This window comes from Mesorhizobium sp. WSM3879, assembly GCF_002294915.1.
Classification (GTDB): Bacteria; Pseudomonadota; Alphaproteobacteria; order Rhizobiales; family Rhizobiaceae; genus Mesorhizobium.
Window position 1 is genome coordinate 53,667 of sequence record NZ_NSFZ01000012.1, and the last position, 112,806, is coordinate 166,472.

Sequence of the window (112,806 nt, forward strand, 5' to 3'; positions counted from 1 at the left end):
ATGGCAAAGTCCCACCCTCAGCGGCTCCCCGGTAACCCGGAACTGGACACCGCCGCACAGGCAGCTGCCGCTACGCATGACATCGTTGAGCATGGCCGTTCCTCCTGCAGCCGGGACATTGGTGTCACCATCCGCTACAATTCGCATGCCGCCTCAACTGTTCCACAGCGCGGTCGGTACGTCGCTCAACCGGGGAAGTCGAAGACCGGTTCCTCGCAGCGGTAGACGCGGCATGGACCGTCACGGGTCGGAACCGCGACCGACATCGGGACTTCCGGCCAGTCGCACTCATTGCCGAATTGGCGCACGAAACGATCATAAGTGTTGGGCCCGGTGGTCAGCACGGCGGCATGCCGGCGCTGGATCAGCGCCTGCGTCTCGCCACAGGTCATGGCGCGTGTGTCGGGCCGCGCATCGGCGGCGCCCACGGTCCATAACATCGTGCCGGCAACAAGGGCGTTCGTCAGGCTTTTCATCGAGGCGCCAGCTTTCAGTGATCGCTTCTGCGGTACGAATATGGCTCGCCGCCGGAACACCGCAAGGCTTTCGAACAGCAAGACGCCGCCGATGACGATGTCTGCGCAACCGGCCTTGTCGCGGTCGGACGGACGGCGAAGCGACGGTCAGCGCGACGTCGGTAAGAACCCGGTCAGGCATTCTGGCCTCCCGATCCGCCGCATTCCAGGCAGACCACACTGTGTCCCGGACAGCTCAGCCGGTGCGTTCCTTCCGGGCAGCAATGGCCGTTGGAGGCGACCCAGCGGTCGCAAATGAAAATTTTCCTGGCGCCATGGCAGCGCCGGCATTCCGCCGAGGGCATCAGATTCTCGTTTGGCGAGACGCGATGCTCCGCTTCAACGACCGCGTTCATCCATTTAGTCCCCAACGACTGGATTGTCGGTCCTGTTTTCGCAAGACATTACATTAGCTATCCGAGATATAAAAGCCCCGGACGGATGACGAAAGTTTCATCCCTCGACCCTTTCCCTTTGCGCTGCCGTTGCTAAAGCTCGTCCGGCAAAGGGCGCCCGAGCAGATTCCGTCGGGCGCGGGCAGGCAACGGGATTTTCCTGTAATGACATGGACCGGCGCGGGAGCGCTTTTCATCCTGGTAGCCACTTATGCCGGCGTTGCCGTCGGCCGTATTCCGGGCTTCAGGCTGGATCGTGCCGGCATCGCGCTGCTCGGTGGCGCCGCCATGATCGCCATCGGCGCGATCGGCATGGAGGATGCCTACCGCGCCATCAATTTCGACACGATCACGCTTTTGCTCGGCATGATGATCGTGGTCGCGCATCTGAAAGTGTCGGGCGCGTTCCGGGCGCTCGGCGGCTTCGCCATTGAGCATGCGCACGCGCCCTTCATGCTGCTCGTCATGGTGACGCTTCTGACCGGAGTGCTTTCGGCCTTTCTGGTCAATGACGCGATCTGCCTGGTGATGGCGCCGATCGTCGTCCACGTCACCCGCGTCATCCGGCGCAACCCGGTTCCCTATTTGATCGCCACCTGCACGGCCTCCAACTGCGGCAGCGTCGCCACCATCACCGGCAACCCGCAGAACATGGTGATCGGCGCGCTCTCGGGCATTTCCTATCCGGCCTTCACGGCGGCGCTCGCGCCGGTGGCGCTGTTCGGCCTTGTCGCCGTCATCGTCATTGTCCGCATCGTCTACCGCGGCGAATTCTCCCGCGCCGCCGAGCTCAGCCCCGAGGTCTATCGCGGCCGCATGCTGCCCGGACAGGTCCTGAAGGCGACCATCGTCTGCGTGGTGCTGGCGTTCGCCTTCTTCGCTGGCGTGCCCGTCGCCAAGGCGGCGCTCATTGCCGGCGCTTTCCTGCTCGTCACCCGCGCGATCAAGCCGCACCGCATCTACCGCGAGATCGACGGCCCGCTGCTCTTCATGTTCGCCGGACTGTTCGTGGTCGTGGCGGGCGCCGAGCGCACGCTGCTCACGCCCGACATGATCGCCGCGGCGAAGAATATGGGCCTCGACGATGTGTGGCGGCTCTCCGGCTTCACCGCGGTGCTTTCCAACGTCATGAGCAACGTGCCGGCGGTGCTGGCGTTGAGGCCGTTCATCCCGGGGCTCGAAAACCCCCACCGCGCGTGGCTGGTCGTGGCGATGAGCTCGACGCTCGCCGGCAATTTCACGCTGCTCGGCTCGGTCGCCAACCTCATCGTCGCTGAGCAGGCAAGAGCGGCCGGCAAGGAGCTGTCCTTCGCAGCTTTCTTCAAGGTCGGTTTGCCGCTGACGCTGTTGACGCTGGTCTTCGGCACGGCGTGGCTGGCGCTCACTTCGTAGCCGTTGGACGCCTTTACGTTGGGGCGATCGCATCGGCGTGGGCGATCACGCCGGAAAACGCCAAGCAACTGGCGGGGAGAATAGGGCAGGGTTCTCCTGAGAGGTGAGTGCGACAAGGCCCCATGGAGCCTTGTTTTTGTTTTCAGGCCCGGTTAAGCCGCCGCGCAATCAACCGAAGGACGACACAAGTGAGCGAACCGACCGTGGCCGAAGCGACCGAAAGCATCTATGCCTCGATCCGCGCGGACAACGCCGACATCGATGCGCATATAGCGACGCTCAAGGCGGCGATGGCGCGGGAAGGGCTGAAACAGGCGGTGTTCGAGCCGGCCAAGCTGGCGCACAACAACCGCGCGGGCCGCAAGCTGATGCAGGCCTATTTCCGCCAGCGCGGCGTGACCGTGACGTTTTCGAGGTAGAGGCCGCGCGCCGACCGGGCGCCTCTGTTGCGACGAGGCTCCGCAAGAGGCCTTTTTGGGCGTCGCGGCACCGCGCGGCTGCCTAAGGGCAATCGCATATGGCGCGCCCTGTGTGATGGGCTGCCCGAGTTGGCTTCGCTCATGTCGGGTACGCGCGGCCGGCCCCTGCCTGTTCGCGTCAATCGCACGCCGCCACGGTCTTCAGCGTCTGCGCGCGCGAAGGTCTGGGCAAATTCCCGATCCTTCGAACGGCGGCGTAGAACCTTGGATAGTCGCCGGAGCACAAGTCGAACAGGCGAAGAAACGCCGGAACCTGTTCGCCATAGACGGCAGTCGCGGCGAGCTTTGCGTTGTTGATCGGGCTATCGAACCAGGCGTCATAGCCCCGGTATCCGGCCCAGCGCGTATCGCGCATGCGCCGGTAGCGCATCCGCAGCCTGTCGATCGCGGCTGCTTTGGCAGCGGCCATCTGCTGCGGGCTACGCGGACTTCCATAGACTTGCCGCAACTCGTCCCGGGTTTTCGCTATCAGGCCGAGAAAATCGGCGCTGCGCTTGCGATTGGCTTCGTAGCGGCGCAATCCCGCGCGATTGCCGGTGGCGCGGAGCCATTTCCTGACGCCGGTGGTTTCGACCGAAACCGCGAAAGCCTCGTTGAACGCGGAGTCGCCGTTCACATAGATTTTCTGATGCGCCAGCTCATGGAAGATCAGGCTTGCGAGATAGGTGTCGTCCTGACGCAGCATGGTGCTGAGCAGCGGATCGCTGAACCATCCGAGCGTCGAATATGCGGTGACTCCCGAGACGTAAACGTCCAGCCCTTGTCGCTGCAGTTCGGCAGCGCTCTCAGCCGCCGATTTCCGGGAAAAGTAAGCCCGGTACGGAACGCAGCCGAAGACCGGAAAGCACCATGTTACGGGCGTGAGCGAGAATTGCGGCGCGGCAAAAACCGCCAAGGTCACAGCGTCCCGGCCGATGTCGACATAGCTGCTGTAACTGCTGTTTTCGGGCAGCGCCAGTTCATCCGTGGCAAAGCGGCGTATGGCGCTCGCCGACGTCAGCTTGACGCGCAATGCCTCCGGCGTTGCGGGGTCGCGGATCAGCTTGCCGACATTCTTGCGCGCCGCCATGATCTCAACATGGCCCTCCAGCGACTGCGCGTAGTAGGAAATGCTGGTGCACCCGGCCACGCCGGCCGCCAGGATCGCCGCGGCAAGCAATCGAAAAACGCGCCTCACAGCCTGCCCACCGCCTGTTTGTCTCCCCGTGGAGCACGTGTCCCCATTTGACCCCGAGTCTCAAACAGGCCCGCCGATCTTCGTCAAGACCTGGTGGGACGTCACGGGTCGGACTTTGGCAGGATCGGCAACGCCTCAGAGCTGACATCGGTGCTGACCAGGTCCATGCCGTTCACAAGATGCAACGCATCAATCGTCGGCGGCATTCAAGCTTGGAGCACGATGCAGGTATCGAGTCCTGATGCGAAGATGCCAGCCCTTGCCCTCGCCACGACGACAGATAGGGCGTATAGTTGAAGACCGCCGGCTCGGACCTGACACGCCGGCGCATTGAGAGCGGGAGACGTCGCTTCAACTAGGGCGCACTTCCAACTCGGGGGTTGTTCCACGCGCTCTCATCATTGCCCGCCGCGTCCGGCTTCTGCTTTGCGCGATCGCGGTCGCTATTCGCATTTACTCACTGAAGGAGAACTGAGCTTTTCACTGGAGGAGAAGTGATCATGCATTACCTTCCCAGACGTGAATTCATGGTTCGAGGAGGGGCAACCCTCGTGGCGCTGGCGTCCTTTCAATCGCGGATTGCCTATGCTTTTCCAACCCGGGCCGGCGAGGAAGTCATCAGATGGCTCGATCAGCTGCCGCCAAACCCGGTTCCGCAAGTCATCAAAAATCAGTTGGTGTGGGAGGATCTCGATTCCTGGGTGACGCCCAACGACAAGTTCTTCTCAATCGCGCATTTCGACCGGCCGGTCATCGACGAAAGCACGTGGAAGCTCGAAATTGGCGGGTCCGTCAAAAAGCCGACTGCCCTGACGCTCGCCGACATCAAGGCTCGACCACGCCAGGAAGTCACGTTCACGGTCGAATGTTCGGGCAATACTGGCCTGCCGTTCTTCAATGGCGGGATTGGCAATGCTCGCTGGGCGGGCACGCCGCTCGCCCCGATCCTTATGGAGGTCGGCGTCCTCGACAGTGGCATCGAGATTGTCTTCTGGGGCGCCGATAAAGGTGAAATCAAGCGAGCCGACGACGTCAAGTTTACGCAGAACTTTGCGCGCAGCATGTCGCTCGCCGACGCCTTGGACCCCAAAAATATCCTCTGCTACGAGATGAACGGCACTGCCTTGCCTGCCGATAACGGGTTCCCGCTGCGGCTGATAGCGCCGGGCTGGTACGGGATCGCGAACGTGAAATGGCTCAAGCGTATCGAAGTCAGGGACCAACGCTTCGTGAACCAGTTCATGGGACGCGATTATGTCACGCTGCGCGAGGAGGAGCACAACGGAGAGACGGTATGGATGGAAACCTCTGTCGGGAGGGCGCGCCTGAAGTCTGCGCCGGCCCGGGTCACTCATATCGGCAATGATTACAGGATCGTCGGGGCGGCCTGGGGCGCGCCGATCGAGCGGGTCGAGGTGAAGATCGATGACGGCCCATGGATGCCGGCGACCATCGATGAAACCGAAAAGGCGGACTTCGCTTGGAAGATATGGTCCGTCGACTGGCCCAAGCCCTCCGCCGGGGAGCACACAGTCACCTCGCGCGCCGTTAGTACCGGAGGGCAGGTCCAACCCGCAATGGACGATCCCATCATTGCCAAGAAGCATACCTACTGGGAAAGCAACGGTCAGGTGACGCGACGCATCGGCATTCACTGACCGGCGGGAAGTCTATAAAACCCTCTCACATCGATGTGACCCCATGCTTTTGGCATGGGGTCATGACGTCGATCGGGCCGGCTGTGACGGTGGCGACCCACGCGGGAGAACGCCTCTGCCGGCGGGTTGAGCCGCCTTATGGCATCATCCTGGCCTGATGGGCGCTCATCGGAGCCATGTTCAGGTTGAGATGGGCCATGATCCAGACCGAGCCGATCACGACCAGCGCGACGATCAGCACGCCGAAGGCGAGCGCGAGCACGTTGTTGGTGTTGTCGGGCCCGGTGGTCAGGTGCAGGAAGAAGACCAGATGCACGCCCATCTGCGCGATCGCCAGCACCACCAGGGCCGAGATCACCGCCGGCTGGTAGATCAGGCCGGTCTGCGCGGCGAGGAAAGAGGCGATGGTCAGCAGGATCGCCAGGCCGAAGCCGAGCAGGTAGCCGGACAGCCCTCCCGCCAGCTCATGCTCGGTGATGCGCTCCTCGCCCGGCGCCGAATCGCGGCGGTCGAGTTCCTCGTCGGTCCGGCTGTCGATGTCGCTCATGGCGACGCTCCCAAGAGATAGACCAGGGTGAAGATGGCGACCCAGATAATGTCGAGCGCGTGCCAGAACAGGCCGAAGCAGTGGAGCCGGCGCAGTATTTCCGGCCGGAAGCCCTTCACCCAGAGCTGAGCCATCATGGTACCGAGCCAGAGCAGGCCGAGCCCGACATGGGTGCCGTGGCAGCCGACAAGGGCGAAGAAGGCTGACAGGAAGGCGCTGCGCGAAGGGCCTGCCTGCTCGCTCGCCATCACCGCGAATTCCTGCACCTCGAGGAACAGGAAGGCAGCGCCGAGCAGGCCGGTGACCAGAAGCCAGAACTGGGTGGCGGCCATCGACCGGCGCTGGGTCGCGAGCGTCGCCAGCCCGCCGGTGAAGCTCGATGTGAGCAGCAGCCCCGTTTGCGCCGCAACGCGCGGCAGCTCGAACAGCTCCTTACCGGATGGCCCGCCGGCGGTCGCCGTCGACAGGACCGCGTAAGCGGCGAAGAAAGCCGAGAACATGATGATGTCGGACAGGAGGAAGATCCAGAAGCCGTAGGCCACGGTGACGAACTTCGAGGCCGGGCCGCCCTGGCCGTGGCCGGTCGCCGAGAGCAGGCCATGGCCGTGTCCCGCATGGCCGTGACCCCCATGACCGTGTCCCCCATGACCATGCCCGCCTGACCGTCCAACCCGGTAGGGATCGCGCGCCGCGCTGCCGGCCGTGATGTCGCTCATGCCACGCGCTCCCGTCTGCGCAGCCAGGCAAGCTGTGCGGCCCTGCCGTCGCGGTCTATGCGCTCGACTTCCTCCGCGGAGACTTCGTAGTCGCCGTGCTCTCGCCAGGCGAAGACGACGAAAGTGATATAGGCGCCGATGAAGCCTACGATCGCCAGCCACCAGATGTGCCAGATCAGGGCGAAGCCGATCAGCGTGCTGAAGAAGGCGGTGACGAAGCCGGTCGGGCTGTTGCGCGGCATTTCGATCGGCTCATAGCTTTCGTCCTCGCCGGGCCTTTGCTCCTCCATCGCCCGCTGCTTGATGGTCCAGTAGGGTTCCTCGTTCTCGACATGCGGCAGCCGCGCGTAGTTGAAGAAGGGCGGCGGGGAGGATGTCGACCATTCCAGCGAGCGGCCGTCCCAAGGGTCGCCCGTTTCGTCGCGCAGTTCGTCGCGATGCCTGATCGAGACGACGAGCTGCGCGACCTGGCAGGCGGCGCCGACGATCATCACCACTATGCCGAAGGCCGCCACGACCAGCCACGGCGTCCACAGGTCCATGTCGATATGCTGGAGACGGCGCGTCATGCCGAGCAGGCCGACGATATAGAGCGGCACGAAGACCAGCACGTAGCCGGCAAGGGTGAACCAGAACGCGGCCTTGCCCCAGCCCTCGTGCAGCCGGAAGCCGAAGGCTTTCGGGAACCAGTAGGTGAAGCCGGCGAAGGCGGCGAACAACACGCCCGAAATGATCACATTGTGGAAATGCGCCACCAGGAAGAGCGAATTGTGCAGCATGAAGTCGGCCGGCGGAACGGCGAGCAGCACGCCGGTCATGCCGCCGATGATGAAGGTGGTGACGAAGCCCAGCGCCCACAGCATCGGCGTGTCGAAGCGCACGCGCCCGCCATACATCGTGAAGAGCCAGTTGTAGATCTTGACCCCGGTGCCGACCGCGATGACCGAGGTGGCTATGCCGAAGGCGGCATTGACGTCGGCCCCGGCGCCCATGGTGAAGAAGTGGTGCAGCCAGACCATGAAGGAGACGATGCAGATGAACAGCGTCGCGGCGACCATCGACCGGTAGCCGAACAGCGGCTTCGATGAGAAGGTCGAGAAGATCTCGGAATAGATGCCGAAGGCGGGCAGCACCAGGATGTAGACCTCCGGATGGCCCCACGCCCAGATGAGGTTCATGAACATCATCTGGTTGCCGCCGGCTTCGTTAGTGAAGAAATGGAAGCCGAGGTAGCGGTCGAGCGTCAGCATGGCGAGCGTGGCGGTGAGGATCGGGAAGGCCGCGACGATCAGCAGGTTGGAGGCGAGCGATGTCCAGCAGAACATCGGCATGCGCAGATAGCCCATGCCAGGCGCGCGCATCTTGAGGATGGTGGTCGCCAGGTTGACGCCGGTGAGCAGCGTGCCGACGCCGGATATCTGGATCGACCAGAGATAATAATCGACGCCGACGCCCGGCGAGTAGGTCGTCTCCGACAGCGGCGCATAGGGCAGCCAGCCGGTGCGCGCGAACTCGCCGACGACGAGCGAGATGTTGACCAGGAGCGCGCCGGTCGCCGTCAGCCAGAAGCTCACCGAATTCAGCGTCGGGAAGGCGACGTCGCGGATGCCGAGCTGCAGCGGCACGACGAAGTTCATCAGCCCGATGACGAAGGGCATCGCGGCGAAGAAGATCATGATCGTGCCGTGGGCCGAAAAGACCTGGTCGTAATGCTCGGGCGGCAGGTAGCCCGGCCCGTGGATGGCGAGCACCTGCTGCGTGCGCATCATCACGGCATCGACAAAGCCGCGCAGCAGCATCAGCGCCGCCAGAACGATATACATGACGCCGATGCGCTTGTGGTCGACCGAAGTTATCCATTCGTCCCAGAGATAGGGCCAGTATCCTTTCACCGTGACCCAGATCAGCACCGCGGCGGCCGCCAGGAAGACGATGAGGGCGGCGCCCAGCGGGATGGGCTCATCGAAGGGAATGGCAGACCAGTCGAGCTTGCCGAGCATCGTCATCCTCCCGCTTTCGGCTGCGGCTGTTGGGCAGGCGCCGGCGTCCCGGCCTTGGGCTGGGCCTTGGGGCTTACCTGCGGCTCGCCGGCGGCGGTTTCGGCGGGACCCGGACCGGGCGGCAGCGTCTGGCGCACGATCGCGTCGAACAGGCCGTCCTGCACGACGCCGAACGAGGCCGGCGGCACGTTGATGCTCTGCCGGGCAAGCTCGCCATAGGCGCGGGCGTTGAGCACGCCGCCGGCGCCATGCAGCGAAGAGGCCCAGCGCGCAAACTCGTCGGGCGGGACGGCGCGCACGCGGAAATTCATGTCGGAAAAGCCATCGCCGCTGAAATGCGCCGACAGGCCGAGATAGTCGCCCTCGCGGTCGGCCTGCAGGTTGAGCTCGGTCTGCATGCCGTTCATGACATAGATCATGCTGCCGAGCTGCGGCACAAAGAAGGTGTTCATCACGCTGGCCGAGGTCAGCTTGAAACGAACGGGAACGCCGGCAGGGATGACCAGCTGGTTGACCGTTCCGACGCCCTGGTCGGGGTAGAGGAACAGCCATTTCCAGTCGAGCGCCACCACCTGGATGTCGAGCGGCGGCTGGCTGGAGGCGATCGGCCGGCGCGGGTCGAGATGGTAGGATCCGTAATAGATCAGCCCGCCGAGGAAGAGGATGGTGAGCGTCGGAATCGACCAGACGATCAGCTCGATGCGCCCCGAATAGGTGAATTCCGGCTCGTAGCGCGCGTTGCGGTTGGAGGCGCGGAACATCCAGGCAAACAAAAGCAGTGCCACCAGCGTCGGAATGACGATGACCAGCATGACCGCCAGCGAGTTGAGCAGGATCGTGCGGTTGCCCGCCCCGATCGGGCCCTGCGGGTCGAGCACCCCGCCCGCGCAGCCGGAGAGCGTTGCGATCAGGCCTATCCAGAGCGACGAGCGGCCTCGCCTCGGTCTAGGGAAGGAAAGCACTGGAACGGATCATGCTTGGCGCGAACGGATCGGCGGGACGTCTTGACTGTGGGCGGCGCGTCGTCGGCGCCGCTGGGCCGCGGCGCGGCCGGAAACAGACTTCGCGGCCAGTCCGGCTGGGCCGTGATCCTTCAAAAGCTCGCGCCTGCGAGGGTCGCGTTCTGCGGCAGCTTTCATCTGAAGTCTCCCCGTGTGCAGAGGCACTTCCGCCATATACCGTACGACTGCTGAACACGGCTGCCAACCCAAGCAGTTGCCGCTTGTTCCGCAAAAGGCGGTGTTTTGCCCGATGGCTGGACGGGCCGCGGAAGACATAGGGCGCGGCTCCAGCCTGACCAGACGCCGTCTCGGCATGCTCGCGCTCGCCGATCGCCCGCCAGGATGGTGACAAGGCGCGCGGCGCGTGCATTGTACTGCGCAGGCAATTGCAGCCGACCTGCGGAGGAAGCCTTGTCCGAGATTGCAACCATCCTTTCCATCCTTGGCGTTTTCCTGCTGGGGGCGATGAGCCCGGGGCCGAGCTTCGTCGTCGTCTCGCGCATCGCGGTGGCCGGCGAGCGTACGGATGGCCTGGCGGCGGCGATCGGCATGGGGATCGGCGGCTTCATCTTCGCCATCATCGCGGTCGCGGGCCTGACCGCGCTGCTCGTCCAGGTCGCCTGGCTGGACATTTTCCTGCGCGTCGCCGGCGGCGCCTATCTGCTGTGGATCGGCATAAAGATCTGGCGCGGCGCCAATCAGCCGATCGAGATCGCGAACGATGCCTCGGCGCGCGCCGGCTCGTTCTGGCGGGCGCTGCGTCGCGCGCTTCTGGTCCAGCTCGCCAATCCGAAGACGGCGATCTTCTACGCCTCGATGTTCGCGGCCATGCTTCCGGCCTCGCCGCCGCTCTGGATGCTCTTCGTCCTGCCGCCGCTGCTCTTCCTCAACGAATTCGTCTGGTACGCGGTCGTCGCCTTCGCCTTTTCCTCCAGCCGGCCGCGCGCGGCCTATCTCGGCACCAAGCACTGGATCGACCGCGCCGCCGGCGCCGTGGTCGGCGCGCTCGGGATCAAGCTGATGTGGGAGGGCATGGCCGCCGCGCGGCGGGGTTTTGCCGGGTGAGGTGAGGTCGAGGCCCGAGCGGGCAGGCAACATGTCTCGCCGGGATCGTGAAACCTTCTGATTTTTGAGCCGTTGTCGGCTGATGTCTGAAGCAAAGCTCAAGCCAAGATCGGCCGACGGCGCCCAGCCGCGCGGTGCCGGGAAGTCGCGCCCCGCAAAGACGGGCGCAGCGAAAGCACCCCCCGGCAAGACGCGGCCGGAAAAGTCGCCGCCGGAAAGTTTGCACCCGGAAAGGCCCCGCGAAGAGAAGTCGCACCCGAAGCAATCGCCCGAGCACGAGGAGCCGGCCGAAGCCACGCCGGAGGCCGTCGGCGAACCGGCGCCGCCGCCGCCGGAATCCGTCGAGCCCGGTCCGAAGCTGACGCCCGAGGAGGCCGAGCAGGCGCGCAGGAAGTACCTGTTTAGGCGGTTCTGGATCAGCGGGCGCGGCTACTGGGGCCGGAATGGCGACAAGCTCGCCTGGCCGTTTACGATTGGGCTGCTGGTCCTGATCTGCGTCAATGTCGGCTTCCAGTATGGCATCAATGTCTGGAACCGCGCCTTCTTCGACGCCATCGAGCAGCGCAATGTCCACACCGTCTATATGCTGAGCGCCGTCTTCGTGCCGCTGGTCGCCGGAAGCGCCAGCCTCGTCGTCGTTCAGGTCTACCTGCGTATGACGATCCAGCGCCGCTGGCGCTCCTGGCTCACCACATCTGTCATCGCGCGCTGGCTGGCCAGCGGCCGCTACTATCAGCTCAATCTCGTCGCCGGCGACCACTCGAACCCCGAAGCCCGTCTCACCGAAGATCTGCGCATCGCCACCGAGTCCCCCGTCGATTTCATCTCCGGCGTCCTCAACGCCTTTCTGGCGGCCTCGACCTTCATCGTCGTTCTGTGGACCATCGGCGGCGCGCTCACCTTGCCGCTCGGCCGCGAGAGCATCACCATCCCCGGCTTCCTCGTCGTCACCGCGGTCATCTATGCCGCCATCACCTCGACCTCGATGGTGGTCATCGGCCGCCATTTCGTGCAGCTTTCGGAGCGCAAGAACCAGGCGGAAGCCGAATTCCGCTACACGCTGACACGCGTGCGCGAGAACGGCGAGAGCATCGCGCTGCTCGGCGGCGAGGCGGAGGAGCGCAGCGGAATCGACAGGAATTTCGGCCATGTGCTGAGGCAATGGGCGCTGCTGACCGGACAGCACATGCGCACCGCGATTGTCTCGCAAGGGTCGATGCTGTTCGCGCCGGTGGTGCCGGTGCTGCTCTGCGCGCCGAAATTCCTCGAAGGCTCGATGTCGCTCGGCCAGGTCATGCAGGCGGCCTCCGCCTTTGCCATCGTGCAAGGCGCGTTCGGCTGGCTGGTCGACAATTATCCGCGCCTGGCCGATTGGAACGCCTCGGCGCGCCGCGTCGCTTCGCTGATGATGTCGCTCGACGGGCTGGAGCGCGCCGAAGAGAGCGAGTCCTTTGGGCGCATCCGGCGCGGCGAGACGCAAAACGGCGCCATGCTCAGCCTGGACGATCTCTCCGTCACCCTCAACGACGGCACCGGCGTGGTCAAGGAGACGAAGGTCGAGATCAACCCGGGCGAGCGGGTGCTGGTCGCCGGCGAATCCGGCACCGGCAAGTCGACGCTGGTGCGGGCCGTCGCGGGCCTGTGGCCCTGGGGCGGCGGCAGCGTCAATTTCCATGCCGGCAAGCGGCTGTTCATGTTGCCGCAACGCCCCTACATCCCGACCGGCACGCTGCGGCGCGCGGTCGCCTATCCGGCCGCCGCCGACAACTGGACGGTGGACGAGATCGACGCCGCCCTCGACAAGGTAGGCCTCGGCTACCTGCGCGACAGGATCGAGGAAGAGGCGCCGTGGGACCAGACGCTCTCCGGCGGCGAAAAGCAGCGCCTCGCTTTCGCGCGCCTGCTGCTGCACGAGCCAGACATCGTCGTGCTGGACGAGGCGACCTCGGCGCTGGACGAGAAGAGCCAGGACAAGATGATGCAGACGGTGATCCAGGCATTGCCCAAGGTCACCGTCATCAGCGTCGCCCACCGCGCCGAGCTGGAAGCCTTCCACAGCCGCAAGATCACGCTGGAGCGCCGCGAGGGCGGCGCGAAACTGGTCAGCGATGTGGAGCTGGCGCCGCGCAAGGGCAAGCGCAACGTGTTCGCGCGGGCGCTGTGGGGGAGCGGAGCGAGAGGAGGCCAGGCCCGCTGAGGCGGCATTAAGGCAAGGGCGGCAAGAGCGTCCCGAGATGGTGATCGGACCGCAGGGGTCGCACTTCCGCCAGGCGGCAACCTTGACGTCACCAGAGGCCCGGTCTGTAATCGCCGCAGGCCAGGGAGAGGCGACCCCATGGAAAAGATCATCCTCGACTGCGATCCGGGGCACGACGATGCCATCGCCATCCTGCTTGCGGCCGGCAACCCGAATATCGACCTTCTCGGCATCACCACGGTTTCGGGCAACCACAATGTCGAGAACACCACGCGCAACGCGCTCTCCGTCTGCACGGCCTACGGCATAAAGGTGCCGGTGGCGAAAGGCTCTCCCGGACCGCTGATCATCGACCAGGTGCTGGCCGTCGAGATCCACGGCGAGACCGGGCTGGACGGCCCGGAGCTGCCGCCCGCCTCGTTCGAGCTCGACCAGCGCCATGCCGTCGACTTCATCATCGAGACGGTCATGGCGCATGAGCCGAAAACCGTCACGCTGGTGCCGGTCGGGCCCTACACCAACATCGCTCTAGCCGTGCGCAAGGAGCCGCGCATCGTCGAGCGGGTGAAGCGGGTCGTCGCGATGGGCGGAAGTTTCACGCGCGGCAACATCACGCCGGCGGCCGAGTTCAACGTCTATGCCGACCCGGAGGCCGCCGACGTGGTGTTCCGCGCCGCTTGGGACGTCACCATGGTGGGGCTCGACCTCACGCACCAGGCCTTGGCCACCCCCGACCTGCAGGACAGGGTGCGCGCCGTCGGCGGGCCGATCGCCAAATTCATCCTCGACATCTGGGAATTCATCGCGACCACGCATGGCGGCCTGCTGCAGATAGCCTATCCCGCCGTCCATGACGCCTGCTGCGTGGCGGCGATGATCGATGCAGGCGTCTTCACCACCGAGAAGGCCGATATCCGCGTCGAGCTTGCCGGACGCTGGACCAAGGGCATGACGGTCTGCAATTTCGAGAAGCTGGGCGGCATGCGCCATTTCGGCGGCACGGCGAGCGAGCAGGTCGATTTCCGCCACACCGTGGCGATGAAGCTCGACCATGCGAAATTCTGCGACCTGATCGTCGATGCGCTCGAGCGCCTCACCAGTCAAAAGGCGTGAGGCGCTCCAGGGGCAAGGCCTAGCCGGCCCTCACAGCAGGAACGATTGCCTGTCGCGCAATGTGGCGCTGATGGCGGCGATGCCGGTCTCGATCTCGCGCTTGTTGGCCAGGATCGCATCGCCGGCCGCACCCTCGACCATCGATCGCAACAGGTCGGCCTGGCCGACCAGCACCGCGTCCTTGTCGGCCAGCGCGATGAGCGTTGCGGCTTCGAGCCGGTAGCGCGGGCGCCTTGCCGCCCTGGGCGACTCTCAAGCCTCCAGGCCGGCGCACGCCAGGAGGTGGGGGAGAATTGGCCCGGCGAAGCGAGACGGGGCCACTCCGACGAGAGCCCGGCGTCGGCATCAGCAACCGGCGCTGGCACGGTGGTGTCCTTGTTCTGTTGCATTTTAGTTGAAACTAATTTGAAAGTTGCCCGTTAGCAGCGCGTAGGCGAGCTCAAACTTGCCCTGCTGTCGACAGCTAAGTTGAAAGGAGAAGTCCTAAGCCTTTTTCAGTGCTTGGCGTTGCCGAGACCGCTTTTCTATCATTCGTCTTTCGAGCGGCCTCCAGCCGCGCCGGTCACCGCCGAGGCCGATGCCTGGCAGGGCGAGAAGTCGCCATCGCTCGGCACGCATTCGCGCGACGAAGGCTTCGCAGACCGCTGTCGAGCGGACGCTCGATGAGGAGCCACACAAGGTTGGCCTTGGAACAAAGGTCTGGCCATGAAAAAATACCTAGCAGCCGCGCTGGCGATCGCCATCCCGATCGGGCCTGCCTCGGCGCTTGACGTCGGCGTCGGCGGCAAGGTCGGCGGCATCGGCGTGGGCGCCGGATTGGGCGCCGGTTCGCAAGGCGTGTCGGCGGGCGTGGGCGCCAGTGCCGACGGTGTCGGCGGCGCAAACGTCGGCGCATCGACTGGCGGCGGATCGCTCGGCGTCAATGCCGGCGGCAATCTGGGCAGCACCAGCACAGGCGTTTCGACAAGCGTGGGCGGCGCCGCCGCGGGCGACGATCCTTCCGCCGTCAGCGGATCGGCTGCCTCTGCGCAGAACCCGGCCGCGGTGCCGACAGCCCCTGCTTTGGCCAAGAGCGCGACGCAGACCATTGTGCTGCCTCCAGTGCTGAGGCCCTCCAGATCCGCCGGCGGCGACCTCCGGCGGGTCACCAAAGGCTATCGCATCGCGCCGCTGTCACCTCCGAAGGCGATACGGGGCACGCCGGCCGCCGTGGTGCGCGCCTGTCGCGCCGCGATCACGGCGGCCGCCAAGCCCCTCGGCGCCGTGCGTGTTTACACGGTCAGCGCCGGCCCCTTGCGTCAACGCCGAAGCGGGCTCAACGCGCCGATCGAGGTGCGCATAGACTATGACAGGCGAGGCGGCATCGAAGTGAGGCAGGCGAAAGTCGGCTGCCGCCTAAATGCGAAGGGCGCGGTCACCGCGGTGATTTAGGCCAAAGGCACAACGGCCGTTGCCATCCTTCCTGCCGGTTGCAACCTCGGCGGTTTGGCAATTCCTCGCCCCCACAAGGTGGAAGGGAGAGGTGGCTCGGCGCAGCCGAGACGGAGCGGGGGAGCGCCATATCCGACAACCCTGCCGACCGCAGTCCGGATCTCAGCCGGCTGCAGACAAGGCGCCCGCGCTTCGGCTAGAGTTCCGCCGGGCGCAAAAAATCATCGAAGGGGAGCATTGCGATGAACGAAGTCAGGCCGATCGCCGAGATCGCCAGCTATCACGCCCATATCTACTACGGCGGGCAGGCCGAGCGGCAGCATGCCGAATGGCTGCGCCAGCGCATCGCAGAGCGTTTCCGCGTGCGCCTGGGCAATTGGCGCGACGAGCCGGTCGGCCCGCACCAGCAAGCCATGTACCAGGTCTCCTTCGCGACCGAGATCTTTGCCACGCTGGTTCCCTGGCTGATGCTGAACCATGGCGGCCTAAGCATCCTCATCCATCCCAACACCACCAACCCCAAGCGTGACCACCTTATCGACCCGATCTGGATCGGCCAGGCGCTGCCGGTGAAGGGCGACGTGCTTGACGAAGAGGACGAGGCCGAAGAGGCGCTGGAGGTGAATACCGAGCCGACGCTGGGGGTGTGAGGGGGGCGCAGCCCTCTCGTCACGATGGCGTGAGGGGCCTCTGGCCGTCGGAGTTGTCGATTGACTGGCCAACCGCGGTGTGGCGAATTCGCGCTGATGGTTCCCTTCGGGGATCAAAAGGGAACGCGGTGCGGAGAAATCCAAAGCCGTGGCTGCCCCCGCAACTGTAAGCGGCATGCCGTTTTCACGATGCCACTGGCTGCATGGGCCGGGAAGGCGAAAGCGGCGGCAATCCGCGAGCCAGGAGACCTGCCATCATGGACGTCAAAGCAGAACATCGGACGGGGTGATCCGGTGTGCGCGCCTGGCCGGACGGCGGGGCGAGTTCCCTGCGATGACAGGCAACGTCAAAGGCAGAACCATGCTGATCCAACTATCGAAAATGCTGAACAAAAGCGCGCCCGACCTGAAGGCCAGACTGATAACAATCTACGGCGCGCTCGCCGTTCTGAACGTCGGGGCGTGGCTGTGGGCTTTCGTCGCCTTCCACGACAAGCCGACATTGCTTGGCGTCGCTCTCGTTATTTATGGCCTCGGCTTGCGCCATGCCGTCGACGCCGACCACATAGCGGCCATCGACAACGTCACGCGCAAGCTGATGCAGAACGGCAAACGGCCGGTCTCCGTCGGCTTCTTTTTCGCACTCGGCCATTCGACGATCGTCGTCATTGTCGCTGCGGCCATCGCGGCAGCAACGTCCCTGCTCGGCCGTTTCCAGAGCCTTCAGGAGATTGGCGGCACGATCAGTACCGGCGTTTCCGCACTCTTCCTGCTCGCCATCGCGGCGATGAACATCGTCATCTTCTTCTCGATCTACAGAAGCTATCGGCGGGTGCGGGCCGGTGGGGCGTTTGTCGAGGAGGATCTGGACCTGCTGCTCAACAATCGCGGCTTCCTGGCCCGCGTCTTCCGCCCGATGTTCCGGCTGGTGTCGCGCAGCTGGCACATGTTCCCACTTGGTTTCCTCTTCGGCCTTGGCTTCGACACCGCGACCGAAGTCGCCATGTTCGGCGTGTCCGCGGCACAAGCGGCCAAGGGCGTGCCGTTCGAAGCCATTCTGGTCTTCCCGGTGCTTTTCGCGGCCGGTATGTCACTGGTTGACACGACCGATGGTGTGATGATGCTCGGCGCCTATGAGTGGGCCTTCGTCAAGCCGATCCGCAAACTGTACTACAACATGACGATCACCCTGGTGTCGGTCCTTGTCGCAGTGCTGATCGGCGGCATCGAGGCGCTCGGCCTGATCGGTGACAAGTTTGGTCTGTCGGGCGGCTTCTGGAACGGCGTCGGCACGCTCAACGACAATTTCAACAATCTGGGCTTCGCCATTATCGGCATCTTCATCGCCGCCTGGGCGATCTCCTACCTCGTCTACAAGGCCAAGGGGCTGGATGATGTGGAGAGCGGATCCGCAGCAAAGAGTTCATGAGCCGCCGGCCGCGGCTGGCTGCAGCAGGCCAGCCGCATCTCTCTGCCATCAGACGCCGGCGGGCTGCCAGCGTGCCTCCTTGAATGCCTCGGCATCGGGAAGCCGACGGCGGCAAAGGCGACGATCGCCAGCCCCTGCAGCGGTGCCCGGCTTGACATTTTTGTTCCTATTTTGTTCACTATTGGCAGACAGCAACAGGAGATCGCCGGCCCGTGCGCACGCGCTTCAAAGGCATGCTGAGGACCCGTAGCCCAAGCCTTTGGAAGCGTGACGGAATTCTGCGCTTGGATAAGCCAGGGGTTAAGGCCTGGGATAAGCCCCATAATCCATAAGCCAGAATCCAGAGTCCAAATATCCAGCGTCCAGAACAGAAAAGCTGGCGCTTTTCTGTTCTAAAAAAGCGGGGAAGGGGAAAGCAAAAATGGGAGCAGCGCAGGCCAGCGACGTGCGGCGATACGGCAGGCTCGGCGGCGCAGCGGGTCCCGAGGCGTTGCGGCCGGCCGTCCGGTCGGTCCCCTCAGGATGCAGCCGCCCTCACGTCAGCCCGGCGATCTGCTCATCGCCGTCCAGCTCCGCCCCGCGGGCGACAACCACGTTGGCGAGCGGCGCCGAGAGCGTCCAGCGAACGAGGCCGGGCAGCCGTTCCATGGAGGCGCTGCCGGAGAGGCTGGTGGGGACGACGCGTTGGAGAACGACGCTGCCGAAGCCTTTGTGCGGCTTGGCATCGGCGGCCGCGGCAGGTTCGGAAAAATGTTCCTCCCAGACCAGCTCGAAGTCGCTGCCTTCGGGGGCCGGTGCTACCCGCCAGTCCATTCGCACGGTTCCGGCGTCGCCGGCCAGGGCGCCGTATTTCGTCGCGTTGGTGCCCAGCTCATGCAGCGCCATGCCGATGTTCTGCACCGCGTTCAGCCGCAGCGTCACGTCCGGCCCGGATGGCGAGATGCGCTCTTCGTGTCCGAACGGCCGCAAATGTTCGCGCACAAGGTCGGCCATGCCTGCGCCGCGCCAGTCGTTGAGCACCAAGAGGTCGTGCGAGCGCGACAGCGCCATGATGCGTTCGCGGATCTGGTGTTCGAACGCGCGCGGGTCCGTCGCGCGTTTGCTCGTCTCGCGGATCATGGAAAGGATCACGGCGTACTGGTTTTTGACGCGGTGGTTCACCTCGCGCATCAAGAGTTGGATCTGCTGTTCGCTCGCCCGTTTTTCGGTGATGTCGGCGGCCATGCCGAACCATTCCAGGATGCTGCCGGTGTCATCGACGATCGGGATTGCCCGTGAGGTGGTCCAGCCGGCGGACCCGTCGGCGCGCCGCACCCTGTGCTCGAGCTCGAACACGCCGCGCTCCATGATGGCGCGCTCGATCGCCGCCTGGATGCTCGCCTGGTCTTCCGGGAACAGGTATTCGTCGCGCCAGCGGATCGCCGGCCCCTGAGCGCTCGACAGGAAGCCGCGGCCGTCCAGCTCATGCATTTCCTGCCAGTCCGGGCTCATCCGATAAACCACGTCGGAGCTGGCATTGACCAGCGCGCGAAACCGCTGCTCGCTTTCGCGCACCTTTGCTGCCGCCAGCACCCGGGCCGTGGTTTCCGAAACGATGCAGAGCACGGCTTCAACCGTGCCGTCCTGCGCCCGCACCGCGGAATAGGAGATGTCGAAATACACCGTCTCGCCGACTAGGCCGGATCGTTCGATGTAGAAAGGCCGGTCCTTGGCCGAGAAGGTTTCGCCGGTTTCGAGAACGCCGCGCAGCAGCGGCTCGAGGTCGGTCCAGAGCTCGGACCAGTTTTCCTCGGCGGGGCGGCCGAGCGCCCGCGGATGCTTGTCGCCGATGGTCGGCGCGTAGGCGTCATTGTAGAGCGCGACAAACTCCGGCCCGCAGAAAAGCACGATCTGGGCTTCGGCGGCGAGCATCAGGTCGACCGTCGTCCTCAGGCTGAGCGTCCATGTCTCGATCGGCCCGAGCGGGCTTTCCGACCAGGGATATTCACGAATGAATCGCGCCATCTCGCCGTTTCCGCGAGGCCACGATTCATGGAAGAGCCCGTCAGCCATAGGCGCATTAACGCGCGACGCCGTTTATGTATCCGTCTCCATCACGCAAAATTTTAGCCATCGTGAATAGACGCCAGGCCGCCGGTCCGCCGGAGGAATATTTCGGGCGCAGTTTCGTTAGCTCCTCATACGATGCCGTTTGAGGCAAAGTGCATATGTCCCGCAATCACGCATTGAAGCCGCCAGAGCGGCCGGCTCTGGCCCAACGGAGGTACCAGAGATGAAAACGGCTGTTTCGACCTCTCTTTCGAGACGAAGCGTCGTCGCCGTGCTGGCGGCGGCGGCCGCGTCGACCGCCATATTGCCCGCTGGCGATGCGCTGGCGCAGACCAAGCAGACCGCGCCGGACAAGAGTCTATACGATCGGCTGGGGGGCGTGTTCGCCATCGCAGCCGTGGTCGATCACTTCAGCGACGCCGTCGTGAAAAACCCCATCGTCGGCAAGAAGTCCAAGAACCCGCAACTGCGCAAATGGCACACCAAGAACCTCGAACGGCTGCCGGGCCTCAAGTTCATGCGTACGCTGTGGGTGTGCGATGTTTCCGGCGGCCCCTTCAAGTTCGTGGCCACCGAGCCGGGCGCGACGCCGCTCGGCCTCGAGGAGGCCCACAAGGAGCTGAAGATTTCTCCCGCCGAATTCGACGAGGTCGCAGCGGAACTGGGGCGGACGCTCGACCGCTTCAAGGTTCCGAAGGCCGAAAAGACCGAGGTCCTGGAAGCCTTTGCCGCGCACAAGGATGAGGTCACTGCCGGCGCTGTCACAAAGGGGTGAGGCTCAGCGCGAATCCGGCGAACAGGCGAGGGCGGTCGCCGCTCCGCCTATCCCCCCGCCAGCCGCGGCAGAAGGAAAATCTCCGCCCCCGGCGGCAGTTCCTTCGACCACGTGTCGCGATAGATCGTCCCGTCGATCGCGACCGCGATGCCGCGATCGAGCAGGGGTTCGAACGCGGGATGCTGTTCCGCAAGCTTGCGGAACAGTTCCCTGATGTCCTTGGCCTCGATGTCGAGCTTGTCATTGCCTCCGGCGGCGGCGCTGAGCGAGCCCCAGAGCGTGACTTGGACCATTATCGCCTGATCCTCATTGGACCCTGACGTGAGCTGAAAACCGCTTCGCGCTTTTCAGCATGCTAGCCTTCCCGTTCGGCCTCGAGCGCGGCAAGAATCCGCGGCGGCGACATCGGGATGTGGCTCATGCGCACGCCCACCGCGTTCGACACCGCATTGGCGATCGCCGCCAGCGGCGGCACGATCGAGGTCTCGCCGACGCCGCGCACCCCGTAGGGGTGGTTGGGGTTGGGGATTTCCAGGATCTGCGTGTCGATCATCGGCAGGTCGGAGCAGACCGGGATGCGGTAGTCGAGGAAGCCTGGGTTCTGCAGCCGCCCGTCCTTGCCGTAGATATACTCCTCGTTGAGCGCCCAGCCGATGCCTTGCGCGGCACCGCCTTGGTACTGGCCCTCGACATAGGTCGGGTGCACCGCCTTGCCGGCATCCTGCACCACCGTGTAGCGGATCACCCTGGTCGAGCCGGTCTCGGGATCGACCTCGACGTCGCAGATATGGGTGGCGAAGGAGACGCCGGCGCCGTCGGCGACGAGCTCGCTATGGCCGGCGATCGGCCCGCCGGTCTTGCCGGACTGTGCGGCGATCTCCTTCAGCGACAGCTTGCCGAGATTGCCGTGCTTCTCGCCCTTGGCGACCGCATGGCCTTTTTCCCAGGCAACGTCGTCGACCGAGATGTCCCACATCTGCGCGGCGCGCTCGCGCAGCACCTTGATGGCGTTGCGGGCGGCCGAGATGGTCGCCATCGAGGAGGAAAAGGTGCCGCGGCTGCCGTCGGTCATGTCGTTGTAACCGAGGCTGGAAGTGTCGGCGACGATCGCCTTGACCTGGCTGTAGTCGATGCCGAGCTCTTCCGCCGCCACCAGCGACAGCGACGCGCGCGAACCGCCGACGTCGACCGTGCCGACGGCGAGCGACACCGTGCCGTCCATGCCGATGTTCAAGTCGGTGCAGGTCTGGCCGCCGAAGTTGAACCAGAAGCCGCAGGCCATGCCGCGGCCCTGGTTCTGAGCCAGCGGCGCGCGCATATGCGGGTGCTCCTTCACCGCCTCGAGCGTCGGTCCGATGCCGATCGGGCCGTAGATCGGGCCGTAGGAGGCGCGGGTGCCTTCCTGCGCCGCGTTCTTGATGCGGAACTCGACCGGATCGATGCCGATCTCCTTGGCGAGCTCGTCGACCGCGCTTTCCACCGCGAACGCCGCCATCGGCGCCGAGGGCGCGCGATAGGCCGCGGTCTTCGGCCGGTTGACCAGCACTTCGTAGCCGACGGTCTTGACGTTCTCCAGCTTGTAGCAGGCGAAGGCCGTCATGGCGCCGATCTCCGCCCACATGCCGGCATAGGGGCCGCAAGTGTAGCGCAGCGTCGCTTCGGCGGCGGTGATGGTGCCGTCCTTCTTCGCGCCGATCTTGACGTCGATCGAGGTGGCGCTGGTTGGCCCCGAGGCGCGGAACACTTCGTCGCGGGTCATCACCAGCTTCACCGGGCGGCCGGCCTTGCGCGACAGGGCCAGCGCCACCGGCTCGGCCCAGACATGGGTCTTGCCGCCGAAGCCGCCGCCGATCTCGGAAGAGGTGACGCGCAGCTTCGAGACTTCGAGGCCGAGCAGCTGGGCGCAATGCTGGCGGTAGACGAAATGGCCTTGCGTGCAGACCCAGAGATCGGCCGTGCCGTCGGGATTGACGCTCGCCACGCAGGCATGCGGCTCGATATAGCCCTGATGCGTCTGCTCGGTCTTGAAGGAGCGCTCGACGACGAAATCGGCCTGGGCAAAACCCTGATGCACGTCGCCATGGCCGTATTGCGTGCGCTTGGAGACGTTGGACGGCTTGACCGGCTTTTCCTCCAGCCCCTCGGTGAAGATGGCGTCGTTGATGAGCGGGGCGTGGTGCTGCATCGCCTCGTCGACGTCGGTGACATGCGGCAGCACCTCATAGTCGACCTCGATCAGCTTCAGCGCCTGCCTGGCGGTGCGGGCGTCGATCGCCGCCACCGCGGCCACGGCATGGCCGTCGTAGAGCGCCTTCTTGCGCGCCATGCAATTGTCGAGGGTGTCGAACATGCCGGCATCGCCATCGGTCAGGTCCGGCAGGTCTTTCGCCGTGATCACCGCTTTCACGCCGGCGAGCTTTTCGGCCTTCGACGTGTCGATCTTCTTGATGATCGCGTGGGCGTGCGGGCTGCGAAGCACGCGGCCGACCAGCTGCCCGGCCATGTTGAAGTCGGCGCCGTAGCGGGCGCGTCCCGTCACCTTGTCGACGCCGTCGGGGCGGAGCGGGCGCGTGCCGACGGATGAGAAGCTGCGTCCCGAGTAGCGCGGATCGAAATTCATCTCAGGCTCCCTTCATCACGTTTGCCGCGTCCTGGACGGCGCGCACGATCTTGTCATAGCCGGTGCAGCGGCAGAGATTGCCGGCGAGCCCGAAGCGGATTTCCTCCTCGGTCGGGGAGGGGTTCTTCTCGAGCAGATCCTTCGCCGCAATCAAAAAACCTGGCGTGCAGATGCCGCATTGCAAGGCGGCGTGCTCGAGGAATTTCTGCTGCAGCGGATGCAGCTGGTCGCCATGCGCCATGCCTTCGATGGTCTCGATCTGGCGGCCTTCGGCCTCGGCGCCGAGCACCAAGCAGGAGCACACCAGCCGGTTGTCGACGATGACGCTGCAGGCGCCGCAGTCGCCGGTCCCGCAGCCTTCCTTGGCGCCGGTCAGTCCCAGCCGGTCGCGCAGCACGTCGAGCAGCGTCTCGTCCGGCTGGCAAAGATATTCGACGTGATCGCCGTTGATTGTCGTTGAAACCGCTACACCGGCCATCATTTGCCTCCTGCACGCTCATAGGCGGTGGTGGCGACACGCTTCGCCAGCACACCCGCAACTTTCCGTCTGAATTCGATGGTGCCGCGCTTGTCGTCGATCGGGCGGCAGGCGCCCGCGCAGATCTTGGCGAGCCGCTCCAGCGTCGCCTCATCCAGCTTCGAGCCGACGAGCACCTCGGCCGCCTCCTCGACCAGCAGCACCGTGGGCGCCGCGGCGCCCAGCGCCACGCGGGCCGACTTGATCGCGCCCGCCTCGCCGAGCGTCAGGTTCACGCCGGCGCTGACCACGGCGATGTCCATCTCGGTGCGCGGAATGAAGCGCTGATAGGCGTCGCCCGCATTTGGCGCGCGCTTGTCGAGCAGGATCGCCTCGATGATCTCGCCCTTGGCCAGCGAGGTACGGCCCGGTCCGGTCGGCACGGCTTCCACGGGAATCGTGCGCCTGCCGTTCGGCCCGGCAACAACAGCCTTGGCGCCTGCAGCCACCAACGCCGGCACGCTGTCGGCGGCGGGCGAGGCGTTGCAGAGATTGCCGACGATTGTGCAGCGTCCCTGCACCTGCTTCGAGCCGATCAGCTTGGCCGCCTCGACGACGCCTGGCCAGGCCTTCTTCAGCGCCGCGTTCTCGCCGAGCACCGCGCAGGGCACCGCGGCGCCGATGCTGAAGCCGTCTGCCGTTTCCTTGATTTCGCTAAGGCCCGCGATCGCCTTGATGTCGACGATCAGCTCGGGCTCGATGAAGCCGCCCTTCATCCTCACCAGAAGGTCGCTGCCTCCGGCAAGGATCGCGGCCGGGCCGGCCGCGCTGGCCAACAGGCCGGCGGCCTCTTCTATTGATTGCGGACGTATGTAGCGCATCGTCTCCCCTTGGTGGTCATGATCAGATCGACCGTTATAAAGACTCTCCTTATAATGACCATCCGCTTCCTGCATTGCACCACCTAAGTCAGGCGCATTGCCCTAATTCTTACCCCTAAATTTTCTAAGCCTAGCCGCTAGAACTACTCGTTTGCGCCCGGCCGGCCAAGCCTCCACCATGCCCTGACGAGCCGGACATCGCATCCGGCAACAGGGAGGCTTCGATGACCGCTCTTGCCCGCAGGCCCTGGGTTCCCGCCCATTGCGAGGATTTTATCCAGGCGCTGGCGACCGCCACAAGCGGGCAGGGGAACGACGCCGTGCTCGCCGCGATAGAGGGCGGCGTCGCGCTCAACCGGCAAATCCACGAGGCCGACTGCATCAACCTCAATCCGGCGACCAATGTGATGAACCCGAAGGCGGAGGCCGCGCTTGCCGCCCGGCTCGGCTCGCGTCCGTCGCTCGGCTATCCCGGCGACAAATACGAGATGGGGCTGGAGGGCGTCGAACGCATCGAGGTCATCGCCGCCGAGCTTGCGGCGCAAGTCTTCGGCGCGAAATATGCCGAAATCCGCGTCCCTTCCGGCGCCATCGCCAACCTCTACGCTTTCATGGTCGCGGCGCGGCCAGGCGACGCCATCATCGCGCCGCCGCCCGCCATCGGCGGCCATGTCACGCATCATGTGGCGGGCTGCGCCGGTCTGTACGGGCTGGAGATCCATGCCGCGCCCGTCGATGCCGGCGGCTACACGGTCGATGTCGAGAGGCTCCGCGCGCTTGCCCTTAAGATCCGGCCGAAGATGATCACCATCGGCAGCAGCCTCAATCTGCTGCCGCATCCCATCCAGGAAATCAGGGCGATCGCCGACGAGGTCGGTGCGCTGGTGCTGTTCGATGCCGCGCATCTTTGCGGCATGATCGCCGGACAGGCCTGGCAGCAGCCGCTGGAGGAGGGCGCCCATCTGATGACGATGAGCACCTATAAGAGCCTCGGCGGGCCGCCTTCGGGGCTGATCGTCACCAACGACGCCGAGATCGCCGAAAAGCTCGACCGCATCGCCTTTCCCGGCATGACCGCCAATTTCGATGCCGCCAAGGCCGCCGCCCTGGCCATCACCATGCTCGACTGGAAGGCGCATGGCCGCGCCTATGCCGCCGCCATGGCCGGCACCGCCAAGGCGCTGGCGAGCGCGCTGGCTGAGCGCGGCCTGCCGGTGTTCTCGACCGCGAACGGGCACACCGCCTCGCACCAGTTCGCCATCGAGGCGGCGGAGTTCGGCGGCGGCCAGGCGGCAGCGAAGCGGCTGAGGCGTGCGAACATCCTCACCTGCGGCATCGGCCTGCCGGTCACGGGGGTCGATGGCGACATGAACGGCCTGCGCTTCGGCACGCCGGAGATCGTGCGCTGGGGCATGACGGAGAAGGACATGCCCGAGCTTGCCGCCCTCATCGCCAGGGGACTGCGTGGCAACGATGCCGTGGAGGATGTCGCGGCGGATGTGAGTGCATTCCGGCGCCGGTTCACGAAGCTGCATTTCGTCAGCTGAGCGCCTGAACCCGCGGGCAGGGAGCCCGCTTCGTCAAAAGCAAGGGCCGCGGGCGAGAAGCCCGCCTTCTTCAACAAAGGGGAATGACCATGCGCATGATTCTGCGATTGATGACTGCTGCCCTGATGGCCGCCGCCGCCGGCGTCGCCAGGGCGGATATCGTGCTCGGCGTCGCCGGCCCGATGTCGGGGCCGAACGCCGCCTATGGCGAGCAGTACCGCGTCGGCGTCGAGACGGCGATCCAGCGCATAAACGCCAATGGCGGCGTGCTCGGTCAAAAGCTCAGCGTCTCGGTCGGCGACGATGTCTCCGACCCTAAGCAGGGCGTGTCGGTCGCCAACAAGTTCGTCGCCGACGGCGTGCACTATGTCGTCGGCCACTACAATTCCGGTGTCACCATTCCGGCCTCGGAGATTTACGCGGAAAACGGCGTGCTCTTCGTCACGCCCACGGCCACCAACCCGATGGTGACAGAGCGACGCCTATGGGATGCGTTCCGGGCCTGCGGCCGCGACGACCAGCAGGGCATCATCGCCGCGAAATTCGTGCTCGAGCGTTTTGCGGGCAAGAAGGTCGCGATCGTCGACGACAAGTCGACGGTCGGCAAGGGCCTCGCCGACGAGATGGCCAAGGGCTACAATGCCGGCGGCGGCAAGGAGGTGCTGCGCGAGGAGATCAACCCGGGCGAGAAGGACTACAGCGCGCTTGTCGCCAAGATTAAGGAGGCGGGCGCCGGCCTTGTCTATTACGGCGGCCAGCACACAGAGGCCGGCCTCATCGTGCGCCAGATGCACGACCAGGGCGTCAAGACGGTCCTGATGGGCGGCGACGGCATATCCAACAGCGAGTTCGGCGCCATCGGCGGCGATGGCGCTGCCGGCACGCTGATGACGTCCTTCCCCGATCCGGCGAGCTTTCCCGAAGCCAAAGACGCGGTTGCCGACCTGAAGGCGAAGAATGTGCCCACTGAAGCCGTCACGCTCTATGCCTATGCCGCCACCCAGATCCTCGCCGAGGCGATCGCCAAGGCCAAGGTCGACGACCCAAAGGCGGCGTCCGAGTATCTCCATTCGGGAGCGGCTATCCCGACCGTGCTTGGCACCATTTCCTATGACGACAAAGGGGATATCAAGCAGCCGGGCTTCGTCGTATTTGAGTGGCGGAAGGTCGACGGCAAGCTCGTTCCGGTGGCCCTCAAATAGACTTGAGGTCCTGGAGGCGAGCGCAGGTGGTCGCCGTTCTTTCGCTCGAAGCATTGCCGCGCCGTCATGGCAGGCGGCGCGGCATTGGGAAAGCTGCAGATGGCCGTCAATCCGCCGCGACCACGCATGCCGCCGCTCAACGCCCTCAGGGCCTTCGAGGCGGCGGCACGCCATGAAAGCTTTGCCAAGGCGGCGGACGAACTCGGCGTGACGCCCGCCGCCGTCTCGCATCAGGTGAAGGCGCTGGAGGCTTGGCTAGGCTCCCCGCTTTTCGTGCGCCATGCGCAAGGCCTCCACCTCACCGATGCTGGGCGTTCGGCGCTGCCCTCGTTTTCCACCGCCTTCGACGCCCTGGGGCTCGCCGTGCAGGAATTGCGCATCTCGGCGCCCCGGCCGCAGGTCAGCGTCGCGGCTTTGCCTTCGATCGCGCAGCTCTGGCTGGCGCCGCGGCTGCCGGCCTTGCGCACGGCGCATCCGATGCTGCGCCCCTCCATCCATGCGCTGGAAGAGCCGCCGGACTTCCGGCGCGAGCCTTTCGACCTCGCTATTTTCCTCACCAGATCGGGCGCCGGCCGATCCTTCAAGCTCTGCGACGACGTCATCTTTCCTGTCTGCGCGCCGGCGTTGGCCAGACAATTGAAGACGCCGGCCGAACTTTCCTCGCAGTTCCTGCTCTGGGACACCACCTGGACGGAGGATTGGAGCCTTTGGTTCGAAGTCGCCGGCGTGAAAGGCCCGTCGATCGAAACAGGTTCCGAATTCTCGCTCTACAGCATGGCTGTGCAGGCCGCCGTCGACGGCGCCGGCGTTTTGATGGGGCATGAGGCGCTGGTGTCGCGCGCTCTTGCCGCCGGCTCGCTGGTGGCGCCTTTTCCCGAATTGCGCGTGCCGACCGGCCGCGCTCTCTCGATTCTCGCACCGGACCGTCCGCCCGCGCCCGCCGCCACCATGATCGACTGGCTGCTGGCAGAGGAGGGGGCAGCGCGCGGCTGAGGCCGCCGGACTCGCCCGTCGCGGTCCACGGGGTCAGGACGCCAGGCGAGGTCTACGCCGCTGCCATTCGCGCCCGCACCAGCGTCGCGGCGGCGTGGCCGGCGGCCGTGATGTAGTCGGGATTGTGGTGGATCAGCATGCTGGAAAAGGCGCCGTCCATCAGAAGCACGATCTCGCGCGCCAGCATCTTCGGCTCGCGCACGCCATGGCTAGAAAGCTCGCCCGCCAGCCATTTCTCGAAATTGCTCTTATGGCGCGAGCCCGCCTTGACCGCCGGATGGCCGGGCATCGCGGCGAGTTCGGCGGCCGTGCGCAGGAAGCCGCAGCCCTTCCATTTGACGTGCCGCGCCACGCGCGCCAGATGGGTGAAGATCGCCGCGACCTTCTTGTCCGCGCCGCCTTGCGCCGCCTCGAACCAGCCGGCCATCTGCTTGAGGTTCGGCTGGTCGCGGCTGTCGAGATAGGCCGTGATCAGCTCGTCCTTGCTCTTGAAGTGGTAGTAGAGCGTGCGCTTGGTCAGCCCCGCCTTTTCCGCCACGGCATCGACGCTGACGCGGCCGATGCCTTCGGCATAGAAGAGTTTTGCCGCCGCATCGACGAGGCGTTTCCTGGTTGGATTGGGCTTCTCGGTCATCCGTCAAGTATACCGACTAGTGAATATACAAACAAGCCGGAAGCTGATCCCTTCCAGCCGTTCCATAGAGCAATTCCAGGAAAATGCGCAGCGGCTTCCGTTCGGAATTGCGGAGAAAACGAACGGCTAAGGAGAACACTATGACCGAGCCCGTGCTTTGCGACATCCGCGACCGCGTCGCGGTGCTGACGCTCAACCGCCCCGAAAAGCTCAATGCCCTGAATTACGGCCTTATCGACCGCCTGCTGGCGATCCTCGACAAGATAGAGACCGACGGTGCCGTGCGTGCCGTGATCCTCACCGGGGCAGGGGAGCGCGCCTTCTCGGCCGGCGGCGACATCCACGAATTCGCGTTGAGCGTGGCCGAAGGCAGGGATGTCGCGCTGCGCGATTTCGTCATGCGCGGCCAGCGGCTGACGGCGCGGCTGGAAGCGTTCCGCAAGCCGGTCATCGCCGCCGTCAACGGCCTTGCCTTCGGCGGTGGCTGCGAGATCACCGAGGCGGTGCCGCTGGCGGTCGCCAGCGACCGCGCCCTGTTCGCCAAGCCGGAAATAAAACTCGCCACGCCGCCGACCTTCGGCGGCACGCAGCGCCTGCCGAGGCTTGCCGGGCGCAAACGCGCGCTCGAACTGCTGCTTACCGGCGAGCCTTTCTCGCCCGCGCGGGCGCTGGAACTCGGGCTGGTCAACAAAGTCGTGCCGCATGAGGAGCTGATGCCGGCCGCGCTCGATCTTGCGAACCGCATCATCCGCCATTCGCAGGCGGCGGTGGCTGGCATCCTCACCGCGGTGGCGCGCGGCATCAACCTTAGCATCGCCGAGGGCTTGCTGGTCGAGGCCGAGCAGTTCGCCCGCATGGCCCCGACCGCCGACCTCGGCGAAGGGCTCAGCGCCTGGATCGAGCGGCGCCAGCCCATCTATGACGGCTCATGGACGCACGTCACCCGGCTCAGCGAGGCACGGCGCGCCTCGCTTCGGCGCGATCCCGCGGCGGATTAGGGCGCCGCGTTGAGGCGACCCTTCATGTTGGGGTGGAAGCGGCAGAAATAGTCGACCGCTCCCGCTTGCTTGAGCGTGATCCTGCCTTTCGATTTCGGCGGGATCATCACCTCCCAGCCGCCCTTCACTGTCGCGGTGTGGGCGATGACGTCCTTGTTCACCCACTCGATCGTGTCGCCGACCTTGGCCTCGACGCTCGCCGGCGAGTAGACCAGCCTGTCGATGGTCACCTCGATGGTGGCGGCGAGCGCCGGCGGCGCGACAAGCGCCAGCGCCAGCGAGCCGAGCAGCGATAACGCGCCCGCCCTCATTTGAGCGTGCCGGCGACATGCTCGGCATGCTGCTCATGTCCCTGGAAGATTTTCAGCCCGGTCTCGAGCAGGCTCTTCAGCTCGGCATTGCTGGCCGAAGGAATGAGCAGGGTTTCGAGCGCGCCGTTGACCTGCTTGTGATAGGCGACCTCGTTCTCGATATAGGCCTTGTCGAAGGCAGTGCCCTCGAGCTTTGCCAGCTTGGCGCGCTCTTCCTTCGCCGCCTTGGTCAGCGCCTGGCTGGTGGCGTTGTCTTCCGGCTTCACCTTCAGCTTCTTCGCCAGGTCGAGAGCCTGCTTGTTCACCGCGTCGTGGTCGCGCTCCATATCCTTGGCAAAGTCGACGACCTCCTTGGTTTTCGACTTCTGGATCGCCAGCTTCGCCGCCTCGATGTCGAGCACGCCAGCCGTGTAGGCGATATGGGCGATCTGCGGGTCGGTCGGCTTCTCGGCGGCCTCAGCCAGCGGCGCTGCGCTGACGAGGAGGAAGGCTGCGAGGGCTGCGGTCGGTCGGATAAACATGGCATCTCCTTCGCCCGGCACAGAGGCACCGGGCTTCATCCTGGGTTGACTGCCATTGGATGCGGGAGAGGGCGAAACGTTCCCGGGAAAAGTCGCGGGACACATACTCATCACTTCGTCATCTTAGGGTCTGCGCGCGTCGCTTTGCTCCTGCTACGCCCAGGATGACGAGGCGATGGCGGCGATGCCTATCCTCAACGCGGCTTCGCGACTCTGAACGCGCCTCAGCCCTCGAACCCCAGCCTCTTCATCACCGCCCGCGTCAGCCGTTCGCAGCGCCGGCCGGCGAAAGGAAAAGCGTCGAGCAGCACCGGGCCGATCTCGTCGTCCAGCGCCTTGCGCACCAAGGCACGCGCCCGGTGCAGCCTTGTCTTCACCGTTTCCGGCCTGATGCCGAGCAGGTCGGCGGTTTCCTCGATGCTCAATCCCTCGATGACGCGGGCGACGAAGACCGTGCGATAGACATAGGGAAGGCTGTCGGTCGCCCGCTCGACAAGCCCGAGGATTTGCCGCTGCGCCATTGTCCGCTCCGGATCGTCGCCAGGGTTCAAGTCGCTTGGATTCAAAGGAAACTGGATGATCTGCGCGTCAGGGTTTTCAGGCATCGCCACGATGCGCTTTTTCTTGCGCAGCCGGCCGAGTGCCTCGTTGATGACGATGCGCGACAGCCAGGTCGAGAGCGAGGCATCGCCGCGGAAGCTGTCGAGGCTGGCGAAGGCGCGCATATAGGCTTCCTGCACGATGTCCTCGGCCTCGGCGTCGTTGCGCACCACGCCGCGCGCGATGCGGTAGAGCCGCTGGTTGTGCGTCTTGATGATCAAGCGAAAGGCGCCCGGGTCCCGTGCCAGGGCCCGGCGCACCAACGCCATCTCGCCGGCCTCCGCCGCCGAAGCCGCGGCGGCCTGACTTGCTGACTTCATCATCGCGCCCCGATCTCCCAACAGGCGTTGCATCCGGGCAATTGGACGCGCCTGCCGGCAAAAGGTTCCCGGATTTTCCCGATCCGGTCGCGCGCTATGCTACAGCTTTCAGCGGCGGCCTGTCTGCAGCCTGCGCGCGGGCGGCGGCGGCAAGCAGATCGGTCTGGGTGATGAGTCCGAGAATATGCCGTCCGGCGTCGACGATCACCACCGCATGGCTGCGCCCGTCGGTCAGCAGCGGCAGCAGGCTCATCGCCGGCGTCTCGGGCGAGGCCGTGCCGGCCTTCGACATCACGCCCTTCACGGTGTCGGTCGCTTGCGTCAGTTCGCGCAGGCCGACGGCGCCGACCAGCCTCGCCTCGGCGTCGACCACCGGCAGGGTGCGGATATTGTGGTCGAGAAGCTGCTTGCGCGCCTCGTCGCCGGTGGCGTTCTCCGACATCGAGATCACGTCGCGGGACATGATGTCCCGGCAGAGCAGCGTCCGATGCGCGCGCACCATCGCCTGCAGCTCGACCTGGCGCAGCAGCCTTTCGATGTCGTCACGGTCGATGTCGAAGGTCTCGTCGAGTGCCGCCAGGGCGGCATCGACATCCTCGGCCCGGAAGCCGACGCGCTCCGCCGGCGGCCGGTCGGCTGTGCCGTGGCTGTTGGCGGCAGGCTGAGGCACATGCGGATAGTTGCGCCGCGACAGCTTGTGGAACAGGAAACCGAGCGTCACCAATATGATCGAGTTAAGCGCTACCGGCACGAAGGGAAACAGGAAGCCGGCGCTGATCACGGCCGGCCCGCCAAGCACGCCGGTGAGGGCTGCCGCACCGCCCGGCGGATGCAGCGAGCGCGTGAAAGACATGGCTGCGATCGCCAGCGCCACCGCCAGCCCGGAGGCGATCACCGGGTTGTGCACGAAATGCGCCACCGTCACGCCGACCAGCGCGGAGATCATGTTGCCGCCGATAATCGACCAGGGCTGCGCCAGCGGGCTCGACGGCACGGCAAAGAGCAGCACGGCGGACGCGCCCATCGGCGCCACCAGCATCGCCACATGCGGTCCGTTGCCCATGGCGAGCCCGCTGATCACGCCGGTCAGCGCGATGCCGATGGTCGCGCCGATGCAGGCAAGCAGCCGCTCGCGCAGCGTCGCGCCGGCAAGGATCGGAACGAAGAGGCGGAACGCCATGGCAGCCCCAGGTCGAATGGCTTGAACTGTCGAATGGTGGAATTTGCGCTGCCCGCAATGCCGCCGAAGCCACGGATTTGGAAGCCAAACCAATCCGTATATTCGCGGCTGGAGAGAATATTATTGCAGCGCGGATCGCCTGCGACATGCTGCCAGCGGCCTCGGCTTTCTCAATCGCGCCAAGGTCTTACGGCCGTCCGCGGATTCAGTTTGGCACCGGCTCTAGCCCGTCGCTCAGGCCTCGGCCGCGGCGGCGAGGCCGCGCTGAAGGTCGGCCTTGAGGTCCTCGACGTCTTCCAGCCCGATCTGCAGGCGGATCAGCGGCCCGGCATAGGAGCCCTTGGCGATGGTGCGGTCCCCCAGAAAGACCGGCACGGCAAGGCTCTCATAGCCGCCCCAGGAGTAGCCGAGGCCGAAGATGGTCAGCGCGTCGAGGAAGGCGTGCTGCGCCTTCTGTCGGCCGCCATTCAGAACGATCGAAAAGACGCCGCTCGAGCCGCAGAAATCGCGCTTCCAGAGCGCGTGGTCGGGATGACTCGGCAGCGCCGGATGCAGCACCTGCGCCACGCCCGGTTGCTCCTCCAGCCAGCGCGCGATTTCGAGCGCGCTCTTCTGGTGCTGCTCCAGCCTCACCCCCATGGTGCGCAGGCCGCGCAGCGTCTGATAGATGTCGTCCGGGCCCGAACAGCAGCCCAGCGTGCAGAACCCTTCATAGAGCTGCTTCCAGCAAGCCTCATTGGCCGAGACCAGGCCGAGCAGCACGTCCGAATGGCCGGCCGGGTATTTGGTTGCCGCATGGATCGAGATGTCGACGCCGTGGTCGAGCGGCTTGAAGTAGAGCGGCGTCGCCCAGGTGTTGTCCATCATGACGATGGCATTTGCCGCATGCGCCGCCTGGGCGATAGCCGGAATGTCCTGCACCTCATAGGTGTTCGATCCCGGCGACTCGGTGAACACCACCTTGGTGTTGGGCTTGATCAGCGAAGCAATCCCGGCGCCGATGCGCGGATCGTAATATTCGACTTCGATACCGAGCCGCTTCAGCATGGTATCGGCGAAATTCCGCGTCGGGTGATAGACCGAATCGACGATCAAAACATGGTCGCCGGCCGAGACGAAGGTGAGCAGGGGAATCGTCACCGCAGCCAGTCCCGACGGCACGGCGATCGTGCCGGCCGAGCCTTCCAGCGCATCGACGGCGAGCGTGAGCGCATCCATCGTCGGTGTGCCGCGCGTGCCGTAGGTGTATTTCTGGCTTCGCGAGGCCATCGAGGCGGCGTCGGGGTAAAGCACCGTCGAGGCATGCACGACCGGCGGATTGACGAAGCCGAAATAGTCGCGCGGGTTATTGCCGGAATGGGCAAGCCGCGTGTTGATGCCGATGTTGCTGCCGTCTGTCGCCATAGTTCGTCGCTCGTCGCCCATAGTTCGTCGCTCGTCGTAGTGTGTCAGGAGCTCAGCCATAGAGCGGTGGAACTGGTCGCGCAACCGCTGCGAACCCGCCAAGCGATGGTGTTTGGATGGGCCAAATGAGAGGTCGCCGGCTCACCTTTCGTGCCCCTTGCAGGCCTCCGGCGACGATGCGCCGGAGGCAGCCCGGCGCGCCTTTCTTCGCTACGAATCACGCCAGTCCTTCCATTGGCGCCAACAAGTAGTAAGAGGCGGGAGTTCAGGTAACGGCCAAAATTTCGATGGCGCCGGACTTGCCGGTCCCGGCTGCAGCTCTTGACCAATTTGCGAGCGCTTTTGGCTGCAATTCGGTGATTTGCAGCAATCGGTTTTCAAACGTGTCGCAATTCGGTCATTTCCCTTGACCTCACAGGAATAATCGCCTTCGATGCGTTTCGTGAATGGGAGGCAGTGCATCGGCGAAACGATGCGGGTCCGGGAGCGGGCCTACGTGGGAGCTGCATTCACAAACGAAAAAAGATCAAGCGTCGCCTGCAATTAGGGGCGCCTGTAACAGAAAAGGGTCTGTGGGTCATGAAACACATTGCATTGGGCATGCTTGGCGCCGCCGCGCTCGGGCTCATGGCGTCCGCCGCTTCGGCCGGCACGCTCGACACCGTCAAGCAGAAGGGCTTCATCCAGTGCGGCGTCTCGACCGGCCTCGCCGGCTTCTCGGCGCCGGACGACAAGGGCGACTGGAAGGGCATCGATGCGGATTTCTGCCGCGCCGTCGCGGCCGCCGTCTTCGGTGACGGCTCCAAGGTCAAGTTCACGCCGCTCAGCGCCAAGGAGCGTTTCACCGCCCTGCAGTCGGGCGAGATTGATATCCTCTCGCGCAACACCACCTGGACGAGCAACCGCGACAGCGCGCTCGGCCTCGATTTTGTCGGCGTCACCTATTATGACGGCCAGGGCTTCATGATCAACGCCAAGAAGCTGCCGGGCGTGAACTCCGCGCTGCAGCTTTCGGGCGCCGCGGTCTGCGTGCAGAGCGGCACCACCACGGAGCTCAACCTCGCCGACTACTTCAAGAAGAACAAGATGGAGTACAACCCCGTCGTGTTCGAGAAGCTGGAAGAGGTCAACGCCGCCTATGATTCCGGCCGCTGCGACGCCTACACCACCGACCAGTCCGGCCTCTACGGCATCCGCCTGACGCTCTCTTCGCCCGCCGACCACGTCGTGCTGCCCGAGATCATCTCCAAGGAACCGCTCGGTCCGGCCGTGCGCCAGGGCGACGATCAATGGGCCCATATCGCGCGGTGGACGTATTTCGCGCTGCTCAACGCCGAGGAAGCCGGCATCACGCAGGCCAATGTCGAGGAGATGAAGTCGTCGACCGATCCGAACATACAGCGCCTCCTTGGCACTGAGCCCGATGGCAAGTACGGCGCCGATCTCGGCCTCTCCAACGACTGGGTTGTCAACATCATCAAGGCGGTCGGCAACTACGGTGAAATGTTTGAGCGCAATGTCGGCTCGGGCAGCCCGCTCAAGATCGCGCGCGGCATCAACGCTCTGTGGACGAAGGGCGGCCTGCAATATGGTCCGCCGGTTCGCTGATTGAAATGTGATCCGGGAGGCAGGTCGTCTGCCTCCCGGTTTCTCTTTTCAGGGGATCGTCTATGGCTTCGCAGGAAATCCTTCGGCAGGAGCCGGGTCGCGGCTCCTTCATCAATGACCCGAAAATACGCGCCCTGTTCTTTCAGACGCTGGTCGTAATTCTTCTGTTCGTTTCGATCTGGTGGATCGTCAACAACGTCATCGAGAACCTCCAGCGCCTTCACATCGCCTCAGGCTTCCAGTTCCTCAGGAACAGGGCCGGTTTCGATATCTCCGACACGCCGATTGCCTACACGTCGGACGCAACCTATGGCCGTGCGCTCATCGTCGGCCTGCTCAACACAATCATCGTTGCCGCCGCCGGCATTGTCCTGGCCACCATAGTCGGCTTCATCATTGGCATCGGCCGGCTATCGCAAAATTGGCTGATCCGTAAGATCTGCACGGTCTATGTCGAGATCTTCCGCAATATCCCGCCGCTGCTGGTCATCTTCTTCTGGTATTCGGGCGTGCTCGCGGTGCTGCCGCCGCCGCGCGAGAGCTATCACCTGCCGTTCGGCTCCTTCCTCAACCAGCGCGGCTTCTATTTTCCGCGCGGTGTCTGGGGCGACGGCTCCTGGCTGGTTCTGGTCGCTTTCGTCGTGGCGCTCGCCATGGCGTGGTTTGTCGCGCACCGGGCGCGCCAGCGGCAGATGGCCACCGGCCAGCAATTTCCGGTGTTCTGGACCTCGGTCGGCCTGATCGTCGGCCTGCCCGTGCTCGCCTTCCTGCTCGCCGGCATGCCGCTTACCTTCGACTTCCCGAAGCAGTCGACCTTCAATCTGACAGGCGGATTTCAGATCAAGCCTGAGTTCCTGTCGCTCCTGCTGGCGCTTTCCTTCTACACGGCCGCCTTCATCGCCGAGATCGTGCGCGCCGGCATCAAGGGTGTCAGCAAAGGCCAGAGCGAAGCGGCGGCCGCACTCGGCCTGCGTTCCGGGCCGATCCTGCGCCTAGTGGTGATCCCGCAGGCGATGCGCATCGTCATCCCGCCGCTTACCAGCCAGTATCTGAACCTCACCAAGAACTCTTCGCTGGCGATCGCCATCGGCTACCCCGATCTGACGGCCACCGCCGGCACGGTGCTCAACCAGACCGGCCAGGCGGTCGAGGGCGTGTTTCTCATGATGATCGCCTATCTGGTGCTGAGCCTCGTCACCTCTGCGGTGATGAACGTGGTGAACGCCAGAATGGCGCTGGTGGAGAGGTAGAGCCATGCAGGAACACGACATGTCCTGGGTGCGCACCGAGATGACGCTGGCGCAGCCGGCGCCTCCTGGCGAGCGCGGCGCCTATGCCTGGGTGCGCAAGAACCTGACCGCCTCGGTTGGCGACACTATCCTGACCATCCTCGGCATCGCCATAGTCGCCTGGATCCTGCCGCAGGTCATCAACTGGGCGTTCATAAACGCAGTGTGGACCGGGCCGGACCGCACGGTCTGCGCCACCGTCTCGCAAGGCGGCATCCAGCCCGACGGCTGGACCGGCGCCTGCTGGGCTTTCGTCAACGCCAAGTTCGGCCAGTTCATGTTCGGCACCTATCACATCGAGGAACGCTGGCGGCCTATCCTGGTCGCCATCCTGTTCGTGGTGTTGCTGGTGCCGATGCTGATCCCGCGCGTGCCGCGCAAGGGGCTGAACGCCATCCTGCTCTTCCTCGTGCTGCCGGTCGTCGCCCACTTCCTTTTGGTCGGCGGCGTGTTCGGCCTGCCGCATGTCGAGACCTCGCGCTGGGGTGGGCTGCTGGTGACGCTCAGCCTCTCCTTCGTTGGTATGGCCGTGTCGCTGCCCCTGGGCATCGCTCTGGCGCTCGGCCGTCGCTCCCAGATGCCGATCGTCAAATGGCTTTGCGTCGTCTTCATCGAGACGGTGCGCGGCATTCCGCTGATCACCGTGCTGTTCTTCGCCAGCGTCATGCTGCCGCTTTTCCTTCCCGAGGGCGTTACCTTCGACAAGTACCTCAGGGCGCTGATCGGCGTGTCGCTGTTTGCCGCCGCCTATATGGCGGAAGTGGTGCGCGGCGGCCTCCAGGCGATCCCGAAGGGCCAGTATGAGGGCGCCGATTCGCTCGGCCTCGGCTATTGGCAGAAGATGGGCTTGATCGTGCTGCCGCAGGCGCTGAAGCTGGTCATTCCCGGCATCGTCAACACCTTCATCGGCATGTTCAAGGATACCAGCCTGGTGCTCATCATCTCGATGTTCGACCTGCTCGGCGTGGTGAAGCAGAATTTCTCCGATCCCAACTGGGCGACGCCGCAGACCCCGAAGTCCGGCCTGATCTTCGCCGCCTTCGTGTTCTGGCTGTTCTGCTTCGGCATGTCGCGCTATTCAATGTACACCGAGCGCCGGCTGGACACCGGCTACAAACGATAAAAAGGGGAATTGGCCATGGCCACCGAAAACGCCGTCAGCGCGGAAGACCTCAAGGTCGATGCCAAGAAGATGCACATCTCGACGACAGATGTCGCCATCGACATCGTCGGCATGCACAAATGGTATGGCGAGTTCCATGTGCTGAAGGACATCAACCTCAAGGTGATGCGCGGCGAGCGCATTGTCATCTGCGGTCCGTCCGGCTCCGGCAAGTCGACCATGATCCGCTGCATCAACCGCTTGGAAGAGCACCAGAAGGGCAAGATCATCGTCGACGGCAAGGAACTCACCAACGATCTGAAGAAGATCGACGAGGTGCGCCGCGAGGTCGGCATGGTGTTCCAGCACTTCAACCTGTTCCCGCATCTGACAATCCTGGAGAACTGCACGCTGGCGCCAATCTGGGTGCGCAAGACGCCGAAGAAGCAGGCCGAGGAAATCGCCATGCATTTCCTGAAGCGCGTCAAGATCCCAGAACAGGCCAACAAATATCCTGGACAGCTTTCCGGCGGCCAGCAGCAGCGCGTGGCGATCGCCCGCTCGCTCTGCATGAACCCGCGCATCATGCTGTTCGACGAGCCGACCTCGGCGCTCGACCCTGAAATGATCAAGGAAGTGCTGGAGACGATGGTTGGCCTTGCCGAGGAAGGCATGACCATGCTGTGCGTCACCCACGAGATGGGCTTTGCCCGCAAGGTCGCCAACCGGGTGATCTTCATGGATCAGGGCCAGATCGTAGAGCAGAACACGCCGGCCGAGTTCTTCGATAATCCGCGCCATGAGCGCACGAAACTGTTCCTGTCGCAGATCCTGCACTGAGCTTCTGACGCCAATTCGAGAAGCCCGGCCGCCAACGGCCGGGCTTTTGAGCGACCGGTTGGTGAAGCGCGCTGCCGGTCTCGCCTTCCATAGTTGTCGAGGCGCGGTAGCATTGGCGGTCGTGCAGGACACCGCTGCAGCGAACGCCTCACCGCCTGTTCCGCTCCTCCCAGCCATAGAGCCAGTCCAAATCTCCCGCGAGCTTCTCCGCCGGGCGCGTCGCCAGCACCAGGTTGCGCGCGATCGCAACCGGGCCCCAGGCGTGCCAGGCCAGGCGGTTGAGCGCGCCGCGTCTGAGCACCTTCTCGATGCGCGGCCGCCTGCGATTTTCCCATGTGGTGAGGTTCTGCCGCGGCTCGCCGGCGAAGTCGGCGATCACATCGGCGAGCGTCGCGGCATCCTCGATCGCCATCGCCGCGCCCTGCGCCGCGAACGGGGTCATGGCGTGCGCCGCGTCTCCGATCAGGGCGACGCCCTGCGGCATCGTCCAGCGCGCCTGCTCGACGGTGTGGATCGGAAACGCCGTCCATGGCCCGGCAAGCGCGACAAGCCTTGCCAGCGCGGGCGACGTGCCGCGCATGGCGCTGGCGAGAATGGCGGGATCGGCATGGCCGGACCAGCCTTCGGCGATGCGCTCGCCCTTGGTGAAAGCGGCGAGGTTGAAGTCGCTGCCTTTGCTCACCGGATAGGCGACCATATGGAAGCCGGGATGGAGGAAGGCGGTGATGCAGTCGCCGGCGGCGATCGCCGCAAAAGCCTGGCCGGCGGTGCTTGTCGCTGCAATCGTTGCGCGCCAGGCCAGCTCGCCCGAGAAGCGGTTCTTCCCGAAAGCCGGCTCTCGACCCGCAAGCACCGTGCGAACCGACGACCAGACGCCGTCGGCGCCGATCAGCAGGCCGCCGGCGGCCTCGATGCTGCCGCCATCCGTTTCGGCGGTGACGGCGATGTTTTGCGGCTGAACAGCGACGTCCGTCACCCGCGCGCCGGTGACGAGTTGGATCTCGGGATGCTCTGCCATGCGCGCCGCCAGCGCGGCCTGCAGGTCGGCGCGGTGCGCCACCAGATAGGGCGCGCCCCAGCGCTCTTCGCCGGTCTGGCCGAGCGGCACGCGCGCCAGTTCCCGCAAGTTGGCGGCGTCCTTCAGCACCACCGCTTCCGGGCGGATCGCGCTCAGCCGCAACCGGTCGAGCGCGCCGAGCCGGCTGAGCATACGGGTGGCGTTGGGGGAAAGCTGGATGCCGGCGCCCACCGCTTCGAGCTGGCTGGCCTGTTCCAGCACCGTGACGGCATGGCCGTGTTCGGCAAAGGCAAGAGCTGCCGTCAGTCCGGCGATTCCGGCCCCGGCGATGACGACCTGCCGGGACCGCGCCTCCTCCATGGTCTAGCGGTCACCCAGATCCGCGATCAGGCGGCCTGGTCGATATAGAGGCAGCCGGCAGGCTCGGTTTCCGTCGCCTTCAGCTTCGGCGAATAGCGGTAGAGCGTCGAGCAGTAAGGGCAGACCTTTTCATTGTCGTCGCCCATGTCGAGGAATACATGCGGATGGTCGAAAGGCGGGTTGGCGCCGGTGCACATGAATTCCTTGACGCCGATATCGATCGCCGGATGGCCCGCGTCGTTCTGGAAATGGGGAATGGTACCGCCTGCCATCGTCGTCTCCTTCAGTTCGGCCCGTTTGCATCTGGATCATAACCGGCCGGTTTGCAAGATCGATGAAATGAAACTGTCGCAAAAGCCTGGCAGAGGATAAGTTGAGCCGGTTAAGCGCATGAGGCCGGAAACGAAGCGATTCCGTGACATCATGCGTCATAAAAGCGTGTTAGAGCGTGCATAGCGCGTCCGGCGGCGTATGGCGCTCATAGAACGACCTTGTGGCCAAGAGCAGGAACCATGAACGAACTGAAGCCGGTGCAGAGCGAGTTCATCACCGTCGAGGCGGCGAGCCCGGACGGCGGCAATCCAGACCGTTTCGTCAACCGCGAGTTTTCCTGGCTGCAGTTCAACCGTCGGGTGCTCGAGGAATCGCTGAACGAGCATCACCCGCTGCTCGAGCGCGTCCGCTTCCTGTCGATCTCGGCCGCAAATCTCGACGAGTTCTTCATGGTGCGCGTGGCCGGCCTCGCCGGTCAGGTGCGCGAGGGCATCGCGTTGAAGAGCCCGGACGGCCGCACGCCCGAGCAGCAGTTGGAGCAATTGCTGCGCGAGGTCGAGCGCCTGCAGGAAGACCAGCAGAAGAGCCTGTCGGCCCTGATGGAGCTGCTCAACAAGGAAGGCATCGAAAGCATCCCCCGCGATGGCCTGACCAAGGACGAGAAGGCGTGGCTGGAGGAGCATTTCCAGGATCAGGTTTTCCCGGTGCTGACGCCGCTGTCGATCGACCCGGCGCACCCGTTCCCGTTCATCCCCAATCTCGGTTTCTCGATGGCGCTGCAGCTGCGCCACCGCAAGAACGGCGAAGAGATGAGCGCGCTCTTGCGCTTGCCGGTGGCGCTACGGCGTTTCATCCGTCTGCCCGACCGCAAGCATCATGTCCGCTTCATCCCGCTGGAAGAAGCGGTCGGCCTCTATATCGGCAAGCTCTTCCCTGGATACGAGGTCAAGGGCTCGGGCACGTTCCGCATCATCCGCGACAGCGATATCGAGGTGGAGGAGGAATCGGAAGACCTCGTTCGCCTGTTCGAGACGGCGCTGAAGCGCCGCCGCCGCGGCTCCGTCATCCGCATCGAATTCGACACGCTGATGCCGGCCGAGTTGCGCGACTTCGTCGCCGGCGAGCTCGGAGTGTCGTCGAGCCGCATCAGCGTGCTCACCGGGCCGCTGGCGCTCAACCAGATCTCCGAGATCGTCGCCATCCCGCGCGACGACCTCAAATTCACGCCCTACAACCCGCGCTTTCCCGAGCGCATCCGCGAGCATGGCGGCGACTGCCTGGCCGCGATCCGCGAGAAGGACATCATCGTCCACCACCCCTACGAATCCTTCGACGTCGTGGTGCAGTTCCTGCGCCAAGCGGCGGCCGATCCGGAAGTCGTCGCCATCAAGCAGACGCTCTACCGCACCTCGAACGACAGCCCGATCGTGCGGGCGTTGATCGACGCGGCGGAGGCTGGCAAGTCGGTGACGGCGCTCGTCGAGCTCAAGGCGCGCTTCGATGAAGAGGCCAATATCCGCTGGGCGCGCGACCTCGAGCGCGCCGGCGTCCAGGTCGTGTTCGGCTTCCTGGAGTTGAAGACACACGCCAAGATGTCGCTGGTGGTCCGCCGCGAGGACGGCCGGCTGCGCAATTACGTGCATCTCGGCACCGGCAACTATCATCCGGTCACCGCCCGCATCTACACCGATCTGTCCTTCTTCACCACCGACCCGACGATCGCGCGCGATGTCGCGCAGATCTTCAATTTCATCACCGGCTACGCCGAGCCTGCCGAGGAGATGCGTCTTGCGGTGTCGCCGTTCACGCTGCGCGACCGCATCCTGCGGCACATCGCCGAGGAGATCGCCCATGCGCTCGAGGGCAGGCCGGCCCGTATCTGGATGAAGATGAACGCGCTCGTCGATCCGACCGTCATCGATGCTCTCTATGACGCCAGCCGCGCCGGCGTCGAGATCGATCTCGTCGTGCGCGGCATCTGCTGCCTGAGGCCGCAGGTGCCGGGTCTTTCCGAGAACATCAGAGTGAAGTCGATCGTCGGGCGCTTCCTCGAGCACAGCCGCATCTACTGCTTCGGCAACGGCCACGGTCTGCCGTCCGACGAAGCGATCGTCTACATCTCCTCGGCCGATATCATGCCGCGCAATCTCGACCGCCGCGTCGAGACCCTGGTGCCGATCACCAATCCGACTGTGCATGAACAGGTGCTTGGCCAGATCATGCTCGGCAACATCATGGACAATCAGCAAAGTTTCGACGTATTGGCTGATGGCACCTCCCGGCGCGCTGCGCTCGAGGAGGGCGAGGAACCGTTCAACGCGCAGGAATATTTCATGACCAATCCGAGTCTTTCCGGACGGGGTGACGCGCTGAAATCGCATGCGCCAAGGCGCATTGCCCAGTTCAAGCGCCGCAAGAAGAACGGCGCCGCGTGATTTCAGTCTCGCAGGGCCGGCTCCAGGACCGGCGGCCGCTGTCGATCATCGACATCGGATCGAACTCGATCCGCCTCGTCGTCTATGAAGGGCTGGCGCGCTCGCCGACGATGCTGTTCAACGAAAAGATGCTGGCCGGCCTCGGCCGCGGCATCGTTTCGACGGGCAAGCTCGATCCCGAGGCGGTGACGCGATCGATGGAGGAGTTCCGCCGTTTTCGCGCGCTTTCGGATCAGGCCGGCGCCGAACACATCTATGTGCTGGCGACCGCGGCCGCGCGCGAGGCGGTCAACGGCCCGGACTTCATCCACCGCGCCGAGGATGTGCTGAAGACCGAGATCCGCGTGCTTTCCGGCCGCCAGGAAGCGCATTATTCGGCGCTCGGCATCATTTCCGGCTTCTATCCGGCCAACGGCATCGCCGGCGACCTTGGCGGCGGCAGCCTGGAACTCGTCGACATCAACGGCGAGGCGATCGGCGACGGTATCACGCTGCCGCTCGGCGGCCTGCGCCTGCAGGACATGGCGAAGAACTCTCTCGTCCAGGCGCAGAAGATCGCGCGCCAGGAGCTGGCGCGGGCGAAGCTTTTGAAGGGTGGGCAGGGCAGGGTGTTCTACGCCGTCGGCGGAACCTGGCGAAACCTCGCCCGGCTCCATATGGAGATGACCAACTACCCGCTCGGCGTCATGCATCATTACGAGATCGCCGCCGACAGCGCCCTGAACTTCCTAAGGCAGGTGGCCAAGGGCGAGGTCGAAAAGGTCAAGGGCATCGAAGGCGTCTCCAAGAACCGCCGCTCGCTGCTGCCTTACGGTGCGGTCGTGCTGCAGGAAATCATGGCGGCAATGCAGCCCTCGAAGATCGTCGTCTCGGCGCAGGGCGTGCGCGAAGGCTTCCTCTATTCGCTGCTCGACGCCGCCGAGCAGAAGGCCGATCCGCTGATCTCCGCGGCGGAGGAACTGGCGCTTCTGCGCTCGCGCTCGGTCCATCACGCGCATGACCTCGTCGAATGGACGGACAAGGCTTTCAAGGCCTTCGGCATCGACGAGACGGTGGATGAGGCGCGCTACCGCCACGCCGCCTGCCTGCTTGCCGATATCGGCTGGCGGGCGCATCCCGAATATCGCGGCCGGCAGTCGCTCAACATCATCGCGCATGCGTCCTTTATCGGCGTCGACCATCCTGGCCGCGCCTATCTGGCCCTGACCAACGCCTATCGCCATGACGGCATCTTCAACGATGCGATCGCGCCCGAGATCAAGACCCTGGCGCCGCCGCGCATGCTCGAGCGCGCCCGTGCGCTGGCGGCAATGATGCGCGTCGTCTACCTGCTGACGGCGGCGATGCCCGGGGTCATGCCGCGGCTGAAATGGGAAAGCCGCGGCAACGGTGCGCTTGCGCTGGTGCTGCCGGCGTCGCTTGCCGACCTCTATGGCGAACGACCTGCCGGGCGGCTGGCGCAGCTGGCGCGCATCACCAACCGCCGGCTGGTGCTGGCGGTCGAGGGCGGGCCGAGCATTTCCGTCAAGTGACGGCTCAGGTGATCTCGGCACCGACGCCGAAAGGGCGTCCGTCGGCCGACCATGCGCCGGCGCCGGCCATGGCAAGCGCCAGGAAGCCCCCCGCAATGGCAATGTCCTTCATCAGCATCTGCCGGTGCATGAAGGCCAAAGTCGCATCCTCGCCGCCCTGGCCGAAATGGCCGATGAAGCCGGCCACGATAGTGAAGGCGGCAAGCAGCAGCGCCGCGATCCGCGTCTGAAAACCGACCAGGATCAAAAGTCCGGCGATCAGCTCGAACAGGCCGGTGCCCCAGGCCGCCAGGGTCGGTAGCGGCAGGCCGAGGCCGGTGAAGTAATTGATCGTGCCGGATATGTTGGTCAGCACCTGGAAGCCCGAGGGCACGAACAGCGCGGCAAGCAGGAGCCGCGAGGCGAGAAGCAACGCGTTGCGGTTCATGGCCCACCTCCCTTGCCGGTACCCGGGAATGCACCGGCTCTAGGTGCAGTGTACGCCTGCACTCGAGAAAACGAAAAAGCGGCGCGGAAAATTCCGCGCCGCCAAAGTTTCAGCTTGGGAGGGGAAGGAGATCAGCCGCGCTTGGCGTCGATCGAATAGGCGCCGGCGCCGGAGGAGGCGAGCAGGATGAAGCCGCCGGTGATGGCGAGGTTCTTGAGAAACTGGATCATCTGCATCTGGTCGGCCCAGCCGGTGTGAGCAACCAGGCCGGTAGCGATCGTGAAGATGGCGAGCAACCAGGCGGCGATCCGCGTCTGGAACCCGACAAGAATGGCAAGGCCGCCGAGCAGCTCGATGAGGCCGACCACGACGGCCGTCACGGTCGGAAGCGGCAGGCCGAGGGCGCCGAAATAGCCGGCGGTGCCGGAAATGGCGGTAAGCTTGCCGAAGCCGGAAAGCAGGAAGATTACGGCGAGCAGGATACGGCCGAGCAGGATGGTGGTGGCACTGTTGGACGCGATGCTGGTACCGGCGGCGGAAGTGTTGATGGACATTGGCGAGTCTCCGAATCGTGTTGAATGCCCAGTCAGATAGACGACGAAGACTGTTCACCAAAGCCGCCGATGCGGCGACACATTGTTCACAGGCAGTATGTTTCGGTGACCGGCGGACGCGCGCGAAAATCGTGTCGGCGGATTGGGGTTAACGAGTAAATTGTGCCGCCGCAAAATAGCCAGGCCATCGGTGGGGGCGGCAGTAGCAGACCTCGGAGGCTAGCCGAAACGCCCGATCGGGTCGTCTTCGCCCTGGAACGACGACCCCTTTGGCCTGTCCGCGCCGCGAGAACTACCCCGGATGCGTCATGTCCTCGGGCCGCACCAGCCGGTCGTAGTCGGCCTCGCTGACCAGCCCGGTGGCCAAGGCTTCCTCGCGCAGCGTGGTGCCGTTCTTGTGCGCGGTCTTGGCGATCTTGGCGGCGTTGTCGTAGCCGATGGTGGGGGCGAGCGCCGTCACCAGCATCAGCGAGCGCTCCAGCGCCGCCTTGATGTTGTCTTCCCGCGCCTCGATGCCGACGACGCAATTGTCGGTGAAGGATACGGAAGCGTCGGCAAGCAGCTGCACCGACTGCAGGAAATTATAGGCCATCAGCGGGTTGTAGACGTTGAGCTCGAAATGGCCCTGGCTGCCGGCGAAGGTTAGCGCGGCATTGTTGCCGAACACCTGCACGCAGACCTGCGTCAGCGCCTCGCACTGCGTCGGGTTGACCTTGCCCGGCATGATCGACGAGCCCGGCTCGTTCTCCGGCAGCGACAGCTCGCCGAGGCCCGAGCGCGGGCCTGAACCGAGCAGGCGGATGTCGTTGGCGATCTTGAAGAGCGCCGCCGCCGCCGCGTTGATCGCGCCGTGCGAGAACACCATGGAATCGTGTGCTGCGAGCGCCTCGAACTTGTTCGGCGCCGTCACGAAGGCGATGCCGGTGATGGCAGCGATCCGGTCCGCCACCTTTTCCGCAAAGCCAACCGGCGCGTTGAGCCCGGTGCCGACCGCGGTGCCGCCCTGCGCCAGTTCCTGCAGGCCGGGCAGCGTCTGCTCGATGCGCTTGATCGACGACGCGACCTGCGCGGCGTAGCCGGAGAATTCCTGGCCGAGCGTAAGGGGTGTGGCGTCCTGCGTGTGGGTGCGGCCGATCTTGATGATGTGGTTGAAGGCGCGGGCCTTGGCGTCGAGCGCTTTGTGCAAATGGTGTAGCGCCGGGATCAGGTGATGCGCGACCCGCTCGGCGCAGGCGACATGCATGGCCGTCGGATAGGTGTCGTTCGACGACTGGCTCATATTGACGTGGTCATTCGGGTGCACGGGCTTCTTCGAGCCCATCACGCCGCCGAGCATCTCGATGGCCCGGTTGGAGATCACTTCATTGGCATTCATGTTGGACTGCGTGCCCGAACCGGTCTGCCAGACCACGAGCGGGAAATGGTCGTCGAGCTTGCCGTCGATCACTTCCTGCGCGGCGTCCACGATTGCCTTGCCGATGGCTGGATCCAGCCGTTTCATCTCCATGTTCACTTCGGCCGCGGCGCGCTTGACGATGCCCAGTGCGCGCACGATCGAGGCCGGCTGCTTTTCCCAACCGATCTTGAAATTGCCGAGCGAACGCTGCGCCTGCGCGCCCCAGTAGCGGTCGGCCGCGACCTCGATGGGACCGAATGTATCGGTTTCGGTTCTGGTCTTCTCAGCGCTCACGGGAAATCTCCGGTCTGTCGATTTGCGCAAGGGCGTATCGCGTTGCACAAAACCCTTCAAGCGGAGATTGCGGGCGAGGAAGATGCAAATCGGTTGAAGGGGGCTGCCGATCTCCCCCCTTGTGGGCCAGATCAGCCCTCCATCGGCGGTCCAACAATGTCGATGCCGTTCTCGGCGCAGAGTCTCGTCAGCGTCGCCATCATCTCGGGCGTCGGCGCCCCCGGCTGCGGCAGGTCCGGCCGTTCGGCGGGGCGGCTCACCAGGCGCACCATCGTCTCGAAATCCGAGCCGCGCGTGACGGTGAGCGTATGCGCGCCTTGCGGAGATTCGACCCTGTATGTATGCGGCAGGCCTTTCGGCGCGATGACGGTTTCGCCCGCGCCCACGACCCGCTCATGGCCGTTGATCTGGAAACGCATTTGTCCTTCGAGGATGTGAAACACCTCGTCCTCGTTGCGGTGCACATGCAGCGGCGGGGAATCGCCATAGGGCAGGCGATGCTCGATGACGCAGATGCCGTCCTCTCCGTCGGCCGAAGAGACCTGGATGGCGACGAGCGTGTTGTTGAACCAAAGGAGTTCCTTGCCTGCGATGGTCCGGTTGATCATTGTCGTCATGATGTCTTTGCCTTGCGTTGGGCCGGCGAAGCGGCGTCGACGCGAACTAACCAGCGACGCGTCGGCGATGGAAATCGAATGATCATATGGGCTGAATTGATGCGATGAATTTGAACGCGCTCGATCTCAACCTGGTGAGGGTGCTCGACGCGCTTTTGCGCGAGAAAAGCGTGACGCGCGCCGGCGAGCAGATCGGCCTCAGCCAGCCTGCGGTGAGTGCCGCGCTCAACCGCCTGCGGCATACGCTCAACGACCAGCTCTTCGTGCGGCGCGGCAACGACATGGTGCCGACGCCCCGCGCCGAAAGCCTGGCCGAGCCTGTGCGTGCCGCGCTGCGCGAGATCGAGCGTGCTTTCCAGCCGGCGAAGGACTTCGATCCGGCCAGGCTGGAGCGGACCTTCACCTTCATGGGCGCGGATTTCTTTTCCATGCTCCTGATGCCGCGCTTTGCCGCGCGCATCGCGGCGGTGGCGCCATCAGTGTCGTTCCGCTTCCTCGACAGCGCCATCGGCGACGTCTCGAAACTGTTGCAGGAGGACCAAATCGACGTGGCGCTGGAGCGTCCCTTGGAAGTCGCCGAATGGGTTTCCAGTCTGCCGCTGTTCGGCTCGCCCTTCGCCGTCATCGCGGCGAAGGGCAATGCAGCGCTCAATCGGGCCGGCATTGCCGAAGGCGAGCAGGTGCCGCTCGATCTCTTCTGCAAGCTGCCGCACGCGCTGCGCTCCATCGACGGCTCGATGTCGGGGTTCACCGATGACGCGCTGGGGAAGATGGGCCGGACGCGCCGGGTCACGCTTGCCTTGCCGCATTTCCAGGCGGTCGCGCTGGCCGTGGCGAGCGGACCCTATCTGGCGGCCGTTCCAATGCAGTTCGCGGCGGTGGCGGCGAAATCCTTGCCGCTCGGCATCTACCAGGCGCCAATCTCGATTCCCTCGCCGGCGGTCAGGATGTACTGGCACGCCCGCCATGACGACGAGGCGCCGCATCGCTGGATCCGCGAGCAGATCCTGGTGGAAGTCGAGGCGCTCGGGTTCCGCAACCTGGAGGATGAGCTCGGAGAGTAGACTCTGTTATCCGGCCGCCAGGCCGATGGCCGCGGGCTGGCGCAGCGCGAGCCGCCCCGCGACATAGTCCTTGACCTGGCGGACCGCCTGCGCGCGCGAGACGCTGCCCGGCTGCAGGCCAAGCCTGAGCCACAGCCCGTCGATCAGAGCGGTGACGCCGAGTACGATCTCCGCGGCCAACTCCGGCGATGCGAGGCCGCGCAGGCCGGACAACAGGTTCGAGCGCATGCGCGCGTGGATCACTCGCTGGATGCGCGCCAGCTTCTCGTCGCGCGGCACCTCGGCGCAGAGCGACAGCCAGGCGTGACAGAGCGGCGGCAGGAACAAATGCTCCTCGAAATTGCCCTCGATCACCGCGTCCAGCCGCTCCATCGGCGTTCGCGCGCGCTTGAGCCGCGCCACCACCGCGTTGCACAGCACGGCATTGGCCTCGCGCATCGCGTGCTCGAACAATTCCTGCTTGTTGCGGAAATAGTGCAGCACGATGCCCTTCGAGGCGCCGGCCTGGGCCGCGACCTTTTCCAAGGTGGCGCCTGCAATGCCCTCGCGCTCGAGCACCGCAAAGGCCGCTTGCCGCAACTCCTTGCGGCGTATGTCGCTGAGACGTGTGAGCTTCACCGGAGAGATCCATGTTTGCGAATCCATGTTGACATTTTCGCCCGCTCAGATCAATCATTGACCGATGGGACAACAACATGACCAAAGGGTCAACAGAGGAGAACCGGAATGGTGCGCTTGCTTGCGAATGGCGTCTGTCTCGCTGCCTTGATGGTGGCCGCTCAAACCGTTCAGGCGGCCGAGGCGGAGGAATGCAGGGTGGTGCGAATGGCCGAGCCCGGCTGGAACGATCTCGCCTTCACGACGGGCGTGGCCAAGGTCCTGCTCCAGGCGCTCGGCTATGAGCCGCAGAGCGACGTGCTTGGCATCAACGTCATCTACGAAGGCATGAAGAACAAAGACCTCGACCTGTTCCTCGGCTACTGGGATCCGGCCATGGTCACTTATTACGAGCCGTACAAGAAGGACGGCTCGATCGAGAATGTGCGGGTCAATCTGGTCGGCGCCAAATACACCTTCGCCGTGCCGACCTACGTCTGGGAAGCCGGCGTCAAGGACCTTTCCGACCTGCACAAATTCGCCGACAAGTTCGGGAAGAAGATGTACGGTATCGAGCCCGGCTCGAACCAGCTGATGATGGATGCCATCGCCGATCCTCAGTTCCAGCTCGACGGCTGGCAGGTGGTCGAATCGAGCGAAGCCGGCATGCTCTCGGAGGTCGGCTACGAGATCAAGGAGAAGCAGTTCATCGTCTTCCAGGGCTGGGCGCCGCATCCGATGAACACGATGTACGACTTCAAGTACCTGACCGGCGGCGACAAGTTCTTCGGCCCGAATTTCGGCGCCGCGACGGTGACGACCCAGGTGCGCAAGGGATTCCTGCAGGAGTGCCCGAACGTGGCGCAGTTCCTGAAGAACCTTGCCTTCGACATCGATCTGGAAAATGTCGGCATGGGCTACCTCATCAATGACGGCATGAAGCCGGAGGAAGCGGCGCTTAAGTCGATCACGCTCAACAAGGATCGTGTCGACGCCTGGCTTGCCGGCGTCACCACCTTCGACGGCAAGCCCGGCCTCGCCGCGGTCAAGGAAAAGCTTGGACTGTGAGGCCCGCGGCATTGGATCTGTCGGGACAGGGGGGCGAGCAGGACGCCTGGGCCGGCCGCAAGCGATTCGTCGATGTCGGTGGCCTCGACCTCGCCTATGTCGAGGTCGCCGGCTCGGAACCGCCGCTCGTCCTGGTGCACGGCTTCACCGACACCAGCCGCAGTTTCTCGTTGCTGGCGCCGCATCTTTCCGCGCGGCGGCTGATCATGCCGGACCTGCGCGGCCATGGCGCCTCACAGGCGGGCAGGGGCTTTGGCATCGCCGATTTCGCCGACGATGTCGCCGGGCTGATCCGCAACCTGCGGCTCGCCCGGCCGGTCGTTCTCGGCCATTCGCTGGGTGGCATGGTCGCCATGCAGGTGGCCGCGCGGCATCCCGAACTGGTCGGCGGGCTGGTCATCCTGGCCGGGGCGCTGAAGACAGATTTCGCGCCGGACCATCCATTGGTTGCCGGCGTGGCGGAACTGCGCGACCCGATCTCGCCGACCGATCCGTTCTACGATTGGTGGCACGCCTGCGGGTCCGGCGTGCCGCGGGCCCTTCTTGCCGGCCTGGCGGCGGACGCGTCGGCGATGCCGGCGGCGCGCTGGCGCGCCATTCTCGAAGAAATCCGCCGCACGGATCTGACCGCGGCGGCGCCGGACGTGCGGGTCCGGACGTTGATCATTGCCGGCGGGCGCGATCCGCTTTTTGGCGAAGCGCACCAGGAGGCTTTGGCCGAGGCGCTTGCCGGGTCACGTCTCGTCTGGGCGCAGGACTGCGGCCACAACCCGCATTGGGAAGACCCGGCCTTCGTCGCCAAGGCAATAGCCGACGTGCTGCCAGCCGAGTGACTACCGCAACAGCGATCGGGCCGTAGGCGTGAGGCGCAACATCTCTGCCGGCTTCGTCGAAGCAGCCTGCATGGTTTGGCGAACCGCCTGCCATGCCGGGGAAGCGCCAAGGTCGTTCCGATAGTTCGCATGGGCGTCGCCGAAACCAACGACGACGATGAAGACATTTTCGCCGGCTCGCACCGGCAGCCGCGAAAAAGTGTTTTCGGCATGCTCGCTGACAAAGGCGCCGAGCAGCCGGGCACCGTTCGCCGTCAGTTGCGGAACCATTTTCGCCCGGAAACGCTCGGCGAATCCGGTTTCCATGCCGTGGCGCAAATGATGAATCGAAATCTCAACAATGCCGTCTAAGTGAGGCTCTCGGCTTCCGTTTTCGGCTTGGCTGGCTGTACGCCGTTTCGGTCCCGACAGGTCGAAGCCCGCATCCGGCCACGCGGGCTTGAGCAACAGCACATCGTCGGAATCGATCATCGTCGCATTGGCGGCGTTGCGATGCTCGGCCCACACCGGGCCGTCATAGAAGGCGGTGAGCGCTTTCCTCCTGGCCTCCATGTCGGCGAAGCCGCGCAGCCAGACGAACATGTCGGGGCGGTCGAGGTCGCGGAACTGGCCGATGACGGTCATGCCCACGGCTTCCTGGCTCTCGATGAACTCCCGGTCGAACAGCGCGATAAGCGTTTCGCGCTGGCCGGGTTTCAATGTGTATTGCCTGAGCTCCACGATCGGCGACGCAAGGCGGGAAGGTCTGTTCATGGCTAGACTCTCGAAAACAGGGTGTTCATCCTGTTTATAAACAGACCGGTTGTCCTGTTTTGTCAATCTGATACTTTCCACGGGGAAAGGTGGAGGTGGCGATGCGCAAGAAGCGCACCAACGATCCGCAGGGCATGCGGCGGCGCGTGCTCGACGTGGCGGAAGATTGCTTCCAGGCGCGCGGCTATCACGCCTCGAGCCTCGGCGACCTGATGGCGGCGGCCGGCGTCACCGGCGGCGCGCTGCACCACCACTTCCCGACCAAGAAGGCGCTGGCGCTGGCGGTGATCGAGGAGCGGGTGGCGGCCGCGGTTGAGGAGACCTGGATCGAGCCGGTGCGGGCGGCGCCTTCGGCGCGCAAGGGCGTGCGCGCCGTGTTTGAGGCGGTAGCGGCCGCGCTCGAGCAGCAGGGCTATGTGCGCGGCTGCCCGCTCAACAATCTGGCGCATGAACTGTCGCTCGCCGATCCCGATTTCCGTATTGCGTTGGCCGAAATCTTCGCCGGCTGGCGGCGGGCGATCGCCGACAAGGTGCGCGCCGATCAGGAGGCCGGCGGGGAAGGTGGGACCGATCCCGACCGCTTTGCCGCGCTGACGGTGGCGGCTTACTCCGGCGCCATGTCGATGGCCAAGACCGCGCAGGATGCCGGTGTGTTGCGGCAGTGCCTGGAGGGTTTGGAGCGGGTCGAGCCCCCGCCATCACAGAACGGTTCGCCCGCCAGACGACGCCGCAGGGTGGTGCGGCAGCAGGCAATCCGCTGATGCCGGTATGAGGATCATCTTAAGTCCCTGACTGAAAGGCAGCCTTCACTCCCTCAGCGGCTTGATCGTCTCGAACCCCACTTCGCTCTGCGCGCTCGTCCCCTCGTCGTAGCGCCGCGCCAGCACCGCTTGCAGGTCGGGCGAATAGAGCGCGGTGAAGCTGTCGATCACCGTGCCGGAATCGCCGGTCAGCGTCTCTTTCACCGTCAGCACCGTGTATTTGCAGTCGCCCAGCTTGTAGGTGTCCTTGCCCTTGACGCTTAAAGCCAGTGTTTCGGTGCCCTTCGGCGCCTTCTTCGCCGAAAGCCGCACGAACTCGGTCTTGCTCTTGGCACCGGCCTTCAGCGGGAAGAGCTTTTTGAGGTCGCCGAGCGGGATCATTGACAGCCGGCCCGTGTCGCTATCGCGGAAAATCTCGATCAGCCCGGCGTAGAGATATTGCGTCTGCGGCGATTGCGACTGGTAGTTGTTGGCGACCGCGACCATGCCGCCCGGCGCCGGCCGGAACTCGCTGCGGATGCCGGGCTTCTCCAGCACGAAGCCGGCCTTGGCGGATTTGGCGTCCACGCAGTCGGCCGCCTCGGCGGTGCCGGCGAGGGCAAGCATGGCGAGGGCCACACAGGTCGTCACGGGTTTCATGCCTTCTCCCCTGGAAATGTGTTCTGGAAGGAATGACAGACCCTCTCTGCGCTGTCGACCCAAGTGCCCTTGACGAATTCAACCAATGCTTGAAAAGAGGCGCCAATCTGGACGATCCGGCAGTGAAAATGTTCCAATGGCGCGATGATGAATCGCCGATCCTCAGCATCCTTGTCCCGGCGCGATCTCTTGGCCCGGGCGGCCGGCCTTGCCGCGACCTGCGCCCTGCCGGACACCAGCTTCGCCCAGACCGGCCAGCGTATCCAGCCGATTGACGCCACCTTCCTGTTCATCGCTGATATCCATGCCTGCCGGATGGCGACCGGGCTCAGCCCGCATTGCGAGCAGGAGGGCAAGACCGACGCGGCATTGCTGCGCAATGTGGCGGCGCTCAACGCAATCGGCGACAAAGAGTGGCCGGCCGAGATCAGCGGCGCCGCCACCGGCCTGCGCTCGGCCGGCACACGCATCGGCACGCCGGTCGGCCTCGTCACCGGCGGCGACATCACCGATGACGGCGGCGGCCAGATCACTGAGCCGAGCGAAGGCACACAGCTTCTGCAGTTCAGCCAGCGTTACCAGCAAGGGATCGGCCCTGATCGCGTGCATGTTCCGGTCTATGTCGGGCTCGGCAATCACGATCTCGACCAGAATGGACCGACGCGCCATGTCGACTGGTACCGTCGCGAGATGCGCGACTATGTCGAGGTCAACCATCGCCCCGGCGTCTTCTTCAAGCCGCCGGTGCCGGCGACCAATTACGATGTCGACACCGACTGCTATTCCTGGGACTGGGGCGGCCTGCACCTCGTCCAGACGCATCGCTTCGCCGGCGACACCGGCCATGACGCGATAGGCAGCCTGCCATGGCTGAAGCAGGATCTGGCGACCTATGCCGGCGACGGCCGTCCGGTGATTCTCTTCCAGCACTATGGTTGGGACACCTTCTCGGTCGAGCGCTGGGATCCAGTGAAGCGCACCTATGGCGACGACGGCGCCGGCCGCCCGCATTGGTGGGGCGACGCCGACCGCCAGGCGCTTGTCGCCACGCTGAAGGGTTATAATGTGATCGCCATTTTCCACGGCCATCAGCACGCAGTGCCGATGATCTACCGGCGCGACGGGCTCGACCTCGTCAAGCCGAAGGCGGCTTTCATGGGCGGCTTCGCGCTGGCGCGGGTGACCGATGATCACATGGACGTGGTCTTGGGTGAGGCGGCCGGCGACCATGGCGAGGTCGTCTTCACCAACGCCTTCGCCAAAAGCTGGGCCACCTGAACGGAGAAAGCGCGGGGGTCGAGTTGCTTCAGGCCAATGCTCGAGCTGATCTCTGGTCTTGGACAGTCGGCGCTCAAACGACGAACAGGCCGGCGCGCGGGTCGGCCATTGCCCTCGCGGCTAGGATCAGAGCGCCTTGCGAGCCTTGTCCTTCACGTCGCCGTAGGCTTGGCGCACCCTGCCGGCGATTCTTTCGGACATGCCTTCCACCTGCAATCGCCGGCTGCCGGTGGCCTTGCCGGCCGCCTGCTTCAGCCTGCCTTTTACCTGCTTGGCGATGCCGGCAACTTGATGCCTGTTCACCATATCCGCATCTCCTGGGCCTGGAATAGGAGCGGGATGCGCCAACCGCATCCGCCACGACAACGAACGGGCAATGCTTGAGTTCCGTGCAGCCTGGGCATGACAGGCAGCCCGTGCCGGGCGTTTCAGATCTGACCGCGGGGACTGCTGGTCACATCGCCTTTTTGAGCATGGCTTTCATGTCCCCACAGGCCTTCTGCACCTGGCCTGCCGACTTGTCCGCCATGCCCCTGATTTCCATCGGCCGGTTGCCGGTGGCCTTGCCTATGGCTTGCCGGATCGAACCTTTGATCTGCTTCGCCAAGCCCACTATTTGGTCCATGTTCACCATCTCCGCATCTCCCGGAGATCCAATTCGCGAGGAGAAACGGGCCGGAGTGCTTCGCGGTTCCGTTGCGCCAAAGCACACCGGTCGAGGATAATTGACCGGCGACCGAATTCGGCATAATATGTAACCAAATGGATACGCATTATGCCGCAGGCTGAGCGCGACCGTTCCGTCTTCCGCGCCATCGCCGATCCGACGCGGCGCGCCATCCTCGACCGGCTGCGGCAGGGCCCCGCGCCGGTCAACGAACTGGCGTCCGCCTTCTCGCAGAGTCGGCCGGCCATTTCCAAGCATCTGAGGATACTGCGCGAGCTCAACGTCGTTTCCGAGCAGCGGCAGGGCCGCGAGCGAGTCTACCGGCTGGAGCCGGTGGAATTGAAGGATGTCGCCGACTGGATCCTGCCTTACCGAGACTTCTGGCAGCACAGCCTCGGCAATCTCAAATCCTACCTGGAGAATGAATGATGGCCATCCAAGACAAGCCGCGCGCGATCGCCGACATTTCCGCCGGTACCATCCTTGCCACGGTGACGATCGCCGTGCCGCCGGAGCGCGTCTTCCGCGCCATTACCGCTGAGGACCAGATCCCGCTCTGGTGGGGCGCCGACAACATGTACCGGACGACGAAGCACACGGCCGATGTCCGGCCGGGCGGCGCCTGGCGCTCGGAAGGCAAGGGTGCGGACGGGCAGGACTTCCATGTCGCCGGCGAGTATCTCGAGGTCGAGCCGCCGCATCGCCTGGTGATGACCTGGAAGGCGCCTTGGGACGGCGATAACCTCACCACCGTCACCTATACGCTCGAAGCCGTCGAGAACGGCACCCGGCTGACGCTGCGCCATGACGGCTTCGGATCGCGCCGCGACTCCTGCCGCGATCACGGTTCCGGTTGGGAGCGCGTGCTGGGCTGGTTGGACGAATTCCTTGCCAAGGAGACCGATGCCAGGTCGCCTTCGGTCTTCCATTGCCGGCTGATCCCGCCGCGTCCGGATTTCGCCTTCACCCTGACGGAGGAGGAGAGGGCGCTGATGAATGCGCATGCCGACTATCTGCGCGGCCTGCTTCGTGAAGGCAGAATGATGATTGCCGGCCCAGTCGCCGATCCAGCCGGACCGTGGGGGCTCCTGATCCTGCAGGTCGGCACGGAAGCCGAGGCCAAGGCCGTGACCGAAGGCGACCCGGTGGCGCTTTCCGGCCGCGGCTTCCGCTATGAAATCCTGCCGATGATGAGCACGATCATGTAAGGCGAATGGAAAAACGCCTCTCGCGCTTTTTCAGGGCGCGGGAGGCGTCTTTTGTCATCAGCTTTTCTCGATACTCGTGAACTGCCGACAACAGGGACAAAACCGCCAGCCGGCAAAAGGGTTCCCGGCAAAACAAAATTTTTTGCCCGGCCGGATGCGGCGCATTTCCCGGCTCCGTGCTAAAGGGCCTTGCCAGCATGAGGATCGCCTTGCCGCACGATCGACCCTTCCCGACCCTGCTTGACGTATCAGCCGCCTTCGACTGCCAGAGCTGCGGCGCCTGCTGCGCCTATTCGGCGGACTGGCCGCGCTTTTCGACCGAAGAGGATGCCGAGCTCGACCGCATCCCCGACGAGCTGGTCGCGACCGACCTGTCAGGCATGCGCTGCGAGGACGGCCGCTGCGCCGCGCTTCACGGCGAGGTGGGCAAGCAGACGGCCTGCGCGATTTACGAAGCCCGCCCGCATGTCTGCCGCGCCTGCATGCCCGGCGGCGACGACTGCCTGATGGCAAGGGCCGCCCATGGGCTGGCGGTGGAGAGCGTGATCTCCCCCCTCGAGGGGGAGATGGCCGCGAAGCGGTCAGAGGGGGTCGGTCTCACATAAATCGCCAACGTGATCGCGTCGGGAAAAGGCCGCGCTCTACACGAGGCGAGCCCCCTCTGTCGCCTTCGGCGGCATCTCCTCGCGGGGGACCACAAGGGGGAGATTACTCTCTTCCCCCGCTTGCCCACCTCCACACCTCCCGATAACTTCCGCGCCGGGCAGGCCGTGGAGGAAACCGTGAGCATCGAATTCCTGTTGACGTCGCTGATTATCGTCGCTTCGCCCGGCACCGGCGTTCTCTACACGCTGAGCGCCGGCCTCTCGCGCGGCGCTCGCGCCGCGATCATCGCCGCTTTCGGCTGCACGCTGGGCATCATCCCGCACATGGCGGCGGCCATCACCGGCCTTGCCGCGGTGCTGCACACAAGCGCCGTCGCCTTCGAGACGCTGAAATATCTCGGCGTCGCCTATCTGCTCTACATGGCCTGGAACACGCTGAAGGAGAAGGGCGGTCTTGCTCTCGATCAGAACGTCGCGCCACGCTCTGCCCGAAAGGTGATCACCTCCGGCATCCTGATCAACATCTTGAACCCAAAACTGTCGATCTTCTTCTTCGCCTTCCTGCCGCAATTCGTCAGCACCACCGAGCCGCACGCTTTCGCCAAGATGCTGGAGCTGTCCGGCGTCTTCATGCTGATGACCTTCCTTGTCTTCGTCGTCTACGGCGTGTTCGCGGCTTCGGTGCGCAGCCATGTCGTGTCGCGGCCGATGGTGCTGACCTGGATGCGCCGCACCTTCGCCGGCGCCTTCGTCATGCTGGGGGCCAAGCTGGCGCTGGCGGATCGGTAAGCGAACCGTGATATAGCCCATCGCCTCGACTATCGCCCGTCCGCGACGCGGATCAGGTTGACGCAGGGATGGCCGAGCGCTGGCGCTGGCGCTGCTGATCTCCCTCCTTGAGGGGGAGATGTCGCCGAAGGCGACAGAGGGGGTCGCCGCGCGTTGGAGCGCCAGCGCCTTCGTTGCACGGGAGTCGTCGCCGGAGCCTTATGCGCGGGACCCCCTCTGCCCTGCCGGGCATCTCCCCCTCAAGAGGGGAGATCAGCTGTTGCGCAGGCCTTCGCCAATCGCAACAGTATAGAGGTCTTGTCTGCTTTTGGACCGGCTGCCCGCATGCCAAAACAAAAAGGGCGACATGTCTGCCGCCCTTTCCATATTCGCTATGGGACCGGACTTCTTAGAAGTCCATGCCGCCACTCAAGCCCGCTTGCGGGCTTGAGCAATGTTAGTTGATGGGCGTGCTTTATGGAGTTCTGGTTGCGAATGATCTTGTCCGAAAAGTCTGCAACTTTTCGGGATCATTCGTCAATTAGAAGTCCATGCCGCCACTCAAGCCCGCTTGCGGGCTTGAGCAATGTTAAATGATGGGCGTGCTTTATGGACTTTTGGTTGCGAATGATCTTGTCCGAAAAGTCTGCAACTTTTCGGGATCATTCGTCAATTAGAAGTCCATGCCGCCCATGCCGCCCATGCCGCCGCCAGGCATGCCGCCCGGCATACCGCCGGCGGCTTCCTTCTTCGGAGCCTCGGCGATCATGGCTTCGGTGGTGACCAGCAGGCCGGCGACCGAGGCCGCGTCCTGGAGAGCGGTGCGGACGACCTTGACCGGGTCGACGATGCCCATGGCGATCATGTCGCCATATTCGCCCGTCTGGGCGTTGAAGCCGAAGGTCGCGCCCTTGTTCTCGAGGATCTTGCCGGCAACGATCGAGGCTTCCGCACCAGCATTGGCCGCGATCTGGCGAGCCGGAGACTGCAGCGCGCGGCGCACGATGTTGATGCCGGCAGCCTGGTCGGAGTTGACGCCGGTTGCCTTGAGGTTGGCCGAAGCGCGCAGCAGCGCGACGCCGCCGCCGGCGACGATGCCTTCTTCAACGGCCGCGCGGGTCGCGTTCAGAGCGTCGTCAACGCGGTCCTTCTTTTCCTTGACCTCGACTTCCGTCGCGCCGCCGACGCGGATCACCGCGACGCCGCCCGCGAGCTTCGCCAGACGTTCCTGCAGCTTCTCCTTGTCGTAGTCCGAGGTGGTCTCCTCGATCTGCTGCTTGATCTGGGCGACGCGGCCCTGGATCTCGGCCTTCTTGCCGGCGCCGTCGACGATGGTGGTGTTCTCCTTGGAGATCGACACCTTCTTAGCGCGGCCGAGCATGTTGAGGCCGACATTCTCGAGCTTGATGCCGAGGTCTTCCGAGATGACCTGGCCACCGGTCAGGATAGCGATGTCTTCGAGCATGGCCTTGCGGCGGTCGCCGAAGCCCGGAGCCTTGACGGCGGCGATCTTCAGGCCGCCGCGCAGCTTATTGACGACCAGCGTGGCCAGAGCCTCGCCTTCGACGTCTTCCGAGATGATGAGCAGCGGCTTCGAGGTCTGAACGACCGCTTCCAGGACCGGCAGCATGGCCTGCAGGTTGGAGAGCTTCTTCTCGTGCAGCAGGATGTAGGCGTCTTCCAGATCGGCGACCATCTTGTCGGCGTTGGTGACGAAGTAGGGCGAGAGATAGCCGCGGTCGAACTGCATGCCTTCGACGACTTCCAGCTCGGTCTCGGCGGTCTTGGCTTCCTCGACGGTGATGACGCCTTCGTTGCCGACCTTCTGCATCGCTTCCGCGATCATCTTGCCGACCGACTCGTCGCCATTGGCCGAGATCGTGCCGACCTGGGCGACTTCTTCCGAAGTCTTGATCTTCTTGGCGGCCTTGCCGAGAGCGGTGACGACTTCGGTGACGGCGAGGTCGATGCCGCGCTTCAGGTCCATCGGGTTCATGCCGGCGGCAACAGCCTTGTTGCCTTCCTGGACGATCGCCTGGGCGAGAACGGTCGCGGTGGTCGTGCCGTCGCCGGCGATGTCGTTGGTCTTCGAGGCGACCTCGCGAACCATCTGCGCGCCCATGTTCTCGAACTTGTCTTCGAGCTCGATCTCTTTGGCGACGGTGACGCCGTCCTTGGTGATGCGCGGAGCGCCGAACGACTTGTCGATGACGACATTGCGGCCCTTCGGACCGAGGGTGACCTTCACCGCGTCGGCGAGGATGTTGACGCCGCGCAGCATGCGCTCACGGGCGTCGCGGGAGAATTTTACGTCTTTTGCAGCCATAGTAAGCTCCTGACAGGGGCTCGGACAGAGCCCGAAAATTCAGTTGATAGAGAGAGGCCGATGATCAGCCGATGATGCCCATGATGTCGGATTCCTTCATGATCAGAAGGTCTTCGCCATTGAGCTTGACTTCGGTGCCCGACCACTTGCCGAACAGGATGCGGTCGCCGGCCTTGACGTCCAGCGGCACGAGCTTGCCGCTTTCGTCGCGAGCGCCGGAGCCAACGGCGATGATCTCGCCTTCCTGCGGCTTCTCCTTCGCCGTATCCGGGATGATGATCCCGCCGGCTGTCTTGGATTCGGATTCAACCCGGCGAACGACCACGCGGTCATGAAGCGGGCGGAACTTGGACTTTGCCATGTTGTCTTCCTCGAATGAGAACGGTGAGAACTGTTCCTCCATCCGGCGAGGCCGCCGGATATAAGTTAGCACTCACCTAAGGCGAGTGCTAACGTGGCGCTGAGATAGGCTGATGGCATGCGAGAGTCAAGGCGCGCGGGGAGGGGCAATGGCGCAATTTTTCTCAGGCGGAGCGCTGGGCGGAAATGCGGTGGCTGCGCGAAGCGTGGGCGAGCAATCCAGCTCGTTTAGTCCAGGCGCTTCGGCGAGCGCAACACCAGCAGCGGGCAGCGTTCGGCCAGACCGTATGTGCCGCTAGAGGTCAGCCGGAGATCTTCGAAGAAGGTCCGGCCTTCCTCGATGAGCGCTGCCGCGGGGGCGAAACTGTAGACGGCGGACGAGTTCCGGTAGACGTCTATGGTTCCGATGACCGGCAGTTCCCATCCGGTTCGGGCCGAAAGCTCCTCGCGGTCGGGAAACACCCTTTCGAACTGTTCGAGGATGGCTTTGACCGGGATCGTGTAATCCGGCGCGTCGCCGATCGCGGTCATGGCCACGCGCCATTTGAGCTCATGGAAAGTCGAGACGCCGCCGCTTAGTGCCAGAGCGCGGACATCCTTCGGGTCGTCCGGCGTTGCGGGAGAGGCGTAAAGCCTGATGCCGGCGCGGCCGTCGGACTTGAGCGCGCGTGCGATCGACGCAAATAGCGTGCGCCTGAGGCCGGCATCGCCGATGACCGAGAGACATCCGTCGCCGATCAGCGCCTCGACGCTTGCATCGGCGCACGGCAGATCGAACCAGTCGCCCTGCACCGCCTTGCGCGTATCGGTGTCGCCCGGCCAGATGCCGGCAATCATGTCCGAAGACTCGTCGACCGCCGTCATCGTGGCGCCGAGCCCGGCGAGCTCGGGTGTCACGCCGAGCATCACGACATCCGACGGGGCAAGGTCGAGTTCGCGGTCGTAGCTTTCGACAACCTCCGCCGGCGGCCGCAGGGGTGTGCCGAGCAACTGCCAATGTTTGCGAATTGCATTCCAATGCTCGGTCATGCAAACCCCAGCCCGGTAGCGCGTTGTATCCGATCGAATAGTGGACGACGCTTGATAGGCCAAGGGAACAATGGCACGCATCGCCGTCATCACGCATGAGTTCGACCGCTTCCAAAGCCGGCGCGGGCTGCTATGGCGCCGGGACAGCCCGTACATGCTCTTCGATCTGCTGGAGGAACTGAAGAGGCGCGGCCATTCGGTGCAGGTCCTCAGCGGCACGTCGGCGAAGCCGGCCGCCGATATCGCGGTGCTGCATGTCGACGCGACGGTTACGTCGCCCGATTATGTCGAGTATGCCCGCGCCTTTCCCTTCTGCCTCAATCTCGGCGCCGCCGACATTTCCAAGCGCCGCATCAGCGGAGCCGTCGTCGGCAAGGACGACGGCTGGAAAGGGCAGGTTATCGTCAAGAGCAGCCTCAACCATCGGGGAACGCCGGAACAGCAACTGAATCGGCGCGCGCGGCGCGCCGGCAAGCCGATGCCCTTCCCCGGCGTCGAATCTTTCGACCAATACCAGATCCATGCCTCGCTCGCCGACGTTCCGGCCGAGCTGTTCGGACGCGAGGACCTCATTGTGGAAAAATTCATTCCCGAGCCTGAGCCGGATGGCTTTGCCGCCCGTTTCTGGCTGTTCTGCGGCGAGCGCGAGCGCTGCACACGCCACGTCTCGCCGCAGAGCCTGGTCAAGGGCGACGACACGATCCGTCGCGAGGCGGTTCCCGTACCGGACGAGCTTCGCGCGCTAAGGCGCAAGCTCGGCTTCCACTACGGAAAGTTCGATTTCGTCATGCATGAGGGCAGGGCGGTGCTGCTCGATGCCAACAAAACGCCCGGCCGCGCCCGCAATCTGTCGAGCTTCATCGCCGCCGGCAATGCCAATCTTGCCGACGGCTTCGAAGGGTTGATCCGCCAACACGCTTAGATATTCATGCCGCCCGAGACCTCGATGCGCTGGGCGTTGACCCAGCGATTGTCCTCCGACAGCAGCGAGGCGATCATCGGCCCGATATCGTCGGCGACGCCGGCGCGGCCGAGCGCCGTCATGCCAGCCACGACGCGGTTGATCTCGGCGTCGTCGCGCACATGGCCGCCGTTGAAGTCGGTGGCGATGGCGCCGGGCGCCACGGTGTTGGCGGTGATGCGGCGCTGGCTGAGCTCCTTGGCGAGGTAGCGCGTGAACACCTCGATGCCGCCCTTCATCATCGCATAGGCGGCCGAGCCCGGAACCGAGAAGCGCGCCAGCCCGCTCGACACGTTGACGATGCGGCCGCCATCGCTGATCAGCGGCAGCAGCGCCTGGGTTAGGAAGAACACGCCTTTGAGATGGATGTTCATCAGCGTGTCGAATTCCTCTTCCGTGGTCTCGGCGATCGGCTTGCGGAGGCCGGTGCCGGCATTGTTGACGAGATAATCGAAGCGGTCGCGCTGCCAGGTTTCCTGGAGCGTCTTTGTCAACGCCGCGACGAAAGCCGGGAAGGTGGCAACGGCGCCGGCGTCGAGCTCAAGCGCCGCGGCGCGGCTGCCGGCGGCCTCGATCTCGGCGATCGCCGCCTTCGCCTCGTCGGCGCGCGAGCGGTAGGTGAGGATGACGTCGACGCCTTTGCGGGCGAGGTTGAGCGCGGTGTTGCGGCCGAGGCCGCGGCTGCCGCCGGTGATGAGGGCAATGGGGCGAGTGGTCATGGCAAATCTCCTTTTGGCGATGGGGATCCATATACTCGCGCGAATGACCGATATAATCTGGCTCGGACTGCCAACTCTATTCAGGATCTGCGAACAATCAGCGATGGACAGGTTCGACAGCATGCGGCTCTTCACCCGCGTCGTGGAACGGCGCAGCTTCACGGCGGCCGCCGCCGATCTCGGCTTGCCGCGCTCCAGCGCCACCGCCGCGATCAAGCAGTTGGAGGAGCGGTTGGGCGTGCAGTTGCTTCGCCGCACCACGCGCCACGTCACCACCACGCTCGACGGTGAAGCCTATTACCAGCGTTGCATCGGCATCCTCGCCGACATCGAGGATGCCGAGGGCGGCTTCGGCGCGCATGAGGTGCGCGGACGCCTCAGCGTCGACGTCAACGGCCACATGGCGCGCACCTTCCTGCTGCCGGAACTGCCGGCGCTGCTCGTCCGATATCCGGGCCTGACCGTGCATATCGGCGAAGGCGACCGCCTCGTCGACCTCGTGCGTGAAGGCGTCGATTGCGTCATCCGGGCCGGCACGCTTCCCGACAGCGACATGATCGTGCGGCGTCTCGGCATCGCGCGCGAAATCACCGTCGCCAGCCCCGCCTATCTCGACCGCCACGGCGTGCCGCGCACGCCGGACGACTTGGCTGGCCACATGATGATCGGCTTCGTGTCGTCGCGCACGAGGCAGGTGATGCCGCTGGAATTCACCGTCGACGGCAAGGTTCGCGAGATCGTCCTGCCGTCGCGGGTCACGGTCGCCAATTCGGACACGAGTGCTGCGCTGGTCCGGCTGGGTTTCGGGCTGTTCCAGGCGCCAAGGCTCCGATATGCGGACGACCTCGAGGCAGGGCGGCTGGTCGAAGTGCTTCCCGATTTTCCGCCGACGCCCACGCCGATCTCGGTGCTCTATCCGCCGAGCCGGCAGTTGTCGCCACGGGTCAGGGTGTTTGTCGATTGGCTGGTGGGATCCTGGGGCCGAAGCTGGATGCGGGGTAAGTTGGCAATCGCGGAGGGGATCGTATCCAGCGGTCGTCATCCTAGGGCGGAGCAAGGAGCGAAGCGACGCGCGCAGACCCTAGGATCCATGCCGTGACGCCAAGGCGTTGCAAGGATTGCAGAATTCTGCGCCGTTGCGCTCTATAAGGGAGGTCACGGCATGGATCCTCGGGTCAAGCCCGAGGATGACGACCGTTAGGGCATGCCTACAAAAACAGCCGCAACTGCGCGTGGATGATCGACCGGTAATCCTCGATCGTGCGCCGGCCTTCCGCCTCGTCCTGCGTCAGCGCCAGCCGCACGACGCCGCCGGCGAGCTGGAAGATCAGGAACACCACGCGCCCGAACGCCTCGCGCTGCTTAGGCTTCAGCATCGGCGCCACACGGTCGCAGAACATCTGCGCCTGATGCCGCGTCTCGGCGATGTCGAGATGCTGCAGCGCCTTGTCGGCCTGGATCGCGTTCTGCAGATCCTGGATCGCCGGATCCGCCGCGACACGGCCGTAGTAATCGTCGAGCAGGCGATCGGCGGCAGTGGTCACGTCATCCACTCCCCGGATATCGGCGATGATCGCGCCGAAGCGAGCCCGGCTCTCCTCCGAGAATCGCTCGTAGAGCATCGCCAGGATCGCCGACTTGCTTGGAAAATAATGATAGACCGTGGCGATCGGTCCGCCGGCCAGCGCGCCGACTTCCTTCATCGTGACCGCGTCGATGCCCTTCTCGCCGATCAGCCGCATGGTCGTGGCGAGGATCGCGTCGATACGCTCGCGGCTGCGCTCCTGCTTGGGCCTGCGTCTGGGTTCCGTCGCCGTTTGCCTTGTTTGCCTCATCTCGCGCGGGCAGTCGTTGATTCTCGGTTGACAGGAAACTGATCAAGTATCAGTTTCGTGAATGCTGACAACTTGTCAGCTTTTTCACCGGGCTGCAAGGGAGGGCGCCTCGTGACTGCAACCGATGCCGCGCATGCGGAAAATGGCGACTGGCTGGTCGGCAATCCGACCGGCCTGCAACTCGCCGCGGCGCTCTGGATCGGCTCGGTCGGCCTGCTCATCCTGGGCTTGCAGCCGGTGCTGCTCGGCGCGCTCTATAGCGAGGGTCATGTCACCGGTGACGAGCTGGCGCTGGTCGCCACCGCCGAGATGATCGCGATCGCCATCGGCTCGGCGATCGTGGCGATGCTCTTGCCGGCGCGCAACATGCGCTGGAAGAGCGCCGCGCTTTTGGTGCTGCTGGCGCTCGCCAATTTCTGGACCGCCTATACGATGAGCTCTAATGCGCTGATCGGCGCGCGCACGCTCGCCGGGCTTGCTGAGGGTGGCTTGGTCGCCGTGGCGACCGAATTGATCGCCCGCTCGCGCCGGGCCGAGCGCATCGGCGGCTATTTCGTCACGCTGCAGACCTTGGCGCAATGCGCGCTGGCGCTGCTGCTCGCGCTTTATGCCGTGCCTACCGCGGGCTCGGTCGGCGGCTTTGTCGCGCTTGGCGTTGTCTGCCTGCTGTCGCTCGTCGTCGCGTGGATCGTGCCGGACGACTACGCCGACCTGCCGAAGGACGAGCATTTTGCCAATGTGCTCACCGTGCCGGCGATCACGGCGCTGCTGTCGATCTTCTGCTACTTCATGTTCTTCGGCGCCGTCTGGGCATTTCTGGAGCCGCTCGGCGCCGAGTTCGGCATAGACGGCCGCACCGTCGGCCTGATGGTCTCGGCAAGCCTCGCCGCGCAGGTCATGGGCGCCATGACCGCCACCGTCTTCGAAGCGCGCATCGACTACCGCTTCGCCATCACCGTCATCGGCGCGGTCGCGACGATCAGCTCGGTGTTGCTCGCTTCCGGCCCCGGGCTTTCGGTCTTCTGGTCGGTGGCGCTGGTGATGGGCTTCATCCTGCTCTTTATCGTGCCCTATCAGATCCGGCTGGCGATCACCGCCGACGAGACGCGCAATGCGGTACTGCTCGTGCCGGCGGCGCAGCTCTTCGGCCTCGCCATCGGCCCGGTCGCCGCCTCGCTGCTGATCGACGGCCAAAATTTCCGGCCGGTGCCGGAATTCGCCGCGGCAAGCGCGTTGGCCAGCGTGGCGCTGCTCGGCGTCTTCGTGCTGGTTGCCGGGCGCCGCGTTCCAGCCTGAGCGGGAGGTGACCATGGCAAACGCCTGGAGCAACTGGTCGGGTTTCGTGAACGCCGCGCCGAAGCTGATCGCCACGCCAGCCGATGTCGGCGAGCTGGCCGATCTGGTGCGTTCCGCGCCCGGTCCGCTGCGCGTCGCCGGCGCCGGCCATTCCTTCACGCCGCTGGTGCAGTCCGACGGCACCATCATCTCGCTGGCGAAGATCGAAGGGCTGGTTTCGCATGACGCCGCAGCCAATCGGGCACGCGTGAGGGCAGGCACAAGGCTTGGCGGGCTGATGCACATCCTGCAGGACATCGGCCAGGGCCTGCCCAATATGGGCGACATCGACAAGCAAGCGATCGGCGGCGCGCTGGGCACCGCGACGCATGGTTCCGGCCCGACGCTCGGCGCCTATCATACGCAGCTCGAGACGGTGCAGTTCGTCGACGGGCAAGGCAAGCTGCGCGAATACAGCCGGGCGGGCGACCAGGATATGATCCATGCCACCGGCGTCGCGCTCGGCGCTTTCGGCGTGCTCACCGAAGTGACGATGAACAACATCCCGACCTACCGGCTGCGGCGCCGCAAATGGGTGTTGCCGATCGGCGAAATGCTGCGCGACTTCGAGACGATGATGGGCGCACACCGTTCAGCAGAGTTTTATTACATCCCGTTCTCCGGCCATGCGCAGTTCATCGCCAGCGATCTCAGCGACGCTCGGCCTTCGCCGCGGCCGACCGAGGATGACGAGGAGGGCCTGGCGACATTGCGCAAGCTGCGCACCGTGCTGCGCCGGCTGCCGGCGCTCCGCCGGGCGCTGATCAAGGGTGCGGTCAAGAAGGTACCGGCCGAGGATTATGTGCAGGACTGGCTCAACGTCTACGCCAGCGACCGTCGCACCAAATTCAACGAGATGGAGTATCACCTGCCTTACGAGGACGGTCCCAAGGCGCTGGCCGAGATCATCGCGCTGACCGAAAAGCACTTCCCGGAAGTCTATTTCCCGATGGAAGTGCGTTCGGTCGCCCCGGACGAATTCTGGCTCTCGCCCTTCCACCAGAGGCTGACCTGCTCGATCGCCATTCATCACGACGCGGCGAACGATCCGCTGCCCTTCATGCGCGCGGCCGAGCCGATCTTCCGCAAATATGGCGGGCGGCCGCATTGGGGGAAGATGCACAGCTTGACGGCGGCGGATTTCAAGAAGCTCTATCCGCGCTGGGATGACGCAATGGCGGTGCGCCCCGACATCGATCCTGAGAACCGCTTCGTGTCGCCCTATATGGCCGGCCTGTTCGGCATCCAACAATGAGCGCCTGTTTCGCCGAGCTGTCGAAGGCGCTCAAGGCCGCCGAAATCTTCCGGCCCTGCCTGGTGCTCGACCGCGACCGGCTGGACGCCAACATCGCGCTGGTGAAGCAGAGGCTGGCGCCGGGTCTTGCCGTGCGCCTCGTCGACAAGTCGCTGCCTTGCCTGCCGCTGCTTTCGCATATCTCCAAGTCGCTCGAAACCGGCCGCTTCATGACCTTCCATCCGCCGGTGATGCAGGCGGTGCTCGACGCCTTTCCCGCGGGCGATCTCCTCTATGGCAAGCCGATGCCGGTAGGTGCGGCGAAAGCGGCGCTGGCTAGGGGCGACGCCGGCGGGTGGTCGCGCGTCTGCTGGCTGATCGACACGCCGGAGCGCCTGTCCGAATACGGTGCGCTCGCCGCCGCGTTCGGCACCGAACTGCGCTTCGCTTTCGAGGTCGATGTCGGTCTGCATCGCGGCGGCTTTTCCGGTCCTGCCGAGATCGGGGCGCTGACCATACCGAAGGGCCTGCGCTGCGAAGGCATCATGGCCTATGAGGCGCATGCGCCGGAAATTCCCGGGCTGTTCGGCGGCGCGGCCGGCGCACTGAAAAAGGCCTCGGCGAGGGCTGCCGAGTTCGTCGCGGCCCTCGACGCGGACCAGCGCCGCATCCTCAACATCGGCGGTTCCAAGACGGCGCTGCTGCATGGCGGCGGCGTGGCCAACGAAGTGTCGATCGGCTCGGCCTTCGTGCTGCCCCGAGACTTCGACACGCCCGGCCTCGACGGCTTCCGGCCGGCCGCTCTCATTGCGACGCCGATCCTGAAGGCGCTCGATCCGGTGCTCCCCGGCCCGGCGGCTATCTCCCGCACGCTGCAGGCGCTCGGCCTCTTCCCGAAGAGGGCCTGCTATCTCTATGGCGGCAAGTGGATGGCCGAACCAGTGTTCCCCGAAGGCATGAAGCCGAACGGCCTGATCGGGCTGTCGTCCAACCAGCAGTTCATGGGGCTGCCGGCGGGCGCGGAGGTGAAGCCCGGTGACTACGCCTTCCTGCGGCCGACGCAGAGCGAGGCGGTGCTGCAGCATTTCGGCTCGCTCGCGGTGTTTGCCGGTGGGCGCATCGTCGAGTTCTGGCCGGCGCTGCCGATGGGGTAAACGGGCGCGCCAACTGTCTTCGCCGCGATCCTTCGCGCCCCCTCTGTCCCGCCGGCCTAAAGAAGTTCGGCACAACCAATTTATTTGACTCAGTCAACTAAATGATCGATCCTGTCCGCGACAGGAGGAATTCCCATGACCATCCACGATCACCCCGGCAACAAGCGCATCGATGCCGTGCGCGCCTTCAACCGATTCTACACCCGCCAGATCGGCCTGCTCGACGAAGGCCTCCTGAAGAGCCCTTTCTCGCTGACCGAGGCGCGCGTGCTTTACGAGCTTGCCCATCGCGACGGGCTGGTCGCCAGCGACCTGGTGCGCGACCTCGATCTCGACCCCGGCTATGTCAGCCGGCTGCTGAAAAAATTCGAGGAGCGCGGCCTGGTCGAGCGCGCCGCCACGGAGGCCGACGCGCGGCGGTCTTCGACCGCGCTGACGCCCGCGGGCAGGGAGGCGTTCGCGCCGCTCAACCAGGATTCTCACGACCAGGTGCGCGCGCTGCTCGATCGCCTGGCGCCGACCGACCAGGAGCGTCTGGTCAAGGCGATGCGCACGGTGCAGGACCTGCTCGGCGACAAACCCCAACCCAAAGTTCCCTATATCCTGCGGCCGCTGCAGGTCGGCGACATCGGCTGGATCACGCATCGCCAGGGCCTCATCTACGCGCAGGACTATGGCTGGGACGAAACCTACGAGGCGCTGGTTGCCGAGATCCTCGGCGAGTTCGTCAAGAACTTCGTTCCGCAATGGGAGCGCAGCTGGATCGCCGAGCGCGAAGGCGAGGTGGTCGGCTCGGTTTTCGTCATGCGCAAGTCGCCCAAGGTGGCGAAGCTCAGGCTGCTCTATGTCGAGCCGTCGGCGCGCGGCCTCGGCATCGGCCGACGGCTGGTAGACGAGTGCATCGCGTTCTCGCGCGCCAAGGGCTACAAGACGCTGACGCTGTGGACGAACGACATTCTTGGCTCGGCCCGCCGCATCTACCAGGCGGCGGGCTTCAAGCTGGCCGAGGAAGAGCGCCACCATTCCTTCGGCAAGGATTTGGTCGGCCAGACGTGGAATTTGGAACTGTAGCGCCTTTTCCTTCTCCCCTTGTGGGAGAAGGTGGATCGGCGCGCAGCGCCGAGACGGATGAGGGGTGTTCCAGGGAACGCCGGCGTCTCACTCCGCTGGAACACTCCTCATCCATCGCCTTCGGCGAGACCTTCTCCCGCAAGGGAGAAGGAGAGGGGCAGCGTCTCAACCTTTGATCGGCACCCAGACCTCCAGTCCGCCATTGCCGCTGCGCGGATCGAATTCGGGGCCGTAACGCTCGAAGTCCGGGGCGTCGGCGATCTCATGTCCGGATGCAGGCAGCCACCTGTTCCAGATGGTGTTGACCGTGCGTCGGATGGTCGAGATGTGCTCGCGATGCGCAAACACGGCATATTTCTGCGCCGGCACTCGAACCCGGTAAAAATCGTTCGGCAGATCGGAGAACTCCGACACCTCGACGCCCGCGACATAGTCGAAATTGCCGGCATCGTCGGCATTGGTGCAAACGCCGTAGGCGACGCCGGGCACCTCGCCGGGAATGTTGCCGATATAGGGTCCGAAGCGCTGCCACAGCATTGGGATGCCGGCGCTGGTTTCGCAGCTGTAGCGCTCGCCGAGCCCGGCGATGAGGAACGGCCGGCTGGTCTCGAAGCGCGGCGGCTCGAGCGCGGTGAGAAGCGAACTGTCCATGAGGATGGGCTCCACGAGGTCGAGGTTTTGGGTCGAGCCTCCAGCGCGCACCAGTTCCGGCGTGGTGCCGAACTGGTCGCGGAAGGCCCGCGTGAAAGCCTCATGCGAGCCGTAGCCGGCATCGAGCGCGACCGCCAGGATGTCGCTCGCGCCGCCGGCGAGCTTGCGCGCCGCTTCGCTGAGCCGCCGCGCCCGCATATAGCCCATGACCGACCGGCCGGTGGCGGCGCCGAAGGCGCGCGTCACATGGAAGCGCGACACGCCGCTGCTTGCCGCGACATCGTCGAGCGAAATCGCATCCGGCAGATGGCTTTCGACAAACCACAGCGCTTTCTCGGTCGGGTTCATGGCTCCTCGCATTTGGCGCGGCCACACTAGTCGGCGCGCCGACGGGCAGTTTGATCGAAATTGCGCAGTGCGCAATAATAGCAACGTGCATGCCGGGTTGAGTGGGATCGACTCGGCATTAGCGGCACGCGGGAAGGGGTGTCCCGATGACGACGGCGACGGCCGATCAGGTCTTCCGGTTTGGCGGGTTCACGCTCGACCTCGCCAAGGGAACGCTGCGCGGCATCAACGAGCCGCTGTTCCTGCGGCCGAAAGCCTACGCGCTGCTTTCGCATCTCGCCCGCAATATGGGCCGCGTCGTGCCGAAGTCGGAGCTGATGGATGTCGTCTGGCCCGGCGTCTATGTCACCGAGGATTCGCTCACCCAGTCGGTGCGCGAGATCCGCAAGGTGCTGGGCGAGGACATGGTGCGCACCGTCTCCAAGCGCGGCTATATGCTTGCCGCGGAAGCCGAAGCGGCGCCCGAGATCAGCAGCCAACCGATCGTGGCGGTGGTGCGCTTCCGCAACGAGAGCGGCGATCCGGCCGACGAGGCGATGGTCGACGGCTTTGCCGAGGATCTCATCAACGGCGTGGCGCGCTTTGGCACCGTGACGGTGCTGGCGCGCAATTCGAGTTTTTCCTTCGCCTCTTTCGGCCGCGCCGAATGGCCGCAGATTCGCGCCCGCATCGGCGCAGACTATCTGGTCGAGGGCTCGCTGCGCCGCCAGGGCGAGCATGTCGTGGTGGCCGTCAGCCTCGTCGACATCGCGAGCGCCAGCCAGCTCTGGGGCGACCGCTACCAGTCGCAGGGCGCCGGCCTGTTCGCGATCGAGCGCGACATCGTCGAGCAGATCGTCAGCCGCCTGGTCACGCGGGTCACCAACGCCGGCCTCGAGCAGGCCTCGCGCAAGCCGGTGACCAGCCTTGCCGCCTACGAGCTCCTGCTGCGCGGCTTTGCGCTGCTGCGCGATCCCGCTCAGACCGACCAGCGCGGCGCAGAGGCCTTGTTCGAGGCGGCGATCGCCAAGGATCCGAATTACGGGCTTGCCTATTCCTATCTCGCTTTGGCGCGCTCGCTCGACGGGGAGTTCGGACGCGCCAGCGATGCTGTCCTGGAAAATGCGCGCGACCTTGCCGACAAAGGGCTGGCCCTGTCGCCCGACCAGCCGACCGGCCATCGCGTGCAGTCGCTGATCCGCCTCTATATGCGCGATCACGAGGCGGCCGAACATCACATGCGCATCGCCTTGCAGCTCAACCCTTATGACGCCGACAGCATCGAGCAGATGGGAATGCTGCTCACCATGCGCGGCCGGCCGCTGGAAGCGCTGACCTGGCTGGCGCGCGGCATCCGCATCGATCCGTTGCATCCGCACTGGTACCAGTTCGACCGCGCGCTGGCGCTCTACATGATGGGCGAATACCGGCAAGCGGCGGAAGCGCTGGAGCTCGCGACGCGCCCGGCGCCCTGGATCAGGACGAGGCTGGCCGCCTGCTATGCCCAGATGGGCGACAGGGAAAAGGCGCGGCGGCAGATCGCCCTCATCGAGGACGGCGCTTCCTTCTCGCCCCTCGACTATGCGCTGCACGGCGTGCCGTTCGAAAATCCGGCCGATGCCGAGCATCTCTGCGAAGGCGTCAGGCTTGCCCTAGGCTAAATGTATGTCGCCCGGAACGTGCAGCGGTTCTGGGATATCAAAACAAAACTTAAAGCGCGTCGCCCGAATCCGTTCCAGCGCGACGCGCTTTGGGCTGTGCCCGAGCCGCCTCAATCGACGACGACCACGATGTAGCGGCCTTGATAGGGACGGTAGTAGGTCCGGCCGCAGCGCCAGACGTCGAAGCCGTTGACCTTGGTGCGAACGCAGCCTGCCGGCAGCGTGGCGACCCAGGCGGTGGTGTGCCTCAGCACACGCCATGTCGTGGCGCGCCGGGCGACGCCCGCGGCGCTGTGCGGTGTCCAGGGCGCCCCGATGCGGGCTTCGGCGGTACCGACCAGCGACAGGGCCGGCACGGCCATGCCGACAATCTCGACGGCGGCGAGGCCGATGGCGAGCAACGCAGCGGCCGAGCGCATTTTCCTGAAAGATTTCACAGGCATTTTCGTTCCTCCTGAGGTTGGTGTTCAGTTCTAGTGGGAGGATGAAGCGGCCAGCCGGGTCGAAGCCGTCAGCGCCGCCAGGTGAGCAACCACGAACAGCCAGTGCGCCGCGGTTGTGACATAGCCGACGACGAGCACGTCGGCAGCGATGAAGAACTGCCAGAACAGAAGGTTTGCCGTTCCGAGCAGCACATGCACGGCAGCCAGCACGGCGTGCCAGTTGCGGGAGTAGGCGATGCGCCAGAGCGTCACGCCGATGATCAGGGCCAGCCCGTGCGCCTCGATGAAGCCGATGCCGGTGCCGGGCGCGTTGTTGAGCAGCACAGCTTCAGCCCCGCGCCCGAAGAACGAACCGGCAATGTCGGTGGCGAGCCCGCCTGCGGAAGCAAGGACCAGGAAGCCGGCATTCACGCGAACGAGAAGATTTCCAAAGAAGGGTGTCATGATCGTTCCTTTCCGTTTTGGGTGATAAAGGTCGCCACGGCGGCGTTCGCCGCCGTGGCTGCTGGGAGGGCGCCGCTCAGGCCACCAGCGGCTGGGGCTCGGCTGCGGCCGCGGTCGGTTCGGCCGCGGGGGTGCTCTCAGCCGGCGCCTTGATGCCGAACCAGGTGACGTAGAGCGTCGGCAGGAAAACCAGCGTCAGCACGGTCGCCACCAAGAGGCCGCCCATCACCGCATAGGCCATCGGCCCCCAGAACACCGTCGGCGCGATCGGGATCATGCCGAGGATGGCGGCCGCCGCCGTCAGCAGGATCGGCCGCAACCGATGCGTGGTGGCGCTGATCACCGCTGCCCATGGTTCCTCGCCGGCGGCGATGTGCTGGTCGATCTGCGCGATCAGGATCACCGAGTTGCGGATCACCATGCCGATCAGCGACATCACGCCGAGGATCGCGACGAAGCCCATCGGAGCGCCCGAGAGGAGCAGCGCGCCGGCGACGCCGATGATCGCAAGCGGAGCGGTGAGCAGCACCAGCACCAGTCGCTGGAAGCTCATCAGCTGCACCATCAGCACGGTCGCCATGATGAACAGCATCAGCGGGAACACCACGAAGATGCTGGCCTGCGCCTTGGCGCTGTCCTCGATCACGCCACCCTGCTCGACGCTGTAGCGCGCCGGCAATTCCGCCTTGAAGGCGGCGATGGCGCTCTCCAGCCGCCGCGTGACCAGCGTGGCATTTTCGCCCGGCGCGACATCGGCCTGCACGGTCACGGTCGGCAGCCGGCCGCGGCGCCAGATCAGCGGCGGCTCGGTCTGGTAGGTGAGCTTCGCCACCTGCTCGAGCGGCACCCGCCGTCCGCCGGACGCGCTGATCGTCAGGCCGCGCAGCGTGTCGATGCTGGCGCGTTCGGTTTCCACCGCGCGGGCAACGATGTCGACGAGGTAGATGTCGTCGCGCATCTGCGTGATCTTCGAGCCGGAGAGCACCGCGTTGATCGTCTCCGACAGCTGCTGCGAGGAGATGCCCAGCGCGCGCGCCCGGTCCTGGTCGACATCGACCTTGATGACCTTGGCCGGCTCGTTCCAGTCGTAGTTGATGTTGCGCACCGAGGCGTCGCTGCCCAGCACCTGCGCGAACTGCTGCGCGAGGCCGCGCGTCTTGTCCGGATCCGGACCGCTGACACGGAACTTCAGCGGCCAGCCGACCGGCGGGCCGAGCTCCAGCGGCGTGACGCGGACCATGACGTCGTCGAAGCCGGTCGACAGCTGCTTCTCCAGCCGGTCGATCACCGCCTGGCGCACGGCGTGGCCCTTGGTCACGATCACCGCCTGGGCGAAGAAGTCGTTGGCGAGCTGCGCGTCGAGGGGCAGGTAGAAGCGCACCGCGCCCTGGCCGACATAGAAGCTCCAGTGGTCGATATCAGGATCGGCGGCGAGCAGCTTCTCGACGCGCTCGACCACGGCATCCGTCGACTTGATCGAAGCGGTGCGCGGCAAGGTGAGGTCGAGCATGACCTCGGGCCGGTCGGACTTCGGGAAGAACTCCTGGCCGACGAAGCCCATCGCCACGACGGAGAGCGCGAACAGTCCGGCCGTCGCCGACAGCACCAGCCACTTTGCCCGCATCGCCATCTCGAGCAGCGCCTGGAAACCGCGGCCGACGCGCGAGGGCTGATGGCTGCCGCCATGCCCCTTGATGCGATCGGGCAGCAGGAAGACGCCGGTGAGCGGCGTGAACAGCACCGCGACCACCCACGAGACGACGAGCGCGATCGCCACGACAGCGAACAGCGAGAAGCAGTATTCGCCGGCGCCGCTCTTGGCGAAACCGACCGGCACGAAGCCGGCGATCGTCACCAGCGTGCCGGTGAGCATCGGGAAGGCGGTCGAGGTGTAGGCATAGGTGGCGGCCGAGATCTTGTCGTAGCCTTCCTCCATGCGCGAGATCATCATCTCGACCGCGATCATGGCATCGTCGACCAGCAGGCCGAGCGCGATGATCAGCGCGCCGAGCGAGATGCGCTGCAGCGAGATGCCGAAATACTCCATGGTGACGAAGGTGATCGCCAGCACCAGCGGGATGGCGACCGCCACGACGACGCCGGGACGCCAGCCGAGCGCCAGCAGCGAGACGGCGAGCACGATGGCGATCGCCTCGCCGAGGCTCTTGGTGAATTCGCCGACGGATTCTTCCACCACATGCGACTGGTCGGCGACCAGGCCGAGCTCGGCGCCGAGCGGCAGCTCGGCCTGCATCTCATGCATCTTCTCCTTGACGGTCTCGCCCAGCGCCAGCGCGTCGCCGCCCGAAGTCATCGAGATGGCGATGCCCACCGCAGGCTTGCCGTTGAAGCGGAACATCGGCTGCGGCGGGTCGGAATAGGCGCGCTTGACCTCGGCGACGTCGCCCAGCCGGAAGTAATGGCCGTTGGCGTAGAAGTTGATGGCCTTGAGGCTTTCCTCGGAGGTGAAGCTGCCGGACACGCGGATGGCGATGCGCTCGGGGCCGGCATCGACCGTGCCGCTCGGCGTCAGCGCGTTCTGCGCCTGCAGCGCCTGCGACAGCGTGCCGACATCGAGGCCGAGCGCCGCCACCTTCTGCGTCGAGAATTCGAGATAGATCTTCTCGTCCTGCTGGCCGATGAGGTCGACCTTGGCGACGTCCTTCACCGTCAGCAGCCCGGCGCGCAGGCTGGTGCCGAGATCCTTCAACTCGCGATGGCTGAGGCTGTCGGAGGTGAGCGCGTAGATCAGCGAATAGGTGTCGCCGAACTCGTCATTGTAGAACGGCCCCTGCACGCCGGACGGCAGCGTCGGCTTGATGTCGTCGAGCTTTTTGCGCACCTGGTACCAGAGCGGCTGCACCTGGTCGGCGGCCACCGTGTCCTTGAGGTTGACGAAGACGACGGATTCGCCGGGCTTGGTGTAGCTCTTGACGTAGTCGAGGTCCGGCAGCTCCTCGAGCTTCTTCTCGATGCGATCGGTGATCTGCTCCACCGTGTCGCTGGTGCTGGCGCCCGGCCACATCGTCTTCACCACCATGGTCTTGATGGTGAAGGGCGGGTCCTCCTCGCGGCCGAGGCCGCCATAGGCGTAGAGGCCGGCAAGGGCGGCCGCGATCATCAGGTAGACGATGAAGCTGCGGTGCCGCAGCGCCCATTCGGAAAGATTGAAGCTGGTCATGATGCGGTTCCTTTTCAGGGCGCGCGCAAGCGCGCTCCGCCGGCGCCTGCCGGCTGGCCAAAACAAATGACGGTTTGGGTTCGGTCAGCGCCCGCCGCTTGGCGGGCACTGTCGCAATTCAGGCCAGGCTGTGCATGGTGCCCGGCACACGGTAAGGCGCGCGCTCGGCGGTTCTCGGCCTGATGGCGAGGCCCGCGAGATAGCGCTGGAAGGCGGCTGCCTCCTGGACCGGCGAGGCGAGCGCGACATGGCCGTCCGGCCTCACCAGATAGGCTGCGTCGCGCTGCAGGCCGGCCTTCCCGGCTGCGTCTGTCCAGGCGAAGGCATGCACTGCAATTCCTGTCGGTGCGAGCATCGCCCGGAAATCGCAATTGACCTCGCCATAGACATGGACCTGCCAGTCGAGCGAGCGCAGCGGCTCGAAATTGTCGCCGCCCGCGCCCATGACATTGCCGGCGACATAGGGCAGGCGATCGCCGCCGCTGACCTTGCCCGCCATGCCCGAGCTGATCGGCCCGGCGCGGTACTCGATCGCCGTCTGCGAGATCACGCCGAAGAATGCGCGCGACCCGAACGATGTGTGGAGCCCGATGTTCATGACCTTCGGCATCACGTAACGCCGGAACAGGCCGACCAGTCGCGAGCGGTTGGTGATGAAGCGGAACACCTTGTCGGTGCTTTCGATCAGCTTGTGGGCAAAGGCGATGCGCTCCGGCTCGTAGCTGTCGAGCAGGCGCGGATCGGCACGGCCCTGCACCACGGCGCCTAGCTTCCACGCGAGGTTCACAGCATCGCCCATGCCGGTGTTCATGCCCTGGCCGCCGGCCGGGCTATGGATGTGTCCGGCATCGCCGACGAGGAACACGCGGCCGGCGCGGAAGCGCTCGGCGACGCGATGATGGACGCGATAGGTCGAGAACCAGTTGACCTCTTCGACCGTGACGCCGGTGTCGCGCTCGACATCGGCGCGGATCGCCTCGAAGCTGATCGTCTCGTCGGCCTCATGCGCCTTCGGCACGATGCCGATGAGGCGCAGCGAGCCCGACTGCCGGACCGGCATAACGATGGCGAAGCCATAGCTGCTGATGGTTGTGTCCATGCCATTGCGGGTAACGTTGCCCGTGCCCTTACCGTCGGCGACATAGAAGGCCTGCTCGTAGGTACCGCCCGGAAAGCCGATGTTCAGCCCATGGCGAACCGTGCTGCGGGCGCCGTCGCAACCGGCAAGATAGGCTGCGCTGACGGTCTCGGTCTTGCCGTTCCGCGAAAGAGTCGCGATGACCGCGTCACCCTTGTCCTGGAAAGCAACGAGCTCCGTTCCGCGCTCGACCTCGACGCCGGCGCGTTCCAGATGCGTGATCAGCACGCGTTCATGGATATCCTGCGGCAGCGCGAAGGCGAAGGAGTAGGGGCTGATGCCGCGGCCAAAATCGGAAAGCGGCAGCCGCGCTGCGACGCCGGCCGGCGTATGTAACGTAAGCCGTTCCAGCCGGATGCCCTCGGCAAGGATGTCCTCGACGATGCCGATCTGGCGATGGAACTCCAGCGTGCGCGCCTGGACGGCGAGCGCGCGCGAGGTTTCGCCCGGACCGGTGGCCTTGTCGAAGATGCGGACCGGGACCCCGAGCCTGGTCAGCCAGAGAGCGAGCGTCAGCCCGGTCGGGCCGGCGCCGGCGATCAGGACCTTTGTCTTGGACATGGTCATTTTTCCTCTCCTTCAACGATACGCACTTTTTCGCGTTCCCGCAGCCGGTTCACGCCGGCGGTGACGACCAGATCGCCCTTGGCGAGGCCGCCGCTGACCACGACACGGTCGGTCTCGTAGCGGGCAACCGTGACCGGCTTGAGCTCCACCGCCGACGAGGCGGACACCACCCACACGGCCGGCTCGCCGTCCTTGTCGAACAGCGCGCTGCCCGGCAGCACCATGACCGGCGCGCCGCCCATCTCGGCGCGGCCGGCGACGCTTGCGCCGAAGCGCATCTCGTTGGGCGCATTCTCGATCGAGACCTTTACCTGGAAGGTGCGGGTCGCGGCGTCGGCCATAGGCGCGATCTCGCGGATGCTGCCGATCGCGGTGATCGCCGGATTGCTGAGCAGCGAGACAGTCACTTTTGGCGGGTGCTTCGTATCGGGTGCGTTGGCGAAGACCGCTTCGGCGATCGAGAACACGGCGTCGCGGCTCTCCGGATCGGCAACCCGCACCACCATCTGTCCGACATTGACCGACTGACCGGCTTCGGCTCCGGTGGCGGTGACGATGCCGTCGAATTCAGCATGCAGCTCGGTATAGCCGATCTGGTCCTTGGCCATGTCGAAGGCGATGTTCGCCGACTTGAGCTTGGCCTGCGCCGAACGCAGATTCTTCAGTGTCGCGTCATAATTGGCGCGGGTGGTAAAACCCTTGGCGAGCAGCGCGCCGATGCGGGCCTCCGCAGCTTTTGCCTCGACAAGCACGGCCTGCGCCGCCGCGACATCGGCCTCGGCGCTGGCGAGCCGGTTGCGATAGTCCTGGTCTTCGATGCGGGCGAGCACCTCGCCCTTCTTCACCGTCGAGCCGATCTCGGCGACGCGTTCGAGCAGCTTGCCCGACACGCGGAAGCCGAGGTCGCTTTCTAGCCTCGGCCGGATCTCGCCGATGGCGATGCGGGTATCCGCGCTGAGCATCGGGACGGCCTCGATGGCCTTGACAAGCTTTGTCTCGGCTGCGGCGGGCTTCACGTTCGAGGCCTCGCTTCTGGCGCCGTGCCAGACCATGGCGCCGCCGCAGGCAAGAACGGCGATCGATCCGGCGACAAGGCGGCGCCGCAGCGGCCTGTTATGAAAAAGTGCAATCATGTTGTCTCCATGACCAAGGTTGCGGCCGCGCGGGGGAGGATGCGGCGACCGGGAAATCAGTTGGCTGGAGGAAATCGGGCTTTGCGGCCTGTCTTTTCGCCAGCCCGATCTTCTTGGCGCTTCGGGCTCCGGAAATCCCGAACGGTTTCTGAAAATTTTCTGATGTTTGGGTGAGGCGGCCTTGGAATTGCGCAGGGAGACGCCGATGCCGACGCTCAAACCGTCCAGAAATAGCGCACCAGGTGGAAGAAGATCGGCGCGGCGAAGACCAGGCTGTCGGTGCGGTCGAGCATGCCGCCATGGCCCTCGATCAGATGCCCCCAATCCTTGACGCCCTGGTCGCGCTTGATGGCGGAAGCGACCAGCCCGCCGAGAAACCCCATCGTGCAGGCGACGAAGGCGACGGCCGAGGCCTGCAATGGCGAGAACGGCGTGATGAAGGCGAGCAGCGCGCCGAGCAGGCTCGAGGCGACGAGCCCGCCGATCAGCCCCTCCCAGGTCTTCGACGGCGAGACCTTTGGCGAGAAGCGGTGCTTTCCGAACAGCTTGCCGAAGATGTACTGCAGCACGTCGCTGCCCTGCACGACGATGATCAGGAAGGCGACGAGCAGCAGGTTGCGGCCCTCGAAGCCGGGCACGTTCAGCGTCAGCAGCGCAGGGACGTGGCTGACGCAATAGACCGCGATCATGATCGCCCATTGCTGCGCCGAGACGCGCTCCAGGAAGCGCTCGGTATCGCCGTGCAGCGCCGTGATCGCCGGCATCAGCAGGAAGCAGTAGACCGGGATGAAGATCACGAACAGCCCGTACCAGGCCGTCCACACCAGCCAGTATTGGACCGGAATGACGATGCCGAACATGCCGAGCAGAACCCAATGGTCGCTGCGGCGGCTGTGCGTCAAGGTCACGAACTCGCGCAGCGCCGCGAACGAGATCAGCGCGAACAGGATGGTCATGCCGTAGCGGCCGAAGAAGAAGGCGACCGTCATCAGCGCCACCATGACCCACCAGGCATTGATGCGCTGGGTGAGGTTGGTCAGCGTCGCGCTGAGCGGCTTCGGCGCCCGCGCCGACAGCACGGCGGCGGTGGCGCTGGCCGTGGTCAGCACCACGAAAAGGCCGATGATCAGGATGCTGATTTCGTGGCGCATCATTCGTCTCGATCAGGACGGGGATTGAGGGCCAGAAGTTCGGCCCGGGCGCGTTCGAGGAAGGCGCGGCGTTCCTCGCCCGGCGCCACCGCCACCGGCGCGCCGAAGACCACGCGGCAAAGCAGCGGCACCGGCAGGAACTGGCCCTTGGGCAACACGCGCGACATGTTCTCGATCCAGCACGGGATCAGCTCCACTTCCGGCCGCGCCATCGACAGATTGTAGAGCCCGGAGCGGAACGGCAGCAGCTCGTCGCTCATGTTGCGCGTGCCTTCCGGGAAGATGATCAGCGAATGACCCCGGTCGAGGACGGAAAGCATGACGGAGATCGGGTTCTCTTCCGGCCTCGTCCATTGCCGGCTGATCAGCACGGAGGACAGCATGTCCTCGGCGATGAAGCGGCGCAGCCGCGACTTTCGCCAATATTCGGCGGCGGCGATCGCATGTGTGGTGGCGCGTTCTCTTTCGCTGAGGCAGGCCGACAAAAGGATGAAATCGCCATGGCTGGTGTGGTTGGCGAAATAGATGCGCTGCCGGTCCGATGGCTGGCAGCCGCTCCAGATCGGACGCACGCCGGTCACCGCCCGGGCCAGCGCCGACAGGCCGACCGAAGTCGCCGTCTGCAGCAGCGTGAAGGTCCGGAGCGACAGCTTGTTCATCCCGGCATCCAGAATCCGGCTGTCAGGAACGTGATGACAAAGATCGCGAAGGCGATGCGCTGCCGGGCAAGCAGGCGGCGCGTTCCGGCGATGCGGTCCTCGAGCGGGCGCGGAGACGAGGAGACAGGCTTGAGCCGCATCCGCGCCAGCATGTCGTCGACAGCGGCGCATCCTGAACGCTCATTGTCATGGCTCGCCATCAGCCGGAACAACAGCGCGTCGAAGGCGAGAAGCGCCGAAAACCCAAGCACCACGACGGCGCTTGCCGCGGCGACCAGCAGTGCCAGCACCGCGATCGGCGCCTGGAGCGCGCCGCGCGCCGAGGCGACCAAAGGCGCGAAGCCGTAGCAGACGAGCACGATCGCGGCCGGCCATGCGGCGTGCTTGATCAGCATGGCGGCAAAGGCGGCTGTCCGCTGCTGATAGGCTTCGTCCGTCATGCCGGCTCGTCCAGTCCGATCTGAAGATGCACTGGTCGTCCGGACGCGGCGAGCTGCTTGCGCGCCTGGGATGGCGTGTGCGAGCGGCCTGTCGCGACGAGCCATCCGGCGATGACGGTGGCGCTGCGCTGGAAGCCGAGCGCGCAGCAGACCAGCACCGTGCCTTGCCGGCGCGCCGGCTCGATCGCCGCCACCGCTTGGTCGAGCGTGTCCACCGGCGGCGGCAGCAGATCGAGCATGCCGAAGCTTTGCCAGCGGCCCGGCGCGTCGCCCGGTCGCTCAAGCTCGGCGGCGAGATCGATCACCGTGCCGAAGCCGTCAGCCTCGGCGGCGTTCGGGAACCGCCCAAGGAAGACGCCGTCGCTGACCGGCACGACCGGCGGCAGCTTGCGCGTCCATGCCCAGACATTGACCCTGGCGCCCAGACGATAGGGCCAAAGCAGGATGCGGCTCGCCAGCGACACACGGCCATCCGCGGTCTTCTGGAACACTTTCGCGCCGGCCCCGGCATAGGCGAAGGCGACGATGGCCAGCGCCAGCGAAGGCCATAGAAGCAACAAGGCGAGGGCGGAGAAGAAGGCGCCGGCCGCAGCGCCCGTTAGCGCCAGAGCGGCGCCCAGCGCGTAGTATAGCGCAAGCCGCCGTGCCTTGCCGTCGGCAGTCAGGTGGGACCCGGCGAACGGCAGCTCGCCCTGTGCCGGAAAGAGCCACAGGGCGAAGAAGCCGAGCAGCGCGCCGGTCGGGATGTCGATGAAATGATGCTGCCAGGTGGTCAGCACCGAGGCGCCGATCAGAAGGCACCAGCCGTGCCAGAGCCCCAGCAAAGGACCGGCGAGGCGCTGGCGCCAATGATCCCAGATGATCACCAACAGCGCGATATGCAGCGACGGCGCCTGGTTGAACGGCTTGTCGAAGCCGCCGAGCACCGCAAACAGGAAACCCGGCAGGCCGCTCGTTTCCGGCCGCACGAAGGTGGCGGTCAGCGGAAACAGGATGAAGCAGGCGACGGCGACGATCTGCGCGGTGAGGTAGCGGCCGGCCAGCCGGTCGACGCCCTGGCGGCTGTCGTTGAGCAGGAGCGACAGTCCGTAGAACAGGTTGATCGACCAGTAGGGCACGATGGTCCAGGCGACGAACGGAACATGGTGTTCCCAGGAGAACACGATGCTGCCGACATGGTCGCGAGTCGAGGCGAGCCAATTGGCGAAGCCGTAGGTCGAATAGAAGACCGGCGCGAGGAAGGCGAGCCACAGCGCTGCGCGAAGGACGACATGCCCATAGGGCTCGGCGCTGGGTGAAAGTGGCGGGGGCTCGGCACTGGAAGGCATGCGGCGGTGGTCCTAAAGCCGCCTTGCCAGCGAGACGGTGAAGATGCCCCATTGGTCGATGCGCTGGTCGAGCTTCTCGAAGCCTGCCGCCTCGACCAGCTGATCCATCTCGGCTTGCGTGCGCCGCCGCATCACCCAGGCCTGGCCGCCGCGATGCGAGGTCAGGCTGCGCGCGATCATTTCGAGCTGCGGGTGCCAGGGCTGGTTGGTGTAAATGAGCAGGCTGCCCGGCTGCATGGCGCGGGCAAGGCCGCCGAGCGAGCGCGCAATCAGCGCATTGTCGGAGAAGAGCTCGTAAAGGCCGGAGACGATGGCGAGGTCCGGCGCCGGATCGATCGCGGCGAGCCCGTCGCCGTCGAAGGCGTCGGCGCGCTGGAACGACACGCTGGCCGGCAATTGCCGCTCGGCGATCAGCTTCCGGCCGAGCTCGACATTGAGGTCGGAATAGTCGCGCAGTCGAACGCTGGTCGGTTGCTCCCGGCTCATGTCGATCGCATCGAGGACGTAGCGGCCGTGACCAGACGCAATGTCCAGGATGTTGGTCGGCCGCCCAGCGGCCTTCAGCATTGCCAGCGCCGAGCCGATCAGCTCTTCGATGTGAAGCTTGCGCTGGCGGATGCCGCGCCAGCCGATGGCGTCGAGGAAGGTCCGGTCGACCATGCGGCCGATCGGCCCCAGGCCGCGCGGCTCGTCCTCATAGACATAGTCAAGCGTCGAACCGGAATCGAAGCCGGTGGTAACGCCGACCTTCATGCCTTGCGAGAACCAGCTGCCGATGCGGATGAAGGCGCGACTCATCGCCCAGTAGAGGCCCCTGGGCGAAAGCAGATCGAGCGGCGAGGCGAGGCGGTCGGCCTCGTCGCGCGTGTAGCCGGCGATGTCCGCCTGCTTCAGGTCGACAGCTTCCGCCGGTGCCGCGAACTGCGCTTCGAGGAACGGCCGGATCAGGTCGAGCGCCTTGGCGCGGTCGCGCTCGCCCAGCGTATCGTGGAAGAAGCCTGGCAGCACGTGGCGCTCCTTCGCCCGGCTGCCGAGATTGACGAAGAACTCGTGCTGCGGCGCGTGCCGCACCACCCAGTCGCTGCCCGACAGAAGGAGCTGCGTCGGCACGGTGATGGCGCGCGCATCGGCAACGATGCGCGCCGCGTGCTGATAGAGCTCGACCAGGATGTTCGAGGCGATCGGCCTTGTGATCAGCTTGTCGTTTTCGAAGGAAGCAATGCGCACAGGGTCATGAGTGAGAAGGTTCGCCTTGACGTAGGAATTGACGAAGAAGCGCCCCTTGATCTTCTGCCACAGCGCGATGCCTTCCTTGGCGAAAGGGACATAGAGTTTCACCGAGAAGGCGGGCGAGGCGAGCACCATGGCGCGCAGCTTGGGCGCATAGTCGTGCACCCACGCGGCCGCCAGCACCGCGCCGAAGGACTGCGCGATCAACGCGATGTCCTGCGCCGCAAAACCGTCCCTGGCGGCGATCTCGCGCATGAAACAGTCGATGTCGCGCACCAGCGCGGCGAAAGACGGAGCGTAGCCGCGCTCGCCGGCGGAGCGGCCGTTGCCGCGCGCATCCCAGGCATAGAAGGCGTAGTCGGGCAGGCTGAGTTCGTCGACGAGATGCGCCATGCGGCCGCCATGCTCGTGGCCGCGATGGAAGAGCACGACCGCGCCCTTGGCCGTGGCCTGCATCGCCGGCCAGTAGCGGTAAAATATCTGCGTGCCGTCATGGCTGCGGAAGGTGCGTTCCTGCGCCTGCCGCGCAAGGCTTTCCGCCGGCGCGCTGGCGACCTGTTCGTGAAGCATGGTGGTTCCCCCGGACGGCATGGCGAGTCTCGGTGCTCAGCCGGTGCTGCCAATAAGACCGGCGCGTATCCGGTTTATGGCGGTCAGCAGCGAAAGCGTAGCCATGACCGGAAACACAAACGGCGCGATTGCCTCCGGCCAGAGCCCGGCGGCGGCGAGCACGGCGGCCACGCCGAGCGCCAGCGCTCTGTCGCTCTTGCCGAACGGCCCGGCATAGTTTCGCCCGATCCCGGCGGCGATGCCGAGCACGCCGGCGAACTCGGTGAGCGCCGCGGCGATGGCAAAGGCGACAACGCCCCAGGCGCCGAATTGGGGAAGGGCGGCGAAGGGCAGGATCAGCGCAAGGTCGGAGACGACATCGCAGATCTCGTTGAGGTACATGCCGAGCGTCGAGGCCTGGCCATGCTCGCGCGCCAGCATGCCGTCAATGGCGTTGAGCGCCATGCGCAGGAAAAGCACCAGGGGGATGAGGAAGAGCAGCGGGCTCCAACCGGGGAGGATCGCGATCGCCGATCCAGCCGCGATGGACAGCAGCGCAGCCGCGACCGTTATGCCGTTGGCCGTCACACCCATCGCCGCCAGCCTGTTGACCAGCGGCCGCAGCCTGTCCTGGAAAGCCGGCTTCAGCGCATAGAGCGTCGGCATTGCGATGATCCCCCGATCCTCGCCGGCAGATGTATCACAAACATGCCGAACGGCACCAGCGCAGCTGCTAAAACACTGTGAATCCCAGACAGTTGGCACCATGCCATGCACCCATTGCCTGAAGACGACGCCGGAGCCGGCGCTCTGGTTCGCTCTCATGCCCGCCTTGGCGAGCTTCGACCATGCAGCCCTGGCATGGCCGCATGCGGTCGCCGGCTTCTGGAACAACGCAGCCACTTGAATAGTAAGCACGCTTATTATATATGCCGCTCATGGTTTCAGATGGCATCGACAGATTGGGATTTTTGATCCACGACGTGCAGCGCCTCATGCGCAAGCGCTTCGAGGCGCGCGCCAGCGGGTTGGGCCTTTCCTCGGCGCAGTGGCGGCTTCTCGTCCGCGTCGCCAAGGAGGCCGGTGTCGCGCAGGCGCGGCTCGCCGAACTGCTCGAGATCGAGCCGATCAGCGTCTCTCGCCTCGTCGACCGGATGGAGGAGGGCGGCTGGATCGAGCGTCGCGCCGACGCGGCCGACCGGCGTGTGCGCATGATCTTCCCGACCGAAAAGGCCAACGCGGCCTACGCCGATGTCAAAAGCCTCGCCGGCGAGGTCTATGAGGAATCGCTCACCGGCGTATCGCTGGAGGACCGTCGCATCCTGATCCGGGTGCTCGACACCATCGTGCAGAATTTGACCGACGGCGAGACGTCGTCCCTCGAAAAAATCAAGAATACGGAAGGGCGGGCAGCATGAACGCGGCAGCCAAGAAAGCAGACGACAACGTCACCAAGCTCGAGATGGAAGCGCCGGCGAAGCCGGAGGCTGCGCCGGTCTCCGCGGGAGCGGAGCCGCAGCCCGCACCGGCAGCACCGAGGAAGAAGCGCCGCACCGGCCGCTTCCTTTTGATGGTCGCCCTGCCGCTGGCACTGCTCGCCGGCGGCGCCTATGTCTGGGTCACCGGCGGTCGCTACCAGGAGACCGAGAACGCCAACCTGCAGCAGGCCCGGATTTCGATCGCCTCCGATACGGCCGGCCGCATCGTCCAGGTCGGCATTGCCGACAACCAGACGGTCAAGGCGGGCGACCTTCTCTTCGTCATCGACCCCGAGCCTTACAAGATCGCGCTGGCCCAGGCCGACGCGGCTGTTGCCGCCGCGCGGCTCAATGTCGAGCAGTTGCGCGCCGCCTACAGCCAGGCGATGGCGCAGCAGAAGTCGGCCAAGAGCGAGGTCGACTATGCGCAGTCGCAATATGACCGCGCCGCCGATCTCGCTGAGAAGGGCATCAATGCCAAGTCGTCGCTGGACGAGGCCCGCAACGACCTCGACAAGGCCAAGCAGCAGCTTGCGGTCGCCGAGCAGGGCATCATCAGCGCCAAGGCGGCGCTTGGCGGCAACCCCGACATCGAGACCGACAAGCATCCGAGCGTGATGTCTGCGCTCGCCGCGCGCGACAAGGCCGCCTACAACCTCTCGCAGACCACGGTGAAGGCGCCATCGGACGGCATCGTCTACCAGGCCTCGTCCTTCAAGATCGGCCAGTATGTCTCCGTCGGCACGCCGCTGTTCGCGCTGGTCGAGACGGATGACACCTGGATCGACGCCAATTTCAAGGAAACCCAGCTGACCCATATGAAGCCGGGCCAGAAGGCCGAGATCGTGGTCGACACCTATCCGGGCCGGACCTTCGAGGCGACCGTCAAGGCGATCGGCGCCGGCACCGGCGCCGAGTTCTCGCTGTTGCCCGCCCAGAACGCCACCGGCAACTGGGTCAAGGTCACCCAGCGCATTCCCGTGCGCCTGGAACTGACCGACCCCGACGCCAAGATGGCGCTGCGCACCGGCATGAGCGCGACGGTCACCGTCGATACCGGCGTCGCGCGCGGCCTGCCGTCGATCTTCGGTCACGCCACGGCCGGCGAGCACGCGCAATAAAGCAAAGTGAAGCCCGAGGCATGAGCCTCCGCAAGGGAATGGTCTGAAGGGATGGAGGGAAAGCCAAGCGTTTGAGGCGAGCCGCGTCGCGGCTTTGATCGAAGTTGAAGCTTTCGACACCGACCTGTCGGTCCTCAGGTTTCCGGGCGGCAGGTATCCGCTCCAACAGAGACTTCCGGTCGATGTAACCCCCACATCGGTCCTCGCGTCCCACCGCGACGAGGGTCTCAAAGGAAGGCCTCGCCGCCCGGAAACCCAATGTACCCGTTTTTGTTACCTGCTGGAAGTTCAGCACCATGAGCACGCCCGAACCCTTCAAGGAAGTACCGCACCGCGGCCTAATCACGGTCGCGCTGATGCTGGCGACGGTCATGCAGGCGCTCGACACCACGATCGCCAATGTCGCGCTGCCGACCATGACCGGCGACCTCGGCGCCTCGCCCGACAACATCAACTGGGTGCTGACCTCCTATATCGTCGCCGCCGCCATCATGACGCCGGTCACCGGCTGGCTCGCCGACCGCCTCGGCCGCAAGGAGCTGTTCCTGGCCTCCGTCGTCGGCTTCACCATCTTCTCCATGCTTTGCGGCATGGCGTGGAGCCTCGAGACGATGGTGCTCTTCCGCCTGCTGCAGGGTGTGTTCGGCGCGGCGATCGTGCCGCTGTCGCAGACCTTCCTGCTCGATATCAATCCCCGCGAACGCCATGGCCAGGCGATGGCCATCTGGGGCGCCGGCATCATGCTGGGACCGATCCTCGGCCCGACGCTCGGCGGCTGGCTGACCGAGAATTTCAACTGGCGCTGGGTGTTCTTCATCAACCTGCCGGTCGGCATCCTCGCCTTCATCGGCATGGCCGCCTATCTGCCTGTCGTCGCCAAGCGCGTGCGCAGCTTCGATTTCTTCGGCTTCGCCATAATCTCGCTCGGCGTCGGCGCGCTGCAGCTGATGCTCGACCGCGGCGGCGAGGTCGACTGGTTCTCCTCGACAGAGATCTGGATCGAGCTTGCGCTGTCGATCACCGGCTTCTGGGTGTTCATCATCCACACGGTGACGTCCGAACGTCCCTTCATCGATCCAAAGATATTCCTCGACCGCAATTTCGTGACCGGGCTCGGCTTCATCTTCGTCATGGGCGTGCTGATCCTGGCTTCGATGTCGCTGCTGCCGCCGATGCTTGCCAACATCTTCGGCTACCCGACCGTCACCATCGGCGTGGTGCTCGGCCCGCGCGGTATCGGCACGATGATTTCGATGCTGTTCGTCGGCCGCATCATGCACAGGATCGACGCGCGTATTCTGGTCGCGATCGGCTTCCTGCTCACCGCGCAGTCGCTCTACACCATGGCGAGCTTCACGCCGCAGATGGACAACTGGCTGATCATCTCTTCGGGCGTCATCCAGGGTCTCGGCATGGGCATGGTGTTCGTGCCGCTCTCGGCCGTCGCCTTCGCCACGCTCGACGCGCGCTACCGCACCGACGCCACCTCGCTGTTCAGCCTTGTGCGCAATCTCGGCTCGTCGATCGGCGTGTCGGTGGTTGCGGCGCTGATGGTGCAGAACACGCAGGTCAACCACAGCGAGCTCGGGGCCTTCATCAACCCCTACAACCCCAACCTATGGGCAGCCTCGCCCGCGGCGGCGAGCGGTGATCCCATGGCCCTTTCGCAGGTCGACAGGCTGGTCAACGTTCAGGCGATGATGATCTCCTACATCAACGACTTCAAACTCCTGATGGTGATGACGCTGCTTGCCGTCCCGTTCGTCATCCTGCTGCGCAAGCCGAAGGCCGCGCCCGCGGGCGGCGCGCCGGCCGCGCATATGGATTGATGTTTTGGTGGCGGTCTCCGTGCCAGTCCCAATCACGCTGACATTGCGGCCATAAATGCAGCTCGGTTATGTCCGCCGAATTGACCGCTAAGCGGGCGGCGGCGAACGCAACTGGTTGTCGCTGAGTGTGCAGTCGCTACATGCATTGCGGTCCGCAGAGGAGCGTTCCGCTCCTGGTGAAGCCGCTCTGAGGCCACGCCAACGATCGCCCGGCGACGCGCGCCGGCTGGTCAGAATGGATAGCCGCCGGGGTAACGTCCGGCCTGCGGATCAGTGTCCCTGGATGCAAAGCGCACGCGGGCTTTTCCGGAGGCGGCGCTTCAGTTTAACGGCCCAGCACCAGTGCCCAGTAGCGCAGGCTGGGATCGCGGCCGTCGCGCACGTAAGCCAACCCGAAGCGGCTGAAGTCCGGGTCGAGCATGTTGCGCCGGTGGCCGTCCGAATGCATCCAGATGTCGAACAGCTTTTGCAGGTCGAAACGTCCCTCGGCGATGTTTTCGCCCGCGGCGCCGCGCACGCCGTTGCCCTTCATGCGCGAGGCGAAATCCTTGCCCCAGCCGGTCGTGTGGCTCATACGGGCGCGCGACGCCATATAGCCGGCCTGCTGCAGCGCCGCCTGTTCGAGCTGCGTGTCCGGGATGAGCGCCGGCAGTCCGGCCGATGTGCGGATAGTGCTCAACGTGCCTGTGGCGGAAGACGACACGCCGGCGGCTTCGCCGGTCGGCAGCTGGACGCTGGTGCAGGCGGCAATGCCGCCGAGCGCCGCAAGGCCGACGGTCTTGAGCAATGTGCGTCTGTCGAGATGGGGGGAATCGGTGGTCAGGCTGGTCATCCGGCCTCTGATACCGGCGATCGTGGCTTTTGCCGGGCAGCCGATGAAAATCGCGTTATGCGGCGACATCCTCCGGGAGATCGGTTATCATCCCGGCGTTCTAGAAGTGGCAGCCACGGGCGGGCCACCCAGGCGGTGACCGCCCCCCGAGCGATACGGAGGACGGTTATGGCTGGTTTTCATGTCATGGCGGACGCGCAAGGGCTGCATGTGCAGCCCACGGTGCGCCACATCACCACGTCGGATCTATGGGACGCGCTAAGGCTCGGCGCCGAGGATTTCTGGGCCAAGCCCTCGCACTACGTGTTCATGTGCCTGATCTATCCGGTCGTCGGCCTGATCCTGACGCGGTGGACCTCCGGCTCGAGTGCAATCCAGCTCGTCTATCCGCTGATGTCGGGCTTTGCATTGATCGGTCCCTTCGCGGCGATCGGCCTCTACGAGATCAGCCGCCGGCGCGAGCTCGGCATGAGCAGCCGCTGGCACCATGCGCTCGACGTGCGCCGTTCGCCGGCGCTGCCCTCGATCGCGGCGATCGGCGTCCTGCTTTTCGCGCTCTTCCTTCTGTGGCTGTTCACCGCGCAGTCGATCTACACCAGCCTGTTCGGCGCCGAGCCGCCGGCCTCCGTCGGAACTTTCCTGCGCGACGTGCTGACGACCGGCAAGGGCTGGACGCTGATCCTGCTCGGCAACGCTGCCGGCCTCGTCTTCGCGATCGTGGTGCTCGCCACCACCGTGATTGCCTTCCCGCTGCTGCTCGACCGCGACGTCGGCGCCGTCTCGGCGATCGAGACCTCGGCGCGCGCCGTCATTGCCAACCCGCTGCAGATGGCGCTCTGGGGCCTAACGGTCGCGGTGCTGCTGGTGATCGGCTCGATCCCGCTGTTTGCCGGCCTTGCCGTCGTCATGCCGGTCCTCGGCCACGCGACCTGGCATCTCTATCGCAAGGTGGTGGAGCCGCAGGATATCCGGCCCATCCGCCGGCCGATGTAGGCCGCGCCGGCTCGAACAAAGCAGACGTCCCGAAGCGGTTTACCGAGCCTGGTTCATGAAGATGTTCTTGAGGTCGCTCAAGGGGGCGGCTTTCGTGGCCGGGCTTTGGGTTGTCGGCTGCATTGATACTACGCGTGCCAACGCTGACGAGTTGGTGCATTTTGAAAGCGCGGCCGTGAAGCCGACGCCGTTTCAGGAGCGCATTGCGCAACAAAACGGGCGAGCGCTCCAGGCCATTCCTGGCACGCCATTGAATGGGTATCTGACGCGACCGCCGGGTGAGGGGCCGTTCCCGGCGGTCGTCGTTCTCCATGGATGTTCGGGCCTATTCCCAACTGTAGAGAAAACCTGGTCGCAGCGGCTGTCTTCCTGGGGTTACGTCGTACTCGTTGTCGACAGCTTCAGCACGCGCGGTATTCGCGAGACGTGTGATCACGGGCTGCTCACCGATGGCAGCCTGTTTGCTGATCGCGTTTATGACGCCTACGGCGCCTTGGAGTTCCTGTCCAAATTGAGTTTCGTCGACCCGCAGCGCACAGCGTTGATGGGGTTCTCCGCCGGTGGGATCGCAACGCTCGAGGCCGTGCAACTTGGCGGCGCCGAGCGGCTGATGGATCGCAAGTTCAAGGCGGCTGTCGCTTACTATCCGAATTGTTCGGCTACGAATGGCGACGTGGCGGTCCCGACATTGATCCTGATCGGCGAGCTCGACGATTGGACCCCCGCCAAAGATTGCCGGGAAATGATGGCGCAGCGCAGCGGCAAGGGCAGCGCCGTGCAGCTTGATGTCTTCAAGGGCGCTCGCCACGCCTTTGCCTCCCCGTCATTCAAGACGGGCACCGAGCAGTATGGCCACCGGGTGGAGTACAACGCAGCTGCGGCCGAAAAATCGGCAAGCGACGTCCACACGTTTTTGAAGCAGGCCTTCAGCGGATAACAGCCATAGCCCTGATCATCCGATCTCAGCGCTGCGCCTCGGTCGCCATCTTCAAAGCCAGCGCCGTCAGCACCGTGCCCATCATCCAGCGCTGGACGACCAGCCAGAACGGCCGTCCGGCGAGGAAGGTGGCGATCGAGCCCGCTGTCACCGCGATGATGGCGTTGACGGTCAGGCTGATCGAGATCTGCGTCACGCCGAGCACCAGAAGCTGCGACAGCACATGGCCCTTGGCCGGGTTGATGAACTGCGGCAAGAGCGACAGATAGAGCACCGCCACCTTCGGATTGAGCAGGTTGGTCATCAGCCCCATGACGAACAGCTTGCGCGGCCTGTCCTTCGGCAGCTCGCGCACCTGGAATGGCGAGCGGCCGCCGGGCCTTAGCGCCTGCCAGGCGAGCCACAGCAGGTAGAGCGCGCCGGCAAAGCGCAGCGCGTCATAGGCATAAGGCACGGCGAAGATCAGCGCGGTGATGCCAAAGGCCGCGGACACCACATAGAACAGGAAGCCCAGCGCCACGCCGCCCAGCGAGATCAGCCCGGCCCTCGGCCCTTGCGACAGCGAGCGCGAGATCAGATAGATCATGTTCGGGCCGGGTGTGAGCACCATGCCAAGGCAGATCAGCGCGAAGGTCAAATGGTTGGCGGCGTCGGGCATGCTCGATCTCCAGCACCTGCGGCAGGGAAGGTCCGATGCCGGCGGGTACGGACATGTGCCTTGTGCCGCGCACGAGCGCAAGGGACTTGCCGGCGCCGGTCGTTGCGCCAGGGCGGGCAGCGCCGCAGGCTTTGGTAGCCTTTCTACTCACCGACGATCGAGGCTGCCGGACGAGGCGAGGTTATAGGATCGGCATGACGAAGGACGATCTTCCACGCGCCTTTCTCCCGCCGAAATATAGTGGTGGTTCGAAGTGCGATCGAAACAAGCTTGTCGCTGCCGCCGACCTTGGATCGGACCCGCTCGATCTCGATGATGTAACCCAAGTCGGTCGTTGCGTACTCGGAAATTCGGTCGAAGCCGATAACCTCTCCGTCTCGGTAGTTGGTAGCGGCACGGTCCATCGTTTCGGCAGCCTTCTTCCATCCTTTTGCCGGCGGGCCGAATGGATTGGCGATGACGACGTCATCCCGTTGTGAGAAGAGACTTTTCAATGGTTTGGGATTGCCCTTGACGAAGGCATCCAGGGCTAAATGATCCTGCTCGATGAGTTTCGCGAGGTCTGACAGCATCTCAGCATCCTCCGATGAAGGGGAAAGAGAATACTATCTGAAATCAAGCCCCTGATCCTGCCTTTTCGCTTCTTGGCGCGCCGGCGTCAGTTTATGTCCCTTACCCCACCACGCGCAAATTCGATAGCTCGTTCGCAATCTCCTTGAAATTGTCGGACAGCGTCGCGCCGGTTGCATTCCAGAAAAGCTTGGCGGGCTTGCTGGGGTCGGCGGGATCCTTGCGGAAGCGGGAGTCGGATGAGCAGGTCTTCAGGGCGTCCATCGCCTGCTTGTCGCCGGCGTCGGTCGCGGACATGTCGAGCGCAACCGTCATCACCATGATGTTGGCCGCCTTGGCGTGGTCGCAGAGCTTGGCCATCTGCTCGTTGAGCGCGTTGGTGTAGTTGCCCGAGGAATAGTTGAACTGGCCGATGTCGCTGGAGGTGCCGCCGAACAGGCGGGTGACCGAGGTGCCTTTGTAGCCGACGCCGGTATAGCCGTAGGCGGCATAGGTCGATTTGTTGCCGGCCGGATCGGAGTTCACCGTCGAATAGGTGTTCTCGCCGTCGGTGAGCACGATGACGACCTTGTCGTTGCCGCGTTCCGTCTCCGGCCGCCCTTCGGTGAAGGGCGCCGTGCTGGACACGGCGCGCCAGCCCCAGGCCATGCCTTCCGGCACGTTGGTGTTGCCGTTGGGCTGCATCAGGTCGACAGCCGCCTTGATCGCGGCCAGCCCGTCCGCGGTGGTGACGTCGGTGAGCGGCGTGACCGGCGTCGTGGTGCAGCTGTAGTTCGGACCGGCGCCCGTAGCCAGCACCGGCGCATTGATCGGCCGCGGCATGAAATATTTGGCCATGTTGGATTGGCGCGTCTTGCCGGTGGTGCTCGACGGATCGTCGTTCCACCAGCTGTTGGCAGCGCCGTAGGTCACCGGGTTCGGCTCGTCGGGATCCTGCGTCACCTTCCAGTGGTTGCCGGGTTCGTCGGGCGCGAACATCGGCACGAACATGGTCGCCGGGTCGCCGACCCCGATGCCGGTATTGTTCGGCCCGCCGGACGCAGGCGTATCGTCGACATTGTAAGGGTAGGGACGCACTTCGACGCAGCCCTGCCAGCTCGCGAAGGGGCCGTAGGTGTCGTTGTAGTCGTATTCGTTGTGGCTGCGCTTGCAGGTGTTGTTGGACCGGTACTCGTCGCAGACGACGCGCTTGCTGCCGACGATGCGCTCGTGGCTGGTGACCACCTTCATGTCGCGATAGAGCGAAAAGCGGGTCAGCGCCTGGCCTTCCTCGGTTCCCCAGCCGGTGCCGTTCTTGTACCAGATGCCGTTGATCTTCTGGGCGTTCTTGTCGGCGGCGTTGAGTGTCGACCAGTCGAAATTCTCGTTGGCGATCGGCGACAGCCCGTAGACATCCATCCAGGAGGCGTTGTCGTTGTCCGGCCCGACATTGACCGAAGCCGCGAAGGGCACCAGGCTGAACTGGACCGGCTTGTCGATCTGCTTGATCTGCGCCGCCTGCTGCGCAAGCGTGTCGACCAACTGCTTGGCGGCCTGTTTGAGCAGGTCGATGCGCTTCTGCCCCGTGCCGGATCCTTTCGTCGACATCGAGCCCGAATTGTCGAGCACCATCGCCACTTCCAGTGTGTTCTTCAAGCGCACGTGCGAGCACATCTCGACCTCGATCGGCTTGTGCGCATCGCCCTCGGATGCGCCATTGAGCAAAGCCGCGGCCGGATAGAAATAGGGATGGTAGGTGAGCGTCGCGCAAAGCTTCATCAAGCCGCCGCCGGTCTGGCTGCCCGGCAGCGTCACATCGAGCGCGAGGTTGCCGGAATCGATGCCGTTGAGGTTGGAATTGAAGAAGCCGGCGGCATAGGTCCTGACCTGGTCGTCGCTCGCCCCTTGCGACAGCTGCACCGCCGCGGCGAAATTGGCGGCATCGAGCGCATTCAGCACCATCTGCTTTTGACGGTTGAGTTCGGTGAAGTCGACCGCGAGTGCGAGGGCGCCCATCAGCGGCACCATGGCGATCGCCGTCATCAGGCCATAGTTGCCGCGCCGGTCGCGGCAAAAGCGAAGCCAGAATTCGTGCATCTTCAGCAAGCGGTTGCTCTTTCGGATCAACTGACGATGCGCAGGTTCGACAATTCGTTGCCGATCGCCTTGAAGTCGTCCGAAAGCGTGGCGCCGGTCGAGTTCCAGAATAGCTTCGCGGGCTTGCTCGGGTCGGCCGGGTCCCTGCGGAAGCGGGAGTCGGAAGCGCAAGCCTTCAGCGCAGCCATGGCCTTCTTCTCGTCCGCCTTGGTGTCGACCAGGTCGAGCGAGACCGTCATCACCATGATCCCGGCCGCCTTGGAGTTGGCGCACAGCGTCTGCATCTGTTCGTCAAGCGCGGCGGTGTAGTTGCCTTCCGTATAGGTGGTCTTAGGCACCGCGGTGCTCGTATTCATGAACAGGCGCGTGACGCTGCCCGATCCTGGATAGGTCAGCCCGGTATAGCCATAGGCCGCGTAAGTGGAACGATTGTTGGCATAGCTGGCGTCGCTAAACGGGCTGTAAGTATTGGCGCCGTCGGTCAACACGATGACGACCTTGTCGTTGCCTTTTTCGTTGTTTGGCCGACCTTCGGTGAACGGCTCGTTGCTGGAGACCGTCCGCCAACCCCAAGCGAGCCCCTCGGGCACGTTGGTGTTGCCAGTTGGCGCCATCTCGTCGATGGCATCGTCAAGCTCCTGCTTTTGGGCCGAAACAGTGACGTCCTTCAGCGGCGTGATCGGACTGGTGGTGCAACCTGCATTCGGACCGTCGCCGGCGGCGGCCGACTTCGAACCGTAGGGCTTCACCAAGAAGTATTTGCGCATGTCCGACTGCCGCTGTTTGGCGGTCGGATTGGTCGGATCGTAGGGCCAATCGGCCCACCAGTTATTGTCATAATAGCTGCCACTAATAGGCCACGCGCTGACGTCGTTGCTACCATCACGGTCGAAATCGCGCCAAAGCGTGCCGGCCTCGTCAGGCGCGAACATCGGCACAAAAAGCGTCGCAGGATTGGATGTGGTGGGCGTCGTGTCGTCGTCGTTGTACGGGTATGGCCTCGCCTCGACGCAACCCTGCCAACTCGCATAGCGGCTCGTGGTATAAACGTATGTCGGGGCCGGGGTGACCCAATGGCCTTTGCTGCAGGTGCCGTCCCTCTTGGTGACGTCACAGACATACTGTTTGGGGGGCTGCACCGTTTCGCGGTCAGACTCGACGGTCATGTCGGAATACAGGCTGAAGCGGGTCAGCGGCTGGTCCTTGGTATCGCCCCAACCGTCCCCTCGTTTGTACCAGGCGCCATTGACCTTCTCGGCGTACTTGTTCCGATCGTTGTCGGCGCTCATCGTCGTCCAGTCGAAATTCTCGTGCTGGACCGGGGAGATACCATCTTGATCCATCCAGCTGTCGCCGTCATGCGTCGGCCCGACATTGACCGAGGCAGAGAACGGAACCAGCGAGAACTGCACCGGCTTGGAGATCTGCTTCATCTGCTGGGCCTGCAGCGCCAGCGTCTTGACCAGCTGCTTGGCGGCGGCTTTCAGCAGGTCAATGCGCTTCTGCCCGGTTCCCGAGCCCAGGGTCGACATCGATCCGGAATTATCCAGCACGAGCGCCACTTCCAGCGTGTTCTTAAGTCGGATTTCCGACCTCGCCGAAACATTGACCACGGGGTCCCCCGCAGTCCCGCCGAGCAGCATCGCCGCCGCCGGCAGGAAATAGGGGTGATATTTCAGGGACGCCTCCAGGACCAGGGTGCCGCCGCCCGCATTGTTGTTGGGCAGCGTGACGGTCAGCGTCGTGTTGGCCGGAGACACGTGCCTGAGATTGGCCTCGAAGAACTGCTTGGCGTAGGCCTTCGCGTCCGCGTCGCTCGCTCCGCTGACGATCTGTTGCGCTGTCGCGACGCCAGCAGCATCTAGGGCGTTGAGCGTCTCCTGCTTCTCTCTAACCAGTTCCGTAAAATCGACGGCCAGTGCCACGGCACCCATCAGCGGCACCATCGTGATGACTGTCAACAGGGCGTAGTTGCCCCGCTTGTCGCCTATAAATCTGCCGATCATTGCGCTCAGCCCCCGCAAAAGACCCATACCGGTATACGACCATGGCCCTAGTTCGGTGCTACCATGGTCATAGATCCTTAAATTTCAGCTTGCCCGAAACGTTCAAGCACGCACCGCCATTTTGACGGCGTGTTAACCCTGCGCTTCCGAACGGGCGTGGTCGCGGCTCGTCCCGGCGGCGATGGCGAAAGCTGGTGACAGGATGGAGCGCTTCGGTTATGCGGGACCGGCCGTGGCGGGCTCCGAACCAAAAGGATGGCTGTCGCGGCTTTGCCTAGACCAGTCTCAGGATAACGGCATGGCGGACTCGCCAAACATCATCGCTTCGCTCACCGATCTGACGGAAAACTACGCGGCCATCCTGTGCGACGTGTGGGGCGTGGTGCACAATGGCGAATGGCACTTCACCGTCGCCGCGGAGGCGCTTGCCCGGGCGCGCGCGGCAAAAGTGCCGGTGGTGCTGATCACCAATTCGCCGCGGCGCAGCGCCGACGTCGTTGCGCAGATGCATGCTATCGGCGTTCCGGCTGAAGCCTACGACCGTGTCGTCACCTCGGGCGACGTCACGCGCGACTTGATCGCCGAGGGTCCGAGGAAGATCTTCCACATCGGGCCCGAGCGCGACTTCACCCTTTATGACGGCTTGGACGTCGAACTCGTGGAGGAATTCGAAGCCACCGGCGTCGTCTGCACCGGGTTCTTTGACGACGAGGTGGAGAAGCCCGCCGAATACGCGGAACTGCTGCAGCGGCTGCGTGCCCGCAACCTGCCCTTCATCTGCGCCAACCCCGACATCCTGGTCGAGCGCGGCGAGCGCACCATCTGGTGCGCCGGCGCGCTGGCGCGCGACTACGCGCAGCTTGGCGGCCGCACGCTGATCGCCGGCAAACCTTTCGCGCCGATCTACAACCTCGCCATGAAGGAGGTCGCCGGGCTGCTCGGCCACGCGGTCGAGCGCAAACAGGTTCTCGCCATCGGCGATGGCATGATGACCGACGTCAAGGGTGCCGCCGACAACGGGTTCGACGTGCTCTATGTCTCGGGCGGGATTCATGCGCGCGACTATGGCGACCCGCTGCGGCCGGATCCCGAAAGGCTGGCGGGATTCCTAGCAACGTACGGATATCGGCCGGTCGCCGTCATCCCGCGGCTGCAATAGGCGGGAAGCCGGACCATGACGGGCGCCCCGACATCACGCAGGTCGACATGACGCACGATTTCGAACGCATTTCGGCGGTCGCGCCGTTGCCCGGGCATCTGCGCGGCGGCGTCGTGGCGATCGGCAATTTCGACGGCGTCCACCGCGGCCATCTGTCGGTGCTGGAACGGGCGCTGGCCGAAGCCGGCCGCCGCGGCGTGCCGGCCCTGGTGCTCACCTTCGAGCCGCACCCGCGCAAGGTGTTCAGGCCGGACGTGCCTCTCTTCGTGCTGACGCCGCCGCCGATGAAGGCGCGGCTCCTGGCCAGGCTCGGCTTTGCCGCCCTCGTCGAGCAGCCGTTCACGCGCGACTTCGCCTCGCTCTCGGCCGAGGCATTCGTGACCGATGTGCTGGAAAACAGGCTGGGCGTCAGCCATGCCGTCACCGGTTTCGACTTCCACTTCGGCAAGGACCGCCAGGGCGGCCCGGCCTTCCTGATGGCGGCCGGCGAGCGCCACGGCTTCGGCGTCACGCTGGTCGACGCCTTCCGCGACGAGGGTGCCGAGGTCGTCTCGTCCAGCCGCATCCGCGCCCTGCTTTGCGAAGGCAAGGTCGAGGAAGCAGCCGGGCTGCTCGGCTATCGCTTCACCATCGAGAGCGAGGTGATCGCCGGCCAGCAGCTCGGCCGCACGCTTGGCTTTCCAACCGCCAATATGAAGCTTTCGCCGGAAGCCGCTCTGAAGGAAGGCATTTACGCCGTCCGCTTGCGCCGCGCCGATGGCACGCTCCATGACGGCGTCGCCAGCTTCGGCCGCCGGCCGACCGTCGACGATAATGGCGCACCGCTGCTCGAAACCTATGTCTTCGACTTCTCCGGCGATCTCTACGGCGAGATCTGCCAAGTGTCGTTCTTCGGCTATCTGCGCCCCGAGCTCAAATTCGATGGGCTCGATGCGCTGGTCGCGCAGATGAAGCGCGACGAGGCCGAGGCGAGGGCGCTGCTTGCAGGTGTGCGTCCGCTATCGGAACTGGACGCCGCCATCTGTTGCTGAGGTCTGGCAGGCGCGGTGGCGAAGAGAAGCGTCAGAGCGCCTGCGTCCGGCTAGCAGATTGCAAACCTTGGCGATTGGCGAAACGCCCTCTCATGTCGTCATCCCAGGGTCTTCGCGACGGAGCTTCGCTCCTGCTTCGCCCTGGGATGACGATCTTAGGCAGGCTTCGGCCAATCGCGAAGGTCGAGTTCCCTACCGCTTGAGCGCCAGCCCGGTGGCAATGAAGCTCCAGCCTTGGAAGACCAGGTCGACGGCCAGGAACATGCCGAGCACCCACAGGCTGTTGACCGGCCAGCCCATGGCGATGATCAGGCCAAGCAGGATGGTGATGATCGCGGCTGCCAGCAGCCATCCCCAGCCTTGCTCCGGCCGGTGGTTCCAGGCGACCCAGGCCCTCAGCAGCCCGGAAGCAATGAGGGCGACGGCGAGCAGAAACGTCAGCACCGCCGAGGCGAGCAGTGGGTTGTAGAAGGCGAAAAAGCCGGCGACGGCATAGAGCAGGCCACTGAGCAACCAGTAGAAGAAGCGCCCCCAGGTCTTGACGCCGAAAGCATGGATGATCTCGATGACGCCCGCCATCAGCATCAGCCAGCCGACGACATAGACCGAAGCGACGGTGGCGATGAAGAGATTGCCGAAGGCGATGCCGCCGAAAATCAGCAGCAGCACGCCAAGCCCCACGAACCACCCCCATTTGTCGCGCGTGCGTCCGATCGCGTCTTCCAGGGTATTGCCTTGCAAGCTCATGGCTTCGTCTCCCTGCAGAGTTCGCCGCGCATCCTGCGGTTGAAGGAAGGTAATCCCGATGTGATCACCCGTCCAGCGCGGTGGCTATTGCCAAGATGCACCGAAGCTGGTGTCATTTGACTTTGCGCAATGGAGGTACGGCGATGAAGCGATCCTATGGGCTCGCCCTGTTTTCCTCGGCTCTCGCCCTGTCCACTGTCGCTTCGCCTCTCGCCTTCGCGGCGCAGCCCGGCGATCCGCCGGACGGCATCGCCAAGATCGAGACGGTGGTCGTCATCTTCGCCGAGAACCGCGCCTTCGATAATCTCTATGGCCATTTTCCGGGTGCCGAGGGCATCGACAAGGCGAGCAAGGAAAGCTTGCAGCAGCGCGACCGTGACGGCTCGGTCCTGTCGGAGCTGCCGCCGGTCTGGGACGGGCTGACCGCCAAGGGCGTCACGCCGCCGGTGACGCAGGCAATGACCGAGCACCTTCCGAACGAACCGTTCACGGTGAACGACCCGAAAGGGTTCAACGTGCCGCTCAGCGTCGTGACGCATGATCTGTGGCATCGCTTTTACCAGAACCAGATGCAGATCAACGGTGGCAAGAACGACATGTTCGTCGCCTGGGCCGATTCAGGCGCCATGCCGATGAGCAACTGGGACGCCTCCAAGACCGATATGTGGGCCATTGCGCAAAAATACGTGCTCGCTGACCATTTCTTCATGGGCGGCTTCGGCGGCTCCTTCTTCAATCACCAGTGGCTGATCTGCGCCTGCGCGCCGTACTACGCAAATGCCGACAAGAGCCCGGCCAAGCCGTCGATCGCGGTGACGGACGCCAGCGGCACAGCGCTGAAGATCGCCGACAATTCGCCGAAATCGGCGCGCGACGGGATCCCGAAATTCGTCTCCGACGGCAACCTGACGCCGGATTTCTACGCGGTGAACACGATGCAGCCGCCATACCAGCCGAGCGGCAACGATCCGGCGCCCGGCGGCGATCGGCTGCTCGCGGATCCTACCAAGCCCACCACGCTGCCGCCGCAGACGGAACCGACCATCGGCGACATGCTCAGCCTCAAGCACATAAGCTGGGCGTGGTATTCCGGAGCCTGGCAGTACACGCTCGACCACGGCAACAAAACACCGATCCCGAACTTCCAATATCACCATCAGCCGTTCAACTATTACGCCAATTACGCTCCGGGCACCGAGGCCAGGCGCGAACATCTGCGCGACGCCGGGTTGGCTGGCGCGAGCTTCATCCAGGCCATCGACGACGGCGCCCTGCCGCAGGTCTCTTTCTATAAGCCGCAGGGCAATCTCAACGAGCACTCCGGCTATGCCGACATCCAGGCCGGCGACCGCCATATCGCCGACGTCGTGGCTCATCTGGAAAAGAGCCCGCAATGGCCGCACATGCTGGTCGTCGTCACCTATGATGAGAACGGCGGCATCTGGGATCACGTCGCACCGCCCAAGGGCGACCGCTGGGGACCGGGCACGCGCATTCCCGCGATCATCATTTCGCCCTTCGCCAAGCGCGGCTATGTCGATCACACGCCTTATGACACGACGTCGATCCTGCGCTTCATCACCGAGCGTTTCGAATTGCCGGTCCTGCACGGCATCGTGGTTCGCGACAAGGCCGTAGCCGCGCATGGCGAGCCGCCGCTCGGCGATCTTACCGGTGGGCTCGACCTGAATTGAGGGCGCGTTTTCGGAGGACCAACATGGACGCCGACCGGATCGTCGCGCTGGTCACGGCTGCCGGCATCGAGCTCACCGACCGCCGCCGCAACGCCAAAGGTGATGGTTGGTCGCTTAGCTTCTCCAGCGGCGCCACCGTTGAGGTGGGTGACGACGGATCGGCACGCGTCGCGGGGAAGGGCTCGAAGGCCGTGGCCAAGCTGCTGGACATGTCGCACGCGCCGCGCGGCAGCTAAGCCGGGCGGCCGATCTCCATGCTGGCGGTCCGCGCCGTCTCTGTTACGGATCTTAAGTCAAAATTTACCGCACTGACGCCATGCCTTCTGCGCTGCCCGGTGTTCCTGCCGGCCTGTTTCGCGTAAGGGTTGACGATGCGTATTGTCGGGACGATTCCGCTGGTTCTCGCCTCTGGCCTGATGGCCGTCACCTCTGCCCAGGCCGGCGAGGGGAGCTGGATTTCCGGCGACTGGTACCTGACGCTCGGCGCCACCGGTCTCGTTGCCCCGAATTTCGAGGGTGGCAAGAAATATATGCTGAGCGCCCAGCCCATCATCTCGCTCGGCAAGGCAGGCCCCGAGGCGCGTTTCACCTCGCGCAACGACAACATCTCGCTGGCGCTGATCGATGACGGCAGCGTGCGCGCCGGCTTGACCGGCAAGTTCCTGTTCTCGCGTTCCAGCAAGGACGAATTGCAAGGCCTTGATCCGGTGCGCTGGGGCGGCGAGGTCGGCGGCTTCTTCGAATTCTATCCGCTGGATTGGGTGCGGGCCCGGGCGGAGCTCAGACACGGCATCCGCGCCCACAACGGCTTCGTCGCCGACATCGCGGCGGACGCCTTCTACGACGTCACCCCGACCGTCCGCATTTCCGGCGGCCCCCGTGTCTCCTTCGCCTCGGCCGGGTATTTCGACGCCTATTACGGCGTCAACGCCACGGAAGCGGCGGCCTCGGGCCTCAGCGAATACCATCCGGGCGGCGGGCTGAAGTCGACCGGGCTCGGCGGCGCGATCACCTGGAAAGTGACCGAGCCGATGACGGCCAGCGTCTTCACCGAATATTCGCGCCTGATGGGGCCGGCGGCGGATTCCAGCCTGGTCAAGGAGCGCGGCGACCGCGATCAGTGGACCGTTGGCTTGTCGACCACCTACCGTTTCAATTTCTCGATGTAAGTCAAAATACCGGCGCTTTGGCTTGAAATCCGCGCTTTATTCCTGCCGCGGCATCCGCTAAAAGCCACGCCATGACGAGCTTTTCGCGCCTTTTTGCGATCGCGATACGAATTACGGGCCCGGTGTTCCGGGCGGCCTGAGCGCCGCCGGAGCCGCCGGGACTTTTGCGCGCGGCCCCCTCGCGCTTTTTCCAGATCATGATAGTTCAACGCCCGAGCTATTTTGCCAACGGGCAATGCACATGGCAGACCAATGACCGACACCCCCGTGACCGATACTGCTGAAACCATCGACTATTCCAAAACGCTTTACCTGCCGCAGACCAATTTCCCGATGCGCGCCGGCCTGCCCGAGAAGGAGCCCGGCCTGGTCAGGCGCTGGCAGGACATGGAGCTTTACCGCAAGCTGCGCGATGAAGCCGCCGGTCGAGAGAAATTCGTGCTGCATGACGGCCCGCCCTACGCCAACGGCAACATCCATATCGGCCACGCCCTCAACAAGATCCTTAAGGACGTCATCAACCGCTCCTTCCAGATGCGCGGCTACGACGCCAATTACGTGCCGGGCTGGGACTGCCACGGCCTGCCGATCGAGTGGAAGATCGAGGAACAGTACCGGGCCAAGGGCAAGAACAAGGACGAGGTGCCGGTCAACGAGTTCCGCAGGGAATGCCGCGATTTCGCCGCGCATTGGATCAAGGTGCAGGGCGACGAGTTCCAGCGGCTCGGCGTCATCGGAGATTTCGACAATCCCTATACGACCATGGCCTATCACGCCGAAGCGCGGATCGCCGGCGAGCTTTTGAAATTCGCCATGTCCGGCCAGCTCTATCGCGGCTCGAAGCCGGTGATGTGGAGCGTGGTCGAGCGCACCGCGCTCGCCGAGGCCGAGGTCGAATACCAGGACTATGAGAGCGACACGATCTGGGCGAAGTTCCCGGTGGCGAGCCTTGCCCGGCCGGTCGACGCCGCCGATGCCGCGCCCGCGCTGAATGGGACGGCACTCGACCTGCTGGAGGCGCATGTCGTCATCTGGACGACGACGCCCTGGACGCTGCCCGGCAATCGCGCTGTCAGCTTTTCGCCGCGCGTCGCTTATGGCCTCTACGAAGTGACCGCGGCCGAGAACAGCTTCGGGCCGCAGCCCGGCGAGAAGCTGATCTTCGCCGACGCGCTGGCGGAGGACGCCGCTTCCAAGGCCAAGGTAACCTTGAACCGGCTTCACAACGTTTCCCCTGAACAGCTTGCAAGTCTTACGCTTTCGCATCCTTTCAGAGGACTGGGCGGCGGCTACGAGTTCCCCGTGCCGATGATCGCCGGCGAGCATGTCACCGACGATGCCGGCACCGGCTTCGTGCACACCGCGCCCAGCCACGGCCGCGAGGACTTCGATGCCTGGACGGATGCGGTGGCCGAACTCATCAAGCGCGGCGTCGACACCTCGATCCCGTTCCCGGTCGACGATGCCGGTTTCTTCACCAAGGACGCGCCGGGCTTCGGCGCGGACCGCGAGGGCGGCCCCGCGCGCGTCATCGACGACAACGGCAAGAAGGGCAACGCCAACCAGGCGGTGATCGAGGAGCTGATCAAGCGCACCGCGCTGTTCGCGCGCGGCCGGCTGAAGCACAGCTATCCGCATTCCTGGCGCTCGAAGAAGCCCGTCATCTTCCGCAACACGCCGCAATGGTTCGTCTATATGGACAAGGACCTCGGCGACGGCACGACGCTGCGCAGCCGCGCGCTGCAGGCGATCGACGACACGCGCTTCGTGCCGGCCGCAGGCCAGAACCGCATCCGCGCCATGATCGAGGAACGCCCCGACTGGGTGCTGTCGCGCCAGCGTGCCTGGGGCGTGCCGATCGCCGTCTTCGCCGATGCCGACGGCAATGTGCTGAAGGACGAAGCGGTCAACCAGCGCATCTTGGACGCCTTCGAGCAGGAGGGCGCCGACGCATGGTTCGCGCCGGGCGCCAAGGAGCGCTTCCTCGGCAACCACGACGCCTCGAAATGGCATCAGGTGACGGACATCCTCGACGTCTGGTTCGATTCCGGCTCGACGCATGTCTTCACGCTTGAGGATCGGCCCGACCTCAAATGGCCGGCCGACGTCTATCTCGAAGGCTCCGACCAGCATCGCGGCTGGTTCCACTCCTCGCTGCTCGAAAGCTGCGGCACGAGGGGCAGGGCGCCCTACGACACGGTCATCACCCATGGCTTCACCATGGACGAGGAAGGCCGCAAGATGTCGAAGTCGCTCGGCAACACGGTCGTGCCGCAGGACGTCATCAAGCAGTCCGGTGCCGATATCCTGAGGCTCTGGGTGGTGACGACCGACTATTGGGAAGACCAGCGGCTCGGCAAGAACGTGCTGCAGACCAATATCGACGCCTACCGCAAGCTGAGGAACACCATTCGCTGGATGCTGGGCACGCTCGCCCATGACGACGGCGAGGACGTGCCGCTGGACAAGATGCCGGAGCTGGAGCGGCTGATGCTGCACCGGCTGTCCGAACTCGACGAGGCGGTGCGCCAGGGCTACGACGCCTTCGAGTTCAAGCGCATCACCCGCGCGCTGCTCGACTTCATGGTGGTGGAGCTTTCGGCCTTCTATTTCGACATCCGCAAGGACGCGCTCTACTGCGACGCGCCGTCCAGCTTGCGCCGCAAGGCGGCAGTGCAGGTCGTGCGGCATCTCTTCGAATGCCTGGTGAAGTGGCTGGCACCGATGCTGCCTTTCACGATGGAAGAGGCCTGGCTCGACCGTCACCCCGAAGCCGCCTCGGTGCATCTCGACCAGTTCCCGGCCATTCCGGATAACTGGAAGAACGAGGCGCTGGCCGAGAAATGGCGCAAGGTCCGGCAGGTGCGCCGCGTCGTCACCGGCGCGCTCGAGATCGCGCGCGCCGACAAACTGATCGGCTCCTCGCTGGAAGCCGTGCCGGTGGTCACCATCGACGATGCGGCGCTGGAAGCAGCCATCGCCGATGTCGACATGGCCGAGATGGCGATCACCAGCGATCTGGTCATCAGCCATGGCAAGGCGCCGCAAGGCGCTTTCACGCTGGATGACGTCAAGGGCGTCGCGGTCGTCGTCGAGAAGGCCGAGGATCGCGGTCTGGTCAAATGCGCGCGCTCCTGGCGCTACACGGCCGATGTCGGGCAGGATCCGGAATTTCGCGATGTCTCGGCCCGCGATGCTGCCGTGCTGCGTGAACTGAGGGCGCTCGGGCGTTTGTAGGTGCATGTCGCCCAAAAGTGTGCAGCGGTTTTGGGCTAGCGATTTGCACCCATCAAATAAGGTGCAAAAGTGCCACGCCGGGCGGCGCAAATTCGCCCGCGCGTTGCCCTTGACAAGCGGTTGAGGTAAACACGCGACACTCCGGCAGACAAATTGTCGCCGGATTTCCATCGCAAACGCGGGGAAGAAGGGGACCGCGCCCCTGTGGCCGGTGGCGACCGAAAGGCTTTAAAGTGGGACTTTTTGGCATGACCGAAAGAACGTTTGCGCGCGCCGCGCTGCTGGCGCCGCTTGTGGCATCGGCCATGGCTATGTCGGGCTGCGTCGGCTCTCCGACCTACGGAACCGACAAGACCGCCGCCGAGCAACTCGCCGACGACGTTTCGGGCGCCGTCGCGATCACGCCGAAGCGCCGCGATCCTATCGACTATAAGCCGCGCCCGGACCTGGTGAAGCCCGCGCCGGGACAGAAGGAAACTCTGCCGCCGCCGCAGGAAAGCATCCAGACGGCGAGCGCCGACTGGCCCGAATCGCCCGAGGCGCGCCGCGCCCGCATTCGCGCCGACGCGACCGCCCACCAGAACGACCCGAACTACCAGCCGGAAGCGGTCGAGGACGTTCAGACCGACCCGGTGGCGGTGAAGAAGGCTTTGGCCGATTCTGCATCCAGCCATCCGCCGCGCTGGTCGCCGGACGATTCCAGCGCGACCCGAACCGCCGAGATCCAGCGCCGCCTCGCGGAGCAGAAGCAGGGCAATCCCAATGTCCGCAAGTATTTGAGCGAGCCGCCGCTTGCCTATCGTCAGGCCGCCGACACCGCGCCGCAAAACGAGCTCGGCGAGGACGAGTACAAGAAGGAGCGCCGGCTCAAGGCGCAGGCGGAAGGCAAGAAGGGCGGCGGCTGGTTTGACTGGCTGGGGCTGTAAGTGGCGAATAGCGAATAGCGAATAGCGAATAGGTCTCTGTTGCTCGCTACTCACGACCTGCTTCTTTGCTACTCACTGCTTGCGTCAACCATTCACCATTCACTGCCATTCCGCCTCTCGCGAAAGAACTCCTTCAGGATGAGGGCCGCTTCGCTTTCGCCCAAGCCGGAATAGACGTCCGGCGCGTGGTGGCAGGTGGGCGAGGCGAAGAAGCGCACGCCGTTGACCACCGCGCCGCCCTTCTCGTCGGCCGCGCCGAAATAGAGCCGGCGGAGTCTCGCGAACGAAATGGCGCCGGCGCACATGGCGCAGGGCTCGAGCGTCACATAGAGATCGTGACCGGTAAGCCGCTCGCTGGCGAGTTGCCGGCAGGCTTCGCGGATCGCCAGCATCTCGGCATGCGCAGTCGGATCGGCCAGCTCGCGCGTGCGGTTGCCGGCCTTGGCCACGACAATGTTGCCGTTGGCGATCACCGCGCCGACCGGCACTTCGCCCCGGCTTGCGGCTGCTTCGGCTTCCTTGAGCGCCAAAGCCATGAAATCCGGCCGCTTCACGCGCTTTGCATTCCGATTACTCCTCGCCACCCGACGGTGATCCTGTTATCTAGCGCGTGACCCTGAAAACCGGAATCGGTTTTTGCCGCGCTGCTGCATGCGCAAATCAAGATGACACTGCCTGCATAACGCGTCCGACCGGGCGCGTACGCCGCGGCAGTCCAAGAAGAGCAAGATCCATATGGACGACGACAAGAAATCATCACGGCAGAAAGGGCCGCGCAAAGGCGGATCGAAACCGACGCCGCGCGGCGACAAGCCGTTCCGCCAGGGAGCGCGTTCGCAGGGCAAGCCCTTCGAGAAGCGCGATGGCGCGCGCAAGCCTTACACGCAGCGTGACGACAGGCCGATGGCCGCCGATGGCGAGCGCCCCGCGCGCGATTTCAAGCGCAGCTACAAGCCGCGCGCCGTCGAGGGCGCGGAACGCGGAGAACGACCGTTCCGCAAAGGACCGCGCCCCGAGGGAAAGCCGTTCGAAAAACGCGATGGCGCCCGCAAGCCCTATACGCCACGTGGCGATCGGCCAGCGGCCGCGGAAGGCGAGCGCCGCGATTTCAACCACAGCTACAAGCCTCGTGACGGGGGCGAAGGTGGAGAGCGTGGCGAACGACCGTTCCGCAAAGGTCCGCCGCGCGACGGCAAACCCTTCGACAAGCGCGAAGGCCGCAAGCCCTACACGCCGCGCGGCGACCGGCCGATGGCCGCCGAAGGCGAACGCGCCGAACGGCGCTTCGATCGCCCCAAGCGCGAGTTCGGCGATCGGCCCAAGCGGGATTTCGGCGATCGGCCCAAGCGCGACTTGGCCGACCGGCCGCAGCGCGAAGACGGAGGCGACTTCGCGCAGCGCCCGAAGCGGGATTTCGCCGATCGAGCGCCGCGCGACAGCGCCGCGAGAAAGCCGGAAGGCGGCTTCAAGCCGCGCCCGCGGCCCTCAGAAGCAGCGCCGGAGGCCGGCGAGCGCATCGCCAAGCGGCTGGCGCGCGCCGGCATCGCCTCGCGCCGCGACGCCGAGGAACTGATCGCCGCCGGCCGCGTCAAGGTCAACGGCAAGGTGCTGTCGTCGCCGGCCTTCAACGTCATGCCCGACGACGTCATCCATCTCGACGGCACGGAGATCCCGCCGATCGAGCGCACAAGGCTGTTCCTGTTCCACAAGCCGGCAGGCGTGGTCACCACCAACCGCGATCCGGAAGGCCGCAAGACCGTCTTCGACGTGCTGCCGGCCGATCTGCCGCGGCTGATGACCGTCGGCCGCCTCGACATCAACACCGAAGGGCTGTTGCTGCTCACCAATGACGGCGGGCTGTCGCGAGTGCTCGAACTGCCGGCCACCGGCTGGCTGCGGCGCTATCGCGTGCGCGTCCACGGCAAGGTCGAGGAGAGCAAGCTCACCCCCCTGCGTGACGGCATTGCCGTCGACGGCGTGTTCTACGGCTCGGTCGAGGCCTCGCTCGACCGCGAGCAGGGCAGCAATGCCTGGCTGACGATCGGCCTGCGCGAGGGCAAGAACCGCGAGGTGAAGAACATTCTCGGCGCGTTGGGGCTGGAGGTGACGCGGCTGATCCGCATCTCCTATGGGCCGTTCCAGCTCAACGAGCTGCCCGAGGGGCACGTGCTGGAGATCAAGGGCCGCACGCTGCGCGAGCAGCTCGGCGAGCGGCTGGTTGAAGAGTCCGGCGCCAATTTCGACGCCGAGATCCAAAAACCGTTCTCCAACAAGCCGGTGCGGCGTAGCGAGCCGCGCCGCGATGAGGACGAGCGGCCGAAATTCACGCGCGAGGGCGACCGCCGACCGATCGGCGAGGGCGGGCTGATCAAGGCCCGCAAGCGTCGTGAGGGCAGCCGCGACGAGGCGCTGAGCAAGCTTTCGACGAAGCCCGAGCGAGCCTTCGGCGAACGCGGTCCCCAGTCTCGCTTCGACAAGTCTGGCTTCGGCAAGTCTCGCTTCGACAAGTCTGGCTTCGACAAGCCTGGCTTCGACAAATCCGAGCGCGGCTTCGGCAAGTCCGAGCGCGGCTTCGGCGGCAAGGCCGGCGGCAAGAAAGGCGAACCGCGGCCGATCGAACCGCCCGGCCAGCGCAAGGCCAATGTCTGGATGGCGCCGGGCGCGCGTCCCATCGGCAAGGGCAGGGCGGAGGCCGACGCCGCGAAGGCCGCGGAAGCGAAGGCGCGGAAGGCGTCGTTCAGGCCGGGCGGCAAGGGCACGCCGTTCGGCAAGCCAAGAGACGATCGGCCGGAGGGAAGCGGCGGCGACAGGCCGCGCGGTCCGAAGGGGCCGAGGGGTGGCAATGCGGATCGTCGGCGGTGAGTTTCGCGGGCGTCCGCTGGCGACGCCGCGTTCCAATGCCATCCGTCCGACCACCGATCGCACCCGCGAGGCGGTGTTCAACGTGCTTGCGCATCGCTATGCCGAAAAGCTCGAAGGCGGCCGTGTGCTCGATCTCTTCGCCGGCACCGGCGCGCTCGGGCTGGAGGCGCTGTCGCGCGGCGCCTCCTACTGCGTCTTCATCGAGGAATCGGCGGAAGGGCGCGGGCTGATCCGCGACAATGTCGAGGCCTTCGGGCTCACCGGCCGGACCAAAATCTTCCGCCGCGACGCGACCCATTTGGGCGAAGCCGGCACGCTGTCGCCTTTCGGCCTGGTCTTTGCCGACCCGCCCTATGGCAAGGGCCTCGGCGAGCGGGCGCTGCGCTCGGCAAAGGCCGGCGGCTGGCTCCTACCCGGCGCGCTCTGGGTGGTCGAGGAGGCGGCGTCCGCGCCGTTCGAACCGGGCGCCGGTTTTTCCGTGGTGGACGAGCGCGGCTATGGCGACACGGTGATCCGGTTTGTCGAGGTAGGGTGAGGGGCACGTCCCTTCTCCCGCAAGGGAAAAGGAAATGACGCACGCGCCTCGAAAATGACGAACAAATCACTTTGCCTCGCCATGGAACCTTTTCTATCGTCGCGCGACCGAAACCGGAGCATTTGATGACATTGAACACCAGAGGCCTGCGCGCAGCATTCCTTGCCGGCGCGCTGGCGTTCGCGGCGCAGGCTCCGGCACGCGCCGCCGACGAAGCCGCGGTCAAGGATTTCCTGCTCGAGAACGGCCTGGAAGTCGTCGTCATTCCGGACCATCGCGCCCCGATCGTCACTCATATGGTATGGTACAAGATCGGCAGCGCCGACGAGCCGCCCGGCAAATCCGGCATCGCGCATTTCTTTGAGCATCTGATGTTCAAGGCTACGAGCAACCACGCAGCCGGCGAGTTCGACCGCGCCGTGGCCGACATCGGCGGCTCGAACAACGCCTTCACCTCCTACGACTACACCGCCTTCCATGAGACGGTGCCGCCTTCGGCGGTCGAGGAGATGATGGGGTTCGAGGCCGACCGCATGCGCAACCTCGTCCTCACCGACGATGTCATCAAGACCGAGCGCGACGTTATCCTGGAGGAGCGCCGCTCGCGCATCGACAACGATCCGCAGGCAGTGCTGGACGAGGAGGTCGACGCGACGCTCTGGCAGAACCAGCCCTACCGCGTTCCGGTGATCGGCTGGATGCAGGAGATGGAGCAATTGAACCGCGAGGATGCCAAGGCCTTCTACGACACCTTCTACCGGCCGAACAACGCCGTGGTGATCGTCGCCGGCGACGTCGATCCGGACGCGGTGAAGGCAATGGCCGAAAGGACTTACGGCAAGGTGGCGCGCGGGCCGGACCTGCGGCCGCGCATCCGCCCGGTCGAGCCGGAGCAGAACACCAAGCGCACCGTGACGCTGACCGATGCGCGCGTCTCGGTGCCGAGCTTTTCCACGCAATGGGTGGTGCCGTCCTATCACACCGCCAAGCCCGGCGAGGCTGAGGCGCTCGATCTCCTGGCCGAAATCCTGGGCGGCGACAACCGCAGCCGCCTCTACCAGCAGCTGGTGGTGAAGCAGGGCATCGCCTCCGGAGCCGGCGCGTTCTTTCAGGGCACCATGCTCGACGCCACCAACTTCACCGTCTATGGGTCGCCGCGCGGCGACGCCAAGCTTTCCGACGTCGAAGCGGCGGTCGATGCCGAGGTCGCGCGCATTGCCAAGGACGGCGTGACCGGTGACGAACTGGAGCGGGCCAAGACCCGCTATGTCCGTTCGATGGTCTTTGCTCGCGACAAGCAGGACGACATGGCCAATATGTACGGCTCGACGCTCGCCACCGGCGGCAACGTGAAGGATGTCGAGGAATGGCCCGACCGCATCCGCAAGGTCACTGCCGCAGAGGTCAAGGCCGCGGCCGCCCGCTACCTGGTGCTCGACCGCTCGACGACCGGCTATCTCCTGCCGCAACAACAGGCGGGGAATTGATGATGAGCATGGAACGCGGACGAATGGGCGCTTCTTCCCTTCTCCCCTTGTGGGGTCCGAAGGACGGGGCGAGACCCGTGGCTCGCCCCCGGGCGGTGGACGCGAAGCGGCCGGATGAGGGGCGCCCCAGCTGGGCGATATGCTCCTCCGTCTCGGCGCTGTGCGCCGATCCACCTTCTCCCACAAGGGGAGAAGGGGGGGTCTACCGTATCGTCGCAACCCTCTGCTTTGCCCTATTCTTCCTGCTCTTGCCGGCGCTGGCCGCCCACGCGGAGATGAACATCCAGGAG

At 65.0% G+C, this 112,806-nt stretch carries 108 protein-coding genes and 1 riboswitch (2 of these 109 running past the window's edge); of the genes, 52 read left to right on the forward strand and 56 right to left on the reverse strand.

Translation table 11 applies throughout. The features are described from left to right. Both CK218_RS23565 and CK218_RS23570 read right to left on the reverse strand, forming a co-directional pair. Positions 1-93 carry the 5' end (the start) of a GFA family protein gene (locus tag CK218_RS23565; RefSeq protein ID WP_066997067.1) on the reverse strand. The gene continues 360 nt to the left of window position 1, outside the view, so only the first 93 of its 453 coding nucleotides appear in the window; its start codon is at positions 91-93; its stop codon lies beyond the left edge, outside the window. 92 nt (positions 94-185) lie between these two features. Then, positions 186-476 carry a hypothetical protein gene (locus CK218_RS23570; RefSeq protein WP_066997170.1) on the reverse strand — a complete coding sequence of 97 codons (291 nt, stop codon included), beginning with the start codon at positions 474-476 and terminating at the stop codon, positions 186-188. A gap of 599 nt (positions 477-1,075) precedes the next feature. On the opposite strand from CK218_RS23570, the gene CK218_RS23575 reads away from it, so the two are divergent. Next, positions 1,076-2,302, forward strand: a complete 1,227-nt coding sequence (locus tag CK218_RS23575; RefSeq protein ID WP_095829061.1) for an anion transporter — start codon at positions 1,076-1,078, stop codon at positions 2,300-2,302. Positions 2,303-2,490: 188 nt separating this feature from the next. Further along, positions 2,491-2,721, forward strand: a complete 231-nt coding sequence (locus tag CK218_RS23580; protein WP_095829062.1) for a hypothetical protein — start codon at positions 2,491-2,493, stop codon at positions 2,719-2,721. A gap of 178 nt (positions 2,722-2,899) precedes the next feature. Here the strand turns inward: CK218_RS23580 and CK218_RS23585 are convergent, their stop codons facing one another. Next, on the reverse strand, positions 2,900-3,958 hold the full coding sequence (locus CK218_RS23585) for an aminopeptidase (RefSeq protein WP_095829063.1): 1,059 nt from the start codon (positions 3,956-3,958) through the stop codon (positions 2,900-2,902). A gap of 500 nt (positions 3,959-4,458) precedes the next feature. On the opposite strand from CK218_RS23585, the gene CK218_RS23590 reads away from it, so the two are divergent. Next, positions 4,459-5,616, forward strand: coding sequence for a sulfite oxidase (locus CK218_RS23590; RefSeq protein WP_095829120.1), 1,158 nt, complete (start codon positions 4,459-4,461; stop codon positions 5,614-5,616). 136 nt (positions 5,617-5,752) lie between these two features. Here CK218_RS23590 and cyoD read toward each other — a convergent pair whose 3' ends face one another. The 4 genes from cyoD to cyoA are packed head-to-tail and all read right to left on the reverse strand — an operon-like array spanning position 5,753 to position 9,841. Further along, a complete protein-coding gene (gene cyoD, locus CK218_RS23595) occupies positions 5,753-6,163 on the reverse strand; it encodes a cytochrome o ubiquinol oxidase subunit IV (RefSeq protein ID WP_095778315.1) in 411 nt (136 codons plus the stop codon). Then, a complete protein-coding gene (locus tag CK218_RS23600; RefSeq protein WP_095784114.1) occupies positions 6,160-6,879 on the reverse strand; it encodes a cytochrome (ubi)quinol oxidase subunit III in 720 nt (239 codons plus the stop codon). The genes cyoD and CK218_RS23600 overlap by 4 nt, the downstream gene beginning before the upstream one ends. Continuing rightward, positions 6,876-8,879 (reverse strand): cytochrome o ubiquinol oxidase subunit I, encoded by a 2,004-nt coding sequence (gene cyoB, locus CK218_RS23605; protein WP_066997176.1) that lies wholly within the window; start codon positions 8,877-8,879, stop codon positions 6,876-6,878. The genes CK218_RS23600 and cyoB overlap by 4 nt, the downstream gene beginning before the upstream one ends. 2 nt (positions 8,880-8,881) lie before the next feature. Continuing rightward, positions 8,882-9,841 (reverse strand): ubiquinol oxidase subunit II, encoded by a 960-nt coding sequence (gene cyoA / locus CK218_RS23610; RefSeq protein WP_095829064.1) that lies wholly within the window; start codon positions 9,839-9,841, stop codon positions 8,882-8,884. 504 nt (positions 9,842-10,345) lie between these two features. On the opposite strand from cyoA, the gene CK218_RS23615 reads away from it, so the two are divergent. The 3 genes from CK218_RS23615 to CK218_RS23625 all read left to right on the forward strand — a co-directional run bounded on the left by CK218_RS23615 (position 10,346) and on the right by CK218_RS23625 (position 14,255). Continuing rightward, positions 10,346-10,945 (forward strand): LysE family transporter, encoded by a 600-nt coding sequence (locus CK218_RS23615; RefSeq protein WP_245435173.1) that lies wholly within the window; start codon positions 10,346-10,348, stop codon positions 10,943-10,945. Between the two features lie 82 nt (positions 10,946-11,027). After that, the gene (locus tag CK218_RS23620; protein ID WP_095829066.1) at positions 11,028-13,142 is read left to right on the forward strand and encodes an ABC transporter ATP-binding protein/permease; all 2,115 of its coding nucleotides are present in this window, start codon (positions 11,028-11,030) and stop codon (positions 13,140-13,142) included. Positions 13,143-13,280: 138 nt separating this feature from the next. Next, a complete protein-coding gene (locus CK218_RS23625) occupies positions 13,281-14,255 on the forward strand; it encodes a nucleoside hydrolase (protein ID WP_095829067.1) in 975 nt (324 codons plus the stop codon). Between the two features lie 30 nt (positions 14,256-14,285). Here CK218_RS23625 and CK218_RS30755 read toward each other — a convergent pair whose 3' ends face one another. Next, entirely contained in the window at positions 14,286-14,429 is a 144-nt protein-coding gene (locus tag CK218_RS30755; RefSeq protein WP_156752689.1) for a hypothetical protein, read from the reverse strand. A gap of 531 nt (positions 14,430-14,960) precedes the next feature. On the opposite strand from CK218_RS30755, the gene CK218_RS23630 reads away from it, so the two are divergent. From CK218_RS23630 to CK218_RS23640, 3 genes are all read left to right on the forward strand, one after another. Next, positions 14,961-15,686, forward strand: a complete 726-nt coding sequence (locus tag CK218_RS23630; RefSeq protein WP_066997102.1) for a hypothetical protein — start codon at positions 14,961-14,963, stop codon at positions 15,684-15,686. Between the two features lie 242 nt (positions 15,687-15,928). Next, positions 15,929-16,336 carry a DOPA 4,5-dioxygenase family protein gene (locus CK218_RS23635; protein WP_095829068.1) on the forward strand — a complete coding sequence of 136 codons (408 nt, stop codon included), beginning with the start codon at positions 15,929-15,931 and terminating at the stop codon, positions 16,334-16,336. An 80-nt stretch (positions 16,337-16,416) separates the two neighbouring features. After that, a riboswitch (cobalamin riboswitch) is annotated at positions 16,417-16,608 on the forward strand. Positions 16,609-16,697: 89 nt separating this feature from the next. Further along, complete coding sequence (locus tag CK218_RS23640; RefSeq protein ID WP_095829121.1) at positions 16,698-17,765, forward strand: HoxN/HupN/NixA family nickel/cobalt transporter; 1,068 nt, start codon at positions 16,698-16,700, stop codon at positions 17,763-17,765. A 534-nt stretch (positions 17,766-18,299) separates the two neighbouring features. Here CK218_RS23640 and CK218_RS23645 read toward each other — a convergent pair. Further along, a complete protein-coding gene (locus CK218_RS23645) occupies positions 18,300-19,769 on the reverse strand; it encodes an HWE histidine kinase domain-containing protein (RefSeq protein ID WP_179294581.1) in 1,470 nt (489 codons plus the stop codon). A 316-nt stretch (positions 19,770-20,085) separates the two neighbouring features. Here CK218_RS23645 and CK218_RS23650 point away from each other — a divergent pair, with 316 nt between their 5' ends. Further along, a complete protein-coding gene (locus CK218_RS23650) occupies positions 20,086-20,589 on the forward strand; it encodes a group 1 truncated hemoglobin (RefSeq protein ID WP_245435165.1) in 504 nt (167 codons plus the stop codon). Between the two features lie 47 nt (positions 20,590-20,636). On the opposite strand, the gene CK218_RS23655 is transcribed toward CK218_RS23650, so the two are convergent. The 4 genes from CK218_RS23655 to CK218_RS23670 all read right to left on the reverse strand — a co-directional run bounded on the left by CK218_RS23655 (position 20,637) and on the right by CK218_RS23670 (position 24,547). Continuing rightward, positions 20,637-20,882 (reverse strand): MoaD/ThiS family protein, encoded by a 246-nt coding sequence (locus tag CK218_RS23655; RefSeq protein WP_095829071.1) that lies wholly within the window; start codon positions 20,880-20,882, stop codon positions 20,637-20,639. 62 nt (positions 20,883-20,944) lie between these two features. Beyond that, positions 20,945-23,209, reverse strand: a complete 2,265-nt coding sequence (locus CK218_RS23660; protein WP_095829072.1) for a xanthine dehydrogenase family protein molybdopterin-binding subunit — start codon at positions 23,207-23,209, stop codon at positions 20,945-20,947. Between the two features lies 1 nt (position 23,210). After that, positions 23,211-23,687 (reverse strand): (2Fe-2S)-binding protein, encoded by a 477-nt coding sequence (locus tag CK218_RS23665; protein ID WP_066997187.1) that lies wholly within the window; start codon positions 23,685-23,687, stop codon positions 23,211-23,213. Beyond that, complete coding sequence (locus tag CK218_RS23670; RefSeq protein WP_066997123.1) at positions 23,687-24,547, reverse strand: xanthine dehydrogenase family protein subunit M; 861 nt, start codon at positions 24,545-24,547, stop codon at positions 23,687-23,689. Before CK218_RS23670 ends, CK218_RS23665 begins: the two co-directional genes overlap by 1 nt. Positions 24,548-24,771: 224 nt before the next feature. On the opposite strand from CK218_RS23670, the gene CK218_RS23675 reads away from it, so the two are divergent. From CK218_RS23675 to CK218_RS23685, 3 genes are all read left to right on the forward strand, one after another. Further along, positions 24,772-26,094, forward strand: coding sequence for an aminotransferase class I/II-fold pyridoxal phosphate-dependent enzyme (locus CK218_RS23675; RefSeq protein ID WP_095829073.1), 1,323 nt, complete (start codon positions 24,772-24,774; stop codon positions 26,092-26,094). Positions 26,095-26,177: 83 nt separating this feature from the next. Continuing rightward, positions 26,178-27,296, forward strand: coding sequence for a branched-chain amino acid ABC transporter substrate-binding protein (locus CK218_RS23680; RefSeq protein ID WP_095829074.1), 1,119 nt, complete (start codon positions 26,178-26,180; stop codon positions 27,294-27,296). 99 nt (positions 27,297-27,395) lie between these two features. Next, the gene (locus CK218_RS23685) at positions 27,396-28,289 is read left to right on the forward strand and encodes a LysR family transcriptional regulator (protein WP_245435166.1); all 894 of its coding nucleotides are present in this window, start codon (positions 27,396-27,398) and stop codon (positions 28,287-28,289) included. 52 nt (positions 28,290-28,341) lie between these two features. On the opposite strand, the gene CK218_RS23690 is transcribed toward CK218_RS23685, so the two are convergent. Next, the gene (locus tag CK218_RS23690; protein WP_066997130.1) at positions 28,342-28,923 is read right to left on the reverse strand and encodes a TetR/AcrR family transcriptional regulator; all 582 of its coding nucleotides are present in this window, start codon (positions 28,921-28,923) and stop codon (positions 28,342-28,344) included. A 140-nt stretch (positions 28,924-29,063) separates the two neighbouring features. On the opposite strand from CK218_RS23690, the gene CK218_RS23695 reads away from it, so the two are divergent. After that, positions 29,064-29,921, forward strand: a complete 858-nt coding sequence (locus CK218_RS23695) for a crotonase/enoyl-CoA hydratase family protein (protein ID WP_095829075.1) — start codon at positions 29,064-29,066, stop codon at positions 29,919-29,921. On the opposite strand, the gene CK218_RS23700 is transcribed toward CK218_RS23695, so the two are convergent. From CK218_RS23700 to CK218_RS23720, 5 genes are all read right to left on the reverse strand, one after another. Beyond that, on the reverse strand, positions 29,918-30,232 hold the full coding sequence (locus CK218_RS23700; protein WP_066997135.1) for a cupredoxin family copper-binding protein: 315 nt from the start codon (positions 30,230-30,232) through the stop codon (positions 29,918-29,920). The genes CK218_RS23695 and CK218_RS23700 overlap by 4 nt on opposite strands. Next, the gene (locus CK218_RS23705; protein WP_095829123.1) at positions 30,229-30,753 is read right to left on the reverse strand and encodes a DUF4142 domain-containing protein; all 525 of its coding nucleotides are present in this window, start codon (positions 30,751-30,753) and stop codon (positions 30,229-30,231) included. The genes CK218_RS23700 and CK218_RS23705 overlap by 4 nt, the downstream gene beginning before the upstream one ends. 224 nt (positions 30,754-30,977) lie before the next feature. Further along, the gene (locus tag CK218_RS23710) at positions 30,978-31,673 is read right to left on the reverse strand and encodes an RNA polymerase sigma factor (RefSeq protein ID WP_095829124.1); all 696 of its coding nucleotides are present in this window, start codon (positions 31,671-31,673) and stop codon (positions 30,978-30,980) included. Between the two features lie 94 nt (positions 31,674-31,767). After that, positions 31,768-32,853: an HPP family protein gene (locus tag CK218_RS23715; RefSeq protein WP_095829076.1), complete on the reverse strand. Its 1,086-nt coding sequence runs from the start codon at positions 32,851-32,853 to the stop codon at positions 31,768-31,770. 234 nt (positions 32,854-33,087) lie between these two features. Further along, entirely contained in the window at positions 33,088-34,257 is a 1,170-nt protein-coding gene (locus CK218_RS23720; RefSeq protein ID WP_095829077.1) for a cystathionine beta-lyase, read from the reverse strand. Between the two features lie 579 nt (positions 34,258-34,836). Here CK218_RS23720 and CK218_RS23725 point away from each other — a divergent pair. The 4 genes from CK218_RS23725 to CK218_RS23740 all read left to right on the forward strand — a co-directional run bounded on the left by CK218_RS23725 (position 34,837) and on the right by CK218_RS23740 (position 39,096). Further along, entirely contained in the window at positions 34,837-35,865 is a 1,029-nt protein-coding gene (locus tag CK218_RS23725) for an amino acid ABC transporter substrate-binding protein (protein ID WP_066997146.1), read from the forward strand. A gap of 62 nt (positions 35,866-35,927) precedes the next feature. Beyond that, on the forward strand, positions 35,928-37,115 hold the full coding sequence (locus CK218_RS23730; RefSeq protein WP_095829078.1) for an amino acid ABC transporter permease: 1,188 nt from the start codon (positions 35,928-35,930) through the stop codon (positions 37,113-37,115). A 4-nt stretch (positions 37,116-37,119) separates the two neighbouring features. Continuing rightward, positions 37,120-38,277, forward strand: a complete 1,158-nt coding sequence (locus CK218_RS23735; protein WP_066997152.1) for an amino acid ABC transporter permease — start codon at positions 37,120-37,122, stop codon at positions 38,275-38,277. Positions 38,278-38,292: 15 nt separating this feature from the next. Continuing rightward, a complete protein-coding gene (locus CK218_RS23740; RefSeq protein WP_066997155.1) occupies positions 38,293-39,096 on the forward strand; it encodes an amino acid ABC transporter ATP-binding protein in 804 nt (267 codons plus the stop codon). Positions 39,097-39,244: 148 nt separating this feature from the next. Here CK218_RS23740 and CK218_RS23745 read toward each other — a convergent pair whose 3' ends face one another. Together CK218_RS23745 and CK218_RS23750 are read right to left on the reverse strand one after the other, a co-directional pair. Next, a complete protein-coding gene (locus CK218_RS23745) occupies positions 39,245-40,474 on the reverse strand; it encodes an FAD-dependent monooxygenase (RefSeq protein WP_095829079.1) in 1,230 nt (409 codons plus the stop codon). A 26-nt stretch (positions 40,475-40,500) separates the two neighbouring features. Beyond that, the gene (locus CK218_RS23750; protein WP_066997164.1) at positions 40,501-40,746 is read right to left on the reverse strand and encodes a zinc-finger domain-containing protein; all 246 of its coding nucleotides are present in this window, start codon (positions 40,744-40,746) and stop codon (positions 40,501-40,503) included. 240 nt (positions 40,747-40,986) lie between these two features. Between CK218_RS23750 and CK218_RS23755 the strand changes: the two genes are divergently transcribed. After that, positions 40,987-43,182, forward strand: coding sequence for an RNA degradosome polyphosphate kinase (locus CK218_RS23755; RefSeq protein ID WP_066997167.1), 2,196 nt, complete (start codon positions 40,987-40,989; stop codon positions 43,180-43,182). Continuing rightward, complete coding sequence (ppx, locus tag CK218_RS23760) at positions 43,179-44,714, forward strand: exopolyphosphatase (RefSeq protein WP_095829080.1); 1,536 nt, start codon at positions 43,179-43,181, stop codon at positions 44,712-44,714. The genes CK218_RS23755 and ppx overlap by 4 nt, the downstream gene beginning before the upstream one ends. A 4-nt stretch (positions 44,715-44,718) precedes the next feature. On the opposite strand, the gene CK218_RS23765 is transcribed toward ppx, so the two are convergent. The 4 genes from CK218_RS23765 to CK218_RS23780 all read right to left on the reverse strand — a co-directional run bounded on the left by CK218_RS23765 (position 44,719) and on the right by CK218_RS23780 (position 48,002). Next, positions 44,719-45,141: a DoxX family protein gene (locus CK218_RS23765; protein ID WP_095778337.1), complete on the reverse strand. Its 423-nt coding sequence runs from the start codon at positions 45,139-45,141 to the stop codon at positions 44,719-44,721. A gap of 131 nt (positions 45,142-45,272) precedes the next feature. Continuing rightward, entirely contained in the window at positions 45,273-45,695 is a 423-nt protein-coding gene (locus tag CK218_RS23770) for a DoxX family protein (RefSeq protein WP_067001137.1), read from the reverse strand. A 292-nt stretch (positions 45,696-45,987) separates the two neighbouring features. After that, a complete protein-coding gene (gene fumC / locus CK218_RS23775; protein ID WP_095784094.1) occupies positions 45,988-47,385 on the reverse strand; it encodes a class II fumarate hydratase in 1,398 nt (465 codons plus the stop codon). A 131-nt stretch (positions 47,386-47,516) separates the two neighbouring features. Further along, positions 47,517-48,002, reverse strand: a complete 486-nt coding sequence (locus CK218_RS23780; RefSeq protein ID WP_348628733.1) for a cupin domain-containing protein — start codon at positions 48,000-48,002, stop codon at positions 47,517-47,519. Between the two features lie 104 nt (positions 48,003-48,106). Between CK218_RS23780 and CK218_RS23785 the strand changes: the two genes are divergently transcribed. Beyond that, on the forward strand, positions 48,107-49,066 hold the full coding sequence (locus CK218_RS23785) for a LysR family transcriptional regulator (protein WP_095829082.1): 960 nt from the start codon (positions 48,107-48,109) through the stop codon (positions 49,064-49,066). 6 nt (positions 49,067-49,072) lie between these two features. Here the strand turns inward: CK218_RS23785 and betI are convergent, their stop codons facing one another. Next, positions 49,073-49,684, reverse strand: coding sequence for a transcriptional regulator BetI (betI, locus tag CK218_RS23790; protein ID WP_095778401.1), 612 nt, complete (start codon positions 49,682-49,684; stop codon positions 49,073-49,075). A gap of 108 nt (positions 49,685-49,792) precedes the next feature. Between betI and choX the strand changes: the two genes are divergently transcribed. Together choX and CK218_RS23800 are read left to right on the forward strand one after the other, a co-directional pair. Next, a complete protein-coding gene (choX, locus tag CK218_RS23795) occupies positions 49,793-50,731 on the forward strand; it encodes a choline ABC transporter substrate-binding protein (protein ID WP_095829083.1) in 939 nt (312 codons plus the stop codon). Continuing rightward, on the forward strand, positions 50,728-51,564 hold the full coding sequence (locus tag CK218_RS23800) for an alpha/beta hydrolase (RefSeq protein WP_095829084.1): 837 nt from the start codon (positions 50,728-50,730) through the stop codon (positions 51,562-51,564). Before choX ends, CK218_RS23800 begins: the two co-directional genes overlap by 4 nt. Here CK218_RS23800 and CK218_RS23805 read toward each other — a convergent pair whose 3' ends face one another. Further along, positions 51,565-52,383 (reverse strand): NIPSNAP family protein, encoded by an 819-nt coding sequence (locus tag CK218_RS23805; RefSeq protein ID WP_348628734.1) that lies wholly within the window; start codon positions 52,381-52,383, stop codon positions 51,565-51,567. It lies immediately after the preceding gene. 35 nt (positions 52,384-52,418) lie between these two features. On the opposite strand from CK218_RS23805, the gene CK218_RS23810 reads away from it, so the two are divergent. Next, positions 52,419-53,078 carry a TetR/AcrR family transcriptional regulator gene (locus tag CK218_RS23810; protein ID WP_095829086.1) on the forward strand — a complete coding sequence of 220 codons (660 nt, stop codon included), beginning with the start codon at positions 52,419-52,421 and terminating at the stop codon, positions 53,076-53,078. 45 nt (positions 53,079-53,123) lie between these two features. Here CK218_RS23810 and CK218_RS23815 read toward each other — a convergent pair whose 3' ends face one another. After that, entirely contained in the window at positions 53,124-53,717 is a 594-nt protein-coding gene (locus tag CK218_RS23815; protein WP_067001119.1) for a hypothetical protein, read from the reverse strand. Between the two features lie 144 nt (positions 53,718-53,861). Between CK218_RS23815 and CK218_RS23820 the strand changes: the two genes are divergently transcribed. Then, positions 53,862-54,995: a metallophosphoesterase gene (locus CK218_RS23820; protein ID WP_095829087.1), complete on the forward strand. Its 1,134-nt coding sequence runs from the start codon at positions 53,862-53,864 to the stop codon at positions 54,993-54,995. A gap of 126 nt (positions 54,996-55,121) precedes the next feature. Here the strand turns inward: CK218_RS23820 and CK218_RS23825 are convergent, their stop codons facing one another. Continuing rightward, complete coding sequence (locus tag CK218_RS23825; protein WP_082980650.1) at positions 55,122-55,301, reverse strand: CsbD family protein; 180 nt, start codon at positions 55,299-55,301, stop codon at positions 55,122-55,124. Positions 55,302-55,449: 148 nt separating this feature from the next. Beyond that, on the reverse strand, positions 55,450-55,629 hold the full coding sequence (locus CK218_RS23830) for a CsbD family protein (RefSeq protein ID WP_082953881.1): 180 nt from the start codon (positions 55,627-55,629) through the stop codon (positions 55,450-55,452). 141 nt (positions 55,630-55,770) lie between these two features. On the opposite strand from CK218_RS23830, the gene CK218_RS23835 reads away from it, so the two are divergent. Next, positions 55,771-56,091: a metalloregulator ArsR/SmtB family transcription factor gene (locus CK218_RS23835; RefSeq protein WP_095829088.1), complete on the forward strand. Its 321-nt coding sequence runs from the start codon at positions 55,771-55,773 to the stop codon at positions 56,089-56,091. Further along, the gene (locus tag CK218_RS23840) at positions 56,088-56,870 is read left to right on the forward strand and encodes an SRPBCC domain-containing protein (protein ID WP_245435168.1); all 783 of its coding nucleotides are present in this window, start codon (positions 56,088-56,090) and stop codon (positions 56,868-56,870) included. Before CK218_RS23835 ends, CK218_RS23840 begins: the two co-directional genes overlap by 4 nt. Here CK218_RS23840 and CK218_RS30335 read toward each other — a convergent pair. Then, on the reverse strand, positions 56,863-57,069 hold the full coding sequence (locus tag CK218_RS30335) for a hypothetical protein (RefSeq protein ID WP_143749693.1): 207 nt from the start codon (positions 57,067-57,069) through the stop codon (positions 56,863-56,865). The genes CK218_RS23840 and CK218_RS30335 overlap by 8 nt on opposite strands. Here CK218_RS30335 and CK218_RS23845 point away from each other — a divergent pair. Both CK218_RS23845 and CK218_RS23850 read left to right on the forward strand, forming a co-directional pair. Beyond that, positions 57,068-57,475, forward strand: a complete 408-nt coding sequence (locus CK218_RS23845) for a YkgJ family cysteine cluster protein (protein ID WP_095829089.1) — start codon at positions 57,068-57,070, stop codon at positions 57,473-57,475. The genes CK218_RS30335 and CK218_RS23845 overlap by 2 nt on opposite strands. 177 nt (positions 57,476-57,652) lie before the next feature. Next, complete coding sequence (locus CK218_RS23850) at positions 57,653-58,264, forward strand: LysE family translocator (protein WP_067001143.1); 612 nt, start codon at positions 57,653-57,655, stop codon at positions 58,262-58,264. Between the two features lie 652 nt (positions 58,265-58,916). Here CK218_RS23850 and groL read toward each other — a convergent pair. The 3 genes from groL to CK218_RS23865 all read right to left on the reverse strand — a co-directional run bounded on the left by groL (position 58,917) and on the right by CK218_RS23865 (position 61,958). Further along, positions 58,917-60,569: a chaperonin GroEL gene (gene groL / locus CK218_RS23855; RefSeq protein WP_095778348.1), complete on the reverse strand. Its 1,653-nt coding sequence runs from the start codon at positions 60,567-60,569 to the stop codon at positions 58,917-58,919. A 64-nt stretch (positions 60,570-60,633) separates the two neighbouring features. After that, on the reverse strand, positions 60,634-60,930 hold the full coding sequence (groES, locus tag CK218_RS23860) for a co-chaperone GroES (protein WP_010915433.1): 297 nt from the start codon (positions 60,928-60,930) through the stop codon (positions 60,634-60,636). Positions 60,931-61,157: 227 nt separating this feature from the next. Then, positions 61,158-61,958, reverse strand: coding sequence for a class I SAM-dependent methyltransferase (locus CK218_RS23865; RefSeq protein WP_095829090.1), 801 nt, complete (start codon positions 61,956-61,958; stop codon positions 61,158-61,160). A gap of 70 nt (positions 61,959-62,028) precedes the next feature. Here CK218_RS23865 and CK218_RS23870 point away from each other — a divergent pair, with 70 nt between their 5' ends. Continuing rightward, positions 62,029-62,880, forward strand: coding sequence for a hypothetical protein (locus CK218_RS23870; RefSeq protein WP_095829091.1), 852 nt, complete (start codon positions 62,029-62,031; stop codon positions 62,878-62,880). Here CK218_RS23870 and CK218_RS23875 read toward each other — a convergent pair. Next, complete coding sequence (locus tag CK218_RS23875; protein WP_095829092.1) at positions 62,877-63,638, reverse strand: SDR family oxidoreductase; 762 nt, start codon at positions 63,636-63,638, stop codon at positions 62,877-62,879. The genes CK218_RS23870 and CK218_RS23875 overlap by 4 nt on opposite strands. Positions 63,639-63,741: 103 nt before the next feature. Between CK218_RS23875 and CK218_RS23880 the strand changes: the two genes are divergently transcribed. Then, positions 63,742-64,737 (forward strand): LysR family transcriptional regulator, encoded by a 996-nt coding sequence (locus tag CK218_RS23880; RefSeq protein WP_095829093.1) that lies wholly within the window; start codon positions 63,742-63,744, stop codon positions 64,735-64,737. Positions 64,738-64,846: 109 nt separating this feature from the next. Here the strand turns inward: CK218_RS23880 and CK218_RS23885 are convergent, their stop codons facing one another. Further along, positions 64,847-65,473 carry a TetR/AcrR family transcriptional regulator gene (locus CK218_RS23885; protein ID WP_095829094.1) on the reverse strand — a complete coding sequence of 209 codons (627 nt, stop codon included), beginning with the start codon at positions 65,471-65,473 and terminating at the stop codon, positions 64,847-64,849. 111 nt (positions 65,474-65,584) lie between these two features. On the opposite strand from CK218_RS23885, the gene CK218_RS23890 reads away from it, so the two are divergent. The 4 genes from CK218_RS23890 (at position 65,585) to CK218_RS23905 (ending at position 70,267) form a co-directional block, all read left to right on the forward strand. Beyond that, positions 65,585-66,769, forward strand: coding sequence for an MFS transporter (locus CK218_RS23890; RefSeq protein ID WP_095829095.1), 1,185 nt, complete (start codon positions 65,585-65,587; stop codon positions 66,767-66,769). Positions 66,770-66,782: 13 nt separating this feature from the next. Continuing rightward, positions 66,783-68,063, forward strand: coding sequence for a D-arabinono-1,4-lactone oxidase (locus tag CK218_RS23895; RefSeq protein ID WP_095829126.1), 1,281 nt, complete (start codon positions 66,783-66,785; stop codon positions 68,061-68,063). Then, positions 68,060-69,196, forward strand: coding sequence for an alanine racemase (locus tag CK218_RS23900; protein ID WP_095829096.1), 1,137 nt, complete (start codon positions 68,060-68,062; stop codon positions 69,194-69,196). Before CK218_RS23895 ends, CK218_RS23900 begins: the two co-directional genes overlap by 4 nt. A gap of 135 nt (positions 69,197-69,331) precedes the next feature. Beyond that, positions 69,332-70,267: a bifunctional helix-turn-helix transcriptional regulator/GNAT family N-acetyltransferase gene (locus CK218_RS23905; protein WP_095829097.1), complete on the forward strand. Its 936-nt coding sequence runs from the start codon at positions 69,332-69,334 to the stop codon at positions 70,265-70,267. A gap of 165 nt (positions 70,268-70,432) precedes the next feature. Here the strand turns inward: CK218_RS23905 and CK218_RS23910 are convergent, their stop codons facing one another. Then, positions 70,433-71,266, reverse strand: coding sequence for an AraC family transcriptional regulator (locus CK218_RS23910; protein ID WP_095829098.1), 834 nt, complete (start codon positions 71,264-71,266; stop codon positions 70,433-70,435). Positions 71,267-71,412: 146 nt separating this feature from the next. Between CK218_RS23910 and CK218_RS23915 the strand changes: the two genes are divergently transcribed. After that, positions 71,413-72,906 carry a winged helix-turn-helix domain-containing protein gene (locus tag CK218_RS23915; protein WP_095829099.1) on the forward strand — a complete coding sequence of 498 codons (1,494 nt, stop codon included), beginning with the start codon at positions 71,413-71,415 and terminating at the stop codon, positions 72,904-72,906. A gap of 110 nt (positions 72,907-73,016) precedes the next feature. On the opposite strand, the gene CK218_RS23920 is transcribed toward CK218_RS23915, so the two are convergent. From CK218_RS23920 to CK218_RS23970, 11 genes are all read right to left on the reverse strand, one after another. Continuing rightward, the gene (locus CK218_RS23920; protein WP_066996527.1) at positions 73,017-73,349 is read right to left on the reverse strand and encodes a hypothetical protein; all 333 of its coding nucleotides are present in this window, start codon (positions 73,347-73,349) and stop codon (positions 73,017-73,019) included. A 30-nt stretch (positions 73,350-73,379) separates the two neighbouring features. Continuing rightward, on the reverse strand, positions 73,380-73,793 hold the full coding sequence (locus tag CK218_RS23925; protein WP_095829100.1) for a hypothetical protein: 414 nt from the start codon (positions 73,791-73,793) through the stop codon (positions 73,380-73,382). A 76-nt stretch (positions 73,794-73,869) separates the two neighbouring features. Further along, positions 73,870-76,974 (reverse strand): efflux RND transporter permease subunit, encoded by a 3,105-nt coding sequence (locus tag CK218_RS23930; RefSeq protein WP_095829101.1) that lies wholly within the window; start codon positions 76,972-76,974, stop codon positions 73,870-73,872. A 118-nt stretch (positions 76,975-77,092) separates the two neighbouring features. Beyond that, the gene (locus CK218_RS23935) at positions 77,093-78,673 is read right to left on the reverse strand and encodes an FAD-dependent monooxygenase (RefSeq protein ID WP_179294583.1); all 1,581 of its coding nucleotides are present in this window, start codon (positions 78,671-78,673) and stop codon (positions 77,093-77,095) included. Positions 78,674-78,675: 2 nt separating this feature from the next. Continuing rightward, a complete protein-coding gene (locus CK218_RS23940; RefSeq protein WP_245435170.1) occupies positions 78,676-79,812 on the reverse strand; it encodes an efflux RND transporter periplasmic adaptor subunit in 1,137 nt (378 codons plus the stop codon). A 215-nt stretch (positions 79,813-80,027) separates the two neighbouring features. Continuing rightward, positions 80,028-80,963 carry a phosphatidate cytidylyltransferase gene (locus CK218_RS23945; protein WP_095784069.1) on the reverse strand — a complete coding sequence of 312 codons (936 nt, stop codon included), beginning with the start codon at positions 80,961-80,963 and terminating at the stop codon, positions 80,028-80,030. Then, the gene (locus CK218_RS23950; protein WP_095829103.1) at positions 80,963-81,622 is read right to left on the reverse strand and encodes a lysophospholipid acyltransferase family protein; all 660 of its coding nucleotides are present in this window, start codon (positions 81,620-81,622) and stop codon (positions 80,963-80,965) included. The genes CK218_RS23945 and CK218_RS23950 overlap by 1 nt, the downstream gene beginning before the upstream one ends. Then, a complete protein-coding gene (locus tag CK218_RS23955) occupies positions 81,619-82,062 on the reverse strand; it encodes a hypothetical protein (RefSeq protein ID WP_095829104.1) in 444 nt (147 codons plus the stop codon). Before CK218_RS23955 ends, CK218_RS23950 begins: the two co-directional genes overlap by 4 nt. Then, complete coding sequence (locus CK218_RS23960; protein ID WP_095829105.1) at positions 82,059-83,390, reverse strand: phosphatase PAP2/dual specificity phosphatase family protein; 1,332 nt, start codon at positions 83,388-83,390, stop codon at positions 82,059-82,061. Before CK218_RS23960 ends, CK218_RS23955 begins: the two co-directional genes overlap by 4 nt. Before the next feature lie 12 nt (positions 83,391-83,402). Continuing rightward, on the reverse strand, positions 83,403-85,190 hold the full coding sequence (locus CK218_RS23965) for a bifunctional alpha/beta hydrolase/class I SAM-dependent methyltransferase (RefSeq protein WP_179294584.1): 1,788 nt from the start codon (positions 85,188-85,190) through the stop codon (positions 83,403-83,405). A 36-nt stretch (positions 85,191-85,226) separates the two neighbouring features. Next, positions 85,227-85,835 (reverse strand): CDP-alcohol phosphatidyltransferase family protein, encoded by a 609-nt coding sequence (locus CK218_RS23970; RefSeq protein WP_095829107.1) that lies wholly within the window; start codon positions 85,833-85,835, stop codon positions 85,227-85,229. A 272-nt stretch (positions 85,836-86,107) separates the two neighbouring features. Here CK218_RS23970 and CK218_RS23975 point away from each other — a divergent pair, with 272 nt between their 5' ends. The 3 genes from CK218_RS23975 to CK218_RS23985 all read left to right on the forward strand — a co-directional run bounded on the left by CK218_RS23975 (position 86,108) and on the right by CK218_RS23985 (position 89,597). Next, entirely contained in the window at positions 86,108-86,587 is a 480-nt protein-coding gene (locus tag CK218_RS23975) for a MarR family transcriptional regulator (RefSeq protein WP_095801336.1), read from the forward strand. Further along, positions 86,584-87,768, forward strand: coding sequence for an HlyD family secretion protein (locus tag CK218_RS23980; RefSeq protein WP_095829108.1), 1,185 nt, complete (start codon positions 86,584-86,586; stop codon positions 87,766-87,768). Before CK218_RS23975 ends, CK218_RS23980 begins: the two co-directional genes overlap by 4 nt. A gap of 296 nt (positions 87,769-88,064) precedes the next feature. Next, a complete protein-coding gene (locus CK218_RS23985) occupies positions 88,065-89,597 on the forward strand; it encodes a DHA2 family efflux MFS transporter permease subunit (protein WP_095829109.1) in 1,533 nt (510 codons plus the stop codon). A gap of 325 nt (positions 89,598-89,922) precedes the next feature. On the opposite strand, the gene CK218_RS23990 is transcribed toward CK218_RS23985, so the two are convergent. Next, entirely contained in the window at positions 89,923-90,429 is a 507-nt protein-coding gene (locus CK218_RS23990; protein WP_095829128.1) for a CAP domain-containing protein, read from the reverse strand. Between the two features lie 168 nt (positions 90,430-90,597). Between CK218_RS23990 and CK218_RS23995 the strand changes: the two genes are divergently transcribed. Both CK218_RS23995 and CK218_RS24000 read left to right on the forward strand, forming a co-directional pair. After that, positions 90,598-91,422: a DUF2189 domain-containing protein gene (locus tag CK218_RS23995; protein ID WP_095829110.1), complete on the forward strand. Its 825-nt coding sequence runs from the start codon at positions 90,598-90,600 to the stop codon at positions 91,420-91,422. Between the two features lie 55 nt (positions 91,423-91,477). Then, complete coding sequence (locus tag CK218_RS24000; RefSeq protein ID WP_245435171.1) at positions 91,478-92,359, forward strand: dienelactone hydrolase family protein; 882 nt, start codon at positions 91,478-91,480, stop codon at positions 92,357-92,359. A gap of 25 nt (positions 92,360-92,384) precedes the next feature. Here the strand turns inward: CK218_RS24000 and CK218_RS24005 are convergent, their stop codons facing one another. From CK218_RS24005 to CK218_RS24020, 4 genes are all read right to left on the reverse strand, one after another. Continuing rightward, positions 92,385-93,017, reverse strand: coding sequence for a LysE family translocator (locus CK218_RS24005; protein WP_095778371.1), 633 nt, complete (start codon positions 93,015-93,017; stop codon positions 92,385-92,387). Between the two features lie 143 nt (positions 93,018-93,160). Then, positions 93,161-93,589, reverse strand: a complete 429-nt coding sequence (locus CK218_RS24010) for a nuclear transport factor 2 family protein (protein WP_095778372.1) — start codon at positions 93,587-93,589, stop codon at positions 93,161-93,163. Between the two features lie 100 nt (positions 93,590-93,689). Then, entirely contained in the window at positions 93,690-95,663 is a 1,974-nt protein-coding gene (locus CK218_RS24015; RefSeq protein WP_095829130.1) for a pilus assembly protein, read from the reverse strand. Between the two features lie 26 nt (positions 95,664-95,689). Beyond that, positions 95,690-97,669, reverse strand: a complete 1,980-nt coding sequence (locus CK218_RS24020; RefSeq protein WP_095829111.1) for a pilus assembly protein — start codon at positions 97,667-97,669, stop codon at positions 95,690-95,692. Positions 97,670-97,967: 298 nt separating this feature from the next. Here CK218_RS24020 and CK218_RS24025 point away from each other — a divergent pair, with 298 nt between their 5' ends. Then, positions 97,968-98,828 carry a TIGR01459 family HAD-type hydrolase gene (locus tag CK218_RS24025; RefSeq protein WP_095829112.1) on the forward strand — a complete coding sequence of 287 codons (861 nt, stop codon included), beginning with the start codon at positions 97,968-97,970 and terminating at the stop codon, positions 98,826-98,828. A 47-nt stretch (positions 98,829-98,875) separates the two neighbouring features. Next, positions 98,876-99,859 (forward strand): bifunctional riboflavin kinase/FAD synthetase, encoded by a 984-nt coding sequence (locus tag CK218_RS24030; protein WP_095829113.1) that lies wholly within the window; start codon positions 98,876-98,878, stop codon positions 99,857-99,859. 192 nt (positions 99,860-100,051) lie between these two features. On the opposite strand, the gene CK218_RS24035 is transcribed toward CK218_RS24030, so the two are convergent. Then, complete coding sequence (locus CK218_RS24035; RefSeq protein ID WP_095829114.1) at positions 100,052-100,606, reverse strand: HdeD family acid-resistance protein; 555 nt, start codon at positions 100,604-100,606, stop codon at positions 100,052-100,054. A 143-nt stretch (positions 100,607-100,749) separates the two neighbouring features. On the opposite strand from CK218_RS24035, the gene CK218_RS24040 reads away from it, so the two are divergent. The 3 genes from CK218_RS24040 to CK218_RS24050 all read left to right on the forward strand — a co-directional run bounded on the left by CK218_RS24040 (position 100,750) and on the right by CK218_RS24050 (position 103,469). Further along, positions 100,750-102,300 carry an acid phosphatase gene (locus CK218_RS24040; RefSeq protein ID WP_245435172.1) on the forward strand — a complete coding sequence of 517 codons (1,551 nt, stop codon included), beginning with the start codon at positions 100,750-100,752 and terminating at the stop codon, positions 102,298-102,300. A gap of 23 nt (positions 102,301-102,323) precedes the next feature. Then, positions 102,324-102,536, forward strand: coding sequence for a hypothetical protein (locus CK218_RS24045; protein WP_066996644.1), 213 nt, complete (start codon positions 102,324-102,326; stop codon positions 102,534-102,536). A 135-nt stretch (positions 102,537-102,671) separates the two neighbouring features. Then, positions 102,672-103,469: a MipA/OmpV family protein gene (locus CK218_RS24050; protein WP_095829116.1), complete on the forward strand. Its 798-nt coding sequence runs from the start codon at positions 102,672-102,674 to the stop codon at positions 103,467-103,469. Position 103,470: 1 nt separating this feature from the next. Here CK218_RS24050 and CK218_RS24055 read toward each other — a convergent pair whose 3' ends face one another. After that, entirely contained in the window at positions 103,471-103,668 is a 198-nt protein-coding gene (locus CK218_RS24055) for a hypothetical protein (protein WP_066996650.1), read from the reverse strand. Positions 103,669-103,721: 53 nt separating this feature from the next. On the opposite strand from CK218_RS24055, the gene ileS reads away from it, so the two are divergent. Together ileS and CK218_RS24065 are read left to right on the forward strand one after the other, a co-directional pair. Beyond that, positions 103,722-106,706: an isoleucine--tRNA ligase gene (ileS, locus tag CK218_RS24060; protein WP_179294585.1), complete on the forward strand. Its 2,985-nt coding sequence runs from the start codon at positions 103,722-103,724 to the stop codon at positions 106,704-106,706. 248 nt (positions 106,707-106,954) lie between these two features. Further along, positions 106,955-107,632: a hypothetical protein gene (locus CK218_RS24065; protein ID WP_082980518.1), complete on the forward strand. Its 678-nt coding sequence runs from the start codon at positions 106,955-106,957 to the stop codon at positions 107,630-107,632. 92 nt (positions 107,633-107,724) lie between these two features. On the opposite strand, the gene CK218_RS24070 is transcribed toward CK218_RS24065, so the two are convergent. After that, on the reverse strand, positions 107,725-108,186 hold the full coding sequence (locus CK218_RS24070; RefSeq protein WP_066996659.1) for a nucleoside deaminase: 462 nt from the start codon (positions 108,184-108,186) through the stop codon (positions 107,725-107,727). A 181-nt stretch (positions 108,187-108,367) separates the two neighbouring features. Here CK218_RS24070 and CK218_RS24075 point away from each other — a divergent pair, with 181 nt between their 5' ends. From CK218_RS24075 to CK218_RS24090, 4 genes are all read left to right on the forward strand, one after another. Then, the gene (locus CK218_RS24075) at positions 108,368-110,494 is read left to right on the forward strand and encodes a pseudouridine synthase (protein WP_095829117.1); all 2,127 of its coding nucleotides are present in this window, start codon (positions 108,368-108,370) and stop codon (positions 110,492-110,494) included. Beyond that, positions 110,475-111,029, forward strand: coding sequence for a 16S rRNA (guanine(966)-N(2))-methyltransferase RsmD (gene rsmD, locus CK218_RS24080; RefSeq protein ID WP_095829118.1), 555 nt, complete (start codon positions 110,475-110,477; stop codon positions 111,027-111,029). The genes CK218_RS24075 and rsmD overlap by 20 nt, the downstream gene beginning before the upstream one ends. Positions 111,030-111,154: 125 nt before the next feature. Further along, positions 111,155-112,516 carry a pitrilysin family protein gene (locus CK218_RS24085; protein ID WP_095778382.1) on the forward strand — a complete coding sequence of 454 codons (1,362 nt, stop codon included), beginning with the start codon at positions 111,155-111,157 and terminating at the stop codon, positions 112,514-112,516. Between the two features lie 209 nt (positions 112,517-112,725). Continuing rightward, positions 112,726-112,806, forward strand: the 5' end (the start) of a protein-coding gene (locus CK218_RS24090; protein WP_245435174.1) for a pitrilysin family protein. The gene runs 1,245 nt beyond the window's last position; only the first 81 of its 1,326 coding nucleotides appear in the window; the start codon lies at positions 112,726-112,728; its stop codon lies beyond the right edge, outside the window.

Coding starts and splice junctions, on each gene's coding strand:
- CK218_RS24030 (WP_095829113.1), top strand. CDS start 98,876: ATGACGCACGATTTCGAACGCATTTCGGCGGTCGCGCCGTTGCCCGGG.
- CK218_RS23720 (WP_095829077.1), bottom strand. CDS start 34,257: ATGGCGACAGACGGCAGCAACATCGGCATCAACACGCGGCTTGCCCAT.
- CK218_RS23880 (WP_095829093.1), top strand. CDS start 63,742: ATGGACAGGTTCGACAGCATGCGGCTCTTCACCCGCGTCGTGGAACGG.
- CK218_RS23835 (WP_095829088.1), top strand. CDS start 55,771: ATGCCGCAGGCTGAGCGCGACCGTTCCGTCTTCCGCGCCATCGCCGAT.
- CK218_RS23810 (WP_095829086.1), top strand. CDS start 52,419: ATGCGCAAGAAGCGCACCAACGATCCGCAGGGCATGCGGCGGCGCGTG.
- CK218_RS23785 (WP_095829082.1), top strand. CDS start 48,107: ATGAATTTGAACGCGCTCGATCTCAACCTGGTGAGGGTGCTCGACGCG.
- CK218_RS23895 (WP_095829126.1), top strand. CDS start 66,783: ATGGCAAACGCCTGGAGCAACTGGTCGGGTTTCGTGAACGCCGCGCCG.
- choX (WP_095829083.1), top strand. CDS start 49,793: ATGGTGCGCTTGCTTGCGAATGGCGTCTGTCTCGCTGCCTTGATGGTG.
- rsmD (WP_095829118.1), top strand. CDS start 110,475: ATGCGGATCGTCGGCGGTGAGTTTCGCGGGCGTCCGCTGGCGACGCCG.
- CK218_RS23745 (WP_095829079.1), bottom strand. CDS start 40,474: ATGGAGGAGGCGCGGTCCCGGCAGGTCGTCATCGCCGGGGCCGGAATC.
- CK218_RS23600 (WP_095784114.1), bottom strand. CDS start 6,879: ATGAGCGACATCACGGCCGGCAGCGCGGCGCGCGATCCCTACCGGGTT.
- CK218_RS23900 (WP_095829096.1), top strand. CDS start 68,060: ATGAGCGCCTGTTTCGCCGAGCTGTCGAAGGCGCTCAAGGCCGCCGAA.
- CK218_RS23905 (WP_095829097.1), top strand. CDS start 69,332: ATGACCATCCACGATCACCCCGGCAACAAGCGCATCGATGCCGTGCGC.
- CK218_RS23645 (WP_179294581.1), bottom strand. CDS start 19,769: ATGGCGCGATTCATTCGTGAATATCCCTGGTCGGAAAGCCCGCTCGGG.
- CK218_RS23935 (WP_179294583.1), bottom strand. CDS start 78,673: ATGTCCAAGACAAAGGTCCTGATCGCCGGCGCCGGCCCGACCGGGCTG.
- CK218_RS23685 (WP_245435166.1), top strand. CDS start 27,396: ATGGCCGTCAATCCGCCGCGACCACGCATGCCGCCGCTCAACGCCCTC.
- ileS (WP_179294585.1), top strand. CDS start 103,722: ATGACCGACACCCCCGTGACCGATACTGCTGAAACCATCGACTATTCC.
- CK218_RS23840 (WP_245435168.1), top strand. CDS start 56,088: ATGATGGCCATCCAAGACAAGCCGCGCGCGATCGCCGACATTTCCGCC.
- CK218_RS23995 (WP_095829110.1), top strand. CDS start 90,598: ATGGCTGGTTTTCATGTCATGGCGGACGCGCAAGGGCTGCATGTGCAG.
- CK218_RS24055 (WP_066996650.1), bottom strand. CDS start 103,668: ATGATCTGGAAAAAGCGCGAGGGGGCCGCGCGCAAAAGTCCCGGCGGC.
- CK218_RS23920 (WP_066996527.1), bottom strand. CDS start 73,349: ATGCCTGTGAAATCTTTCAGGAAAATGCGCTCGGCCGCTGCGTTGCTC.
- CK218_RS23690 (WP_066997130.1), bottom strand. CDS start 28,923: ATGACCGAGAAGCCCAATCCAACCAGGAAACGCCTCGTCGATGCGGCG.
- CK218_RS23665 (WP_066997187.1), bottom strand. CDS start 23,687: ATGGCCGGTGTAGCGGTTTCAACGACAATCAACGGCGATCACGTCGAA.
- CK218_RS24020 (WP_095829111.1), bottom strand. CDS start 97,669: ATGATCGGCAGATTTATAGGCGACAAGCGGGGCAACTACGCCCTGTTG.
- CK218_RS23820 (WP_095829087.1), top strand. CDS start 53,862: ATGATGAATCGCCGATCCTCAGCATCCTTGTCCCGGCGCGATCTCTTG.
- CK218_RS23910 (WP_095829098.1), bottom strand. CDS start 71,266: ATGAACCCGACCGAGAAAGCGCTGTGGTTTGTCGAAAGCCATCTGCCG.
- CK218_RS23885 (WP_095829094.1), bottom strand. CDS start 65,473: ATGAGGCAAACAAGGCAAACGGCGACGGAACCCAGACGCAGGCCCAAG.
- CK218_RS23965 (WP_179294584.1), bottom strand. CDS start 85,190: ATGCTTCACGAACAGGTCGCCAGCGCGCCGGCGGAAAGCCTTGCGCGG.
- CK218_RS23845 (WP_095829089.1), top strand. CDS start 57,068: ATGAGGATCGCCTTGCCGCACGATCGACCCTTCCCGACCCTGCTTGAC.
- CK218_RS23750 (WP_066997164.1), bottom strand. CDS start 40,746: ATGGCAGGCGGTACCATTCCCCATTTCCAGAACGACGCGGGCCATCCG.
- CK218_RS23950 (WP_095829103.1), bottom strand. CDS start 81,622: ATGAACAAGCTGTCGCTCCGGACCTTCACGCTGCTGCAGACGGCGACT.
- groES (WP_010915433.1), bottom strand. CDS start 60,930: ATGGCAAAGTCCAAGTTCCGCCCGCTTCATGACCGCGTGGTCGTTCGC.
- cyoD (WP_095778315.1), bottom strand. CDS start 6,163: ATGAGCGACATCGACAGCCGGACCGACGAGGAACTCGACCGCCGCGAT.
- CK218_RS23815 (WP_067001119.1), bottom strand. CDS start 53,717: ATGAAACCCGTGACGACCTGTGTGGCCCTCGCCATGCTTGCCCTCGCC.
- CK218_RS23980 (WP_095829108.1), top strand. CDS start 86,584: ATGAACGCGGCAGCCAAGAAAGCAGACGACAACGTCACCAAGCTCGAG.
- CK218_RS23825 (WP_082980650.1), bottom strand. CDS start 55,301: ATGGTGAACAGGCATCAAGTTGCCGGCATCGCCAAGCAGGTAAAAGGC.
- CK218_RS24050 (WP_095829116.1), top strand. CDS start 102,672: ATGCGTATTGTCGGGACGATTCCGCTGGTTCTCGCCTCTGGCCTGATG.
- CK218_RS24075 (WP_095829117.1), top strand. CDS start 108,368: ATGGACGACGACAAGAAATCATCACGGCAGAAAGGGCCGCGCAAAGGC.
- CK218_RS23940 (WP_245435170.1), bottom strand. CDS start 79,812: ATGATTGCACTTTTTCATAACAGGCCGCTGCGGCGCCGCCTTGTCGCC.
- CK218_RS23770 (WP_067001137.1), bottom strand. CDS start 45,695: ATGTCCATCAACACTTCCGCCGCCGGTACCAGCATCGCGTCCAACAGT.
- CK218_RS24045 (WP_066996644.1), top strand. CDS start 102,324: ATGGACGCCGACCGGATCGTCGCGCTGGTCACGGCTGCCGGCATCGAG.
- CK218_RS23620 (WP_095829066.1), top strand. CDS start 11,028: ATGTCTGAAGCAAAGCTCAAGCCAAGATCGGCCGACGGCGCCCAGCCG.
- CK218_RS23930 (WP_095829101.1), bottom strand. CDS start 76,974: ATGACCAGCTTCAATCTTTCCGAATGGGCGCTGCGGCACCGCAGCTTC.
- CK218_RS23955 (WP_095829104.1), bottom strand. CDS start 82,062: ATGACGGACGAAGCCTATCAGCAGCGGACAGCCGCCTTTGCCGCCATG.
- CK218_RS23655 (WP_095829071.1), bottom strand. CDS start 20,882: ATGGTCCAAGTCACGCTCTGGGGCTCGCTCAGCGCCGCCGCCGGAGGC.
- CK218_RS24025 (WP_095829112.1), top strand. CDS start 97,968: ATGGCGGACTCGCCAAACATCATCGCTTCGCTCACCGATCTGACGGAA.
- CK218_RS23985 (WP_095829109.1), top strand. CDS start 88,065: ATGAGCACGCCCGAACCCTTCAAGGAAGTACCGCACCGCGGCCTAATC.
- CK218_RS23765 (WP_095778337.1), bottom strand. CDS start 45,141: ATGAACCGCAACGCGTTGCTTCTCGCCTCGCGGCTCCTGCTTGCCGCG.
- CK218_RS30335 (WP_143749693.1), bottom strand. CDS start 57,069: ATGCTGGCAAGGCCCTTTAGCACGGAGCCGGGAAATGCGCCGCATCCG.
- CK218_RS23670 (WP_066997123.1), bottom strand. CDS start 24,547: ATGCGCTACATACGTCCGCAATCAATAGAAGAGGCCGCCGGCCTGTTG.
- CK218_RS23715 (WP_095829076.1), bottom strand. CDS start 32,853: ATGGCGTTCCGCCTCTTCGTTCCGATCCTTGCCGGCGCGACGCTGCGC.
- CK218_RS23780 (WP_348628733.1), bottom strand. CDS start 48,002: ATGACGACAATGATCAACCGGACCATCGCAGGCAAGGAACTCCTTTGG.
- CK218_RS23590 (WP_095829120.1), top strand. CDS start 4,459: ATGCATTACCTTCCCAGACGTGAATTCATGGTTCGAGGAGGGGCAACC.
- CK218_RS23735 (WP_066997152.1), top strand. CDS start 37,120: ATGCAGGAACACGACATGTCCTGGGTGCGCACCGAGATGACGCTGGCG.
- CK218_RS23695 (WP_095829075.1), top strand. CDS start 29,064: ATGACCGAGCCCGTGCTTTGCGACATCCGCGACCGCGTCGCGGTGCTG.
- CK218_RS24010 (WP_095778372.1), bottom strand. CDS start 93,589: ATGCTGTCAGACCTCGCGAAACTCATCGAGCAGGATCATTTAGCCCTG.
- CK218_RS24005 (WP_095778371.1), bottom strand. CDS start 93,017: ATGCCCGACGCCGCCAACCATTTGACCTTCGCGCTGATCTGCCTTGGC.
- CK218_RS24040 (WP_245435172.1), top strand. CDS start 100,750: ATGAAGCGATCCTATGGGCTCGCCCTGTTTTCCTCGGCTCTCGCCCTG.
- CK218_RS23865 (WP_095829090.1), bottom strand. CDS start 61,958: ATGACCGAGCATTGGAATGCAATTCGCAAACATTGGCAGTTGCTCGGC.
- CK218_RS23675 (WP_095829073.1), top strand. CDS start 24,772: ATGACCGCTCTTGCCCGCAGGCCCTGGGTTCCCGCCCATTGCGAGGAT.
- CK218_RS24015 (WP_095829130.1), bottom strand. CDS start 95,663: ATGCACGAATTCTGGCTTCGCTTTTGCCGCGACCGGCGCGGCAACTAT.
- CK218_RS23870 (WP_095829091.1), top strand. CDS start 62,029: ATGGCACGCATCGCCGTCATCACGCATGAGTTCGACCGCTTCCAAAGC.
- CK218_RS23755 (WP_066997167.1), top strand. CDS start 40,987: ATGAACGAACTGAAGCCGGTGCAGAGCGAGTTCATCACCGTCGAGGCG.
- CK218_RS24065 (WP_082980518.1), top strand. CDS start 106,955: ATGACCGAAAGAACGTTTGCGCGCGCCGCGCTGCTGGCGCCGCTTGTG.
- CK218_RS23970 (WP_095829107.1), bottom strand. CDS start 85,835: ATGCCGACGCTCTATGCGCTGAAGCCGGCTTTCCAGGACAGGCTGCGG.
- CK218_RS23875 (WP_095829092.1), bottom strand. CDS start 63,638: ATGACCACTCGCCCCATTGCCCTCATCACCGGCGGCAGCCGCGGCCTC.
- CK218_RS23990 (WP_095829128.1), bottom strand. CDS start 90,429: ATGACCAGCCTGACCACCGATTCCCCCCATCTCGACAGACGCACATTG.
- CK218_RS23680 (WP_095829074.1), top strand. CDS start 26,178: ATGACCATGCGCATGATTCTGCGATTGATGACTGCTGCCCTGATGGCC.
- cyoB (WP_066997176.1), bottom strand. CDS start 8,879: ATGCTCGGCAAGCTCGACTGGTCTGCCATTCCCTTCGATGAGCCCATC.
- CK218_RS23660 (WP_095829072.1), bottom strand. CDS start 23,209: ATGAATTTCGATCCGCGCTACTCGGGACGCAGCTTCTCATCCGTCGGC.
- CK218_RS23945 (WP_095784069.1), bottom strand. CDS start 80,963: ATGCGCCACGAAATCAGCATCCTGATCATCGGCCTTTTCGTGGTGCTG.
- CK218_RS23570 (WP_066997170.1), bottom strand. CDS start 476: ATGAAAAGCCTGACGAACGCCCTTGTTGCCGGCACGATGTTATGGACC.
- CK218_RS23625 (WP_095829067.1), top strand. CDS start 13,281: ATGGAAAAGATCATCCTCGACTGCGATCCGGGGCACGACGATGCCATC.
- groL (WP_095778348.1), bottom strand. CDS start 60,569: ATGGCTGCAAAAGACGTAAAATTCTCCCGCGACGCCCGTGAGCGCATG.
- CK218_RS23630 (WP_066997102.1), top strand. CDS start 14,961: ATGAAAAAATACCTAGCAGCCGCGCTGGCGATCGCCATCCCGATCGGG.
- CK218_RS23725 (WP_066997146.1), top strand. CDS start 34,837: ATGAAACACATTGCATTGGGCATGCTTGGCGCCGCCGCGCTCGGGCTC.
- CK218_RS24000 (WP_245435171.1), top strand. CDS start 91,478: ATGAAGATGTTCTTGAGGTCGCTCAAGGGGGCGGCTTTCGTGGCCGGG.
- CK218_RS23915 (WP_095829099.1), top strand. CDS start 71,413: ATGACGACGGCGACGGCCGATCAGGTCTTCCGGTTTGGCGGGTTCACG.
- CK218_RS23635 (WP_095829068.1), top strand. CDS start 15,929: ATGAACGAAGTCAGGCCGATCGCCGAGATCGCCAGCTATCACGCCCAT.
- CK218_RS23700 (WP_066997135.1), bottom strand. CDS start 30,232: ATGAGGGCGGGCGCGTTATCGCTGCTCGGCTCGCTGGCGCTGGCGCTT.
- CK218_RS23640 (WP_095829121.1), top strand. CDS start 16,698: ATGCTGATCCAACTATCGAAAATGCTGAACAAAAGCGCGCCCGACCTG.
- CK218_RS23615 (WP_245435173.1), top strand. CDS start 10,346: ATGAGCCCGGGGCCGAGCTTCGTCGTCGTCTCGCGCATCGCGGTGGCC.
- CK218_RS23575 (WP_095829061.1), top strand. CDS start 1,076: ATGACATGGACCGGCGCGGGAGCGCTTTTCATCCTGGTAGCCACTTAT.
- CK218_RS23830 (WP_082953881.1), bottom strand. CDS start 55,629: ATGGTGAACATGGACCAAATAGTGGGCTTGGCGAAGCAGATCAAAGGT.
- CK218_RS23730 (WP_095829078.1), top strand. CDS start 35,928: ATGGCTTCGCAGGAAATCCTTCGGCAGGAGCCGGGTCGCGGCTCCTTC.
- CK218_RS23975 (WP_095801336.1), top strand. CDS start 86,108: ATGGTTTCAGATGGCATCGACAGATTGGGATTTTTGATCCACGACGTG.
- CK218_RS24035 (WP_095829114.1), bottom strand. CDS start 100,606: ATGAGCTTGCAAGGCAATACCCTGGAAGACGCGATCGGACGCACGCGC.
- CK218_RS23710 (WP_095829124.1), bottom strand. CDS start 31,673: ATGAAGTCAGCAAGTCAGGCCGCCGCGGCTTCGGCGGCGGAGGCCGGC.
- CK218_RS23740 (WP_066997155.1), top strand. CDS start 38,293: ATGGCCACCGAAAACGCCGTCAGCGCGGAAGACCTCAAGGTCGATGCC.
- CK218_RS23705 (WP_095829123.1), bottom strand. CDS start 30,753: ATGTTTATCCGACCGACCGCAGCCCTCGCAGCCTTCCTCCTCGTCAGC.
- CK218_RS24085 (WP_095778382.1), top strand. CDS start 111,155: ATGACATTGAACACCAGAGGCCTGCGCGCAGCATTCCTTGCCGGCGCG.
- CK218_RS23925 (WP_095829100.1), bottom strand. CDS start 73,793: ATGACACCCTTCTTTGGAAATCTTCTCGTTCGCGTGAATGCCGGCTTC.
- CK218_RS23960 (WP_095829105.1), bottom strand. CDS start 83,390: ATGCCTTCCAGTGCCGAGCCCCCGCCACTTTCACCCAGCGCCGAGCCC.